The sequence below is a fragment of the Solihabitans fulvus genome (assembly GCF_008386585.1).
Classification (GTDB): Bacteria; Actinomycetota; Actinomycetes; order Mycobacteriales; family Pseudonocardiaceae; genus Solihabitans; species Solihabitans fulvus.
Map to the genome: position 1 here is coordinate 57,539 of NZ_VUOB01000038.1, position 114,025 is coordinate 171,563.

At 70.3% G+C, this 114,025-nt stretch carries 108 protein-coding genes and 1 pseudogene (1 of these 109 only partly in view); 54 read left to right on the top strand and 55 right to left on the bottom strand.

Annotation, left to right across the window (positions count from 1 at the left end):
* Complete coding sequence (locus tag F0L68_RS21095; protein ID WP_149851352.1) at positions 1-303, bottom strand: hypothetical protein; 303 nt, start codon at positions 301-303, stop codon at positions 1-3.
* A 153-nt stretch (positions 304-456) separates the two neighbouring features.
* Between F0L68_RS21095 and F0L68_RS21100 the strand changes: the two genes are divergently transcribed.
* The gene (locus F0L68_RS21100; RefSeq protein WP_149851353.1) at positions 457-2,472 is read left to right on the top strand and encodes a protein meaA; all 2,016 of its coding nucleotides are present in this window, start codon (positions 457-459) and stop codon (positions 2,470-2,472) included.
* A gap of 111 nt (positions 2,473-2,583) precedes the next feature.
* Here the strand turns inward: F0L68_RS21100 and F0L68_RS21105 are convergent, their stop codons facing one another.
* The 3 genes from F0L68_RS21105 to F0L68_RS21115 all read right to left on the bottom strand — a co-directional run bounded on the left by F0L68_RS21105 (position 2,584) and on the right by F0L68_RS21115 (position 4,697).
* Positions 2,584-3,714, bottom strand: coding sequence for an SPFH domain-containing protein (locus F0L68_RS21105; protein ID WP_149851354.1), 1,131 nt, complete (start codon positions 3,712-3,714; stop codon positions 2,584-2,586).
* An 8-nt stretch (positions 3,715-3,722) separates the two neighbouring features.
* Positions 3,723-3,953 carry an NfeD C-terminal domain-containing protein gene (locus tag F0L68_RS21110; protein ID WP_149851355.1) on the bottom strand — a complete coding sequence of 77 codons (231 nt, stop codon included), beginning with the start codon at positions 3,951-3,953 and terminating at the stop codon, positions 3,723-3,725.
* Between the two features lie 108 nt (positions 3,954-4,061).
* Positions 4,062-4,697, bottom strand: a complete 636-nt coding sequence (locus F0L68_RS21115) for a LysE family translocator (RefSeq protein ID WP_149851356.1) — start codon at positions 4,695-4,697, stop codon at positions 4,062-4,064.
* A 48-nt stretch (positions 4,698-4,745) separates the two neighbouring features.
* Between F0L68_RS21115 and F0L68_RS21120 the strand changes: the two genes are divergently transcribed.
* A complete protein-coding gene (locus F0L68_RS21120) occupies positions 4,746-5,519 on the top strand; it encodes an enoyl-CoA hydratase-related protein (RefSeq protein ID WP_149851357.1) in 774 nt (257 codons plus the stop codon).
* Positions 5,520-5,623: 104 nt separating this feature from the next.
* Here the strand turns inward: F0L68_RS21120 and F0L68_RS21125 are convergent, their stop codons facing one another.
* The 3 genes from F0L68_RS21125 to F0L68_RS21135 form a co-directional block, all read right to left on the bottom strand.
* Positions 5,624-6,589, bottom strand: coding sequence for an SGNH/GDSL hydrolase family protein (locus F0L68_RS21125; protein WP_188316712.1), 966 nt, complete (start codon positions 6,587-6,589; stop codon positions 5,624-5,626).
* 222 nt (positions 6,590-6,811) lie between these two features.
* The gene (locus F0L68_RS21130; RefSeq protein ID WP_223198995.1) at positions 6,812-7,345 is read right to left on the bottom strand and encodes an NUDIX domain-containing protein; all 534 of its coding nucleotides are present in this window, start codon (positions 7,343-7,345) and stop codon (positions 6,812-6,814) included.
* A gap of 21 nt (positions 7,346-7,366) precedes the next feature.
* Positions 7,367-8,782, bottom strand: a complete 1,416-nt coding sequence (locus F0L68_RS21135) for an amino acid permease (protein WP_223199015.1) — start codon at positions 8,780-8,782, stop codon at positions 7,367-7,369.
* Positions 8,783-8,912: 130 nt separating this feature from the next.
* Here F0L68_RS21135 and nucS point away from each other — a divergent pair, with 130 nt between their 5' ends.
* From nucS to F0L68_RS21160, 5 genes are all read left to right on the top strand, one after another.
* Positions 8,913-9,572, top strand: coding sequence for an endonuclease NucS (gene nucS / locus F0L68_RS21140; protein WP_149851360.1), 660 nt, complete (start codon positions 8,913-8,915; stop codon positions 9,570-9,572).
* A gap of 259 nt (positions 9,573-9,831) precedes the next feature.
* Entirely contained in the window at positions 9,832-11,535 is a 1,704-nt protein-coding gene (locus tag F0L68_RS21145) for a sodium:solute symporter family protein (RefSeq protein ID WP_149851361.1), read from the top strand.
* A 19-nt stretch (positions 11,536-11,554) separates the two neighbouring features.
* Entirely contained in the window at positions 11,555-11,848 is a 294-nt protein-coding gene (locus tag F0L68_RS21150; RefSeq protein ID WP_149851362.1) for a hypothetical protein, read from the top strand.
* Between the two features lie 271 nt (positions 11,849-12,119).
* Entirely contained in the window at positions 12,120-13,154 is a 1,035-nt protein-coding gene (locus F0L68_RS21155) for a DUF3558 family protein (protein ID WP_188316713.1), read from the top strand.
* Between the two features lie 157 nt (positions 13,155-13,311).
* Entirely contained in the window at positions 13,312-14,844 is a 1,533-nt protein-coding gene (locus F0L68_RS21160) for an aldehyde dehydrogenase family protein (RefSeq protein WP_149851364.1), read from the top strand.
* 61 nt (positions 14,845-14,905) lie between these two features.
* Here the strand turns inward: F0L68_RS21160 and F0L68_RS21165 are convergent, their stop codons facing one another.
* Positions 14,906-15,892, bottom strand: coding sequence for an ABC transporter substrate-binding protein (locus F0L68_RS21165; RefSeq protein ID WP_223198996.1), 987 nt, complete (start codon positions 15,890-15,892; stop codon positions 14,906-14,908).
* Between the two features lie 216 nt (positions 15,893-16,108).
* Between F0L68_RS21165 and dhaK the strand changes: the two genes are divergently transcribed.
* From dhaK to dhaM, 3 genes are read left to right on the top strand one after another with little or no spacing between them, the layout of a single operon-like run.
* Entirely contained in the window at positions 16,109-17,110 is a 1,002-nt protein-coding gene (gene dhaK, locus F0L68_RS21170; RefSeq protein WP_149851365.1) for a dihydroxyacetone kinase subunit DhaK, read from the top strand.
* 3 nt (positions 17,111-17,113) lie between these two features.
* On the top strand, positions 17,114-17,758 hold the full coding sequence (gene dhaL, locus F0L68_RS21175; protein ID WP_149851366.1) for a dihydroxyacetone kinase subunit DhaL: 645 nt from the start codon (positions 17,114-17,116) through the stop codon (positions 17,756-17,758).
* Entirely contained in the window at positions 17,755-18,474 is a 720-nt protein-coding gene (gene dhaM / locus F0L68_RS21180; RefSeq protein WP_149851367.1) for a dihydroxyacetone kinase phosphoryl donor subunit DhaM, read from the top strand. The genes dhaL and dhaM overlap by 4 nt, the downstream gene beginning before the upstream one ends.
* Positions 18,475-18,510: 36 nt before the next feature.
* Here the strand turns inward: dhaM and F0L68_RS21185 are convergent, their stop codons facing one another.
* Entirely contained in the window at positions 18,511-20,781 is a 2,271-nt protein-coding gene (locus tag F0L68_RS21185) for an ATP-binding protein (RefSeq protein WP_223198997.1), read from the bottom strand.
* A gap of 208 nt (positions 20,782-20,989) precedes the next feature.
* Here F0L68_RS21185 and F0L68_RS21190 point away from each other — a divergent pair, with 208 nt between their 5' ends.
* The 4 genes from F0L68_RS21190 (at position 20,990) to F0L68_RS21205 (ending at position 24,671) form a co-directional block, all read left to right on the top strand.
* A complete protein-coding gene (locus F0L68_RS21190; RefSeq protein WP_149851369.1) occupies positions 20,990-21,445 on the top strand; it encodes a carboxymuconolactone decarboxylase family protein in 456 nt (151 codons plus the stop codon).
* 114 nt (positions 21,446-21,559) lie between these two features.
* Positions 21,560-22,021, top strand: coding sequence for an iron chaperone (locus tag F0L68_RS21195; RefSeq protein ID WP_149851370.1), 462 nt, complete (start codon positions 21,560-21,562; stop codon positions 22,019-22,021).
* Between the two features lie 189 nt (positions 22,022-22,210).
* Positions 22,211-23,989, top strand: a complete 1,779-nt coding sequence (locus F0L68_RS21200; protein ID WP_149851371.1) for a 3-hydroxyacyl-CoA dehydrogenase family protein — start codon at positions 22,211-22,213, stop codon at positions 23,987-23,989.
* Between the two features lie 49 nt (positions 23,990-24,038).
* Complete coding sequence (locus F0L68_RS21205) at positions 24,039-24,671, top strand: DUF3558 family protein (protein WP_149851372.1); 633 nt, start codon at positions 24,039-24,041, stop codon at positions 24,669-24,671.
* A 27-nt stretch (positions 24,672-24,698) separates the two neighbouring features.
* Here F0L68_RS21205 and F0L68_RS21210 read toward each other — a convergent pair whose 3' ends face one another.
* Both F0L68_RS21210 and F0L68_RS21215 read right to left on the bottom strand, forming a co-directional pair.
* Entirely contained in the window at positions 24,699-24,914 is a 216-nt protein-coding gene (locus F0L68_RS21210; protein ID WP_149851373.1) for an FmdB family zinc ribbon protein, read from the bottom strand.
* 49 nt (positions 24,915-24,963) lie between these two features.
* Positions 24,964-25,359: a hypothetical protein gene (locus F0L68_RS21215; protein ID WP_149851374.1), complete on the bottom strand. Its 396-nt coding sequence runs from the start codon at positions 25,357-25,359 to the stop codon at positions 24,964-24,966.
* A 140-nt stretch (positions 25,360-25,499) separates the two neighbouring features.
* Here F0L68_RS21215 and F0L68_RS42515 point away from each other — a divergent pair, with 140 nt between their 5' ends.
* Positions 25,500-25,814 carry an Rv1322 family protein gene (locus tag F0L68_RS42515; protein ID WP_188316714.1) on the top strand — a complete coding sequence of 105 codons (315 nt, stop codon included), beginning with the start codon at positions 25,500-25,502 and terminating at the stop codon, positions 25,812-25,814.
* 5 nt (positions 25,815-25,819) lie between these two features.
* Complete coding sequence (locus F0L68_RS21225) at positions 25,820-26,557, top strand: alpha/beta hydrolase (protein ID WP_149851375.1); 738 nt, start codon at positions 25,820-25,822, stop codon at positions 26,555-26,557.
* Between the two features lie 24 nt (positions 26,558-26,581).
* Here the strand turns inward: F0L68_RS21225 and F0L68_RS21230 are convergent, their stop codons facing one another.
* The 3 genes and pseudogenes from F0L68_RS21230 to ccrA all read right to left on the bottom strand — a co-directional run bounded on the left by F0L68_RS21230 (position 26,582) and on the right by ccrA (position 30,465).
* Complete coding sequence (locus F0L68_RS21230) at positions 26,582-27,145, bottom strand: GNAT family N-acetyltransferase (protein WP_149851376.1); 564 nt, start codon at positions 27,143-27,145, stop codon at positions 26,582-26,584.
* Positions 27,146-28,148: 1,003 nt separating this feature from the next.
* Positions 28,149-29,066, bottom strand: a pseudogene (locus tag F0L68_RS21235) (chromosome segregation protein); the annotation flags it as partial.
* A 67-nt stretch (positions 29,067-29,133) separates the two neighbouring features.
* Positions 29,134-30,465: a crotonyl-CoA carboxylase/reductase gene (gene ccrA / locus F0L68_RS21240; protein ID WP_149851377.1), complete on the bottom strand. Its 1,332-nt coding sequence runs from the start codon at positions 30,463-30,465 to the stop codon at positions 29,134-29,136.
* Positions 30,466-30,687: 222 nt separating this feature from the next.
* Between ccrA and F0L68_RS21245 the strand changes: the two genes are divergently transcribed.
* On the top strand, positions 30,688-31,047 hold the full coding sequence (locus F0L68_RS21245) for an SPW repeat protein (RefSeq protein WP_149851378.1): 360 nt from the start codon (positions 30,688-30,690) through the stop codon (positions 31,045-31,047).
* A gap of 151 nt (positions 31,048-31,198) precedes the next feature.
* Entirely contained in the window at positions 31,199-31,771 is a 573-nt protein-coding gene (locus F0L68_RS21250; protein WP_149851379.1) for a TetR/AcrR family transcriptional regulator, read from the top strand.
* A gap of 95 nt (positions 31,772-31,866) precedes the next feature.
* On the opposite strand, the gene F0L68_RS21255 is transcribed toward F0L68_RS21250, so the two are convergent.
* From F0L68_RS21255 to mce, 5 genes are all read right to left on the bottom strand, one after another.
* Entirely contained in the window at positions 31,867-33,456 is a 1,590-nt protein-coding gene (locus F0L68_RS21255; RefSeq protein ID WP_149851380.1) for a hypothetical protein, read from the bottom strand.
* A 38-nt stretch (positions 33,457-33,494) separates the two neighbouring features.
* Positions 33,495-34,070 carry a DUF3558 family protein gene (locus F0L68_RS44910; RefSeq protein ID WP_188316715.1) on the bottom strand — a complete coding sequence of 192 codons (576 nt, stop codon included), beginning with the start codon at positions 34,068-34,070 and terminating at the stop codon, positions 33,495-33,497.
* Positions 34,071-34,089: 19 nt separating this feature from the next.
* Positions 34,090-34,497 carry a hypothetical protein gene (locus F0L68_RS21265; protein ID WP_149851381.1) on the bottom strand — a complete coding sequence of 136 codons (408 nt, stop codon included), beginning with the start codon at positions 34,495-34,497 and terminating at the stop codon, positions 34,090-34,092.
* A 101-nt stretch (positions 34,498-34,598) separates the two neighbouring features.
* Positions 34,599-35,360: an ESX secretion-associated protein EspG gene (locus F0L68_RS21270; RefSeq protein ID WP_188316716.1), complete on the bottom strand. Its 762-nt coding sequence runs from the start codon at positions 35,358-35,360 to the stop codon at positions 34,599-34,601.
* A gap of 176 nt (positions 35,361-35,536) precedes the next feature.
* Positions 35,537-35,983, bottom strand: a complete 447-nt coding sequence (gene mce / locus F0L68_RS21275; RefSeq protein WP_149851383.1) for a methylmalonyl-CoA epimerase — start codon at positions 35,981-35,983, stop codon at positions 35,537-35,539.
* 142 nt (positions 35,984-36,125) lie between these two features.
* On the opposite strand from mce, the gene F0L68_RS21280 reads away from it, so the two are divergent.
* The 6 genes from F0L68_RS21280 (at position 36,126) to F0L68_RS21305 (ending at position 44,164) form a co-directional block, all read left to right on the top strand.
* Positions 36,126-37,316, top strand: coding sequence for an acetyl-CoA C-acetyltransferase (locus tag F0L68_RS21280; protein WP_149851384.1), 1,191 nt, complete (start codon positions 36,126-36,128; stop codon positions 37,314-37,316).
* 53 nt (positions 37,317-37,369) lie between these two features.
* Positions 37,370-38,341, top strand: a complete 972-nt coding sequence (gene meaB / locus F0L68_RS21285) for a methylmalonyl Co-A mutase-associated GTPase MeaB (RefSeq protein ID WP_149851385.1) — start codon at positions 37,370-37,372, stop codon at positions 38,339-38,341.
* A gap of 169 nt (positions 38,342-38,510) precedes the next feature.
* Entirely contained in the window at positions 38,511-41,699 is a 3,189-nt protein-coding gene (locus F0L68_RS21290) for an amidohydrolase family protein (RefSeq protein WP_306463162.1), read from the top strand.
* A 136-nt stretch (positions 41,700-41,835) separates the two neighbouring features.
* On the top strand, positions 41,836-42,228 hold the full coding sequence (locus F0L68_RS21295) for a GntR family transcriptional regulator (RefSeq protein ID WP_149851386.1): 393 nt from the start codon (positions 41,836-41,838) through the stop codon (positions 42,226-42,228).
* Positions 42,225-43,160 (top strand): ATP-binding cassette domain-containing protein, encoded by a 936-nt coding sequence (locus tag F0L68_RS21300; RefSeq protein ID WP_223198998.1) that lies wholly within the window; start codon positions 42,225-42,227, stop codon positions 43,158-43,160. Before F0L68_RS21295 ends, F0L68_RS21300 begins: the two co-directional genes overlap by 4 nt.
* On the top strand, positions 43,157-44,164 hold the full coding sequence (locus F0L68_RS21305) for an ABC-2 membrane transporter-related protein (RefSeq protein WP_149851387.1): 1,008 nt from the start codon (positions 43,157-43,159) through the stop codon (positions 44,162-44,164). Before F0L68_RS21300 ends, F0L68_RS21305 begins: the two co-directional genes overlap by 4 nt.
* 110 nt (positions 44,165-44,274) lie before the next feature.
* On the opposite strand, the gene F0L68_RS21310 is transcribed toward F0L68_RS21305, so the two are convergent.
* A complete protein-coding gene (locus F0L68_RS21310) occupies positions 44,275-45,567 on the bottom strand; it encodes an amidohydrolase family protein (protein ID WP_149851388.1) in 1,293 nt (430 codons plus the stop codon).
* A gap of 70 nt (positions 45,568-45,637) precedes the next feature.
* Here F0L68_RS21310 and F0L68_RS21315 point away from each other — a divergent pair, with 70 nt between their 5' ends.
* Together F0L68_RS21315 and F0L68_RS21320 are read left to right on the top strand one after the other, a co-directional pair.
* Entirely contained in the window at positions 45,638-46,189 is a 552-nt protein-coding gene (locus tag F0L68_RS21315; protein WP_149851389.1) for a MarR family winged helix-turn-helix transcriptional regulator, read from the top strand.
* 58 nt (positions 46,190-46,247) lie between these two features.
* Positions 46,248-47,432 (top strand): S8 family serine peptidase, encoded by a 1,185-nt coding sequence (locus tag F0L68_RS21320; protein WP_188316717.1) that lies wholly within the window; start codon positions 46,248-46,250, stop codon positions 47,430-47,432.
* Positions 47,433-47,509: 77 nt separating this feature from the next.
* Here the strand turns inward: F0L68_RS21320 and F0L68_RS21325 are convergent, their stop codons facing one another.
* The 5 genes from F0L68_RS21325 to F0L68_RS21345 form a co-directional block, all read right to left on the bottom strand.
* A complete protein-coding gene (locus F0L68_RS21325; protein WP_149851391.1) occupies positions 47,510-48,499 on the bottom strand; it encodes an ABC transporter substrate-binding protein in 990 nt (329 codons plus the stop codon).
* Between the two features lie 45 nt (positions 48,500-48,544).
* Complete coding sequence (locus tag F0L68_RS21330; protein ID WP_149851392.1) at positions 48,545-49,597, bottom strand: ABC transporter permease; 1,053 nt, start codon at positions 49,595-49,597, stop codon at positions 48,545-48,547.
* Positions 49,594-50,358: an ATP-binding cassette domain-containing protein gene (locus tag F0L68_RS21335; RefSeq protein WP_149851393.1), complete on the bottom strand. Its 765-nt coding sequence runs from the start codon at positions 50,356-50,358 to the stop codon at positions 49,594-49,596. Before F0L68_RS21335 ends, F0L68_RS21330 begins: the two co-directional genes overlap by 4 nt.
* A gap of 76 nt (positions 50,359-50,434) precedes the next feature.
* Complete coding sequence (locus F0L68_RS21340; RefSeq protein WP_149851394.1) at positions 50,435-51,493, bottom strand: class I mannose-6-phosphate isomerase; 1,059 nt, start codon at positions 51,491-51,493, stop codon at positions 50,435-50,437.
* Positions 51,490-52,473 carry a LacI family DNA-binding transcriptional regulator gene (locus tag F0L68_RS21345; protein WP_149851395.1) on the bottom strand — a complete coding sequence of 328 codons (984 nt, stop codon included), beginning with the start codon at positions 52,471-52,473 and terminating at the stop codon, positions 51,490-51,492. Before F0L68_RS21345 ends, F0L68_RS21340 begins: the two co-directional genes overlap by 4 nt.
* A gap of 416 nt (positions 52,474-52,889) precedes the next feature.
* Here F0L68_RS21345 and F0L68_RS21350 point away from each other — a divergent pair, with 416 nt between their 5' ends.
* From F0L68_RS21350 to F0L68_RS21380, 7 genes are all read left to right on the top strand, one after another.
* Positions 52,890-56,150 carry a GH92 family glycosyl hydrolase gene (locus F0L68_RS21350; protein WP_223198999.1) on the top strand — a complete coding sequence of 1,087 codons (3,261 nt, stop codon included), beginning with the start codon at positions 52,890-52,892 and terminating at the stop codon, positions 56,148-56,150.
* 220 nt (positions 56,151-56,370) lie between these two features.
* Positions 56,371-57,294: an ABC transporter ATP-binding protein gene (locus F0L68_RS21355; protein ID WP_149851396.1), complete on the top strand. Its 924-nt coding sequence runs from the start codon at positions 56,371-56,373 to the stop codon at positions 57,292-57,294.
* On the top strand, positions 57,291-58,337 hold the full coding sequence (locus F0L68_RS21360) for an ABC transporter permease (protein WP_149851397.1): 1,047 nt from the start codon (positions 57,291-57,293) through the stop codon (positions 58,335-58,337). The genes F0L68_RS21355 and F0L68_RS21360 overlap by 4 nt, the downstream gene beginning before the upstream one ends.
* Before the next feature lie 114 nt (positions 58,338-58,451).
* Positions 58,452-59,273 carry an alpha/beta fold hydrolase gene (locus tag F0L68_RS21365; protein WP_149851398.1) on the top strand — a complete coding sequence of 274 codons (822 nt, stop codon included), beginning with the start codon at positions 58,452-58,454 and terminating at the stop codon, positions 59,271-59,273.
* A 78-nt stretch (positions 59,274-59,351) separates the two neighbouring features.
* Positions 59,352-59,681, top strand: a complete 330-nt coding sequence (locus tag F0L68_RS21370) for a DUF3817 domain-containing protein (protein ID WP_149851399.1) — start codon at positions 59,352-59,354, stop codon at positions 59,679-59,681.
* A gap of 144 nt (positions 59,682-59,825) precedes the next feature.
* Positions 59,826-60,602 (top strand): response regulator transcription factor, encoded by a 777-nt coding sequence (locus F0L68_RS21375; RefSeq protein ID WP_188316719.1) that lies wholly within the window; start codon positions 59,826-59,828, stop codon positions 60,600-60,602.
* A 235-nt stretch (positions 60,603-60,837) separates the two neighbouring features.
* Positions 60,838-62,400: a peroxidase family protein gene (locus tag F0L68_RS21380; protein ID WP_149851401.1), complete on the top strand. Its 1,563-nt coding sequence runs from the start codon at positions 60,838-60,840 to the stop codon at positions 62,398-62,400.
* Here the strand turns inward: F0L68_RS21380 and F0L68_RS21385 are convergent.
* The gene (locus F0L68_RS21385) at positions 62,394-63,614 is read right to left on the bottom strand and encodes a phosphotransferase family protein (protein WP_223199000.1); all 1,221 of its coding nucleotides are present in this window, start codon (positions 63,612-63,614) and stop codon (positions 62,394-62,396) included. The genes F0L68_RS21380 and F0L68_RS21385 overlap by 7 nt on opposite strands.
* Before the next feature lie 144 nt (positions 63,615-63,758).
* Between F0L68_RS21385 and F0L68_RS21390 the strand changes: the two genes are divergently transcribed.
* Together F0L68_RS21390 and F0L68_RS21395 are read left to right on the top strand one after the other, a co-directional pair.
* Positions 63,759-64,208 carry a hypothetical protein gene (locus tag F0L68_RS21390; RefSeq protein ID WP_188316720.1) on the top strand — a complete coding sequence of 150 codons (450 nt, stop codon included), beginning with the start codon at positions 63,759-63,761 and terminating at the stop codon, positions 64,206-64,208.
* A 70-nt stretch (positions 64,209-64,278) separates the two neighbouring features.
* Positions 64,279-64,986: a TetR/AcrR family transcriptional regulator gene (locus F0L68_RS21395; RefSeq protein ID WP_223199017.1), complete on the top strand. Its 708-nt coding sequence runs from the start codon at positions 64,279-64,281 to the stop codon at positions 64,984-64,986.
* Positions 64,987-65,081: 95 nt separating this feature from the next.
* On the opposite strand, the gene tnpA is transcribed toward F0L68_RS21395, so the two are convergent.
* Positions 65,082-65,498, bottom strand: coding sequence for an IS200/IS605 family transposase (gene tnpA, locus F0L68_RS21400; RefSeq protein WP_149851403.1), 417 nt, complete (start codon positions 65,496-65,498; stop codon positions 65,082-65,084).
* A 25-nt stretch (positions 65,499-65,523) separates the two neighbouring features.
* Here tnpA and F0L68_RS21405 point away from each other — a divergent pair, with 25 nt between their 5' ends.
* Complete coding sequence (locus tag F0L68_RS21405) at positions 65,524-66,720, top strand: RNA-guided endonuclease InsQ/TnpB family protein (RefSeq protein ID WP_149851404.1); 1,197 nt, start codon at positions 65,524-65,526, stop codon at positions 66,718-66,720.
* 43 nt (positions 66,721-66,763) lie between these two features.
* Here the strand turns inward: F0L68_RS21405 and F0L68_RS21410 are convergent, their stop codons facing one another.
* Complete coding sequence (locus tag F0L68_RS21410) at positions 66,764-67,264, bottom strand: MarR family winged helix-turn-helix transcriptional regulator (protein ID WP_149851405.1); 501 nt, start codon at positions 67,262-67,264, stop codon at positions 66,764-66,766.
* 69 nt (positions 67,265-67,333) lie between these two features.
* Here F0L68_RS21410 and F0L68_RS21415 point away from each other — a divergent pair, with 69 nt between their 5' ends.
* From F0L68_RS21415 to F0L68_RS21430, 4 genes are all read left to right on the top strand, one after another.
* On the top strand, positions 67,334-67,633 hold the full coding sequence (locus F0L68_RS21415) for an MTH1187 family thiamine-binding protein (RefSeq protein WP_149851406.1): 300 nt from the start codon (positions 67,334-67,336) through the stop codon (positions 67,631-67,633).
* 120 nt (positions 67,634-67,753) lie between these two features.
* Complete coding sequence (gene icmA, locus F0L68_RS21420; RefSeq protein ID WP_223199001.1) at positions 67,754-69,487, top strand: coenzyme B12-dependent isobutyryl-CoA mutase large subunit; 1,734 nt, start codon at positions 67,754-67,756, stop codon at positions 69,485-69,487.
* 92 nt (positions 69,488-69,579) lie between these two features.
* A complete protein-coding gene (locus tag F0L68_RS21425) occupies positions 69,580-70,461 on the top strand; it encodes an SCO6745 family protein (protein ID WP_149851407.1) in 882 nt (293 codons plus the stop codon).
* A 91-nt stretch (positions 70,462-70,552) separates the two neighbouring features.
* Complete coding sequence (locus tag F0L68_RS21430; RefSeq protein ID WP_438672304.1) at positions 70,553-71,536, top strand: tetratricopeptide repeat protein; 984 nt, start codon at positions 70,553-70,555, stop codon at positions 71,534-71,536.
* Positions 71,537-71,657: 121 nt separating this feature from the next.
* Here the strand turns inward: F0L68_RS21430 and F0L68_RS21435 are convergent, their stop codons facing one another.
* A complete protein-coding gene (locus F0L68_RS21435) occupies positions 71,658-72,470 on the bottom strand; it encodes an FkbM family methyltransferase (RefSeq protein WP_223199002.1) in 813 nt (270 codons plus the stop codon).
* Between the two features lie 240 nt (positions 72,471-72,710).
* Here F0L68_RS21435 and F0L68_RS21440 point away from each other — a divergent pair, with 240 nt between their 5' ends.
* The 4 genes from F0L68_RS21440 to F0L68_RS21455 all read left to right on the top strand — a co-directional run bounded on the left by F0L68_RS21440 (position 72,711) and on the right by F0L68_RS21455 (position 75,829).
* On the top strand, positions 72,711-74,000 hold the full coding sequence (locus F0L68_RS21440; RefSeq protein WP_223199003.1) for a sensor histidine kinase: 1,290 nt from the start codon (positions 72,711-72,713) through the stop codon (positions 73,998-74,000).
* Complete coding sequence (locus F0L68_RS21445) at positions 73,985-74,668, top strand: response regulator (protein WP_276313872.1); 684 nt, start codon at positions 73,985-73,987, stop codon at positions 74,666-74,668. The genes F0L68_RS21440 and F0L68_RS21445 overlap by 16 nt, the downstream gene beginning before the upstream one ends.
* Positions 74,669-74,711: 43 nt before the next feature.
* On the top strand, positions 74,712-75,113 hold the full coding sequence (locus F0L68_RS21450; protein ID WP_149851410.1) for a winged helix-turn-helix transcriptional regulator: 402 nt from the start codon (positions 74,712-74,714) through the stop codon (positions 75,111-75,113).
* Positions 75,114-75,259: 146 nt separating this feature from the next.
* The gene (locus F0L68_RS21455; RefSeq protein ID WP_149851411.1) at positions 75,260-75,829 is read left to right on the top strand and encodes a GNAT family N-acetyltransferase; all 570 of its coding nucleotides are present in this window, start codon (positions 75,260-75,262) and stop codon (positions 75,827-75,829) included.
* A gap of 49 nt (positions 75,830-75,878) precedes the next feature.
* On the opposite strand, the gene F0L68_RS21460 is transcribed toward F0L68_RS21455, so the two are convergent.
* The 4 genes from F0L68_RS21460 to F0L68_RS21475 form a co-directional block, all read right to left on the bottom strand.
* On the bottom strand, positions 75,879-76,523 hold the full coding sequence (locus tag F0L68_RS21460; RefSeq protein ID WP_149851412.1) for a response regulator transcription factor: 645 nt from the start codon (positions 76,521-76,523) through the stop codon (positions 75,879-75,881).
* On the bottom strand, positions 76,487-77,761 hold the full coding sequence (locus tag F0L68_RS21465; protein WP_149851413.1) for a sensor histidine kinase: 1,275 nt from the start codon (positions 77,759-77,761) through the stop codon (positions 76,487-76,489). The genes F0L68_RS21460 and F0L68_RS21465 overlap by 37 nt, the downstream gene beginning before the upstream one ends.
* Positions 77,762-78,088: 327 nt before the next feature.
* On the bottom strand, positions 78,089-78,949 hold the full coding sequence (locus F0L68_RS21470; protein ID WP_223199004.1) for a CPBP family intramembrane glutamic endopeptidase: 861 nt from the start codon (positions 78,947-78,949) through the stop codon (positions 78,089-78,091).
* Positions 78,950-79,082: 133 nt separating this feature from the next.
* Positions 79,083-80,480, bottom strand: a complete 1,398-nt coding sequence (locus F0L68_RS21475) for a neutral zinc metallopeptidase (RefSeq protein ID WP_223199005.1) — start codon at positions 80,478-80,480, stop codon at positions 79,083-79,085.
* A gap of 359 nt (positions 80,481-80,839) precedes the next feature.
* Here F0L68_RS21475 and F0L68_RS21480 point away from each other — a divergent pair, with 359 nt between their 5' ends.
* The gene (locus F0L68_RS21480) at positions 80,840-81,460 is read left to right on the top strand and encodes a DUF6230 family protein (protein WP_149851414.1); all 621 of its coding nucleotides are present in this window, start codon (positions 80,840-80,842) and stop codon (positions 81,458-81,460) included.
* A 241-nt stretch (positions 81,461-81,701) separates the two neighbouring features.
* Positions 81,702-83,012 (top strand): DUF6114 domain-containing protein, encoded by a 1,311-nt coding sequence (locus F0L68_RS21485; protein WP_149851415.1) that lies wholly within the window; start codon positions 81,702-81,704, stop codon positions 83,010-83,012.
* Between the two features lie 12 nt (positions 83,013-83,024).
* Here the strand turns inward: F0L68_RS21485 and F0L68_RS21490 are convergent, their stop codons facing one another.
* The 7 genes from F0L68_RS21490 to F0L68_RS21520 form a co-directional block, all read right to left on the bottom strand.
* A complete protein-coding gene (locus F0L68_RS21490; protein ID WP_149851416.1) occupies positions 83,025-83,720 on the bottom strand; it encodes a DUF1345 domain-containing protein in 696 nt (231 codons plus the stop codon).
* A 15-nt stretch (positions 83,721-83,735) separates the two neighbouring features.
* Positions 83,736-85,106 carry a neutral zinc metallopeptidase gene (locus F0L68_RS21495; RefSeq protein WP_223199006.1) on the bottom strand — a complete coding sequence of 457 codons (1,371 nt, stop codon included), beginning with the start codon at positions 85,104-85,106 and terminating at the stop codon, positions 83,736-83,738.
* Positions 85,107-85,249: 143 nt separating this feature from the next.
* On the bottom strand, positions 85,250-87,436 hold the full coding sequence (gene glgB, locus F0L68_RS21500) for a 1,4-alpha-glucan branching protein GlgB (RefSeq protein ID WP_223199007.1): 2,187 nt from the start codon (positions 87,434-87,436) through the stop codon (positions 85,250-85,252).
* Entirely contained in the window at positions 87,433-88,806 is a 1,374-nt protein-coding gene (locus tag F0L68_RS21505; protein ID WP_149851419.1) for a maltokinase N-terminal cap-like domain-containing protein, read from the bottom strand. Before F0L68_RS21505 ends, glgB begins: the two co-directional genes overlap by 4 nt.
* 5 nt (positions 88,807-88,811) lie before the next feature.
* Positions 88,812-90,620, bottom strand: a complete 1,809-nt coding sequence (gene treS, locus F0L68_RS21510; RefSeq protein ID WP_149851420.1) for a maltose alpha-D-glucosyltransferase — start codon at positions 90,618-90,620, stop codon at positions 88,812-88,814.
* Positions 90,621-90,711: 91 nt separating this feature from the next.
* Positions 90,712-91,011: a DUF397 domain-containing protein gene (locus F0L68_RS21515; protein WP_149851421.1), complete on the bottom strand. Its 300-nt coding sequence runs from the start codon at positions 91,009-91,011 to the stop codon at positions 90,712-90,714.
* Between the two features lie 2 nt (positions 91,012-91,013).
* Positions 91,014-91,883 (bottom strand): helix-turn-helix domain-containing protein, encoded by an 870-nt coding sequence (locus F0L68_RS21520; protein WP_149851422.1) that lies wholly within the window; start codon positions 91,881-91,883, stop codon positions 91,014-91,016.
* Positions 91,884-91,988: 105 nt separating this feature from the next.
* Here F0L68_RS21520 and F0L68_RS21525 point away from each other — a divergent pair, with 105 nt between their 5' ends.
* The 3 genes from F0L68_RS21525 to F0L68_RS21535 are packed head-to-tail and all read left to right on the top strand — an operon-like array spanning position 91,989 to position 93,866.
* Complete coding sequence (locus F0L68_RS21525; RefSeq protein ID WP_149851423.1) at positions 91,989-92,213, top strand: hypothetical protein; 225 nt, start codon at positions 91,989-91,991, stop codon at positions 92,211-92,213.
* 60 nt (positions 92,214-92,273) lie between these two features.
* Positions 92,274-92,888 carry a hypothetical protein gene (locus F0L68_RS21530; protein WP_149851424.1) on the top strand — a complete coding sequence of 205 codons (615 nt, stop codon included), beginning with the start codon at positions 92,274-92,276 and terminating at the stop codon, positions 92,886-92,888.
* Between the two features lie 60 nt (positions 92,889-92,948).
* Positions 92,949-93,866, top strand: coding sequence for a ribonuclease Z (locus F0L68_RS21535; RefSeq protein WP_149851425.1), 918 nt, complete (start codon positions 92,949-92,951; stop codon positions 93,864-93,866).
* A 115-nt stretch (positions 93,867-93,981) separates the two neighbouring features.
* Here F0L68_RS21535 and F0L68_RS21540 read toward each other — a convergent pair whose 3' ends face one another.
* The 4 genes from F0L68_RS21540 to F0L68_RS21555 form a co-directional block, all read right to left on the bottom strand.
* The gene (locus tag F0L68_RS21540) at positions 93,982-94,725 is read right to left on the bottom strand and encodes a DUF6082 family protein (protein WP_149851426.1); all 744 of its coding nucleotides are present in this window, start codon (positions 94,723-94,725) and stop codon (positions 93,982-93,984) included.
* A 71-nt stretch (positions 94,726-94,796) separates the two neighbouring features.
* Positions 94,797-95,432, bottom strand: coding sequence for a DUF6879 family protein (locus F0L68_RS21545; RefSeq protein WP_149851427.1), 636 nt, complete (start codon positions 95,430-95,432; stop codon positions 94,797-94,799).
* Complete coding sequence (locus F0L68_RS21550) at positions 95,425-95,709, bottom strand: hypothetical protein (protein WP_149851428.1); 285 nt, start codon at positions 95,707-95,709, stop codon at positions 95,425-95,427. Before F0L68_RS21550 ends, F0L68_RS21545 begins: the two co-directional genes overlap by 8 nt.
* 197 nt (positions 95,710-95,906) lie before the next feature.
* Complete coding sequence (locus F0L68_RS21555) at positions 95,907-97,877, bottom strand: alpha-1,4-glucan--maltose-1-phosphate maltosyltransferase (protein WP_149851429.1); 1,971 nt, start codon at positions 97,875-97,877, stop codon at positions 95,907-95,909.
* A 169-nt stretch (positions 97,878-98,046) separates the two neighbouring features.
* On the opposite strand from F0L68_RS21555, the gene glgP reads away from it, so the two are divergent.
* Together glgP and F0L68_RS42520 are read left to right on the top strand one after the other, a co-directional pair.
* On the top strand, positions 98,047-100,626 hold the full coding sequence (glgP, locus tag F0L68_RS21560) for an alpha-glucan family phosphorylase (protein ID WP_149851430.1): 2,580 nt from the start codon (positions 98,047-98,049) through the stop codon (positions 100,624-100,626).
* A 309-nt stretch (positions 100,627-100,935) separates the two neighbouring features.
* Positions 100,936-101,544, top strand: coding sequence for a hypothetical protein (locus tag F0L68_RS42520; protein WP_188316721.1), 609 nt, complete (start codon positions 100,936-100,938; stop codon positions 101,542-101,544).
* A gap of 196 nt (positions 101,545-101,740) precedes the next feature.
* On the opposite strand, the gene F0L68_RS21575 is transcribed toward F0L68_RS42520, so the two are convergent.
* The 4 genes from F0L68_RS21575 to F0L68_RS21590 all read right to left on the bottom strand — a co-directional run bounded on the left by F0L68_RS21575 (position 101,741) and on the right by F0L68_RS21590 (position 104,423).
* Complete coding sequence (locus tag F0L68_RS21575; RefSeq protein ID WP_149851433.1) at positions 101,741-102,319, bottom strand: dihydrofolate reductase family protein; 579 nt, start codon at positions 102,317-102,319, stop codon at positions 101,741-101,743.
* A gap of 20 nt (positions 102,320-102,339) precedes the next feature.
* Complete coding sequence (locus F0L68_RS21580) at positions 102,340-103,086, bottom strand: SRPBCC family protein (RefSeq protein ID WP_149851434.1); 747 nt, start codon at positions 103,084-103,086, stop codon at positions 102,340-102,342.
* A gap of 1 nt (position 103,087) precedes the next feature.
* Positions 103,088-103,699, bottom strand: coding sequence for an ArsR/SmtB family transcription factor (locus F0L68_RS21585; protein WP_188316722.1), 612 nt, complete (start codon positions 103,697-103,699; stop codon positions 103,088-103,090).
* Between the two features lie 106 nt (positions 103,700-103,805).
* On the bottom strand, positions 103,806-104,423 hold the full coding sequence (locus F0L68_RS21590; protein WP_149851435.1) for a P-loop nucleotide/nucleoside kinase family protein: 618 nt from the start codon (positions 104,421-104,423) through the stop codon (positions 103,806-103,808).
* A gap of 175 nt (positions 104,424-104,598) precedes the next feature.
* Here F0L68_RS21590 and F0L68_RS21595 point away from each other — a divergent pair, with 175 nt between their 5' ends.
* A complete protein-coding gene (locus F0L68_RS21595) occupies positions 104,599-105,306 on the top strand; it encodes a tetratricopeptide repeat protein (RefSeq protein ID WP_188316723.1) in 708 nt (235 codons plus the stop codon).
* A 131-nt stretch (positions 105,307-105,437) separates the two neighbouring features.
* On the opposite strand, the gene F0L68_RS42525 is transcribed toward F0L68_RS21595, so the two are convergent.
* From F0L68_RS42525 to F0L68_RS21610, 4 genes are all read right to left on the bottom strand, one after another.
* A complete protein-coding gene (locus F0L68_RS42525; RefSeq protein WP_188316724.1) occupies positions 105,438-105,578 on the bottom strand; it encodes a hypothetical protein in 141 nt (46 codons plus the stop codon).
* Between the two features lie 54 nt (positions 105,579-105,632).
* Complete coding sequence (locus F0L68_RS21600; protein WP_149851436.1) at positions 105,633-106,763, bottom strand: hypothetical protein; 1,131 nt, start codon at positions 106,761-106,763, stop codon at positions 105,633-105,635.
* 227 nt (positions 106,764-106,990) lie between these two features.
* Positions 106,991-107,401 (bottom strand): rhodanese-like domain-containing protein, encoded by a 411-nt coding sequence (locus tag F0L68_RS21605; protein ID WP_149851437.1) that lies wholly within the window; start codon positions 107,399-107,401, stop codon positions 106,991-106,993.
* On the bottom strand, positions 107,398-107,937 hold the full coding sequence (locus F0L68_RS21610) for a cysteine dioxygenase (RefSeq protein ID WP_149851438.1): 540 nt from the start codon (positions 107,935-107,937) through the stop codon (positions 107,398-107,400). The genes F0L68_RS21605 and F0L68_RS21610 overlap by 4 nt, the downstream gene beginning before the upstream one ends.
* A 35-nt stretch (positions 107,938-107,972) precedes the next feature.
* Between F0L68_RS21610 and F0L68_RS42530 the strand changes: the two genes are divergently transcribed.
* Positions 107,973-108,137 carry a hypothetical protein gene (locus tag F0L68_RS42530; RefSeq protein ID WP_188316725.1) on the top strand — a complete coding sequence of 55 codons (165 nt, stop codon included), beginning with the start codon at positions 107,973-107,975 and terminating at the stop codon, positions 108,135-108,137.
* An 8-nt stretch (positions 108,138-108,145) separates the two neighbouring features.
* Here F0L68_RS42530 and F0L68_RS21615 read toward each other — a convergent pair whose 3' ends face one another.
* On the bottom strand, positions 108,146-108,907 hold the full coding sequence (locus F0L68_RS21615) for a TioE family transcriptional regulator (RefSeq protein WP_149851439.1): 762 nt from the start codon (positions 108,905-108,907) through the stop codon (positions 108,146-108,148).
* Positions 108,908-108,988: 81 nt separating this feature from the next.
* On the opposite strand from F0L68_RS21615, the gene F0L68_RS21620 reads away from it, so the two are divergent.
* The gene (locus tag F0L68_RS21620) at positions 108,989-110,185 is read left to right on the top strand and encodes an erythromycin esterase family protein (RefSeq protein WP_149851440.1); all 1,197 of its coding nucleotides are present in this window, start codon (positions 108,989-108,991) and stop codon (positions 110,183-110,185) included.
* A gap of 55 nt (positions 110,186-110,240) precedes the next feature.
* On the opposite strand, the gene F0L68_RS21625 is transcribed toward F0L68_RS21620, so the two are convergent.
* Entirely contained in the window at positions 110,241-111,980 is a 1,740-nt protein-coding gene (locus F0L68_RS21625; RefSeq protein ID WP_149851441.1) for a hypothetical protein, read from the bottom strand.
* A 25-nt stretch (positions 111,981-112,005) separates the two neighbouring features.
* On the bottom strand, positions 112,006-114,025 hold the 3' portion of the coding sequence (gene glgX / locus F0L68_RS21630; RefSeq protein WP_223199008.1) for a glycogen debranching protein GlgX. The gene runs 104 nt beyond the window's last position; 2,020 of the gene's 2,124 nt are visible here — the last part of the coding sequence; the start codon falls outside the window, past its right edge; the stop codon is at positions 112,006-112,008.

Here is a 114,025-nt window from a genome sequence, read left to right on the forward strand (position 1 = left end):
TCAGACGCTGCCGCTGAGCAGGAGGCGGGCGTTGGCCTCGTCTGCCGGGAAGACCAGGACGCGGTGGGCTCCGTTGTCGCCGCGAGCCGTGGTGGCGCGGATGCCGGCCGCGCGCAGCCGGGTCCGCAGCACCTGGGCGGCGGCCTCGGTCGGCACGATGGCGACCTCGCGGAGCAGGCCGTAGCCGTCGGAGTCCCGGCCCGTCGGCACGGCGGTGCGATCGTTGCCGAAGGTCCATCGCAACACGAAGGACAGCAGCCCGACGACGGCAAGGGCGAGCACGAACGCGGACCACGGCGCCATGTGTCCATCGTGCGCCGTCGGGGCACCCGATGCCATCCTCTCCTTGCACCAGTCTTGGCGTCCCGGCTTCGATTAAGTGACCGACGGCACGCCAACGCCTTGTTACCCACCAGTACGCTGGGCGCGTCAAGTCCGTGGCCCTGGGAGGTTGCTGTGCCGTACCCGGCAGACCGTGAGCGGGACCGCCCCTGGGTGATGCGCACCTACGCGGGACACTCGTCCGCCGCGGCATCCAACGAGCTGTACCGCAGGAACCTCGCGAAGGGGCAGACCGGCCTCTCGGTCGCGTTCGACCTGCCGACCCAGACCGGCTACGACCCCGACCACGAGCTGGCCAGGGGCGAGGTCGGCAAGGTCGGCGTGCCGGTCAGCCACATCGGCGACATGCGCCAGCTGTTCGACCAGATCCCGCTCGCCGAGGCCAACACCTCGATGACGATCAACGCGACGGCCATGTGGCTGTTCGCGCTCTACGTCAGCGTGGCGCAGGAGCAGGCCGAGGCGGCCGGCCAGGACGTCGGCGAGGTGCTGGCGAAGCTGGCCGGCACCACCCAGAACGACATCATCAAGGAGTACCTGTCCAGGGGGACCTATGTGTTCCCGCCCGCGCCGAGCATGCGGCTGATCACCGACATGGTGGCGTGGACGGTCTCCACCGTGCCGAAGTGGAACCCGATCAACATCTGTAGCTACCACCTCCAGGAGGTCGGCGCGACGCCGGTCCAGGAGGTCGCCTACGCGATGTGCACCGCGATCGCGGTGCTCGACACCGTGCGCGACTCGGGCCAGGTGCCGCCGGAGCGGTTCGGCGACGTGGTCGCGCGCATCTCCTTCTTCGTCAACGCCGGCGTGCGGTTCGTCGAGGAGATGTGCAAGATGCGGGCGTTCGGCGCGCTCTGGGACGAGATCACCCGGGAGCGCTACGGCATCACCGACCCCAAGCAGCGCCGGTTCCGGTACGGCGTGCAGGTCAACTCGCTCGGCCTGACCGAGGCGCAGCCCGAGAACAACGTGCAGCGCATCGTGCTGGAGATGCTGGCGGTCTCGCTGTCCCGCGACGCGCGGGCCCGCGCCATCCAGCTGCCGGCGTGGAACGAGGCGCTCGGCCTGCCGCGCGCCTGGGACCAGCAGTGGGCGCTGCGCATGCAGCAGGTGCTCGCGTACGAGACGGACCTGTTGGAATACCAGGACATCTTCGACGGCTCGCACGTGATCGAAGCCAAGGTGGACGAGATCGTGCGCGGCGCGCGCGAGGAGATCGACCGCGTGCAGGCGATGGGCGGCGCGGTCGCGGCCGTCGAGAGCGGTTACATGAAGTCCAGCCTGGTCGGCTCGATGGTGGAGCGCCGACGCAGGGTGGAGTCGGGCGAGGACGTCGTCGTCGGCGTGAACCGCTTCGACACCACCGAGGCCAGCCCGTTGCAGGCCGAGGGCGCGAAGGCGATCGAGACCATCGACCCCGCCGTCGAGCGGCACGCGGTCGAGGCGATGCGCGAGTGGCGCGCCGGCCGCGACCAGGCTTCGGTCGACGCCGCGCTGGACGGGCTGCGCGAGGCGGCGAAGACCGAGGCGAACCTCGTCGACGCGACGATCGCGTGCGCGCGGGCCGGGGTGACCACCGGCGAGTGGTCCCAGGCGCTGCGGGAGACCTTCGGCGAGTACCGGGCACCGACCGGGGTGTCCGGCGCGGCCGGTTCCGGCGAGGCGGCGGCCGGGTTGGCGCAGGTGCGCGACCGGGTCAGGGCGACCGGCGAGGAGATCGGGGAGCGGCTGCGCATCCTGGTCGGCAAGCCGGGGCTGGACGGCCACTCCAACGGCGCGGAGCAGATCGCCGTGCGGGCCCGCGACGTCGGCTTCGAGGTCGTGTACCAGGGCATCCGGCTGACCCCGGCGCAGATCGTGTCGGCCGCCGTGCAGGAGGGCGTGCACGTCGTCGGCCTTTCGGTGCTGTCCGGCTCGCACCTCGAGGTCGTGCCGGCCGTGGTGGCCGGGCTGCGCGAGGCCGGCGCCGAGGACGTGCCGGTGATCGTCGGCGGCATCATCCCGCCGGAGGACGCCGAAGCCCTGCTGCGGCAGGGCGTAGCGCGGGTGTTCACGCCAAAGGACTACGACCTCACCGCGATCATGAACGGCATCGTCGACGTGGTCCGCGAGGCGCACGGCCGCTGAGCCGGGTGTCGTCGTGGTGTCGCGACCGTGCGATGGCGCGGCACCACGACGAACCTGCGGCGGCAGCCCCGCTCCGGGCTCCTGCCGCCGCACGTTCCGCGCGGTGACCAATCAGCCAGAGGTGATCTCGCCCCTGGACTCCTCGTCGGACTTCCCGGTCGAGGCCGAACCGAGGCCCTTCTTCACCGAGTCGAGGATCGCCAGACCCTGGCCGACCAGCCCGGCGGCGATCTCGCCGAGACCGTCCGAGCCGTTCAGGATGTTGATGTTGGCGCCGCTGAGGCCATGCGCCGCCTCCTTGACGATCTGCGGCAGCTGCTCGACGACCATCTTGTCCAGCGCGACCCGGTTGTGCGACGCGGCGGCCGCGGCCTGAATCGTCATCCGCTCCGCGTCGGCCTGCGCCAGGATGCGGATCCGCTCCGCCTCGGCCTGCGCCGGCTTGACCACCTCGGCGACCAGCTGCTGCTGCCGCAGCTCCGCCTCGCGCTGGGCCAGCTCGGTCTGCATGGCGATGACCTCGCGCTGTGCCTGCGCCTGCGCGAGCGGTCCGGCCTGGCTCGCGTGCGCCTGCGCACCGTCCACCTCGGCCTGGTACTGCGCCTGCAGGATCGAGGTCTGCCGCGCGTACTCCGCCTGCGCCCGCTGCGACTTCTGCTCGGCCTCGGCGGCGGCCTGGTTGGCCTGCGCCTGCGCGATCTTCGCCTGCCGCTGGATGGCCGCGTTGTGCGGGGCGGCCATCGCCGCGATGTAGCCGAGCTTCATATCGTCGATCGACTGGATCTGTAGCGCGTCGATGGTCAGGCCGATCGCGGCCATCTCGTCCTTGGAGCCGTCGAGCACCTCGGTGGCCAGCTTCTGCCGCTCGCGGACGATCTCCTCGACGGTCATCGAGCCCACGATCGACCGCAGGTGACCCGCGAAGATCCGGCCGGCCAGGACCTCCATCTGGTTCTGGTCGGACAGGAACCGCTGCGCCGCGTTGACGATGCTCTCCGGGTCGTTGCCGACCTTGAACGCGATCACCGCCCGCACGTACAGGGCGATGCCCTGCTGGGTGAGGCACGTCTCGGCGACCTCGGCCTCACACATCGACAGCGTGAGGAACCGGACCTTGCGGAACAGCGGGATCACGAACGCCCCGTGGCCGGTGACGACCCGGAACGGGCTGCCGCCCGCGCGCCCCTTGCCCCCCGAGATCAGCATCGCCTGGTCGGGCGCGGGAACCTTGTAACCGAACATGATGTCTCCTAGTTCGCGATGTGTCCTGGGGAGACGGGCGGCTCAGTCCAGGCGACGACGTGCACCTTGCGCGGGCCAAGGTCTTCCACGACCAACACGGTCGTGCCCTTGGGCAGCGGTTCGTCCGACCACGCCAGGTAGGTCTCGGATCCCCCACGAATCCGCAGACGCACTTCCCCCGGTCCGGCGAGCCCACGCGTGCCGAACGTGAGTGCACCGGTGTAGCCGACGACGCTCATCGCCTATCGACCCCCACTCCCTCGCCTCAGCCAGGATGTTGCTGGAGCCTGGCACGACGGCCAGGGGCCGGACAGTGTTTCTAAGGAAGGCTTGATCAATCCGATGCGTCAGGCGTCGAGCGCGACCCGGAGGCCGAGCGCGACCAGCACGACTCCTGTCGCCCGCTCGAACGCGATGCGCACCCGCCGCCTGGTCAGCACCCGGCCGAATGCGGCCACGAGCAGCGAGAACACCCTCCACCACAGTACGGCGATGCCGAGGAAGATCGCGGCAAGCACGGCCGAGGTCGCCATCCTCGGTTCGCCGGCCGACACGAACTGGGGCAGCAGGGTCAGGAACAGCAGCGCGATCTTCACGTTCAGCACGTTGCTCAGCACGCCCTGGCGGAACGCGGAGCCCCGGCTGATGGCGTCGGCTGCCTGTTCGACCTCGTTGACCTGCCCGACCGGCTGGGCGGCGCGGCGGGACTTCCACAGCGCGGTCGCGCCGAGGTACACCAGGTACGCGGCCCCGGCGAGCCGCACCACGGTGTAGGCCGACGCGGAGGCGGCCAGCAGCGCCGACAGACCGACCACGGCGGCGGTGGCGTGCACCGCGATGCCGGCGCAGCAGCCAAGACCGGTCCACCAGGCCATCCGGGAACCGCCGCGCACGCCGTTGCGCAGCACCAGGGCCATGTCCGGCCCGGGTGTCACCGTGAGGACCGCGACGACGACCAGGAACGGCAGCAGCTGCGTGGGCACCCGGTCAGGCTAACGCGGGTCCCGGCCGGGTGGGACTAGCGTCGTCGTGTGACCGACTACCAACACCTGATCGTCGCGCGCGACGGGGACGTCGTGCGCATCACCATGAACCGTCCCGCCCGCCGCAACTCGCTGTCCGAGGACCACCTCGCCGAGCTGCTCGCGGCGTTCCGGGAGGCGGGCGAGTCGGACGCCACCGGCATCGTCCTCGCGGGCAACGGGCCGGTGTTCTCGGCGGGGCACGACTTCGGTGACGTGTCCTCCCGCGACCTCGACGGCGTCCGCAGGCTGCTCGAACTGTGCACGGAGCTGATGCGCACCATCGAGTCGGTGCCGCAGGTGGTGGTCGCCAGGGTGCACGCGCTGGCCACCGCGGCCGGCTGCCAACTGGTGGCTTCCTGCGACCTCGCGGTGGCCGCCGAGTCGGCCGGGTTCGCGCTGCCCGGCGGCAAGGGCGGCTGGTTCTGCCACACCCCGGCGGTGCCGGTGGCGCGGGCCATCGGCCGCAAGCGGCTGATGGAGATGGCGTTGACCGGGGACGTCGTCGCCGCGCACACCGCGGCGGAATGGGGCCTGGTCAACCACGTGGTCGCGGACGAGGAGCTGGACGCGGCGGTCGACGCGCTGCTGGCCAGGGCGACGCGGGGGAGCAGGTCGAGCAAGGGGTACGGCAAGCAGACCATCTACGCCCAGCTGGACCGGCCGGAGGCGGATGCCTACGAGATCGCCGTCGAGGCGATGGCCGCCGCGTCGCAGACCCCGGCGGCCAAGGAGGGCATGGCGGCGTTCCTGGCCAAGCGCCAGCCCGTCTGGCCGGACTAACGGCCCGACTCACGACTTCGACTCAGGACTCCGACTAACGGCCCCGGTCCCGCGAACGCTGGCCGCGTGTCCGCCGCCGCCCCGGCCCCAGAACGACCTGGGCCTCAGGCCGATGGGCAGGCCGGCAGGCGGAGTTCCTGGTTGGGGCTGGTCGGCCTGGTCTCGTCGACGACGCGTTCGAGTTCCTGCTGCGTGACCGGCCGGTTCGCCATCGCGCACTTGGCCAGGTAGCCCATGGCCACCGCGCCCGACTGACGGGGATGCAGGCCGGCGCCGTCGCCCGGTTTGGCGTGGCTGCCGTTGGTCCAGGAGTGCGCGTCGTCGGCGCACGCGTCGTGGCCGGTCCAGTGCCCGAAGCTGTCGACGAACGTGGTGAACTTCGCGTTGTCGGGGGCCTGGGCGGCGGCGCGCATCGCCGCGTCGAGGCGCTCGGTGAGGTCGTGGAACCAGGCCACGTCGCCGTCGGCGAGCCGCAGCCGCGTCCGGCACGGGTGGTCCGGCGACTGGGTGGCCGGCGCGTACTGGCCGTAGCCGATCAGCAACACCCTGGCGTAGGGCGACTTGTGGTGAATGATGCTGAGCGCCTGCGTCAGCGATTTGCGGACCGAGCTGACCCGCTCGTCGATGCCCTTCGCGTTGGGCAGAGTGGCCGCGCTGTCCTTGCACGGCGATTTGTCCCAGGCGCGCGCGGCGAGCCGGGGACAGTCGGTGCCGAACAGCCGCAACAAATTGATGTCGTTCGAACCGACCGTCAGCGACACCATTTTGGTGTCCTGCCGCAATGCGGCGAGCTGCGGTGGCGCCGGGTCGGCGGAAAGGAATCCGCCGCGCACCTGGGACGAATAGAGATTGTCCGCAGTGGCCCCGGAACAGGACGCGTCGGTGAAGCTCGCGACGCCGATGCTGCGGGATAGCAGCGCTGGGTAACTGTTCGCTGACCTGCCGCAACCGGGTGGGGTGGTCGGCGAGATCACGTGCGGCGCGATGCCGAGGCCGGACGGTGTCGACGAGCCGAGCGCGACATACCCGCCGAACTGTCGAACCTCGTCGGGATTCGGCGGGGACGACACTGCGGCCGACGCCCCAATTGTCCCGATGATAACGGCGCTGAGCAGCACCGACCCGACCAACAAGGCTCGACGAATGTGGTGGCTCCTGGCCACGACACCCCCTACGACCAACGTTCCGACATACCGACATGACGACGACCAGGAGCAGGACTCCCCGTCACAGTATGCGGACTTTTCCGCGATCCCCGGACGGCTTTGGCCAACACCACACCCGGAACAAGATCAGCTGTTGTGTTCGTGCAGCAGCAACAGCGTGTACGCGGCGATCGTCTGGGCGTCGGTGATCTCGCCGCGCGAGATCATCGCCTCGAACTCGGCGCGCGGGAACCACGCCGCGTTCATGTCCTGCTCCTCAAGCTCGCGCTCGGGCTGGCCGCCGGTGAGCTCCGTGGCCAGGAACACCCGGCCGCGCTGGCTGGACATGCCGGGGGCGACGTCGAGCTGGCCGAGCTCGACCATGCTGCCGGCGCGCAGCCCCGTCTCCTCCCGCAGCTCCCGTTCGGCCAGCACGATCGGCTCGACGTCGGCGAGGTCGGGCGCGGTGCCCTGCGGGAACTCCCAGCGGCGCATGCCGAGCGGGTAGCGGAACTGCTCGACCAGGTGCACCCGCTCCCCGTCGAGCGGGATGACCAGGGCGTAGTCGGGCTTGTCGACCACGCCGTAGATGCCGGTCGACCCGTCCGGCCGGCGGATCGGGTCCTCCCGAACCGTCATCCAGGCGTTCGCGTACACCTCACGGGATCCGAGGGTCTCCACGCGTCGATCCTCCTGCATTCGTCAGCTGTCCGGCGTCGTCGTCGATGGCCGCTCGTTGAGCGCGGAGCGGCGCGCGCCATAGCTGAAGTAGATCACCAGGCCGACCACCGACCAGATGCCGAAGGCCAGCCAGGTGACCGGGGCGAGGCCGAGCACCAGCAGCACGCACAGCGCGAGGCCGAGCAGCGGCACGAACGGCACCAGCGGCGTGCGGAAGCTGCGGCGCAGCCCCGGCTTCGTTCGGCGCAGCACCAGCACCCCCACGTTGACCAGCCCGAACGCCACGAGCGTGCCGATGCTGGTCGCCTCGGCGAGCTGGCCGAGCGGCACCAGGGCGGCGAGCACGGCGACGATCCCGCCGACCACCAGCGTGTTCACCGTCGGCACGCGCCTGCGGCCGACCCTGGCGAACACCGGCGGCACCAGCCGGTCTCGCGACATGGCCACCAGGATCCTGGTCTGTCCGTAGAGGACGGTCAGCACGACGGAGGCGATGGCGATCACGGCTCCCGCGGCCAGCACGGTGGCGGGCCAGCCCGCGCCGGTCACCTTCGCCAGCACGGTGGCCAGCGAGGCGTTCGAGCGGCCGAGAGTGTCGACGCCGACCGCGCCGACGGCCGTGAAGGCGACCAGCACGTAGGCCAGCGTCACCACGACCAGCGAGATGATGATGGCCCTCGGCAGGTCGCGCTGCGGGTTGCGGGCCTCCTCGCCCGCCGTCGAGGCGGCGTCGAAGCCGATGAAGGAGAAGAACACCACCGAGGCGGCCCCGGTGATGCCGGCCAGGCCCGCCGGCGCGAACGGCGTCAGGTTCTGCGTCCGGAAGCCGAACACCGCGACCACCACGAAGAAGACGAGCACGGCGACCTTCAGCAGCGTCGTGACGGTCGTCACCGCCGCGCTCTCCCGGACGCCGCCGAGCAGCACAGCCGTGGCGAGCAGCACGACGACCGCCGCCGGCAGGTTGACGACGCCGCCGGCCACGCCGGGCGCGTTGGACAGGGCGGCCGGCAGGTGCCAGCCGATCGTGGAGTCGAGGAAGGCGTTGAGGTACCCGCTCCAGCCGACCGCGACGGCCGCGACCGAGACGCCGTACTCCAGCAGCAGGCACCAGCCGCAGATCCAGGCGACCAGTTCGCCGAGGGTGGCGTAGGTGTAGGAGTAGGCCGAGCCGGACACCGGGACCGCGCCGGCCAGCTCGGCGTAGGACAGGGCAGAGAACAGCGCGGCGAGGGCGGCCAGCACGAAGGACACCACGACGGCGGGGCCGGCCTTGGGCGCGGCCGCGCCGAGCACCACGAAGATCCCGGTGCCCAGTGTCGCGCCGACCGACAACGCGATCAGCGGCAGCAACCCGAGACTGCGGCGCAGCGCGCTGTGCTCCCCGTCGGAGCTGAGCTGCTCGACGGGTTTGGTGCGGAGCAGCCTGCCAAGCAGCGGTTGGCTGGCTGCGGGCAGCGCGCGGTGACGTCGTAGGGGTGCGGACACGGGCCGCGACGTTACCCCGTTCGGCTCAGTCGGCACCCCGTGAGGGCGGCGCGAGCGGCCGCACCACTACCCTGTCGCGGTGCGCCTCGTCATCGCTCGCTGCCAGGTCGACTACGTCGGACGCCTCACCGCGCACCTGCCGATGGCTCAGCGGTTGCTGATGGTGAAGGCCGACGGTTCGGTGCTCGTGCACTCCGACGGCGGTTCGTACAAGCCGCTGAACTGGATGTCGCCGCCGTGCTGGCTGATCGAGGAGCCCGGCACCTGGGTGGTGCAGAACAAGGCCGGCGAGAAGCTGGTGATCAGCATCGAAGAGGTGCTGCACGACTCCAAGCACGAGCTGGGCGTCGATCCCGGGCTGGTGAAGGACGGCGTGGAGGCGCACCTCCAGGAGCTGCTCGCCGAGCACGTCACGACGTTGGGCGAGGGCTGGTCGCTGGTGCGGCGCGAGTTCCCGACGGCGATCGGGCCGGTCGACCTGATGTGCCGGGACTCCGGCGGGGCGTCGGTCGCGGTGGAGATCAAGCGTCGCGGCGAGATCGACGGCGTCGAGCAGCTGACCAGGTACCTGGAGCTGCTCAACCGCGATCCGCTGCTCGCGCCGGTGTCCGGGGTGTTCGCGGCCCAGCTGATCAAGCCGCAGGCCCGCACGCTCGCCGAGGACCGGGGCATCCGCTGCGTCGTGCTCGACTACGACACGCTGCGCGGCACGGAGTCCGACGACCTTCGCCTGTTCTGAGCGGTATGGCCGCCGGTCACCCCTAGCTCGACACGGTCCTCATGCCGAACCCGTCTCACGGCCGGTTTGGCGTGCCCGTGCGCGGGGTAGAGCCTCCTCGCTGTCACCCGCATGGGTTGCTGATGCCTTCCACGCGGCCGGTTTCGAAGATCCATGCCAGCCTGACCTCCTTACGGCGGTAGCCATCGGCGGTCGCGCGGGTGGATGATCGACCGGATTAGTATGGGTGCGCAACAAATTGGGTCCGGGAGGTGTGCGCGTGAGCGTGCTGGCTGGTGCGGATCTTCGGCTGAACGCAGGGCCGATCGACTACGCCCTGCTCGTCGTCTACTTCGCCGTCGTCCTCGGCATCGGCGCGCTCGCCCGCAGATCGGTGTCCACGAGCCTGGACTTCCTGCTGTCCGGCCGTTCGCTGCCCGCCTGGGTCACCGGCCTCGCCTTCATCTCGGCCAACCTCGGCGCGCTCGAGATCTTCGGCATGACGGCCAACGGCGCGCAGTACGGCCTGCCGACCATGCACTACTACTGGATCGGCGCGATCCCGGCCATGGTGTTCCTCGGCCTGGTGATGATGCCGTTCTACTACGGCTCCAAGGTCCGCAGCGTGCCCGAGTTCCTGCGCCGCCGCTTCGGCAAGGGCGCGCACCTCGTCAACGCCATCAGCTTCGCCGTTGCCGCTGTGCTGATCGCCGGCGTCAACCTCTACGCGCTGGCCAGCGTCGTCAACGTGCTGCTCGGTTGGCCGATCTGGGTCTCGATCATCGTGGCCGGCCTCGTCGTGCTCAGCTACACCACGCTCGGCGGCCTGTCCGCCGCGATCTACAACGAGGTGCTCCAGTTCTTCGTGATCGTCGCGATGCTGCTGCCGCTCACCATCGTCGGCCTGCACAAGGTCGGCGGCTGGCAGGGGCTCGTCGACAAGATCACGGCGAACAACTCCAACGCCACCGAGCAGCTGTCCTCCTGGCCGGGCAGCAACCTCACCGGCATCACCAACCCGACCATGTCGGTCATCGGCATCGTGTTCGGCCTCGGGTTCGTGCTGTCCTTCGGCTACTGGACGACGAACTTCGCCGAGGTGCAGCGAGCACTGTCGGCCAAGAACATGTCCGCCGCGCGGCGCACGCCCATCATCGGCGCCTACCCCAAGACGCTCATCCCGCTGATCATCATCATTCCCGGCATGATCGCGGCGGTGCTCGTCCCGGAGATGGGCAAGGCCAAGGCCGCGCTGCTCGCCGACCCCAACGCGGCCACCGACGTGAAGTTCAACAACGCGTTGGAACTGCTGATCAGGGACCTGCTGCCGAACGGCATGCTGGGCATCGCGATCACCGGGCTGCTCGCGGCGTTCATGGCCGGCATGGCGGCCAACATCAGCTCGCTCAACACCGTGTTCACCTACGACCTGTGGCAGGACTACGTCGTCAAGGACCGGCCGGACGAGTACTACCTGCGGGTCGGCCGCTGGGTGACGGTGGTCGGCACGGTGATCGCGATGGGCACGGCCTTCATCGCGGGCGGCTACAACAACATCATGGACTACGTCCAGACGCTGTTCTCCTTCTTCAACGCCCCGCTGTTCGCCACCTTCATCCTCGGCATGTTCTGGAAGCGGATGACGGCGGCGGCCGGCTGGTCCGGCCTGGTGTTCGGCACGCTGGCCGCGGTGCTGGTCGACATCCTCAACCGCGCTGGCGCGCTGCACCTCCAGGGGCAGGGCGCGAGCTTCGTCGGGGCCAGTGCCGCGTTCGTCGTGGACATCGTCGTCAGCGTGGCCGTCTCGCTGGCGACCGTGCCGAGGCCGGAGGCGGAGCTGACGGGCCTGGTGTGGTCGCTCACGCCGAAGAGCACCCGGCAGCACAGCACCGAGGGGGACGGCGGCGGCTGGTACCGCAAGCCGCTACTGCTCGGCATCGGCGTGCTGGTGTTGACCTTCGTACTGAACCTGGTCTTCGGCTGAGCCGAGAGGGAGGGGCGTCATGGCCCATCAGACACGCTCGGCGCGCAAGGCCGGCCTGTTCGACCTGCGGTGGATCATCGCCGTGCTGTTCGGGATCTACGGCGTGGTCCTGATCGTGCTCGGGGTCGGTTTCCGCACCGACGAGGACCTGGCCAAGGCAGGCGGGATCAACATCAACCTGTGGTCCGGGGTCGGCATGGCCGCGCTGGCCGCGGTGTTCGGGCTGTGGGCCGCGTGGCGGCCCATGGTGGTGCCCGAACGGGTCGAGGAGATGCCGCCCGCCGACGACGCCGCTGGCGCCGGCGAGCGATAGGGGCCGCCGCGGTCAGCGGCGGTGGTGCGGGTAAACCGGGTTGAACGCCTCGACGGTCCAACCGTCGATCCAGCGCACCGCGCGGCTGAGGAAGCTCCTCACAGCGGCGCTCCTTCCTGTCGTGGGTGGTCGTACACCTTACTATATCGTTCAAGTCGTCTGAATCGTTCCCGAACCGCTCCGTGACCTCGGGCACGCCGGGGGTGTCCGACCAGCGCGCAATCACGGGTTCCGTCCACAAAGGCGCGTCGAGATCGCTACGGTGCACGTCGTGCCCCGTCTGCCTCGACCAGTGCTCGCGGTCGTCTCCGCCGTCTCCGCGTTGGCCGTTCTCGCCGGGTGCGGCGCCGGTGCCGACCTCGCGAAGAAGACCTACCCGAGGTCCACCGTGCCTGCGGCGGCCGCGCCGGTCGCGTCGAAGCAGCCCGACTCGACGGCGACCCGCAGCACCGCGCCGAGCGGCCAGCCCACCGGCCCCGCCTACGCGACCGACAAGCTGCGCCTGGTCGACCCGTGCAAGCTGTTCGACCCCGCCGTCCTCAGCACCCTCGGCACGCCGGCCGAGCAGACCAACCCCGACGGCTTCTCCGGCTGCTCCGACTTCATGAAGGACAAACAGGGCACCAACCTCGGCATCACGGTGAAGGTCGGCGCGAGCCTGACCAGCGAGGTGCAGGAGGCGAACAAGAAGATCGGCGACCTGCCCTCGGTCGAGTCGAAGCTGGACGGCAGCAACGCGTGCTTCGTGACGATGGTCACGCAGGACAATCCGGCGCTCGGCGTGACGATCCAGGTCGGCCACGAGGCCGGCGATCCGTGCACGCCCGCCCGCACCGTGGCCGAGTCGGTCGCCAAGCAGCTCAAGAACGGCCCGCCGCAGCGCACCGTCGACAAGGGCACGCTGCTCACCGTCGACCCGTGCGTGCTGCCGGACCAGGCCGCGGTCGACGCCGCGCTCGGCGCCGGCTCCCACTTCTTCCCCTACGGCCTGCACAACTGCTCGTGGACCAAGGCGGGCGCCACGGTGGCCGTGGACATGCGGCCCGACTACGACCCCAAGGACAACAAGCTCCAGCCGAACCAGAAGCCGGTCGACCTCGGGAACGGGATCACGGGCTACCAGCTCGCGGAGAACAACAGCTACCCGACCTGCCGGCTCGCCTGGCTGCACCGCAAGACGACCGGCGACCCGGGCGGCGAGGTCATCGAGATCCGGTTCGACAACATCGACAAGGCCCCGTTCGACCCCTGCGAGCGGTCGCAGGCATTCGCCAAGGCGCTGTTCCCCAAGCTGCCCAAGCCCTGACCGCCGGGTGGTCTCACCCAATTGGTGTCCGGCCCAGCGAGGCGTCCGCCGATCGGCCCGACCCGACCTTCGGCGGCGGCCAAGGGGCTGACGGCGGAGACCGGGAGCCCGTACTCTCCAGTAGCACCAGCATTCTGCTGAGCATCTGGGAGGGCCGATGACGCAGACCGCCTCCGACAGTGCGCCGGTGGTTCCGGCGGCTGACTCGACCGACCGGCCCGATGCCGGGCAGCGGCAGTTCGCGTCGCTGGACCCGAGGACGGGCGAGGTCCTCGACCACTACCCGGTGGACGACGCCGACACGGTCGCGGACCGGGTGCGGGGCGCGCGGGAGGCCACCGACTGGTGGGCCGGGCTGGACTTCACCGGCCGCCGCGAACACCTCGACGCCTGGCGTCGGCTGCTGGTGCGCCGGATCGACGAGTTCGCCGCGCTGATCAGCGCCGAGACCGGGAAGCCCGCCGACGACGCGCGGCTCGAGGTCGTGCTCGTCATCGACCACCTGCACTGGGCGAGCAAGCACGCCTCGAAGGTGCTCGGCAGCAGGCGGGTCGCCTCGGGCATGCTCATGCCGAATCAGACGGCCACCCTTGCCTACCAGCCGCTCGGCGTCGTCGGCGTGATCGGGCCGTGGAACTACCCGGCGTTCACGCCGATGGGCTCCATCGCCTACGCGCTCTCCGCCGGCAACGCCGTGGTGTTCAAGCCGAGCGAGCTGACCCCTGGCGTCGGGGCGTTCCTCGCCGACACCTTCGCCGAGGTGGTGCCGGACCAGCCGGTGTTCACCGTGGTCACGGGCTTCGGCGAGACCGGGGCCGCGCTGTGCCGGGCGGGTGTGGACAAGATCGCGTTCACCGGCTCGACCGCCACGGGCAAGCGGGTGATGGCCGCGTGCGCCGAGACGCTCACCCCGGTGCTGGTGGAGTGCGGCGGCAAGGACGTGCTGATCGTGGACTCCGACGCCGACCTCGAACAGGCCGCGGACGCCGCCGTCTGGGGCGGGATGTCCAACGCGGGCCAGACCTGCGTCGGCGTCGAGCGGGTGTACGTCGTCGACGCGGTGGCCGACCGGTTCGTCGACCTCGTCGCAGAGCGGGCGCGGAAGCTGCGTCCCGGCGGCGAGCCCGGCGCGGACCTCGGGCCGATCACCATGCCGGCCCAGGTGGAGATCATCCGCCGGCACATCAGGGACGCGATCGACCGCGGCGGGCGCGCCGTGGTCGGCGGGCCGGACTCGGTTCGGCCGCCCTACGTCGAGCCGGTCGTCCTGGTGGACGTGCCGGAGGACTCCGAGGCGGTGGCCGAGGAGACCTTCGGGCCGACGCTGACGATCAACCGGGTGCCCGACGTGGACCGGGCGGTCGAGCTGGCCAACGCGAGCAAGTACGGGCTCGGCGGCACGGTGTTCGCCAGGGCGCGCGGGGACGAGCTGGCCAGGCGGCTGCGGTCGGGCATGGTGTCGGTGAACTCGGTGATCGCGTTCGTGGCGATCCCGTCGCTGCCCTTCGGCGGCGTCGGCGACTCGGGCTTCGGCCGCATCCACGGCGAGGACGGCCTGCGGGAGTTCGCCCGCCCCAAGGCGATCGCGGTCACCAGGTTCCGCAGTCCGTTGCAGCCCATGACCTTCAACCGGGGCAAGCGCACCGTCCGCACCATCATGCGCCTGGTCCGCGTGCTCTACGGCCGCTGAGGCGTGATGAAGGGTCCCTTCAGGACACTCGGTGTCTTGCAGGGACCCTTCATGGCATCCCTCAGGACGTGAGCTGCTTCTCCAGGTCCGTCAGCACGGCCTCGGCGGCCAGCACGCCGAGGCCGAGGTACCAGACCTCGTCGTTGACCGTCTTGGCGTGCCCGGACTTCACCGCGCCGAGCTGCTGCCACAGCGGGCCGCCCTGCACGGACTGCTGCGCGGTCTTGGCCGGATCCCCATAGCTGCCAACGAAGATCCAGTCGGCGTCGGCCTTGCCGACCTGCTCGGTGCTGATCTCGACGGCGAGGTCGTCGACCTGCTGCGACTGTGGCCTCGGCAGCTTCGCGTCGGCAAGGATGGTGCCGATGAAGGACTTGTCGGCGTAGAGCCGGATCTTGCCCGGCATGAACCGCACCATGGAGATGGTCGGCCGCGTGCCGAGCTTGGCCGCCACCGCGTCGCCGGTCCGCGTCGCGTGCCTGGTGTAGTCGCCGAGCAGCTGGTCGGCCTGCGCCGACTTGTCCAGCGCGGCGGCGTTCAGCCGGAAGTTCGCCTGCCAGGTGTAGCCGGGGCGCAGGCTGAACACGGTCGGCGCGATGGCCTTGAGCTTGTCGTACTGCTGCTCGGCCCGCAGCTTCGAGCCGAGGATCAGGTCGGGCGCGAGCTTGCTGACGGCTTCCAGGTTGATGCTGTTGCTGGTGCCGACGCTCGCCGGGGCGCCCGCGCGGTCGCCGATGTAGCCGGGCATGGTCGGCGAGCCCTCGGTGTAGGCGACGCCGACCGGCTTGATGCCGAGCGCCACGACGTTGTCCAGCTCGCCGACGTCGAGGACGATGACCCGCTCCGGCCGCTTGGCCAGGGTGGTCTCGCCCATCGCGTGCCGGATGGTGCGGGGGAACTCGCCCGGCTTGGCGTCGGTGCCGAACTGCGCGCTCTCGTCGCCGGCCTTCTTGAAGTCAGAGCCGCCCTGAGCCACGGCCGGCCGGTCGGCCTGCCCGGCGCCCTGCCCGCAGGCCGCGACGGCGAGCACCGCGACGGAGGCGAGCACCGCCCCGACAATCCTCCTGGTGGTTCGTGACGGCCGGTGCGGCACGGTGTTCTCCTTCGTCGAACGTGGTTTTCGTCGAACATGGTCGTGAAAGTTAGGCAAGGCTAACTATAGCTACAGGATGATGGTGTCCAACCCGCCTTGAGCTTGGAGTGTCGTGGGCGGGCTCCCTCGGGTAGGAATGGATCTCCGGACCCCGCCCTTGGGAGGCTCGCGGTGAAGAAGATCATCAACGACCCGGCGACAGTCGTGGTCGACGCCCTGCACGGCATGGCCGCTGCCCATCCCGACCTGCTGAGGGTGCAGACCGATCCCGCCGTGGTGGTGCGCGCGGACGCGGCGGTGCACGGCAAGGTCGCCGTGATCTCCGGCGGCGGCTCCGGCCACGAGCCCCTGCACGGCGGCTTCGTCGGCATGGGCATGCTCGACGCGGCCTGTCCCGGCCCGGTGTTCACCTCGCCGACCCCCGACCAGGTGCAGGCGGCCGTGACCGCGACCGACGGCGGCGCGGGGGCCCTGCTGCTGGTCAAGAACTACACCGGCGACGTGCTGAACTTCGAGACCGCGGCCGAGCTGGCCGCCGCCGAGGGCACCGAGGTCCGCACCGTGCTGATCGACGACGACGTCGCGGTGAAGGACTCGCTCTACACGGCGGGCAGGCGGGGCGTCGGCGGCACGGTGCTGGTGGAGAAGATCGTCGGCGCGGCCGCCCAGCGCGGCGACGACCTCGACGCGTGCGAGGCCCTGGCGCGCAGGGTGGTCGCCGGCGTGCGGTCGATGGGCGTCGCGCTGACGGCGTGCACGGTGCCGCACGTTGGCGAGCCCAGCTTCACCCTCGCCGACGACGAGATGGAGATCGGCATCGGCATCCACGGCGAGCCGGGACGGCAGCGCGTGCCGATGGAGCCGGCCGACGGCATCGTGCGTCACCTGCTCGACCCCATCCTCGAGGACCTGCCCTTCGTCGAGGGCGATCGCGTGCTGCTGTTCACCAACTCGATGGGCGGCACCCCGCTGGTCGAGCTCTACATCGCGCACGGCATCGCGGAGCGGCTGCTCGCCGAGCGCGGCATCACCGTCGAGCGCAGGCTCGTCGGACCGTACATCACCAGCCTGGAGATGCAGGGCATGAGCCTGACGGTGCTGAGGCTCGACGACGAGCTGGTCGAACTGTGGGACGCGCCGGTGCACACCGCCGCGCTGCGCTGGGGGGTCTGAGCCGTGGGCTGTTCCGTCGAAGGAGTCGTCGCCGCGCTGCGGTCGGCGGCCGAGGTCGTCACCGCGCACCGCGACGAGCTGGTCGAGCTGGACCGGGTGATCGGCGACGCCGACCACGGGGAGAACCTCAAGCGGGGCTTCACGGCGCTGGTGTCCAAACTGGACCTGTCCGAGCCGCCGGCCACGCCGTCGGCCGCCCTGAAACTCGCCGCGACGACGCTGATCTCCACCGTTGGCGGCGCCGCCGGGCCGCTCTACGGCACCGCGCTGCTGCGCGCGGCGACCTCCGTCGGCGACGCGGCCGAGCTGGACGCCGCAGGCGTCGCCGCGGCACTCCGCGCCGCGCTGGACGGCGTCGTCGCCAGGGGCAAGGCCGAGCCGGGCGACAAGACGATGGTGGACGCGCTGACCCCGGCGGTCGCGGCCGCCGAGGCGGCCGCCGCGTCCGGCTCGACGGTCGCCGAGGTCCTGTCCGCCGCGGCCGACGCAGCCGACGAGGGCGCGGCGTCCACGGTGCCCCTGGTGGCCAGGAAGGGCCGCGCGTCCTACCTCGGCGAACGCAGCGCGAACCACCTCGACCCTGGCTCGCGTTCCACGGCGTTGCTGCTGCGGTCGTTCGCGGAGTCGGCAGGGGGAGGCGACCGATGAAGGTCGGACTGGTGATCGTGTCGCACAGCGCGAGGCTCGCCGAGGGTGTGGCCGAACTGGCCGCCCAGATGGCCCCGGACGTCATCGTGCTGCCGGCAGGCGGCATGGCGACCGGCGGGCTGGGCACCGACTACGAGGCGGTGTCGAACGCGCTGGACCGCGCCGAGTCGGGTGCGGGGGTCGTGCTCCTCTACGACCTGGGCAGCGCGCGGATGACGGCCGAGCTGGCCGTGGAGAGCCTCGGCGACCCGAGCCGCGCGTACGTCGTGGACGCCCCGCTGGTGGAGGGCGCCGTCGCGGCAGCCGTTGCGGCGCAAGGAGATGCCACGCTGGATGGGGTCGCGGAGGCGGCCGCCGGCGCGGCCAGGGAGGCGTTCGCGGACGCCGCCGAGACCGGCGCCGCCGAGACCGACAGCGCGTCCGCCGGCGCTGGTGACCAGGAGGCGGGACCCGTCCACACGCTCCAGGTCACGCTCACCAACGAGGTGGGCCTGCACGCCAGGCCGGCCGCGTTGCTGGCCAGGACCCTGACCGGCCTGACTGCCGAGGCGAGCGTCGAGGTGGGCGACCAGCGCGCTGACGCCCGCAGCGTGCTTGGCCTGATGGGCCTCAACGCGAGGTTCGGCGACCAGGTGGTCGTGACCGCAACCGGTCCGGACGCCGAGGAGGCCCTGCGCCGCGTCAAAGCATTGGTGGACAGGAACTTCGACGAATAGCCCGCGCCCGACCGCGCGCCCCTCGCGACCAACCGGCTAGGCCTTCCCCCGACCATCGACCGCGCTCAGCGCCATCGCGTCCCTCGCCTCCCGCGCGAGCTTCTCGTCGTGCGGCCGTCCCAGCGCACGCGCGATCTCGATGATCCGATCGAGCGACGCGAACGCCCTGTCACGGTCGCCCGCCGCCCGACACGTCTCGGCGTAGGTGTGCAGGAAGTCGATCTCCAACTGCACCTCCGCCAACGGTTCCAGCAACTCAAAGGCGCGCCGGTGCTGTTCGAGCGCCTCCTCGGTGCGACCCATGACGCGCAGCGCGACCCCGAGGTAGTTGTGGCACCAGGCCTGGTTGTGTTGCAGGTTGTGCTGCTCCGCCAACCGCAGCGCGTCGTGCAGCGTGCGCAGCGACTCCTCGGGCTCGTCCGCCGCCAGCGCGACCCCGAGCGTGACCAGCCCGGTGATCTGGGCGGGCCCGTCGGCCATGGCGACGGACGCCCGAGCCAGTTCGACGGCTTCCTCTCGAAGCCCGAGGCGCAGCGTCACCCACCCGTCGAAGGCCAGCGCCTGTGACTGCCCTGCGGGGCGCCCGAGCTGCTCGAACAGCTCGCCCGCCCGCCGGAAGTGCGCCTGTGCCGCGTCGAGGTCGCCGAGATCCCGGCGCACGAGGCCGATCCGCAGCGCCAGACCGGCCGCGAGGTCGTCGTCGTCCGCGCCGGACTGCTCGGCCAGCTCGTAGGCGGCGAGCGCCTCGGCGAGCCGTCCGGCCGCGGCGCGGGCGAACCCGAGGTCCGCGAGCAGCGCGGCCCGCTGCTGGTGCAGGCCGAGCCGAGCCGAGGCGGCCGCGGCGGCTTCGAGCAGGCGTGCCTGGTCGTCGGTGCCGCGGTGCCGGAAGAACCAGACCCGCATGGCCTGCGGCAGTTCGGCGACGACCTCGTCCACGCCGAGCCGCACGGCGGCGTCGAAACAGGCGACCAGATTGACGTACTCGAGGTCGAACCAGGCCATCGCCTTCGCGGGGTCGCCCGGCGACGGGTCCCTGCGGTGCGGCGAGGGCAGCGTCCGGTCGTGGGCGACCGCCTGCGCCAGGTAGTGCTCCAGGACCCGACGCAGCGCGGCCTCGGCCAGCGGTTCCTCGTCGGCGGCGAGGTCCGCCGCGTACCGCCGGATCAGGTCGTGCATCCGGTACCGCCCGGGTGCGAGCTCCTGGACCAGGTGGGCGTCGACCAGCTCCTCGAGCACCGCGTCGACCTGATCCGGCGAGAGGTCCGCGAGCGCACCGGCCACCGCAGCGTCGAAGTCGGTGCCGGGCAACACACCCAGCAGCCGGAACACGCGGCGCTGGACCGCGTCGAGCTGCTGAAGCGACATGCCGAACACGGCGTCGAAGCGGTTGGCGCTGTCGCGCAGCCGCTCGGCCAGCACCGCCACCGTCCAACCCGGACGGTGCCGAAGCCGCGCGCCCGCCATCCGCAGCGCCAGCGGGAGCCCGCCGCACTGCCGCAGCACCTGACCGACCGCGTCCTCCTCGGTGAGCGTGAGCCCGGCCGCCCGGCCGAACAGGTGCGCCGCGTCGCCGTCGGCCAGCGGCACCAGGGAGACGGGCGGCACGCCGTCCAGGCTGACCAGCCGCGACCGGCTGGTGATCAGGACCGCGGACTTGCCGGCGCCGGGAAGGAGCGGGCGCACCTGCTCCGCGTCGACCGCGTTGTCGAGCACGACGAGGGCCCGTCGGCGGGACAGCTCCGAGCGCCAGAGCGCCGCGCGGTCCTCGGCGTTGGCCGGAGGGTGCGTGACATCCAGCGCGCCAAGCAACCGGCCGAGCGCGGCCTGCGGCTCCACCGGCTCCTGGCCCGGGGTGAAGCCGTGCAGGTCGAGGTAGAGCCCGCCGTCCGGATACGTCGAGGCGAGCCGGTGAGCCACGTGCACGGCCAGGCTGGTCTTTCCGACACCGGCCATCCCGTCGATCGCGACCGCGCCAGCAGCGTGCAGCAGCCCCTCGACCAGCGCGTACTCCGCCTCCCGCCCGGTGAAGTCGATCAGGTCGGCCGGCAGGTCGTTGCGGCGCGGGGTCGGTGCCGCGCCGGCCTTCGCCGCCTCGGCCCACATCGCGCGCAGCGGCCGAGGATCGCGGCTCACGACCCGACACAGCGCCACCACGGCCTCCCACGGCGGCACGAGCCGACCGGTCAGATACCGGGACAGCGACGAGCTGCTCAGGCCCGCCTGGTTCGCGAGGGCGCGCAGGCTGAGCCCGCTCAGTTCCTTGATCCGAGCGAGCTGGGCGACCAGTCGCTCCTGGGGGCTCGACACGGGCAACACGGTATCCGTCCCAGCCCACGCAAACGGATCAGTGACGCGTTTGCGCTGGTAGGCCGCGTTCCCCGTGTCCCACGGTGTCCCACGAACAGCGCGCGGCCTGGCCCGCCGATGATCGGATAACTCCTGTCAGCAACGCCCCGCAACGCAAATACCAACACCCGCAACAACACCGCGGGACAACCCCAACACAGGAGAAACGATGTCGACCGAGCGCATGCCCAACCCCGCGGTCCTGGTCCCCGAGGCGATGGAGGCGCTGATGGCCGTCACCAAGGCCATCGTGGGCGCCGGAGTGGACGGCAAGCTGCTGGCGCTGAGCCACCTGAGGGCCAGCCAGATCAACGGCTGCGGCCCCTGCGTTGCCGGCGGCGTCCACCAGGCCGGCCGGCACGGCGCGACCGCGAACCAGGTGAACGCCGTCGCCGCGTGGCGGGAGACGCCCTGGTTCAGCGACGAGGAGCGCGCGGCCCTTGCCCTGACCGAGGCCGTGACCCGGCTCGCCGACCGCCCGGACCCGGTCCCGGATCACGTGTGGGACCTGGCCGCCAAGCACTTCGACCAGAAGGAGTTGGCCGCGCTGCTGCTCAACATCGCGATCACCAACGCCTTCAACCGACTCAACGCACCGACCCGCCAGCAGGCCGGCACGTGGTGACCCGGCCCCGGACCAGCCCGAACTTCTGATCAACCCGAACTTCTGATCACACCGAACTTCTGCTCAGGCCGAAGAGATCGATCAACGCCGAACCCCACCGATGAAGGGACTGCCATGTCGATCACGAAGAAGAACGCCACCGCGAACGGCGAGAAGTTCGACGGCTTCACCGACGCCGAGCGCGGCGCGATGAAGGAGCGCGCCAAGGAGCTGAAGGCGGACGCGAAGCGCAACGCCAAGGCCGCCGACGCGGAGCGCGAGGTGCTCGCGAAGATCGCCGAGATGTCGGAGTCCGACCGGGTGATCGCCGAGCGGCTGCACGCCGTGATCAAGGCCAACGCGCCCGGCCTCACCTCGAAGCTCTGGTACGGAATGCCCGCGTACACCCGCGACGGCAAGATCGTCTGTCACTTCCAGTGCGCGGCGAAGTTCAAGACGCGGTACGCGACATTGGGCTTCAGCGACGAGGCGAACCTGGACGAGGGCACCGCGTGGCCGACCTCGTTCGCGCTGACCGAGCTGACCGCCGACGACGAGGCGAGGATCGGCGCGCTGATCAAGCGCGCGGTGAGCTGAGGACCGAGCGGGGCCAGTTCGCTTTCATCCGGGGGTGCTGCGTCCCGATGTGGCACGCAGCACCCCCGGATGGGTGGTTCTGTCTCGATTCGGTGGCGAAGCTCACCCGGTCAGACAGTCAACGCGTGGCAGTATCGCCCGCAAGTTACCGACTGGTAGCACGCATCGCCTCGGCTCGGGAGGTAGATCTTGACGCGCGAGTTCAGCACTGTCGGCGTGGTTGGCCTTGGCACGATGGGGGCGGGCATCGCCGAGGTGCTCGCCAGAACCGGTCTCGACGTGGTCGCGGTCGAGATCGACGAGGACGGCATCACGCGAGGCCGCGGCCACCTGGTGCACTCCACCGAGCGGGCGTTGCAGGGCGGCAAGCTCGACGCGGCCGGCAAGGACGAGCTGCTCGGCCGGATCAGCTACACCACCAGCCTCGCCGACCTGGCCGACTGCGATCTCGTGATCGAGGCCGTGCCGGAACGGATCGAGCTCAAGGCCGAGGTGTTCGCCGAGCTGGACCGCGTGTGCCGCCAGGACACGATCCTCGCCTCCAACACCTCCTCCCTCTCGGTCACCGAGATCAGCGTGCAGACGGGCCGTCCCGGCAAGGTCGTCGGCCTGCACTTCTTCAATCCCACCCCGGTCCTCAAGCTCGTCGAGGTCGTTCGCTCCGTGGTCACCGAGCCCGACGTGGTCACCGACGTCGTGGCCTTCCTCGAACGCCTCGGCAAGGTGCCCGTGGTGATCGGCGACCGCGCCGGCTTCATCGCCAACGCCCTCCTCTTCGGCTACCTCAACCACGCCGTCCGCATGTACGAGTCCCGCTACGCCACCAGGGAGGACCTGGACGCGGCGATGCGCTACGGCTGCGGCTACCCGATGGGCCCGCTGCAACTGCTCGACCTCATCGGCCTCGACACGGCCTACGAAATCCTCGACACGATGTACCACCAGTCGCGCAACCGCCTGCACGCGCCGGCCCCGCTGCTCAAGCAGATGATCACGGCCGGGCTGCTCGGCAGGAAGACCGGCCGAGGCTTCTACCGCTACGACGCGCCCGACTCGCCGACCGTCGTCCCCGACGGGCACACACCGTCGACCGACGAGCTGCCGACCGCGGGCGTCCGCGAGGTGCAGCGGGTCGGCGTCATCGGCACCGGCACGATGGCCACCGGCATCGTCGAAGTGTTCGCCAAGTCCGGCCACGACGTGGTGCTGCGCGCCCGCACCGAGGACAAGGCCATCGCCGCCGTCGCGAAGGTGCGCAAGTCGCTCGACCGCGCCGTCGCCAAGGGCCGGCTCGCCGAGGCCGATCGGGACGCCGCGCTGGCCCGCGTCAGCCCAGCCGTCGAGTTCGAGGAACTGGCCGACTGCGACCTGGTGATCGAGGCCGTCGCCGAGGACCTCGCCGTCAAGAAGACCGTCTTCGAGGCCCTGGACGAGGTCTGCAAGCCCGGCGCGATCCTGGCGACCACCACCTCCTCGCTGCCCGTCATCGAGTGCGCCTCGGCGACCTCGCGCCCCGGCGACGTCGTCGGCCTGCACTTCTTCAACCCGGCCCCGGTGATGAAGCTCGTCGAGGTGGTCAGCACGATCGCCACCGCCCCCGAGGTCACCGCGACCGCGCTGGCCATCTGCGGCAGGGTCGGCAAGAAGCCGGTCCGCTGCGGGGACCGCGCCGGGTTCATCGTCAACGCGCTGCTGTTCCCCTACCTCAACGACGCCGTGAAGATGCTCGAAGCCCACTACGCCGAGGCCGACGACATCGACAACGCCATGAAGGTCGGCTGCGGCCTGCCGATGGGGCCGTTCGAGCTGCTGGACGTCGTCGGGCTCGACGTGTCGCTGGCCATCGAACGCACCCTCTACCTCGAGTTCCGCGAGGCGGGGTTCGCGCCGACCCCGCTGCTGGAGCACCTGGTGACGGCCGGGCGGCTCGGCCGCAAAACCGGCAAGGGTTTCCGCGATTACACGTGACCTTTGCGGCAGCGCAGGTACCGTGTGCGCCAAACCGGAGGGTGGTGCCATGCGGCGCGCTGTTGTCCTTGTCCTGCTTGCCATGACCGGTGTCCTGGTGGGCGCCTGCGCGAAGCCGATCCCCGGCACGCCGGTCGCGCTGCACGGCGGCATCGTGTCCTCGCTCGACCCCGGCTTCCCCACCGACGACTCCAGCACACCCTCGTCGACCAGCGGCAGCCCGTCGACACCGCCGTCGTCGGGCTCGCAGTCGGGCACGCCCTCCGCCGTGGTAAACGTCTGCTCGCTGCTCAAGTGGACCGACCTGCCCTACAAGGGCACCGACTCCCAGCCCAGCCCGACCGACACCAACGTCGACACCACCTTCGACCAGTCCTGCCGGTGGCAGACCTCGGTCGACAACCTCGACGTCGGCGTCAGCCTGCGCTACCGGATCGGCAAGTCGCTGACGATGAAGCAGACCTCGGGCACCTACGACGTCGACGGGCGCAAGGTCACCTACTACGACAACACCAGCGGCACCGGCACCGGTTCGAAGGTCCAGCCGTCCTGCGTCCTGACGATGGACTACGTGGGCGGCGGCCTCGGCATCATCATCGTCGACGGCACGTTCCGCTACGGCACCGTCTGCGAGCAGGGCAAGGCGGTCGCCCAGGTCATGCTGGCCAAGGAACCCAAGTAGAACCCGGCTCCTGGGCCGCAGCAGTCCTCAGCCGCAGCAACCGCCGCCGCAGCAGCCCCCACCGCCTCCGCCACCACTCGGCGCCGGCGCGGCCCCGCCCCGGCTGACGCCGACGGTGGTCAGCAGCTTCACGGTGTCCGCGTGGCCGTCGGGGCAGCTCGCGGGATCGGCCGACGCGCTCATCGGCCGGTTCAGCTCGAACTGCTCGGTGCACTCGCGGCACTTGTAGACATAGGTTGGCACGACGCCATTCTCGCCTGTCCGCGCGCCGGCGGGCCAGCGTGCCTCTTCGCTAGGTCAACGAGCAGCGGTAGCGGCACCAGAGCATCGAGGCGCTGACCGACAGCAGGGAGACGCCGGCCACGAGCGCGAGGATCGGCATGCCGTGCGCCCAGGCGAGGCCGAGCGTGGCCGCGTGCGCGGCGGCGTAGGTCACCAGCCAGCTCGCCGAGCGTGGCCGCAGCCACAGCACCGCCATCGCGGCGGCGGCCACCACGAGCAGCACCGTGCTGGTCGCGATCAGCACGCCCTGCCGCTGCCAGTCCAGGATGGTCGGTCGCGGGGCGAACGGCGGCGGGTCGGCGAAAACGCCGAGCAGCGCGGGAAACGTGAGCGTCAGCGTCTCCGCCAGCAGCAGGGCCGTCACCAGGCGGCGGGGCCACCGCAGGCGGGCGCGTTCGTCCGACACCCTCGTCCCCCTCGCCGGCAGTGGTCGGCTCGTCACCAACGGTTCGCACCCTACGGATTCGAGGCGCGGCGCGGCACCCCAGGGTGTGTCCGCGCGACCATGGACGATCGCCGCCGACCGCGCCGATTACCGTGGTCACCGTGCCCCGCCGCAACCAACCCCGGCGACCCCGGCCAGCGGCCGGGGCCGATGAACCGCGTCCGCTCGGCGGTGGCGTCGGCTGGGCGCGGTCCGAGTCGGGGCCGGACGGCGAGTGGCTGGTGCGGACCGTGACCGGCGCGCAGACCACCAAGTTCTACCGCTGCCCCGGCTGCGACCACGAGATCCGGCCCGGCGTCGCGCACGTGGTGACCTGGCCCGCCGCCGACTACGGCTCCGTCGAGGACCGCAGGCACTGGCACAGCGCCTGCTGGACCAATCGGGGGCACCGCGGCCCGACGTCGAAGAGATGGTGACGGCGATGGTCGACGAGACCGCGACTGTGCCTGGCGTGGAGATCCGTGCCAACACCGTGCTGCCGGCCCGCCGCGAGCCGATCGTGCTGACCACCGAGGACGGGCTGCGGCTGACCGGCGAGCTGGCGCTGCCGGCAGATCGGCCGCCGCGCGGCACGCTCGTCTGCCTGCACCCGCTGCCGACGCACGGCGGGTCGATGGACTCGCACCTCTACCGCAAGCTCGCCTGGCGGCTGCCGGCGCTCGCGGACCTCGCGGTGCTGCGGTTCAACACCAGGGGCACCGAGAGCGAGGCCGGCCGCAGCGACGGCGCCTTCGCCGGCGGGGTCGACGAGGGCATGGACGTCGCGGCGGCGCTCGACTTCGTGACCGCACGGGGTCTGCCGAACGCGTGGCTCGTCGGCTGGTCCTTCGGAACGGATCTCGCCCTCATGCACGGCTGTGCGCCGCAGGTGCGCGGCGCGGTGCTGATCTCGCCGCCGCTGCACTTCAGCGGGCCAGCGTGCCTGCCGCCGTGGGCCGAGTCCGGCAAGCCGGTGGTGTGCCTGGTGCCCGAACTGGACGACTACCTGCGACCCGAGGAGGCGCGACAGCGGTTCGCCGCGATCCCGCAGGCGGAGGTGGTCGACTTCCCCGGCGCGAGGCACCTGTTCGTCGGGCACGCCGAGGCCGTGCTGGACGCCGTGGTCGCAGCGGTCGCCCCGGACGTGCCGACTCCGTTGCCGCGCACCTGGACCGCCTGACCCCTGTCCGTCAGGCAACCCGAGTCACCGATTGGCGGAGAGCACCGCGTCCTGCCGGCGGTGCACCCAGGCGGCCGGACCCCGGCCGTCGTCGAGTTTGCCGACCACCACGAAGCCCAGCTTCTCCGCGACCCTGTTCGACGGGGTGTTCTCGACGTTCGCGATGATCGTGATTGGCCGACCCGGCACGCATCGATCGGCCCACTCGATCGCCGCCGCCGCCATCTCCGGCGCGTAGCCGTTACCCCAGGCGGCCGGCCGGAACCGGTAGTAGAGGTTCAGCTGCTCCGTGCCGTCGTCCTCGCTGACGCTCAACCGAACGCCGCCGAAGCCGATCACCTCGCCCGTCCCGGGCAGCTCGATCGCCCAGTACCCGAAGCCGTGCTCTGCCCAGTGCGCCAGCCAGCTCGTCAGCAGCCCTCGGGCCTCCGTGGCGGACGGCGCGCCGTTCGGCTCGTACCGGTAGTTCTCGGGATCGGTGTGGATCTCCAGCGCGGCGGCCAGATCGTCCGCCCGCACCCGCCGCAGCAGCAGCCGCGCGGTGCGCACCTCGTCGGGCTCGGTGTTTCCGCTGGTCGAGTCGGTCATGCCCGAACGGTAGTTGAACGGGCCGGCAGTCCGGACCGGTTTTGCACAAAGCTGGCGACAAGCCTGCTGGCGGCTGGACTCAACGCTTACCGGTCGGCTGCTGGGGCCGAGGCAGCTTCTTGGTAGGCGAGGCATCCTGACCGGCCGGAACCGGTGCCGCGCCACCCTGCTGGCCACCACCCTGCGGACCACTGCCCTGCTGGCCCTTGGGCTGACCGCCCCTCGACTGCCCGCCGCCCTGCTGAGACGACGCCCTGCCCGCCGCCTGCTGACCACCCTGCGGCCCCTTGGCCGGCTGCGCCTTCGGCTGCCGCGCGGCCTGGCCGCCCTGGTTCGCCTGGCCGCCCTGAGCCGGCCGACCAGCGGCCTGCGCGGGCCGTCCACCGGCCGCACCCTTGTTCTCCTGCGCGGGCTGGCGCTCCCACGGAGCGCCCGTCTGCGGCACCGCCCCCTGTGCCGCCTGCTGCGCGCCCGCCTGCTGCGCACCCGAGCCACCCTGCGGCGACCCCGGCTGCCCGCCTGCCTGCTGCGCACCTGCCGGCTGCGCGCCCTGCTTCGCCTGGGACTGCCCGCCTGCCGCCTTGCCGGTGTCGGACGCCGAGGGGATCGGCAGCGCCGCCGTGGTGGCGCTCGACGCCGCCTCGTCGTCGGACTGGTCGGCAGGGTCGCCGGCCGCGGTGTCGTCGGCAGTGTCAGCGGTGTCGGCGACCGCCTGCTCCTCGTCGAGCGCGTCCAGCATCGGCTGCGACTGGAGGAACTGCTCCCTGGCCGCGCTCAGCTGCTCGGCGATGCGGCCGCGCAGCTCGCGCAGCTCCGACACCTGCTTGGTGGCCTTCTCGACCCGCCTGGCCGACTCCTCGGTCGCCTCCCGCACTCGCCGGTGCGACTCGTCGGTGGCCTCGCGGACCCGCCGGTTGGCCTCGTCGGCGGCCTCCTGCAACCGGGCCGTCGCCTCGGTGATCGAGTCGTGCCGCCTGCGGTTGGCCTCCTCGGTGGCCTCCCGCACCTTGCGCTCCGCCTCGGCCTTGCTGGCGATCTGTTCCTGCGTGATCGCCGTCCTGATCCTGGTGGCCTCGTCGGTGGCCTCGCGGACCCGACGCTCGGCCTCGGCCTTGCTGGACGTCTGCTCCTGCGCGATCTGCTGCCTGACGCGTGCGGCCTCGTCGGTCGCCTCGCGGACGCGGCGCTCCGCCTCGGCCTTGCTGCCGACTTGCTCCTGGGCGATCTGCTGACGAATCCTGGCGGCCTCGTCGGTGGCTTCCTTGACCCGGCGTTCGGCCTCGCCCTTGCTGGCCGCCTCCTGCTCGGCGAGCACGCGCATGGCCTCGGTTCGCCTGCCGGCCATGGCGATCTCGAAGTCCTCCTCGACGGTGTTCCGTCGCTGTTCGGACTCCTGGTCGAGCAGCTGCGCCCGCTCGGTGGCCACCGCCATGATCTGGTCGGCGTCGGTGCGCGCCTTGTCCAGCACGCCCCGGTGTTCCGCCTCCATCTCGGTGCGGCGCTTGTCCAGCTCCGCGATCAGGTGCTCGTAGCGGGTGCGCTGCGAGGTCGCGTCGGCGTCGGCCTTGGCCCTGATGTGCCCGGCCTCCGCCTCGGCGCGCGCCTTGATCTCGTTGGCTTCGTCCTGGGCCAGCCGCAGCATCCGCTGGAGCCGCTCGCTCAGGCCTTCCAGCGTGGTCGGCGGCAGCGACAGCCGGTCGACCTGACCGCGCAGGTCGCCGATCTCCGACCTGGCCGCCTCGAGCTGCCTGGCGAGGTCGTTGGTCTGGGACACCGCCGCGTCTCGATCCGCGGCGAGCAACCGAAGATCGTGGTCAAGGCGCTCGAGGTGCTCCTCGACCTGCCCGCTGTCGTAGCCGCGCTTGACGATGTCGAAGCCGGAGCCGAGCGGAACGAGGTCACGGTTGTCGGCGAAGCCCATGCCCCCACGCTACCCGTTTGGGTAGCGTGGGTCGCACGAGCGTGCCACCGAACGTCTGTTTTTTCCTTTACTCGCCGCGAAAACGGTTGATCTGATCCAGTTGGGCCGCGCGGAACTCCGGGTCGCGCACGCCGAGCCCCTCCTCAGGCGCGAGGGTGAGCACGCCGACCTTGCCCTGGTGCGCGTTGCGGTGCACGTCGTACGCGGCCTGCCCGGTGTCGTCCATTGAGTACACCTTGGACACAGTGGGATGGATCTTGCCCTTGGCGACCAACCGATTCGCCTCCCACGCCTCGCGGTAGTTCGCGAAGTGCGAGCCGACGATTCGCTTGAGGTTCATCCACAGGTAGCGGTTGTCGTACTGGTGCAGGAACCCACTGGTGGACGCGCAGGTGACGATCGTGCCGCCGCGCTTGGCCACGTAGACGCTCGCGCCGAAGGTCTCCCTGCCGGGGTGCTCGAACACGATGTCGGGGTCCTCACCGCCGGTCAGCTCGCGGATCTTCGCGCCGAACCGCTTCCACTCCTTGGGATCCTGGTTGTGCTCGTCCTGCCAGAACCGGTAGCCCTCGGCCGACCGGTCGATGATCAGCTCGGCGCCCATCTTGCGGCACAGCTCGGCCTTCTCCTGGCTGGACACCACGCACACGGGCGTCGCGCCGCCGTTGAGCGCGAACTGCGTCGCGTAGGAGCCGAGGCCGCCGGAGGCGCCCCAGATCAGCACGACGTCGCCCTGCTTCATGGCGGCGCCGTTGCGCGACACCAGCTGCCGGTAGGCGGTGGAGTTGACCAGCCCGGGGGAGGCGGCCTCCTCCCAGGTGAGGTGGCCGGGCTTGGGCATCAGCTGGTTGGCCTTGACCAACGCGAGTTCGGCGAGGCCGCCGAAGTTCGTCTCGAAGCCCCAGATGCGCTGCTCGGGGTCGAGCATCGTGTCGTTGTGGCCGTCGGGGTGCTCCAGCTCGACGCTCAGGCAGTGCGCCACGACCTCGTCGCCGGGCTTCCACGCGTTGACGCCCGGCCCGGTGCGCAGCACCACGCCCGCCAGGTCGGAGCCGACCACGTGGTAGGGCAGGTCGTGCTTGGCGGTGAGCGGCGAGGTCTTCCCGTAGCGCTTGAGGAAGCTGAAGGTGGACACCGGCTCGAAGATCGAGGTCCACACGGTGTTGTAGTTGATCGCGCTGGCCATCACGGCCACCAGCGCCTCGCCGGGGCCGAGCTCGGGGGTGGCGACCTGCTCGACGTGCAGCGACTTGCGCGGGTCCTTCTCCTTGGTGGGAAGTCCCTGGAACATCTCGGCTTCGTCGGCGTGCACGGTCACCGCCCGGTAGCTGTCCGGGACGGGCAGCGAGGCGACCGCGTCCAGCTCGTCGGCGAGGATCGCATCGAGGATCTTCTGCACGGCGTTCCCTCCAGGTCGGGGGTGTCTGGTGCCATGGGGCGATGCGCCGGGTGACTCATCGGCGCAGGTGGCGCGAGGTTACCGACGAGTAAACGATCCAGGTCCAGTGTTGTGAGGCATGGCACGTGAGGTTTAACCCGAAAGCGCGGCGGATTCTTGACCGGCCGGCCAACCAAGGAGGAGTATAACGGTGTTCTCAGTGAAGTACGGAGGTGATGGGTGATGACCAAGCCGTGGACCCGCATGCAGGACTGGGCCGAGGTCGTGCTCGGTCTCGTCGCGGTCCTCACGCCGTTGTGGATGGACACCTCGACGAAGGCGATGTGGACGATGATCGTCATCGGCGCGCTGATCGCCATCGACGGTCTCGTGTCGCTGGCCATGCCGGCCATGGTGATCAGCGAGGGGGTCCAGCTCGTGCTGGGCGCGCTGCTGTTCATCTCGCCGTGGGTGATGGGCTACACCTCGATGACCGGCGCGTCGTGGACGTCCTGGATCGTCGGCGTCCTGACGGTGGCCGCGGGTGCGATCGCGCTCCCGGCGGCGAACTCCGCGCACCAGGGACTGGCCGGCTCGCACTGAGCCCGGCGCGGATCTCCCCGCAGTAGCGGATTCCCGATAGCCACGGTGGGCCCACGACGGCTTAGGTTGTGGGCCCAGCCGTGCGAGGAAGAGCCGTGCCACGAAAGCCATGCCCGGAACGCCTTGCCAGGAAAGGCCGTGAGAGGACACAGTGACCGACGCGCCATCCGGTGACGACAAGTCAGCCAGGGAACGGATCCTGACCTCGGCCGAGCAGCTGTTCGCCGAGTCGGGCTTCGACGCGACCCCGACCTCGCGGATCGCCGAGCGCGCCGACGTGCCCAAGGGCCTCGTGCACTACTACTTCCGCCGCAAGGCCGACCTGCTCGCCGCACTCGTCGACCGGCTGCCCGACGGCGCCGTAGACCAGCACCGGGTCGTGGTGGTCGGGGACATCGCGGAGAGCCTGCGCCGCCTGGTCGACGCCCTGGACGCGCGGCTGAACTCCTCGCCGCTGCTGTCGCACCTGCTGTGGCGGGAGGCGGACACGCACCAGGCCGTGCGCGAGGCGCTGCACAGCCGCTACCGCACCATCGTCGAGCAGATCAAGCAGGTCATCCTGTCGGCGGGCGGCGCGGCGGTGCGCGCGGCGGACGTGGACAGCGCCGCCGCGCTGCTCGGCCTCGCGGTCAGCTACCGGCACTCGGTGGCCAGGCACGCCGACGAGCCCGACCGAATGGAACGCGAGCTGAAGTTCGTCGCCCAGGCCCTGTCGCCGGCCTAAGGTGCGAGCTTCGGGTGCCGGCCTGGGGTGCCGGCCTCGGATGCTGGACCGGCACGCCTCGCGCACCTCCCGCACCTCCCGCACCTCCTTGGGCGCTACTCGCCGATGACCGGCGGCGCGACCATCTCGTCGGTGCCGAAGATCTCGTCGGTGTCCGGTTCCATGAGGTAGGAGGCGGACTTGTGTTCGCCGTCCTCCCCGCCCTTGCCGCCCCGAGCGCCGCCCATCGCGCCCACGCCGGACTGCCCGGCCACGCCCTTCGCGCCGGCCGCGCCGGTGCCACCGCGGCCGGCGCCGGCTTGCTCAGCGGCCAACGCTCTCGCGCCCGGGGTGTTTCCCGGCGCGCCGCCGCGCATCCCCGTCCCGTTGCCGCCGGGAGTGCCGCCGCGCACGCCGCCGACTCCGGGACCGCCCCGCCCGGTGTTGCCGAGGCCGCCGGCGCCCCGGCCGAGCCCGCCCCGGTTGGTGCCGCCGCCATCGCCGGTGCCGCCGGGCAGTCCGCCGAAGGGCGGGCCGACGGCCAGGTCGCCGCTCAGGGGACGCCTGCCCGGCGCGTCGATGGTCGGGTAGGTGCTGCCGGGCGGCCCGGGGATGTCCGAAGGCCCGGACCACGCCGGGGCGGTGGTCGGCGGTGTGGAGCTGCTGGAGTCGGTGTGCTGGCCCGGTGACGGAATCTGGGGCGCCGGGATCTGCGCGCCCGGCTGGCTCGGGTTGGTGTTCGTCGACCCGGAAGTGTTGGTGTTTCCCGTGTTGCCGTGGATCTGCGGCACGCCGGTGTTGCCGCGGTTGCCGGGCGGGGTGTTGCCAGGAGGGGTGGCGGGGTCGCCGTCCTTGGGCGGGGTGATCGTCGTCTGAGGTGGGGGCGCGAACGCCGGTTGCGCGGCTGCGGTCTGCGCGACGGTCTGGTCGTAGGTCTGCACGGCCCGCGCGGCGTCCTGGTGGGCCTGCTCCTGTGCGTGGTAGGCGGCCTGGTCGGCGGCGGCCTGCTTCGCGTAGGCGAGGGGGTCGGTGATCGTCTGTAGCTTCGCGTTGGCCGCTGTCGGGTCGAACGGCTGCGCGGGTGGCGGGGGAACGCTGGCCTTGGCCGTGCTCAACGCCCGCGACTGCTGCGACCACAGCGTGCCGGCCAGTTGGGCGGAGGTGCCGGTGGCTCCGGCGCGGTTACCGATACCTGCCACCGCCTGCCGCGCCGCCTCGCCCGCAGTGCCCGTCCACTGCGTCTCGCTGCTGCCGATCGCGCTCGCGATCCTGTCCTGGAATGTGGTCAGCTTGTTGCCGATGTTGGTCCAGGTGTCCCCGGCGGTGCCGACCGCGCCAGGGTCAACGCCGTTGTTGACCATGTCGTGCAGTTTGGTGTGGGGGATGCCGATGTAGACCGTCCCCGGAGCGCTGGGTGCCGTGCGGATCAGCGCGCCCTGCTTGAGGCTGGCGGCTTGGGCGTCGAGCCGGTCGACGACCTGATCGCCCCCGAGCGTCATCGCCACCAGCGGGCCGAAGGGCCCGTACTTGCTGTTGAGGTCCTGATCGACCTGGTCTTGGACCTGCTGGCCGGTCTGTGTCTGCGAGTGGCGATCGAGGTGGTACTTCGCGTAGATGTCAGGCGTCGATGGCGTCGGTTGTCCCTGCGGTGAGCCCTGGGTGTAGATCCCCGGATCGCCGTTCCATGATTGCCGCCCGTCCGTCATCTTCGCGATCCTCTCGCTATCGTCAGCCAGCTTCTCGATCAGGATGCGGGCAATCTTGGCTCGACCAATTGCGCAACCTGCAGAGCAGTCGGGCATGGATCAGTGCTTGGGCCGGTAGTCACCAAGACATCAACGCGCGACGATGGCGTGACGCCAATAGCGATAATGCAACTGCCGCCCGATCCCAGAGTCTGCCTGGTTTGGTGGCCGCCTATCTTGCTATCTGTTATCGGGTTCCCGTTTGCCTGAACACCAGCCAGGCCGACGTTCGTACGTATGCCGACCGCCACGGTCATGTCTCTCGGATTCCATCGGCAGGTATCGGCAGTGCCGATCTTCTCTCGTACCGGTCCCTTGATGAACTTCAAATTCTGGGCATCGCTTTGTGACAACAGTGAGCACGGATCTGCGCCGGCCAGTGGGCCACCGCCGGTACTCGAACTTGGGGGATTGCTCGTGTTGTCCGAGCTGTCGCTTCCCGATGGTGTACTGGTGGTGGTGGTGGTGGTGGTGACGGGCGCGGGGTTTGGTTGACCGGGGGTTGATCCACTGCAGGCTGTGACGGTCAGCAGCGTGGCTGCGGCCAGGCCAGTCAGTACGGCGAGACGTTTCACATGTATTCCCTGATAGTGGTCAGACTGAGTAAGTCGTGCCGCCCGCTTTGTTCAGGCCCTGCTTACTGCCCTGATCGGTACCCTTGTAGGACTCCATGGATTTCTGGATCGAATCCCGGGCGTCCGTCAAGTCTTTCAACAGTTTTCGCAACGCAGGAATCATTCCTTGGTGTGGATCAGTTGCGATGGTTGCCAGGAATGGTTTGTATACCTGAGCGGCCGGCGTCTGGCCTAGCGGCGGTTCCTGCCCCAGGACATCCGAGTGGCTGATGGCGTCTGTGATCTCGTCGTGTAGATCGTTCATGGCGTCGATGAGGGCTTGGCCGCCGGAGTCGGTGACGGTGAAGCCCTCTGCGGCCGCCGCCTTGAGGCCGGCCACTGCCTGGCTGACTCCCGTCAGTCCCGACGCGAAGTTGTCCGGAATCATGATCACCTTCCCCGGTGACTTGACGCTGCGTCAATGCACCGTAGCAATGCGTTGCCTTGCCGTCCGGCGTTCCGACGGCTGGCCCCTCCTGGGAGTTCCGCCTACCGCAGCGAATCCACCAGACGGGTCAGCTGTGACTGGTCTGCCGGGGTGTAGGTCACCCGCATACGCCCGTCGCGGCCGACGCTGGGGATCACCGCGTAGCGGCCGACGTCGGTGTCCACCCAGTTCATCGTGGCCGGCTCGGACTCCCGGCCGCGCCGGCTGCGGCTGGTCACCGTGAAATAGCCCCCGCCAAGGCGCGGACGCCGCAGGATCTCCTCCGCCATCTGGCGCTGGGCGCCCGACGCGCCCGCCGACGCCCGGACCGAGGAGGTGAAGGTCGCCTCGGCGAAGTCCTCGTCCGCCTGCCGGCGGGACACCGCCGGGGCCGCGTCATCGGTGACGGTGACGGTGACTCCCGGGCCAGGACGCAACGGCGGCAGCAACCCCACCACGGCTCGGACCATCGCTAGCGGGTCGATCAGCTCGAACCGGATTGCCGCACCCCGCCCGACCGCAAGCACGGCGGCGCGGTCGTCGGTGACGGCCAGGGCGTGCTGCGGAGCCCGCCCGGCGCTGCCCGCCATCGCCACCGCCACCCGTCCCCTGGCGAACAGGTCGAGCGCCTGCTTCAGCTCGGGGGCGAAGTCGGCGCCGCGCACCAGGCCGCGCGAGCGGAGATCGCGGTGCGCGGTCTCGATCAGCCGGATGCGTTCGTCGTGGGTCGCACCGCGGTGCGGGATGACGAAGGGGAACTGGCGGACATCGAGCCGCAGGGCGTCCCCCGCCACGTCCAGCTCGGTGAACGAACACTCGAACACGCCAGCCACCGCCTACCGTCCCTCCCCGTGCGCCCCTCCCCAGGTGCGCGACCGGCCCGAATACTGCCAGTTGAGTGGTAATCGGCAGAGCGTGACGATCCGGTGTCCCTCGAATGCCGTAGTCCCCACCGCACCGGGAAACGGAACGGCGGCTTGGAGCGGAGCGGGGTCGTGTGTCAGCGCCCCGGCGCGGGTTCCACCAGTTCGACGAGCACGCCGCCGGCGTCCTTGGGGTGGATGAAGTTCACCCTGCTGTCGGACGTCCCGCGCTTGGGCTGGTCGAACAGCAGCCGCAACCCCTTCGCGCGCAGCGCCTCGCACGCGGCGTCCACATCGGACACCCGGTAGGCGAGCTGCTGGAGCCCGGGGCCGGACCGGTCGATGAACTTGGCGATCGTGGAATCGGGACCGGTCGGCGCGAGCAGCTGCACGGCCGTGCCGGTGCCGTCGTCACCCGGCGCGCGCAGCATCGCCTCGCGCACCTTCTGTTCCTCGTTCACCTCGGTGTGCGCGACCTCGAGGCCCAGCGTCTCGCGGTAGAACTCGATGGCCGCGTCCAGATCCGGCACAGCAACGCCGACGTGGTCGATCGCGGTCACGAACCTGCGCAGCTCCTCGTTCATGGGTCGCAGGGTAGGGCCGTTCGGGCACGCTGGCGTCGCGGAATCGTTGCAGGTGGCCTGTGCGACGGCTCACAGCCCTACCGATTGGTAGCCCTGGGTATCGTGACTGGTTAACAACCGCTAGCACCGCTTGGAGGCTGCTGTGTCCGGTTCCGTCATTGTCGCCGGGGCCCGTACCCCGATGGGCCGTCTGCTCGGCTCGTTGAAGGACTTTTCCGGAGCGCAGCTCGGCGGCGTCGCGATCAAGGCCGCGCTCGAGCGCGCCGGCGTGTCCCCCGAGCAGGTCCAGTACGTGATCATGGGCCAGGTGCTGACGGCGGGCGCAGGCCAGATCCCGGCCCGCCAGGCGGCCGTCGCCGCCGGCATCCCGATGGACGTGCCGGCGTTGACCATCAACAAGGTCTGCCTGTCCGGCCTCGACGCGATCGCGCTCGCCGACCAGCTCATTCGGGCAGGCGAGTTCGACATCGTGGTCGCTGGCGGCCAGGAGTCCATGACCCAGGCCCCGCACCTGCTGCCCAACTCGCGGTCCGGCTTCAAGTACGGCGACGTGCAGATGGTCGACTCCATGGCGCACGACGGCCTGTTCTGCGCGTTCGACCAGGTCGCGATGGGTGTGTCCACGGAGAAGGCCAACGCCCGCTACGAGGACCTGACCCGCGAGGACCAGGACGCCTTCTCCGCCCGCTCGCACCAGCGCGCCGCCGCGGCCGCCGCGAACGGCGTGTTCGCCGAGGAGATCGCCCCGGTCAGCATCCCGCAGCGCAAGGGCGACCCGATCGTCTTCGCCGCCGACGAGGGCATCCGCGCGGACACCACGGTGGAGACGCTGGCCAAGCTGCGTCCCGCGTTCACGCCGGACGGCACCATCACTGCGGGCTCGGCCTCCCAGATCTCCGACGGCGCGGCCGCCGTCGTGGTGATGAGCAAGGCCAAGGCGGAGCAGCTCGGCCTGACCTGGCTCGCCGAGATCGGCGCGCACGGCGTGGTCGCCGGCCCCGACGCCAGCCTCCAGGAGCAGCCGTCCAACGCGATCAGGGCGGCCTGCGCCAAGGAGGGCATCGAGCCCGCCGACCTCGACCTGGTCGAGATCAACGAGGCGTTCGCGGCCGTCGGCGTGGTGTCCACCCGCAAGCTGGGCATCGACGCGGAGAAGGTCAACGTCAACGGCGGCGCCATCGCGCTCGGCCACCCGATCGGCATGTCCGGTGCGCGGCTCGCGCTGCACCTCGCCCTGGAGCTGAAGCGGCGCGGCGGCGGCGTCGGCGCGGCTGCCCTGTGCGGCGGCGGCGGCCAGGGCGACGCCCTGATCGTGCGCGTGCCCAAGAGCTGACGAGCGTCGGAGGACTGCGGACCTTCGCAGGGTCACGAACTAAGGTCACGGGTGTGCCGAGGACTGTCGATGTCGCCGACCTGGTCAACCGCGCGCGGGAAGGTCAACCGCGCGCGGTTGCCCGGCTGATCTCGCTGGTCGAGGACGCCAGCCCGCAGCTGGCCGAGGTGGCCAGGGTGCTCGCGCCGTTCACCGGTCGGGCGCAGGTCATCGGCCTCACCGGCTCGCCGGGGGTCGGCAAGTCGACCTCCACCTCGGCGCTCGTGTCCGCGTATCGGGCGCAGGGCAAGCGGGTCGGCGTGCTCGCGGTCGACCCGTCCTCGCCGTTCTCCGGCGGCGCGCTGCTCGGCGACCGCGTGCGCATGCAGGAGCACGCCACCGACCCCGGCGTGTTCATCCGCTCGATGGCCACCAGGGGACACCTCGGCGGGCTGGCCTGGGCGACCCCGCAGGCCCTGCGGGTGCTCGACGCGGCGGGCTTCGACGTCGTGCTGATCGAGACCGTCGGCGTCGGGCAGTCCGAGGTCGAGGTCGTCTCGCTGGCCGACAGCACGCTGGTGCTGCTCGCGCCCGGCATGGGCGACGGCATCCAGGCGGCCAAGGCCGGCATCCTGGAGGTCGCCGACGTGTTCGTGGTCAACAAGGCCGACCGGGACGGCGCGGACGCCACCGTGCGCGACCTGAAGTACATGATCTCCTTGGGCCGCAGGGAGATTCCCGGCCCGCTGTGGCGGCCGTCCATCGTCAGGACGGTGGCGTCCAAGCGCGAGGGTCTCGACGAGGTCGTCGGCGCGATCGCGGAGCACCACAGCTGGATGGTGGAGCACGGCGAGCTGGAGCAGCGGCGCACGCACCGGGCCAGCACCGAGGTCGAGGCCATCGCGCTGGGGCAGCTGCGATCCCGGCTCGGCGACCTGCACGGGGGCGTCGCGTTGGAGCAGCTGGCCAAGCGGGTCGCGGCGGGCGAACTCGACCCGTACGCGGCGGCCGGCGAGCTGGTCGACGGCCTCCGGTCCGACGCGTGACCGGCTTGTCCACTGTGGACTGACGCGGCTGGGCTGCGCTGTTAGGTGGTCGTTGCGCCGTCTCGGGTAGTCGTTGCGCCGGACGGTCGATTGTTCCTTTTGGGTGATGCCGTTACGCCTGGAATGAGGCCGTGCCGATGAACTCGGCACGGGGTCGAGCGTTCCGGAGGTGGCTGTGCCCGTCGCACCGATCGAGCCAGGCAAGGACATCGAGCCAGGCAAGGATGAGGACGGCGTCACCCGGCGCGACCTGCTGCTCGGCGCCGGCCGCGCCGCCGCGATCGGCGGGGCCGTGCTGCTCGGCGGCGCCCCGCTGCTGGCCGACCAACCCGCGGCCGCGGCTGCCGAGGACGCGGCCGCCGAGGACGCGCAGGCACGGCGCCGGTTCGTCGCGCGGGAGGCCACCAACGCCTCGGCTGCGGTCTCGCCGGACGGCCGGTGGATCGCCATGGACCTGTACACCTCGATCTGGCTGTTGCCGGCGGCGGGCGGTGTGGCGCGGCGGCTCACCGACGACCTCCAGGACGCGACCAGGCCCAGTTTCTCGCCGGACTCCCGCACCCTGGTGTGCCAGTCCTACCGCGACGGCAACTACCACCTGTGGCTGCTCGATCTGGACGGCAACAACCTGCGGCAGCTCACCACGGGCCGGTACGACCACCGGGAGCCCCGCTTCTCCCCGGACGGCACCAGGATCGCCTACTCGAGCGACGAGGGCGGCGGCTACCGGATCTGGGTGCTCGACCTGCGCACCGGGCAGCGCACCCAGCTCACCAACGCGGCATCGGACGACGCCGAGCCGTTCTGGTCCCCGGACGGCAATCGCTTGGTGTGCCTGGTCGATGGCGCGGCCTTGGACGTCGTCGAGCTGTACGGCGCGCGCCACCGCGTCGTCGACCCCGTCGCGGACACCGTGTTGTTCGGCCCGACGTTCGCCCCGGACGGCCAGACCCTGAGCTACACCAGGATGCGCGGCCCGGTGACGGAGGTCGTCGTCGGCGGGAAGGCGGTCACCTCGGGGGAGGACGTGTTCGGCTTCCCGGTGAACTGGCTCGGCGCGGAGACGATCCTCTACACCGCAGACGGCAGGCTGCGGCGGCGCTCGCTGGGCAGCGGCCAGGCCACCGAGATCCCGTTCGAGGCGAGCGTGGACTACCGCCGCAGGCTCGATCGGGAGCCCGCGCGCGACCTGTTCGGGACGGGCGAGCACCAGGTGCGCGGCATCGCGGGACCGGTGCTCTCGCCCGACGGCCGGCAGGTCGCGTTCCGCGCCCTCAACGCCCTGTGGCTGCTGCCGATCGGCGGCAGGCCGCGCCGGATCGTGGCCGACGGGTTCTTCAACTCCGACCCGGACTGGTCGCCGGACGGCACCGCGCTGGTGTACGCGAGCGACCGGAGTGGGACCGCCGCGCTGTGGCGCTTCGATGTGGCCAGCGGTGAGAGCACCCGGCTCACCGACCTGCCGAACGGGCAGCTCACGCCTCGCTGGTCCCCGGACGGCGGCCGGATCGCCTACCAGGACTCCGACGGCGCGACCTGGGTGCTCGACCTCGCCTCCGGCCAGAGCCGCAAGGTGCTGCCCGCGCTGTACCAGCCGGGGCGGCCGACCTGGTCGCCGGACGGGCGGACGCTCGCGCTGGCCGCCGTGAAGCCGTTCTCTCGGCGGTTCCGCGAGGGCACCAGCCAGATCCTCACGGTCGGCCTGGACAGCGGGACGGTCGCCTACCAGGAGCCGATGCCGTTCCGGTCGCTGGCCACCAGGGGCGACGACGGCCCGGTGTGGTCGCCGGACGGCCGGTTCCTTGCGTTCGTCGTGGAGAGCATGCTGTGGCTCGCGCCGGTCGACGCGACGGGCCGCATCACCGGCGCGCCGCGTCAGCTCACCGATGAGGTGACCGACGCGCCGAGCTGGCGCGGCGACTCGCGGCGGCTGCTCTACCTCAGCAACGGGCGCCTGCGTCAGGTGACGGTGGACGGCGACCGGGCCGGGGACGTCGAGGTTCCGTTGCGGTGGACCAGAACCAGGCCGCGCGGCCGGCTGGTGCTGCGGGCAGGCGCGCTCTGGGACGGCCGGGGCGCGGAGCTGCGCCGCGAGGTCGACATCGTGGTGGAGGGCGACCGGATCAGGACCGTCGAGGAGCGTCGGGACCGCGCCGGCGAGGAGGTGCTGGACGCGTCCGGGCTGACGGTGCTGCCCGGCCTGATCGACGCGCACGTGCACTGGCACCTGCGTGGGCGGCAGTGGGGCGAGCGGCAGGGCAGGCTCTGGCTGGCCTACGGCGTGACCACCACCCGCTCGCCGGGAGATCCCGCGTACCAGATGCTGGAGACCAGGGAGGCGCTGGAGTCCGGCGCGAAGCTCGGACCTCGTTACCTGGCAACGGGTGAGGCCATCGACGGCGGGCGCGTCTACTACAACTTCATGCGGCCGACCAACAGCGAGCAGCAGCTGTCGCTGGAGCTGCGCAGGGCGTTCGAGCTCCAGTACGACCTGATCAAGACGTACGTGCGGCTTCCCGTTGCGCTGCAACAGAAAGCGGTGGACGCGGCGCACCGCAGGGGAGTTCCGTTGTCCTCGCACTACCTGTATCCCGCCGTGCACCTTGGCATGGACGGCATGGAGCACTACGGGGCGACGAACCGGCTCGGCTACTCGCACACCGTCAGCCGCGTCGGCAACGCCTATCAGGACGTCGTGGGGCTGTTCGCGAACTCGGGCATGTCGATCACGCCGACGCTGTTCCGCTCGGCCGTGCTGTACGGCGAGGACCGCTCACTGGTGACGGATCCGCGCACCAGCGCGCTGTTCCCGGACTGGGAGTACCAGCGGCTGCTGCACAAGGCGGACGACGCGGCCAAGCCCGGTCCGGCCAACGACGCGCTCCGAGTCGGGCTGGCGGCGAATGTGACGATGATGCTGCGCATCCACCGTGCGGGCGGCCTGGTGATCGCCGGCACCGACTCGCCGCTCGACGACGTCGCGATCAGCCTGCACCAGAACCTGCGAGCCTTGGTGCGGCACGGTTTCACGCCGGTCGAGGCGCTGACCGTGGCCACCCGAAACCCGGCTCGCTGGCTCGGCCTCGGCGACCACCTCGGCACCGTTGAGCCCGGCCGGCTGGCCGATCTCGTTGCGGTGGAAGGGAATCCGCTGGCGGACATCCGGGCGGCGGCGGCGGTCCGGCTGGTGCTGGCCGGCGGATCCCCGCACACCGTCGATGAGCTGGTCGCCCCGTTTGCCTCTGGGGTAAAGGATGCGCGGCCGGTCACGACGGTTGGCGCGCCGCATCCCAGTGCCGAGGTTGGGCCGTACTGGTGGCATGGCGAACCTGAGTGGGCCGTGCACGTCTGCGGTTGACCGGTCTTGGTGGTTTGGTAGCTGACCGGTTTTGGGCGGCTGACTGTTTTTGGTGGTTGGTCGCGTTCGGCGGTTGACAGGTTGCGGGGTGGCTGGCCAGAGTTATTCCACTAACTGATTAGTGGAAGGGTTAAGGGTGATCGAGTTTCGGATCGACCGAAGATCCGGTGTCGCCACCTACCTCCAGATCGTTCACCAGGTGAAACAGGCGCTGCGGCTCGGACTGATCGGCCCCGGTGACCGGTTGCCGACCGCCAAGGACGTCGTGGCGGTCACCGGGATCAACCCCAACACGGTGTTGAAGGCGTACCGCGAACTTGACCGCGAGGGCCTGGTCGAACCGCGGCCGGGGCTCGGCACCTTCGTGCGCCGCTCGCTGGCCTCTCCCGGCGCGGCAGCGGGCTCCCCGCTCAGGGGCGACCTCCTGGAGTGGATGGACCGAGCGCGCCAGCTGGGCATGGGCCGTGAGGACGTGGACGCGCTGTTCCGCGCCGTGCTCGACGACAAGTTCCGAGGGGGACAGGAATGACTGTGATGAGGCCGGCCATCGCCGTGCGCGCGGCGGGGCTGGGCAGGCGGTACGGGCGCAGCTGGGCGTTGCGCGACTGCACCTTCGACCTGCCGGAGGGAAAGGTCGCCGCCCTGGTCGGGGCGAACGGCGCGGGGAAGAGCACGCTGCTGCGGCTGCTTGCCGGGGTGCTGACCCCGTCGGAGGGCTCGGCCGAGGTGTTCGGCGCCGAACCGTGGCTGCGCGGGCTGAGCGGCGTTGGCTTCGTGGCGCAGGAAAAGCCGCTGTACCGGGGGTTTACGGTCGCGGAGACGCTGCGCATGGGCCGCGCGATGAACCCCGGCTGGGATCAGGCATACGCGGCCGCGCTGGTCGACCGCGCGGGTCTGGGCATGAGGACCAGGGTCGGTGCGCTGTCCGGCGGGATGCGCGCCAGCCTGGCGCTGGCGGTGGCACTGGCGCGACGCCCTCGGCTGCTGCTGCTCGACGAGCCGCTGGCCGAGATGGACCCCATCGCCAGGCAGGACGCGATGCGGACGCTGATGGTCGAGGTCGCCGAGACCGGCCTAGGCGTGCTGATGTCCACGCACGTGCTCGCGGACGTCGACGGAGTGTGCGACTACCTGCTGCTGCTCGACCGAGGTCGCGTGCTGTTGGCCGGGGAGACTGACGACATCCTTGCCGAGCACAGGATTGTTGTCGCGTCGCACCGCGCCGAACGCACCGACTTCGGTCCCCATCGGGTGGTGCGGACCCAGGTGAGCGAGCGGCAGGTTACCGCGCTCGTCCGGCGCGACGGCGAGTTGGTAGGGGACGGCTGGGTGGTGTCCGAGCCGACTCTGGATGAGGTCGTCGTCGGGCATCTGCTTGCCTCGGCTCAGTCTGATTCGGGGGGCTCGGCCGAGTCTGGTTCGGAGGCTGCGGCACAGTCTGGTTCGGGGGCGGCGGCGTGATTTGGTTCGCTTGGCGGCAGCAGCGCGCCACCCTGCTTGCGGCGATCGGCGTGATCCTGGTTGGGCTTGGTTACCTGCTGTACTACCGGTTCGCGATGATGGGTGAGGTGACGTCGACGGACCTGTGGTCCCGGTCGCTGCCAGACACCGTGGCCAGCACGGATGGCCCGGAGTTCAGGAGTGTCGCGGACAGTGTCTGGGTGCACTTCTGGGGGCAGGCGCAGACCGCGCGCACCGGCATGGTCGTTGGTGCGATGGTGATCGGCGTCTGCGTCGGCGCGTCGATGTTCGCGCGGGAGTGGGAGCAGCAGACGTACCTGGTCGCGTTGAGCCAGTCCGTGTCCAGGGCGCGGTGGTTCGTCACCAAGTTCGCGGTGGCCGCCGCCGTGGTGCTCGGCGGCGTCGTCCTGTGGGAACTCGCCTACGCCTGGTGGGCGAGGTCCGCCGGCAACTGGATGCTCGACCAGTACTTGTTTCGGCCGTTCTACTTTGAGTCGCAGGGTTTGGCGCTGCCGGCGTACGCGCTGTTCGCGCTCGCGCTCGGGGCGAGCGGCGGGCTGCTCATCCGCCGCACGGTGCCGGCGATCGTGGTCGCGGCCGCCGTCGTCGCGGGGGTTTTTGCCGGTGTCAGCCTGTATCTGCGCTGGCATTACCTGCCGCCGGTGATGGTGACCGTGCCGTGGCACGGGCCGAGATCCATGGACGGCGAGGCGCACCTGATGGACGTTGGATATCTCAGCAACACGGGGCAGCTCATTCATATGGGTCTTGGTAAGGGGGAGCTCTGGAATCCCTGCGTGAGTGTCGAGAATGTCGCGAGTGTCGCGGCGAGCGACTCCTACTACGGCTGCATGACCCAGCGGGGCCTGGTGGGGTTCGGCGAGATGGTCCAGCCAGCCAGCCGGTTTTGGACCTTTCAGGTGATGGAGTTCGGGCTGTTCCTGGTGCTGTCCGCTGCTGTGCTCGGGGTCGGCATGTGGTGGCTGCGCAAGCGATTGCGCTGATCGGTTGTCGTTTTGGCCGTGGGCCTGCACCGTCACAAAGTGAAGACGCGGGGCGCGGGGCGCTGGATGTGGGCGTGGAGCGGAGGGTGTTGGTGGGGTGGGGCGGGTGGTCAGGTTGTTGTTGTGGCGGCGATTTGGGTGGCTAGGCGGTGTGCTGATTGGTGGACTTCTGCGATCTTGGCGTGGAGGGCGGGGTGTTGGAGCCGGCCGGCCTGTTTCACCGGTGTGCCCGCTACCAGGACGGTGCTCACGTTGCCCGGGTGGGCCGCGGTGACCACCGCGCCGATCGGGTCGTGGGTTGCGCCTGCCAGGTTGGGAGCGTCGGCGTGGAGCAGCACTAGGTCGGCCTGTTTGCCCGGTTGTAGGGAGCCGATGCGGTCGGCCAGGCCTAGCGCGGTGGCGCCGTCGATGGTGGCCAGCTGGAGGATCTCGGCGGCGGTCAGACGGGGGCCTTCGCCTAGGTGGCTGGACAGGAGGGCCGCGCGCATCAGTGAGAACATGTCGCCTGCGGTCGAGGTGACCACGTCGACGCCGAGGCCCGTGGTGATGCCGGCACGCCGGAGCCGGCCGATCATGGGGGCTCCGTGCCCCATCTGCGCCTCGATTGCCGGCGCGATCGACACCGCGCCGCCAGAGTCCGCGATCAGTTGGAGTTCGTTGTCCGGCAACGAGTTTCCGTGCACGTACAGGGTGTCGGCGCGCAGCAGACCGTGCCGCCGGAGCGTGTCGACGGGCCGTTCGGCGACCGGGCCGCTGCCGACGTGCACCGCGATGCCGAGCCCCAGTTCGCGGGCCAGCGCCCAGTCCTCTCGCACGGTGTCGACGGGCGAGTAGGACGGGCCGGCCGGGGCGAGCCTCAGAGTGAGGAGCTGGTCGCCCGAGGCGAAGTACTGCTCGCGGACCCGGCGGACCTCCGCCGGCCGCCGCGCCGCCGCGTCCAGGACGGGATAGCCGTAGCCGAACACGGCGCGGATGCCGGCGTCCGCCAGCGCGGTGATCGCGGCGTCGCTGTGCGCGGGGGAGAACTGGACGTGCGAGTGATCCTGCACGGTGGTGATGCCGGAGTCCAGGCACTCCAGCGCGCCGACGAGGTTGCCGGCGTGCACGTCCTCCGGCCGGATCAGCGGGCCGGCGACCCCGTGCGTGCGGTCAAGGTACTGGCGCAGGTCGACGTCGACGGCGCTGCTGCGCAGGGTGGTCTGCCAGAGGTGTCGGTGGGTGTCGACGAAACCGGGCAGGACGAGGTGGCCGGTCGCGTCGATGACCTCGGCGTCGTCGGCCGGGAGGTTCGGGCCTACCGCCACGATCCGGCCGTCTGAGATCGATATGTCGATATTTCTGCGCACGGTCGGCTCGGGTTCGACGTCGATTACCCAGCCGTTGCGGACGATCAGTGTGCTCATGGTGGCTCCGATGAATGCTTGGGAGGAAGCTTTTTAGAAAGCTATCATCTGTGTGATCTACCCTGTCAAGATGACAGCGCAGCCGGATCGGGTCGACGAACTGCTCGACGCGTGGCGGGCCGAGCTGCCGGACGTGCTGTACCCGACCTCGGAGCTGACCAAGCGCGTCCTGGTGCTTGCCGCCGCGCTGGACGAGGCGACCAGGCGCGAACTGCCCGCGCTCGGCATCACGGTGGCCGAGTTCGACGTCCTGGTGTCGCTGCGTCGCGCCGGCGCGCCCTACCGGATGAAGCCCAACCAGTTGGCGCGCGGGCTGCTGTTGTCCTCCGGCGGCACCAGCAACGTGACCAATCACCTGGTGGCCAACGGTTTGGTCGTGCGCGAGGCCGACCCCGACGACGGCCGCAGCACCTGGGTGCGGCTGACGCCCGACGGTGTCGCGTTGGCCGAACGCGCGGTGAGCGCCAGCTCGGCCGCGCACGCCGCGGTGTTCGCGAACGTTCCTGGCGATGTTGTTGAGGTGGCTACTGGGGCTCTGCGTGCGGTGTGCGCGGGTGCTGCGAGCACCTCGCCACCGCAACCTGCGCCGGCCCGGAACGCGCGTAACCGCCGCGCCGGTTGACGCGATCGGCCGCCCGGTTCTTGGGGAACCTGGCGGCTGGCGCCGCCATCCAATGGCCATGCTGACTCGGTGGTGGGTGCCCAGGGGCGTCGTGCGGGCGGTGGCCGTTTTCGCGGTGCTGTTGACGGCCGCGCTGGCCGGTGCGCCGGGCGCGTTGGCGGACGCGCTGAAGGACCGTGAGTGGTTCCTTGACGCTGCCCACCTCAACGCGGCGCAGGCGTGGCCTACGTCGACCGGGAAGGGGGTCACCGTCGCGGTGGTGGACACCACTGGCCTTGACCGCAATCGCGCCGAGCTGACCGGTTCGGTGGTCAGCAGCGGGACCCTCACGGCGGCGGGCGAACTGCGTGACGACGGCGGATCGCAGGGGCAGTTCCACGCCACCTGGGCCGCGCTGCTCATCGCGGGGCATCCCGACAGCCCCGACGGGCAGCAGGGGTTGGCTCCCGGCGCGAAGATCATCAGCGTGCATATTCCGGAGTCGCCGGCGTCCGTGGCCGATGCGATCCGGTACGCGGTCGACCATGGCGCACGGGTGGTCAGCCTCTCCCTCGCCTTCGACTTCGCGCCGACCGGCATCTGCGAGTCGGTTCGCTACGCGCAGGAGCACGACGTGATCGTGGTGGCCAGCGCGGGCAACGACGGGCAGGCCTTCAATCCCAAGAAGTGGCCGTCGAGCTGCGCAGGCTCGATCGCCGCCGCCGGCAGCGATCAGCACGGCCAGGCGTGGCCGCAGTCCGAGTCGGGGCCGCAGATCGTGCTCGCCGCGCCTGCGGTCGACATACCGCTTGTGTATTCCGACCCGAGCACGCTGACCCTGTCCGGCACGTCGTTCTGCGCTCCGCTGATCGCGGGCGAGGCCGCGATGCTCATCAGCGCGCATCCGGACTGGACCAGCGGCCAGATCATCAGGGCGATGATCGCCTCCGCGTCCGGCGGCGGCAAGCGGATCGACGACCACCTCGGCTACGGGGTCATCGACCCGGTGGCCGCGCTTCGTGCGGCACGGCCTGCGGAGCGGAGCAATCCGCTGCTGTTGGACGCGCCCTCGGTGAAGGAGACTCAGTCCGCGTCGAATCGGGCGTCGGCGTCGAATCGGGAGTCCGCGTCACAGGCGACAGCATCGCAGTCGGCAGCGCAGTCCGGTGGAATTCCGTTGTGGGTATGGGCTGTCGTGGCTGTCGCCGTTGTTGGGCTCGGCGTTCTCGGGTTGGTGATCTACCGGGCGGCGGCGCGTAGGTAGGTGCTGGCGGCCGTCGTCGACCGGTCAAGGGCCCGTGCCGCCGGGGGAGGCCGGCGGCACGGGCACTGAGCCGTTTGTCAGCAGGACTGCTTGTAGAAGTACTTCGAGTTGGCGTCCATGTCCGCCTTGGTGATCGCCACCAGGTCGGTCTGGAGGTTGCGCTGCACGGTGCCGCCGGTCAGGGCCGCGACGGCCTGGTCGACGCCCTGCTTGCCGATGGTGGCCGGGTCCTGCGCGATCAGCGCCTGCACGACGCCGGCCTTGAGGTCGTCGACCTGCTTGGGGCTGGCGTCGAAGCCGATCAGGTTGACCTGCCCGGTCTTGCCGGCGTTGGTCAACGCGGTGCCGGCGCCTTCACCCGTGTTCAGGTTGGTGGCGAACACGCCGATCAGGTCAGGGTTCGCGGACAGCGTCGCGGACACCTTGGACGCCGCCGTCGCCGGGTCGTTGTCGGTGTACTCCTGGCCGATGTACTTGAGGTTCGAGTACTTCTTGATCGCGGTCTCGAAGCCCTTGGCCCGCGCGTCGGTGGTCGAGGTGCCGGCCTTGGTATTGAGCACCAGCACCGAACCTGACTTGCTGCCGACCAGCTTGGCCAGCGCCTCCGCCGCCTTCTCGCCGCCCTGCTCGTTGTTCGAGGAGATCGAGGACAGCGCGATCGAGGTGTCCTGCAACGCGGTGTCCACCTCGACGACCTTGATCCCGGCGTCCTTGGCCTGCTGCATCGGGCCGGCCATCGCCTTGTCGTCGGTCGGCGCGATGAGGATGCCGGCCGGCTTGCTCGCGATGACGCCGTTGAGGATCGGGCTCTGGAGGCTCGCGTCGAACTTGTCCGGCGGCTGCGTGTCGAGCGTGTAGCCCTTCGCCTTGGCCTCGTCCTGCGCGCCGCACTGCATCGAGATGTAGAACGGCTCCGCTTTGACGCCAGGGATCAGCGTCAGCTTCTTGTTGTTGCTGTTGCTGGCTGTTCCACCACCGGAGTCGCCGACCTGGCCGCCGCCGCACGCCGCGAGCACCGTCGCTGCCATCAGCGTCACGCCCAGGGCCGTGACCGCTTTTCTCGCCATCCCCATTGTTCTTCCTCCGCACATCGTTGTGATCGTCAGAAGTGGTTACGACTGGTCCCGCGCCCGCCTTCGGACCTGGTCGAACCAGACAGCGGCAACCAGCACGGCGCTCACCGCGATCGGCTGCCAGAACGCCTGCACATGCAGGATCACGAACCCCTTGGTCAACACCGCCGGGATGAAGATGCCGATCACCGTGCCGATGATCGAACCCATGCCGCCGAACAGGCTGGTGCCCCCGAGCACCACGGCGGCGATGACGTTCAGGTTGTCCGTGCTGTGTCCACTGATCGTGGTGGTGCGGAAGTAGGCCAGGGACATGAATCCGGCGAGTCCGGCCAGCACGCCCACCATCAGATAGACCGTGACCAGGTGCCTGGTCACCGCGATGCCCGCGCGGCGGGCCGCCTCCTCGTTGGAGCCGATCGCGTAGGTGTAGCGGCCGAACCTGGTGGTGCGCAAGACCAGGTCGCCGACGACGGTGATCAGCACCGCCAGGATCACCAGGTTCGGCACCACGCCGAGCGAGGTGCCCGAGCCAAGCGTCCTGGCCAGCGCCTTCGGCACGGTGCGCACGTCCGAGCCGTCGGTGATGAGCTGCGCCGCGCCAAGCGCCGCCCCGAACGAGCCGAGCGTGACGATCAGCGGCGGGATCTTGGCCCTGGCGATCAACAGCCCGTTCACCAGGCCCCACGCGCCGCCGCTGACCAGCGCGACGAGCAGGCCGACGAGGATCACGCCCCAGCCTGCGCCGGTGGAGTCGCTGCGGGGGCTCAGGCCCTCCATCGTCTTCGCCGCCATCACCCCGGCGAAGATCAGCACCGAGCCGACGGACAGGTCGATGCCCGAGGTGATGATCACGAACGTCATGCCGACGCCGAGCACCAGCAGCACCGCGGCCTCGATGAGCAGCGTCTGCGCGGTGAACAGGGTGAGGAACGCGTCTGGCCGCGCGATGGAGAACACCACGATCAGCGCGACGAGCACCAGCGCGATCCACACCGTGTTCGAGCCGGACACCCGCTGCCACAGGCTGCGCCGCGTCGGCTCGACGTCGCCGTTGGCGATGTCCACTGTGGACTCACTTCGCGTCGTCATGCCGCGTCCTCCTGTGACAGCGCGCCCGTCATCGCCCCGACCAGCTGTTCGACGGTCACGTCCGACCCGGAGAACCTGGCCACCCGCCTGCCCAGCCGCAGCACCTCGATGCGGTCGGCGACGGCCAGCACCTCGGGCATGTTGTGGCTGATCAGCACCACGCCCATGCCGGCGTCGCGGACCTTCTTGATCACGTCGAGGACCCGCTCGCGCTGCACCACGCCGAGCGCGGCCGTCGGCTCGTCCATGAACACCAGCTTGCTGGCCCACACCACCGACCTGGCCACCGCGACGCTCTGCCGCTGACCGCCGGACAGCGAGCCGATCGGCGCGTCGATGCTCTGGAGCCGCACGCCGAGCTGGCTGAACTCCGTGATGGCCCTGCGGCGCATCGCGGCCTTGTCCAGCACGCCGAGCCGGCCGAGCAGCCCCGGCTTGCGCAACTCCCTGCCAAGGAACAGGTTCGCGGCCGGGTCGAGGTCCGGCGCGACCGCGAGGTCCTGGTACACCGTCTCGATGCCGAGCCGCCGCGCGGTGGTCGGCGAGTCCAGCACGACCTGCTTGCCGTCGAACCGCAGCTCGCCGGAGTCCGGCTGCTGCACCCCGGACAGGCACTTCACCAGCGTCGACTTGCCGGCGCCGTTGTCGCCGATCAGCGCGACCACCTCGCCGGCGAACGCCTGGAACGACGCGCCGCGCAGCGCCTCGACGCTCCCGTAGTGCTTGACGAGATCCTTGGCATCTAAGAGAAGTTCGCTCATCGACGTCCTCGCTTCGCTCCGGGCGCCGATGAGGCACAAGTCGGGCTGTGTTGAATGATTCGCTCGCTGCGCTCGCTCATGACCCAGCTCCGATCACGGGCGGCCGGCACCGCACGGCCACCAGGTCGCCGTCCACCCTCGCCTCGCCAGCCGCGTGCGGCACGACCACCGTGCTGCCCTGGTGCAGCGCCAACTCGCCGCCGTCGCTGCGCAACCTGCCGGAGCCGGACAGCACGACCAGCACCGAGAAGGACGCGTCGAGCGCCAGCTCGCCGTCGGCGTGCAGGCGGTCGGCGCGGAAGAACGGGTCGGCCTGGCTGGAGAACAGCGGCACGACCGGGTCGGCGCGGTCGTGGGTGTGCCGCACCAGCGAGTCCAGCCTGTCGCCGGTCCAGCCGGCCAGGTCGACGCACTCCAGCGCGGTCGGGTAGCCGAGGCCGAGGTGCCCGGCGTCCTGGTTGTCCAGGAAGCCCTGCCACTCCAGCGTGACCGAGAAGTCCGTCGGCTGCTGCAACTCGACGATGAACACGCCTGGCCCGATCGCGTGCGGCAGGCCGGCCGGCACGAAGACCGTGTCACCGGCCCGAACCGGCACCGCGTTGAGCGCGCCGAGCATCGCAGGGGAGTCCTGTGTGGACACCCAACGCTCGACCGTCGCCGCGTCGACGTCCTCGCGGAAGCCGACGTACACGGTCGGGTCGGGCCCGCTGGCGCCGATCACCACCCACGACTCGGTCTTGCCGTGCCGGCAGTTCAGGTGCGAGGCGGCGAAGGAGTTGGACGGGTGGCAGTGCACCGGCAGCCGCTGGCCCGCGTCGAGCAGCTTCACCAGCAGCGCGGTGTCCGCGCCGAACTCGGCGGCGTGCGCTGGCCCGAGCCACCCCGTCGGGTCGGCCGCGACCGCGTCGCGCAGCAGCCTGCCGTCCGGCAGCGTCGACAGCCCGGTCCCGTCCCGCCCGAACAGGGTCGTCGTCGACGCGACCCAGTCCTCCGGCCCGTAGTCCGCGGCGGCCTCCGGCTCGCCGCGCAGGGCGGCGATCGACGCACCGCCCCGATAGAACTGCTTCGGCTGGTTGGCCGGCAGTTCGATGGGCTCCCGAGCCGTCGACCGCTCGGCCCCGTCAGCAGGACTCACGCTGTGACCTCCCCAGATCCACGTGGCACCAGGCGCACCGGCAGCACGACGCGGCGCGGTGGCGAACTGTCGCCGTCCATGCGGGCGAACAGCAGATCGGCGGCGGCCTTGCCGAGCGCGCTCGCGTCGTGCGCGATCACCGTCACCGGCGGGCTCAGCAGGTCGGCCAGTTCGAAGTCGTCGAAGCCGACCAGGGCGGGCCGGTCGGTCCGGCCGGCCAGCGCGCGCAGCACGTACACGGTGATCCGGTTGTTGCCGGTCACCAGCGCGGTCGCGGGCTGTCGGCCGCCGAACACCCGGCGCAGCGCCTCGGCGACGGTGTGCTCGTCGTGCGGGCCCATCACGACGAGTTCCTCGTGGTAGCCGACGTCGGCGCGCACGCAGCCCTCGCGGAACCCGCGCAGCCGTTCGTTGGCGGTGAAGATGTCCGGCGCGTCGCCGAAGAACGCGATGCGGCGGTGGCCGTGCGCGGCGAGGTGGCGCACGGCCTCGATGGTGCCGCCGATGTTGTCGACCAGCACGGTGTCGGCGACCACGTCGCCAGCGGGCCGGTCAAGGAACACCACCGGTGTGCCGGCGCGCATCTCCGGCGTGAGGTAGCCGTGCTGGAGCCCGGCCGGCACGATCAGCAGGCCGTCCACCCGGCGCGCGCAGAACTCCAGCGCCAGTTCCCGTTCCCTGGCGGGCTGTTCGTCCGACGACCCGGTCAGCACCTGTCTGCCGCGCAGCCGCGCGATCTCCTCGACGGCCCTGGTCATGCCGGAGTAGAACGGGTTGGCGACGTCCTCGAGGACCAGGCCGATGGTGCCGGTCGAGGACCCCCTGCGCAGGTTGCGCGCGCTGAGGTTGCGGCGGAAGCCGAGCTGGTCGATCGCCGCGAGCACGCGCTCGGCCGTGGCCGGGTGCACGCCGGGCTCGTCGTTCACCACCCGCGAGACCGTCTTGATGCTGACACCGGCCAGCCGCGCCACGTCGCTCATCGTGGCGCGCCGAACCTTGCGTGGGCCGACCCCGGACAACGTTGTCATAGTCGCCGAATTGGACACCGTCGCCGACAGCGTTGTCAACGGTTCCGAACCGGTCAAGCAGCGATTCAGCCGGACGGCGTACCACGCGGCGCGCCGGGTCGGCCACGGACGGCGGAAGGGTCGATCTTGGCTCGGCACAAGGTTTCCGAACGGACTGGCTTGCTACCTATGGCCGAAGGTCGATGTCCCGAACCGGACAGCCTGGTCGATCCGGTCTTGACGCGAACCTCACGCACTCGGCAAGGATGCAAGCGCAGCGAGTGACCCTGGACAAGGTTGTCAGAGGAGGCGGTCGCGTGAATGCCGGTATGGACAGGTTGTCGAGACGAAACACTGGCCGATGGCGGCCGGGAGCGAGGATCGGGATCGTGCTCGGTGCGGTGGCGGCCCTCGTGCTCGCCCCCACGGTCGCGGCGGTGGCCCAGCCCGACGCGGCGGCCAAGCCCGCCAAGGAGGACCTCGCCAAGTGGGTCAACCCCTACGTCGGCACCAAGCCCGGCGGGCAGGACCAGGGCACCGGCGGCGGCGCCGGCAACAACTTCCCCGGCGCCGACGCGCCGTTCGGCATGGTGCAGTGGAGCCCGGACACCGTCACGTTCCAGCACGGCGGCTACTTCTACGACGACAACCGGATCCGCGGTTTCAGCCTCACCCACCTGTCCGGCGCGGGATGCTCCACCTACGAGGACATCCCGTTCATGCCGGTGGTCGGCGAGGTCACCGACTCGCCGGCGGCGAACCCGGCCAAGTACGTGGCGAAGTTCAGCCACGCCAACGAGAACGTCTCCGCCGGCTACTACGGCGTGAACCTCGACAACGGCGCCAAGGTCGAGCTGTCCGCCACCCAGCGCACCGGCTCCGGCCGCTTCACCTACCCGGCGGGCCAGCCGGCGACCCTGCTGGTGAACACCTCCGGCTCGATCGCCGGCACCGACGACGCCCAGGTCACCATCGGCAAGGACTCGATCAGCGGCTGGGCGGCCAGCGGCCGGTTCTGCGGCGCGGACGACCACTACCGCGTCTACTTCTACGCCCAGTTCGATCAGTCCTTCGCGTCCATCGGCACCTGGAAGAACGGCGCGGTCACCCCCGGCCTGGCGACCCAGCAGGGCGGCGCGCCCGCCAAGGCGGATCTGACGCCGCCCGCCGACTCGAAGGCCGCCGCGACGCCGAAGGGCAGCGTGCAGTCCCGCTCGGTCAAGCCGCAGGACACCACGGTGTCCGGGCCGGGCAGCGGCGCGTTCGTCACCTTCGACTCCACCGCGAAGCCCGCCGTCAACGTGCGGGTCGGGCTGTCGTTCGTGTCGACCGACGGCGCGCGGAACAACCTGAAGGTCGAGAACAACGGGAAGAAGTCCTTCGACCAGGTGGCCGCCGCGGCGCGCGCGTCGTGGAACGACCGGCTCAACCAGATCCAGGTCAAGGGCGGCAGCGACGCTGACCGCACCACCTTCTACACCGCGCTGTACCACTCCCTGTTGCAGCCCAACGTGTTCTCCGACGCCGACGGCCGCTACATCGGCTTCGACGGGCGGATACACAGCGCGGACAAGGGCCACGCGATGTACACCAACTTCTCCGGTTGGGACATCTACCGTTCCGAGACGCAGCTGTTGGCCACCCTGGCGCCCAAGGAGACCTCCGACATCGCGCGGTCGATGATCGCGTTCGCCGAACAGGGCGGCTCCTGGGACCGCTGGACGGTCGCCAACGACTACACGGGCGTGATGAACGGCGACCCGTACCACATCATCGTGTCCACCGCGTATGCCTTCGGCGCCAAGGACTTCGACGCGAACAAGGCGCTGCTGCTGATGCTGCGCGGCGCCACCCAGAAGACCAGCGGCTACGAGGAGCGGCCCGGCCTTGCCGACTACCTGAAGCTGGGCTACGTGCCCGGCCAGGCCGCCGACACCCTGGAGTACAACAGCGCCGACTTCTCCGTGGCGCAGCTGGCGCGCAGGCTCGGGGACAGCGCGAGCGCCGGCACGTTCATGAAGCGGGCGCAGACCTGGCAGAGCCTGCTCAACCCGGCCACCGGCTACCTCCAGCCGCGCAACGCGGACGGCTCCTTCGTCGAGCCGTTCAACCCAGGCGACCCCAACGGGTACACCGAGGGCAACGGCGCGCAGTACAGCTGGATGGTGCCGTTCAACGAGAGCGGGCTGGTCGCCTCGCGCGGCGGCAGCGCGGCGGTGAACACGATGCTGGACGAGTTCTTCAAGGTCCTCAACGCCGGCCCGCACGACCCGCACGCGTTCCTCGGCAACGAGCCGACGCTCCAGACCCCGTGGATCTACGACTACTCCGGCGCGCCCTACAAGGCGCAGGCGGCCGTGCGGAACGCGATGACCCAGCTGTACAACCCGACCGCGAGCGGGCTGGTCGGCAACGACGACCTCGGCGAGATGTCCTCCTGGTACGTCTGGGCCGCCATGGGCATGTACCCGATGATCCCGGGTAGGGCGGAGCTGGTGCTCAACAGCCCGTCCTTCGAGCAGGTCGTGCTGACCACGGGCAACGGCAAGAAGATCACCATCAACGCGCCGGGCGCGTCGACGAGCTCGCCGTACGTCACCGGCCTGAAGGTCAACGGCCAGTCCTCCACGAGGCCCTGGCTGCCGGAGTCGTTCGTCGCCAACGGCGGCACCCTCGACTACACGCTGTCCTCGACCCCGGACACGGCGTGGGGCAGCACCTCCGCCGACGCGCCGCCGTCGTTCAGCGAGGGCGGGGTGAACCAGCGGACCTACGTCGACCCGGCCCGTTCGGTGGTGCCCGGCGGCGCGAGCGCGCCGGTGACCATCGGCGTGCAGGACCTGTCCGGCAAGGGCAGCACGGTGCACTGGACCGCGTCGCCGCCAAGCGGCATCACGCTGACCCCGTCCTCGGGGGACATCACCGCGCCGCCCGGCGGCAAGGCGGGGCAGCAGGCGATGCTGGCGGTCGCCGCAGGCACCGCGGAGGCCAGCTACCGGATCCCGGTCAGCTACACGGCCTCGGACGGCAGCACCGTGGCCGGCGCGACGCTGGTGGTGCTCGTCGCCCAGCCGGGCAGCCTGCGCGCCGCGCTGAACAACATCGGCACCTCGCCGGACGACAACCAGGCCGTCGGCAACTTCGACGGCGGCGGCTGGAGCTACTCGCGCAACGCGCTGGCCGGCACCGGCCTGCCCCCTGGCGGCTCGGTCAGCTCCGACGGCCTGACCTACGCGTGGCCTTCGGTGCCCGTCGGCGAGCCTGACAACGTCAACGCCACCGGCCAGACGATCAACCTGACCGCGCCGGCCGGCGCGACCAAGCTGGGGCTGCTCGGCGCGGCGGGTGACGGCAAGGCGTCCGGGACGCTGACCATCACCTACACCGACGGCAGCACCCAGACCGCCGACGTCGGCATGTCCGACTGGGCGCTGGGCGGGCCGTCCAACCTGCCGCCCTCGTTCGGCAACCGCGTGGTGAACACGACCACCTATCGCAACAACATGAGTGGCACCGCGCAAAAGCTCAACGTGTACCTGTTCGCCACCGCCCCCATCACGTTGCAGACTGGCAAGCAGGTCAAGAGCGTCACGCTGCCCGGGACGGTCACGGGCGGCACCTTCCACGTGTTCTCTGTCGCGGTCGGCTGACGAGGAGACACCGGAGTTCGCTCGCGAGGGACGTGGCGGCGGCCTCGCGAGTGGGGTGGGGCGGCGTCGGGGAACCTCCCCGGCGCCGTCCCACCCGTCCCGCACCGTCCGCGCCGGACCGTGCGCGCTCAGCAGCCACGACCGGACCGCACCCCTGATTTTTGTCATGGTTGCCGCCGAACATCCGGTGCCGGCGCGTCTCCCGGCTTACCGTCCACCCATGACACGGACACGGGGGCCTGGCGGCACCACGATCGTCGTGGAGGACGTCCACAAGCACTACGGCGACCTGCACGCGGTGGACGGTGTGTCGTTCACCGTCGCCGAAGGCGAGTTCTTCGGCATTCTCGGCCCGAACGGCGCGGGCAAGACGACCACACTGGAGATCGTCGAGGGGTTGCGCTCGCCCGACTCGGGCACGGTGACGCTGCTCGGCGAGGTCCCCTGGCCGAGGAACCCGAAGCTGCTGCCGAGGATCGGCGTGCAGCTCCAGGCGTCCTCGTTCTTCGACAAGCTCACCGCGCGTGAGCAGCTGGAGACGTTCGCGTCGCTGTACGGGGTCAGCAAGGCCACCGCCGCGGAGACCCTCGAACTCGTCGGCCTGACCGACAAGGCCGACACGCGGGAGAACAAGCTGTCCGGCGGGCAGCGGCAGCGGCTGTCCATCGCCTGCGCGCTCGCGCACGACCCGGACGTGCTGTTCCTCGACGAGCCGACGGCCGCGCTCGACCCGCAGGCCCGCCGCAACCTGTGGGACGTGCTGCGCGCGATCCAGGGCCGGGGCAAGACGATCGTCTACACCACGCACTACCTGGACGAGGCCGAGATCCTCTGCGACCGGGTCGCGATCATGGACAAGGGCAAGATCCTGGCGATGGACGCGCCCGCCACGCTGGTGCGCGGTCTCGACGCGCCGACGCACATCGTGCTGGCGCACGGCCTGGTCGCCGAGGACGAGGCGCGCGGGTTCGTCGGCGTCGACGACGTGACCGACGACGGCGTGTCGCTGACCATGTCCACCCGCAAGCCCGCCCCGGTGCTGACCGTGCTGGCCGAGCGCGGCGCGCTCGACGGGCTCCAGGTGCGCACCGCGACCCTCGAAGACGTGTTCTTGAACCTGACTGGAAGGGAGTACCGGGCATGACCGCGTTCAGGAGTCTGTCGCTGGCCATGTTCAAGGGCTTCTTCCGCGACAAGGCCGCGTTGTTCTTCACCTTCGTCTTTCCGCTGATCTTCCTCGTGGTGTTCGGGCTGCTGTTCAAGGACGCCGGCACCAGCAAGATCAAGATTGCGGCCGTCGGCGACGGTCCGGTGATCACCGCGCTGGAGAAGTCCGGTGCCGTGGAGCTGGAGCACGTCGACTCACTCGACGCGGCCGTCGCCAAGGTCAAGAACGGCGACCTGCCCGCCGTGGTCGCCCAGCAGGGTGACTCCGTGGTCCTGCGCTTCGCCGCCAGCGACCAGGCCAAGTCCGGCACGGTGCTCGGGCTGGTCGCCGGCGTGGTGGACCAGGCGAACCTCGCCGCGACCGGTCAGCCGCCGAAGCTGAAGCTCGACCCGGCCAGGGTCGAGGACAGCTCGCTGAAGCCCATCCAGTTCCTCACGCCGGGCCTGCTGTCCTGGGGGCTGGCCACCTCGGCGGTCTTCGGCGCCGCGCTGACCCTGGTCAACTGGCGCAAGAAGCAGGTGCTGCGGCGCATCCGGCTCGCGCCGGTCGGCACGCCGACGGTGCTCAGCTCGCGACTGTTGGTCAGCGTGGGTGTCGCCGTGGTGCAGGCGGCGCTGTTCGTGACGATCGCCTCGACGCCGTTGTTCGGCCTGAAGCTGTCCGGGCAGTGGTGGCTCGGGCTGCCGATGCTGGTGCTCGGCACGCTGTCGTTCTTCTCCATCGGCATGCTGGTCGGGTCCTTCGCCAAGACCGAGGAGGCCGCGACCGCGTTCGCCAACCTCCTGGTGCTGCCGATGGCGTTCCTGTCCGGCACGTTCTTCCCGTTGGACAGCGCGCCGGCGTGGCTGAAGACTGTGTCGAACGTGTTGCCGCTCAAGCACTTGAACGAGGGAATGCTGAACGTTCTGGTGCGCGGCAAGGGAATCGACTCGCTGCTGGTGCCCGGCGGCATCCTGATCGGCTTCACCCTGGTGGTCGGCGTCATCGCCGCGAAGTTCTTCCGATGGGAAGACGCGTGACCCGATAGGTATCGGCATTACCTCACTGGTAATCGATCTTGCTGCCCCGCTCGGTCAGGATGATCTCCGAGCGGGGCGGCAAGGAACGGGGCCCCGGACGACTGGAGGCCCGCAATGCCTTTCCTCACCACCAACGACGGCACAAGCCTGTTCTACAAGGACTGGGGCAGCGGCTCGCCGGTAGTCTTCGCGCACAGTTGGTCGCTCAGCTCGCAGATGTGGCAGTACCAGATGCTGCACCTGGCCGAACACGGCCAGCGGTGCGTCGCCCTCGACCGGCGCGGCCACGGACGGTCGGACCAGCCCTGGGACGGCTACGACATCGACACGCTCGCCGACGACCTCGCCGCCCTCCTGGACCGCCTCGACCTGCGCGGGGTCACGCTCGTTGGGCACTCGACGGGCACCTGCGAGGTGGTCCGCTACCTGTCCAGGCACGGCGCAGACCGCGTCGCGCGGATCGTGCTGGTCTCGTGCGTCACGCCGTTCATGCTGAAGACGCCGGACAACCCGGACGGGTTCGACGTGAGCGTGTTCGAGGACAGCAGGGCGTTGTGGCACAGGGACTTCCCCCTCTGGGTCGCCGAGGTCGCCGGGCCGTTCTCCGGTGTTGGGCTGCCCGGCAACCAGATCTCGCCGGCGCTGGTTGACGCGGGGATCGCCGACGCCCGCACAGTGTCGACGAGGGCGATGATCGAGATCAGTCACACCATCACGGAGACGGACTTCCGCGCCGAGATGCGCGAGATCACCGTGCCCGCGCTGGTCATCCACGGCGGCGAGGACATGTTCAACCCGCTCGACCTGTGCGGGCGGCGCTCGGCCGAGCTGATCCCGGACAGCCGGCTCGAGGTGTACGAGGACGGCCCGCACGGCCTGCACCTGACCCACCTCGACCGACTCAACGCGGATCTGCTCGACTTCGTCACGCGGTAGGCGGGCGAGGGACCCCGGGGGCTGCGTGAGCCGGCTCACGCAGCACACTGGGGTGACCGCATACCCTGAGGAGCGCCCGTGTTCAGCAGCCCAGGAAGCCGTTTCCGCTTCGTCGCGATGGCCGAGGCCGTGTCCTGGGCCGGCCTGCTGGTCGGCATGCTGTTCAAGCATGTGATCGGGTCGGGGGATGTCGGCGTGAAGATCTTCGGCCCGATCCACGGCGTCGTGTTCGTCTGCTACGTGCTGGTCGCCCTGCTGGTGCGCGAGCCGCTCGGTTGGGACGGGCGCACCACGAGGCTGGCGCTGCTGGCGAGCATCCCGCCGTTCGGTTCGGTCTTCTTCGAGCGGTGGGCGGCCAGGACCGGCCGGCTCGAGGTCGTCGCTGAGGCGCGCGTCACCCAGGACTGACGCGGCCTCTCGGCGGTTGACTGCCCCCTGTGGGCGAATGAAAACTTTGCTGCACGGATGTCCCACCCGGGCCGCCACCCTGGGAGGCGCGCCATGGCAGAACTCTGCCGGCCGACTCGCGTAGCAGTGCACTGCCATCATCGGATGCACGGTGAGACGCTGGCCAGCTGGCTGAGCGCGCTGGCCGGCTATTCGGTGGTCGGCATCGTGTCGACGGGCCCCTGTCTGTTACAGCTGTGCGTGCTGCGCGCGCCGGACATCGCGCTGCTGCGCACGAAGGCCGCCGACGACGAGGAGCTGGCGCTGGTGCGCAAGCTCCGCGCGGATCATCCCGGGCTGCGCGTCATCGGCCTCCAGTACCCGTTCGACCCGCAGGAGTCGCTGCGCCTGCACCACGCCGGCGTGCACCGGCTGGTGAGCCTGCGGTCCGACCTCTCGGTGCTGTTCGCGGCGCTGGAGGACCTCCGGCAGCACGGCGAGTTCGCCAACCGCCGCCCGCGCCTGACCGACCGCGAGCTCGAGGTGCTCGCGCTGGTCTGCGGCGGCTACTCGGTGGAGCGGATCGCGCCGGTGCTGAACATCAGCCCGCACACGGTGGCCAACTTCAAGCGGCGGATCTTCGCCAAGCTCGAGGTGCAGAGCCGGACGCAGGCGGCGGTCGAGGCGGAGCGGCTCGGCCTGCTGCGCGTCGGGACCCCGTCGCCCGAGCGCGGCGGGCCGCCGTCGCTGACCTCGCGCGACCGGGACATCCTCGCGTCGATCGCGCGGGGCGAGTCGGTGCGGCAGACCGCGAACGCGCTGGGCATCGCGATGAAGACGGTGCAGAGCGAGCAGCGGAACCTGTTCTTCAAGCTCGGGGTCGCCAACCGGGCCGAGGCCCTGTTCCGGGCCAGGGCGCTCGGCCTGGTCGACGACTGCTAGTTCTCCCTGTGGTGGCCCGTGGTTCTCGGGCGATGCGTGCCCACGTCTGCTCTGTGGCTCTGTGGCTCTGTGGCTTTGCGGTGCCCGGTGGCAGCCCCCTGTGTCGCGTCCCGTGCGCCGCACTAGGCGATTCGTGTCCGCCTAGGTCCCTTACGTCCGTGTGGTTCTCCCGGCCGGGCAAGCAGACTGTCGATCGCGACACGCGAACCGATCCAACCCTGCGGGAGAGGTTGCTGTGAGTGCGATCGATGAGACCGGCCAGCCGCACGGCGGTCTGAGCCGGCGAGGATTCCTGTCCGGGTTCGCGGCCGGGGCGGCCGGGGCGATCGCCCTGCCGACGGCCGCAAGCTCCGCGGCCGAGCTCCAGGTGGGGCCCGACACCTCGCCCGGATTCTTCGGCCGAATGTTTCCCACCCTGCCGCCGTTTGCCGCGGACAGTCCCGCCGTGCGGGACGCGCTGCTGGCGATGGGCGCCGCCGGCGGCCCGCTGGACGCCAAGGACCCGTTGGAGTTGGGCCCGATCGGGCTCATCACCAATCCGGCCGCGAGCAAGAACAACCGGGACAACCCGTTCCACACAGCGGGAACCACGTTCTTCGGCCAGTTCGTCGACCACGACCTCACCTTCGACGTCTCCTCGCGGCTCGCGGTGCCGCAGGAGCCGTTGCAGTCGCCGAACGGGCGCGTGCCGACGCTGGACCTCGACCCGGTGTACGGCGGCGGCCCGGTGGCCAGCCCGGAGCTGTACGACCCGGCCGACCGCGCGAAGCTGCTGGTGGAGACCAACGGGCAGTTCGAGGACCTGCCGCGCCGCGCGGACAGCACGGCGATCATCGGCGATCCGCGCAACGACGAGAACCTCATGGTCGCCGGCCTGCACGCCGCGTTCCTGTTGTTCCACAACAAGGTCGTCGATCGGCTGCGCGCCGGCGGCACCCCGCAGGACCAGCTGTTCGCGGCCGCGCGGCAACTGGTCACCTGGCACTACCAGTGGATCGTGCTGCACACGTTCGTCCCGCAGATCTGCGGCTTCGGCATACAGCAGGAGGTGCTGTTCCACGGTCGCCGGTTCTACCGGCCGGGCCAGGGGCACTACTACATCCCGGTGGAGTTCCAGGGCGCGGCCTACCGCTTCGGGCACAGCATGGTGCGGCCGTCCTATCGGGCGAATCTCAAGGGGGACACGGGGAATCCGTTCTTCGGGTTCATCTTCGACCCGTCCGGCGAAGGCCAGCCGGATCCCGTCGACCTGCGCGGCGGGGCACGCGCCGCACGCCGCTTCATCGGCTGGCAGACGTTCTTCGACTTCCGCGACGGCCAGGTCAAGACGAACAAGCGGATCGACACCAGGATCTCCACCCCGCTGTTCCAGGTGCCGCTCGCGGGGATTCCCGGGCACCAGCCACCGGTCGCCCTGCCGCAGCGCAACCTGTTGCGGCACATCACCTGGTCGCTCCCGTCCGGACAGTCGGTCGCCGCCGCGATGGGGATTCCGGTGCTCGGGCCGGACGTGTTCCCCGAGCTGGCCCAGTACGGCGTCGGCTTCGAGCGCAGCACTCCGCTCTGGTACTACGTGCTCAGGGAGGCGGAGTACCTCAACGACGGGATCTCACTGGCCGGCGCGGGCGCGCGACTGGTGGCCGAGGTGATCATCGGGCTGCTGGAACTGGACTCCGCCTCGTTCCTGGCCTCCAGTGCGTCGTGGACGCCGACGCTGCCGCGCCGCAACGCCGACGACTTCGACATGGTCGACCTGCTCACCTTCGCCGGGGTCGACCCAGCCAGCCGCGGTCAGTGACGGCGGTGGTTGGCGGCGAGGGCGAGCCGGAGCTGGGCTGCCGGGTCGCCCTCGTGGTAGCGGCGCTCGCTCTCCTCGATGCCGTCCAGGAACTCCTGGTAGCGCAGCGCGGCGCGCAGGTGCGCGACGGGTTCGAGGGGCCGTAGCGCCGCCGAGGGGTCGCTGCTGGGGACGTGCTCCCGCCAGGTGCGCACCCACGCGGCCTCGGCGGCCGTCGCGGCGGCCTCGGCCAGGAAGTCCCGCAGCCGCAACAGGTCCAGCGCCGGGTGGTCGACGCGCGCGTCGGACCAGTCCACGACGACGTGCCGGTCGCCGTCGGAACGCCAGTTGCCGCAGTGGAAGTCCCCGTGCACCACGGTGGCCGGCAGCCCCGCCCCGGCTGCCTCGGCGAGCAGCCGGGGCAGCGTGTCGATCAGCTCCTCCGCGTCGGCCAGTTCCGCCGGGGTCAGGTCGTCGGCCACGGGGCCGCGCACCAGGTCGCGCACCCGGTCGGCCAGGTCCGCTGGCTCGACGCGGGGCAGCGCCGAGGCGCGGCCGGCGAGCGCGGCCTGCGCGGCGACCCACCGCCGCACGACCGCGACCGCGGTGTCCGCGTCCGCTCCCCAGCAGTCCGCGCCGTCGACGTGAGCCAGCAGCACGCGTCGGGTGTCGGGATCCCCGGCGAGCACCGGCGGCACGATGCCGGGGTCGACCTCCGCGACGAGCCCGATGACGGTCGACTCCGGGGTGGTGAACGGCGCGGTCGCCTTGGCCCACACCGGGCCCGTGTCGGTCGGCAGCCGCAGCAGGCAGGACAGGTTCCACGTCTTGGTCTGCTCGGCCGGCCCGGTGACCGACCTGCCGGCGGCGGCGAGCGCGGCGCGCGCCCACTCGGCCAGCGCGGCGGGCCCGCCGGGGTTGGCCCAGGCCGCCCGCAGCGGGTGCGCGGCGAACAGCGCGTCCGGCGGGGCCTGCGCGGTGTCCAGCGTGCCGGGGACGGGCGCGTGCGCGACCTCCACGTGGTAGCTGACCAGGCCGTCGCGCGGCGCGGTCGCGCTGGTGGTGTCCAGCAGCCGCAGCACATTGGCCGGCGTGCCCAGCCGCGCGGTGAGGTGCGCGGCGACGGGCTCGACGTCCGCCCACCACGGGCTGTCCACCCGGAACTCCGGCGCCACCCCGAGGTAACGCCCGTCGAGGGTCACCACCGCGCGCGCCACTCGACCGCTCTCCGTCACGCGCGGCACCCTGCCCGGCGCGCGCCGCCCCGGCAACCGAGTTCTCCGTGACCCGGGTCTCTCGATTCGTACTTGAACGCGTTCAAAAGTGGCTCTACGCTGCTGTCGTACCGAAAAGTGAACACGTTCAAAACTGGAGTCCAGATGGACCTGCTCGTCGTCACCTACATCGCGTACATCGTCATTAGCGTCGCCCTGACGGTCTGGGTCGCCCGAACGCTCGCGCGCAACGGCCGGGTCTTCCTCGTCGACGTCTTCAAGGGCAACGACCAACTCGCCGACTCGGTCAACCACCTGCTCGTGGTCGGCTTCTACCTCGTCAACTTCGGCTTCGTGGCCTGGTACCTGCGCACCACCGACTCGGTCGGGCAGGCACGGCAGGTCTTCGAGACGCTCTCGTTCAAGATCGGCACCGTGCTGCTCGTGCTCGGCTTCCTGCACTTCGGCAACGTGTTCGTGTTCAACAAGCTCCGCCGCAGGGGCGTCGAGCAGGCCAGGCTCGACAAGCTGGCTGCGGCCCCGATGCCGGCCCCGGCGCCGGTCCCGGTGCCGGCACCCATGGCGCCGCTGTTCCCGCCGGTCCCGCCGAAGTAGCCGGTCGGCGGCGGGCGGCTACGGTGAACCGGTGGAGGAAGCCGTGCCGAGTCCGGTCGCCGAGGGTGGCGTGGACGAGGGTCCCGACGAGGGCCCGTCCAGGACCGCCAAGAGTGAGCAGACCAGGAACCTCATCGTCGAGACGGCACTGCGACTGTTCCGCGAGAACGGCTACGACCGGACCACCATGCGAGCCATCGCGCGGGAGGCCGGGGTGTCGGTCGGCAACGCGTACTACTACTTCGGCTCCAAGGAGCACCTGGTTCAGGGGTTCTACGACCGCATCCAGGAGCTGCACCACGAGGCCTGCATCGAGATCCTCGCCACCGAGAAGGGGATCGGCGCCAGGCTACGAGGGGTGCTGTTGGCCTGGCTCGACATCGCCGAGCCATACCATCAGTTCGCGGTGCAGTTCTTCAAGAACGCGGCCGACCCGACCAGCCCGCTCAGCCCGTTCTCCGAGCAGTCGGAGCCGGCGCGCGCGGCCAGCATCGCCCTGTACCGGGAGGTGCTGGCCGGCGCGACCAGCAAGCTCGACCCCGAGCTGCGCGAGGACCTGCCCGAGCTGATGTGGCTGCACCAGATGGTGGTGGTGCTGTTCTGGGTGCACGACCGGTCCCCGAACAGCGCCAACACCAGGATGTTCATCCGTCGCAGCACACCGCTGTTCGAGAAGCTGCTCAGGCTGTCCCGGCTGCGCGTGCTGCGCTCGCTGACCCGCGAGGGCGTGCAGCTGTTCCGCGACTTCGGGTGGATCAAGGGAAAGCCGTCGGGCTGACCCAGGACCGCTACCGGGATGGGGGACAGTGCTCCGCTCTTCAGGGCGGGGGTGAAGGCACGCGCTGAGAGGGCCGCCAAGGCCCGAGCGGTGCCCTAAACCGGACGGTTTTGCTGCTCGATGTACTGCCGGAGAACGCTGATCGGCGCACCGCCGACCGAGCCGGCGAAGTACGACCCGGACCACAGTCGTGGCGCCCGCCAGTAGTGCCGGACCAGGTCGGGGAACTCCTGCCGCATTCTGCGGGAGGACACGCCCTTGAGGCTGTTGACCAGCCTGGACAGCGCGATCTTGGGAGGGAAGTTGACCAGCAGGTGCACGTGGTTGGCCTCCCCGTTGAACTCCACCAACGTGGTCTCGAAGTCCTCACATACTGCCCGCATGATCTCTTCCATCCGGGTCAGGTGCCGCCCGGTGAACACCTTGTGTCGAAACTTCGTCACGAAAACCAAGTGCGCATGCAGCGCGAAAACACAGTGCCGGCCAGTGCGAACACCCTCAAGATCAGCCATGAAACCAACCGTTTAGGTTGGGGTCGTGCAGCTCCGGTACAACTACCGCGTCTACCTGACGCCGGCTCAGCGGGACGCGCTGGGCAGGGCGTTCGGGTGTGCGCGGGTGGTGTTCAACGACGGGTTGCGCGCACGCCAGACAGTGCGGGAACAGGGCCTGCCGTACCTCTCGGACGGGGAACTGTCCAAGCAGGTCATCACCCACGCCAAGACCATGCCCGAGCGGGCGTGGCTGGGCGAGGTGTCAGCGGTGGTGCTGCAACAGGCCCTGGCCGACCTGAACACCGCCTACCGGAACTTCTTCGCTTCTGTGTCCGGAAAGCGGAAAGGCCGGCGCCTGGCTCCGCCACGGTTCCGGTCCCGCAAGGACAACCGGCAGGCCATCCGGTTCACCGCCAACGCCCGGTTCCGGGTGCTGGACAACGGCCGGCTGCGGCTGCCGAAGATCGGCGATGTGCCCGTGCGCTGGTCGCGGAGCCTGCCCTCCGCGCCGTCGAGCGTGACGGTCATCCAGGACGCGGCGGGCCGGCACTTCGCCTCGTTCGTCGTGCAGACCGAGGACGCACCGCTACCCGAGCTGGACACCGAGGTCGGCATCGACCTGGGGCTGACCACGTTCGCGGTGCTGTCGGACGGCAAGACGATCACCTCCCCGAAGTTCCTGCGTCGCGCGGAACGCGCGCTGCGCAAGGCGCAGCAGAACCTGTCCCGCAAGCGGAAAGGCAGCGCGAACCGGGCCAAGGCCCGCGTTCAGGTCGCTCGGGTGCACGCCCGGGTACGCAACGCCCGCGCCGACTGGGCGCACAAACACACCACGGCGATCATCCGCGACAACCAAGCGGTGTACGTCGAGGATCTGTGCGTCACGGGGCTGGCCCGCACCCGGCTGGCGAAGTCCGTGCACGATGCCGGGTGGGGGCTGTTCACCCGGCTCCTTCAGGAGAAAGCCACCCGGTACGGGCGCACGTTTGGAAAGGTGGATCGGTTCTTCCCGTCATCGCAGACGTGCTCGGCGTGCGGGGCGGTCGACGGGAAGAAGCCCCTGCACGTGCGCGTGTGGACATGCCGATGCGGTGTGACCCACGACCGGGACCTCAACGCCGCGAAGAACATCCTGGCCGCCGGACGGGCGGACAGGCCAACGCCTGTGGAGCTGATGTCAGACGGGACCCCGGTCCCGCAGTCGGCCGTGAAGCAGGAACCCGCCGGGACCGCCGCGTAAGCGACGGAGGCCGGAATCCCTGCCCTTCAGGGCGGAGAGGACGTCAATCGAAGTCGCCGACCGCGTGCCGGACCTTGGCGAGCAGGTCGGTCAGCTGGTCGGTCTGCTTCTCGTTCAGCCCGCGCAGACCGAAGTCGACCGCCGTGACGGAGTGGGTGGCCGCCTCCCGGCGGGCCCGGCCGGCGTCGGTGATCTCGACCAGGGTGGTGCGGCGGTCGGTCGGGTGCGGGTTGCGGCGCACCAGGCCGTCGTTTTCCAGCCGGTCCACGATGTTGGTGACGCTGGTCGGGTGCAGTTGCAGCCGCTCGCCCATCACCCGCATCGGCAGGCTGCCCTGGCGCGAGAAGGTCAACAGCACCAACGCCTCGTAGCGCGCGAACGTGAGGCCGTGCGGCTTCAGCGCCGCGTCGACGGCGGACTGGATGATCTGCTGCACCCGCATGACGCTCGTCACAGCGGCCATCGAGGTCGACGAGCCGATGTGCTTCTCCCAGAGTTCGGCCGCGCGGGCAATCGGGTCGAACGGCAGCGGCTGGGAGGTCATGGGGTCCGAAGCTACCAGCGGGTACCCGGGATGATGTTGGTGCCAGTCGAAATCACTCGGGGAGGACCTGTGCTCGTCGCGTTCAGTGTGAGCCCGCTCGGCGGGGAGTCCGACAGCGTGGCCGAGGCGGTCGCGGAGGCGGTGCGGGTGGTGCGGGAGTCGGGGCTGCCCAACGAGACCACCGCCATGTTCACCACCATCGAGGGCGAGTGGGACGAGGTGATGGCCGTGGTCAAGCGGGCGACCGAGGTCCTCCAGGCCCGCGCGCCCCGGGTCAGCCTGGTGCTCAAGGCGGACATCCGGCCCGGCCACACCGGGCAGCTCACGGCCAAGGTCGAGCGGATCGAACAGCACCTCGCCAACGGGTGAGGCCGCCGGGGACGGCGGTCCAGGCCGCCTCCCCGGTCATCCCTCGGTGACGTGCGCCACGGTGGCGACGGATAGTTGGACGTCCTACTATCTGAGTACCGACGAGACCCGGAGGTCGCGGTGCCCGCACAGGGGTATGACGACAACTACGCCGACATTGATGCCGGCCGCGAGCGCTGGCAGCAGCGGTACGCGGACGCCGAGGCCAAGGGCCGGGTCCGCGACGCCGACTTCACCACCCTGTCCGGGGTCGAGGTGGAGCCCGTCTACGGCCCCCGCCCCGGCGAGAACGTCGAGGGCTTCGAGCGCATCGGCTGGCCGGGTGAGTTCCCGTTCACCCGGGGCCTGCACGCCACCGGCTACCGGGGCAAGAACTGGACGATCCGCCAGTTCGCCGGCTTCGGCAACGCCGAGCAGACCAACGAGCGCTACAAGATGATCCTGGCGCGCGGCGGCGGCGGCCTCTCCGTCGCGTTCGACATGCCCACGCTGATGGGCCGCGACTCCGACGACTCGCGCGCCCTCGGTGAGGTCGGGCACTGCGGCGTCGCCATCGACTCGGCCGCCGACATGGACGTGCTGTTCCGCGACATCCCGCTGGAGCAGGTCACCACCTCGATGACCATCTCCGGCCCCGCCGTGCCGATCTTCGTCATGTACCTGGTCGCCGCCGAGCGGCAGGGCGCCGACCCGAGCAAGCTCAACGGCACGCTCCAGACCGACATCTTCAAGGAGTACATCGCGCAGAAGGAGTGGCTGTTCGAACCCGAGCCGCACCTGCGCCTCATCGGCGACCTGATGGAGCACTGCGCGCACAACATCCCCGCCTACAAGCCGCTCTCGGTCTCCGGCTACCACATCCGCGAGGCCGGGGCGACGGCCGCGCAGGAGCTGGCCTTCACCCTCGCCGACGGCTTCGGCTACGTCGAACTCGGCCTGTCCCGCGGCCTGGACATCGAGAAGTTCGCGCCAGGACTCAGCTTCTTCTTCGACGCGCACGTCGACTTCTTCGAGGAGATCGCGAAGTTCCGTGCCGCGCGGCGGATCTGGGCCCGCTGGCTGCGCGACGTCTACGGCGCCAAGACCGACAAGGCGCAGTCGCTGCGGTTCCACACCCAGACCGCAGGGGTGTCGCTCACCGCGCAGCAGCCAGACAACAACATCACGCGCACCGCGGTCGAGGCGCTCGCCGCCGTGCTCGGCGGCACGAACTCCTTGCACACCAACGCCCTCGACGAGGTGCTGGCGCTGCCGAGCGAGAAGGCCGCGCAGATCGCGCTGCGCACCCAGCAGGTGATCATGGAGGAGACCGGCGTCAGCAACGTCGCCGACCCGCTCGGCGGCTCCTGGTACGTCGAGGCGCTGACCGACAAGATCGAGGCCGAGGCCGAGCGGATCTTCGACCGCATCAAGGACATGGCCAAGGCCGCCGTTCCGTCCGGCAACCACCCCATCGGCGAGATGACCTCCGGCATCCTGCGCGGCATCGAGGACGGCTGGTTCACCGGCGAGACCGCCGACTCCGCGTTCGCCTACCAGCAGGCGCTGGAGAAGGGCGACAAGAAGATGGTCGGCGTGAACGTGCACACCGAGTCCATCTCCGAGGACCTGGAGATCCTGCGCGTCAGCCACGAGGTCGAGCGCGAGCAGAACCGGGTGCTCGGCAAGCGCCGCGCCGAGCGGGACCAGGCCGAGGTCGACCGCGCGCTCGCCGAGATGGTCCGGGTCGCCAGGGGCGACGGGAACCTGATCGAGCCGATGCTCGCCGCCGCCCGTGCCGAGGCCACCCTCGGCGAGATCTGCAACGTGCTGCGCGAGGAGTGGGGCGTCTACACCGAGCCCGCTAGATTCTAGCCAAACGTCATGTCGTGAAGGGACCCTTCCGGGCACTCAACGTCAGGAAGGGTCCCTTCCTGACACGGTTCCGCGAAGGGCAGCTTCGGACTATGGACGACTTGGCCTCGGCACGGCGAATCTGGGCGCAGCTCGAGCTGTACCACGGTGTCACCTACTTCGGTCGCGAAGGCAGGGCGGTCACCGACGAGCTCGGCTGCAAGGGCGGCTGGATGGGCTACTTCGGCACCAGGGCCGCGCCGCTCGGCGCGGCCTCGCCGGAGCTGGTCACCGCCGTGTTCTACAACTTCCACCCGGCCCGCGTGGCCAGGGCCGTGCCGGACACCTGGCGGATCGCCGCGCCGGAGCGGTACCTGGCTGCGCGGCTGGACGGCGTCGACCGCGCGCTGCGCCGGATTCTCGGCGACGACGTCGTCGCGGGCGACGCGGTGGCCGAGGCGGCCGAGCTGGCCGTGGCCGCCGCCGGGCTCGTCCCGTTGGCCGGTCGCCCGCTCGGCGCGGCCAACGCGGCGCTGCCCTGGTCCGACCAGCCGCACCTGGCGCTGTGGCAGGCCACGACGGTGGTGCGGGAGGCCAGGGGCGACGGGCACTTCGCTGCGCTCAGCGCCGCCCTGCTGGACGGCTGCGAGACGCTGGTCGTCTTCGCGTCCGACCACGGCGTCGACGCGGACTACATGCGGCAGGCGCGCGGCTGGTCGACCGAGGAGTGGGCCGCCGCGACCGACCGCCTGGTCGACCGAGGGCTGTTGACCGAGGCTGGCGGCCTGACTGACGCCGGCCGCGAGCTGCGGGCCTGGGTGGAGCTGCGCACCGACGAGGCGGCCGTCGCACCGTGGACGGCGCTGGGCGCCGACCGCGCGACCCGCCTCGGGGAGCTGCTCGACCCGCTGCTGCGCGACCTCGTCGGCGACAACCGGGCCGTGCTGGACAACCCGATGCTGCCGGACGTCGCCACGGTGTTCGCCGAGCGGTGAGCCGGTGGGCGAGCCGAGGGTGAGTCGGATCGCATCGCGAGGTGCGGGGGACCCAAGCACGTAGTCACCGCGTCGTGCCAGGATGGAAAACGTGACAAGGCCAGATCCACGTAAGTCGGCAGCACTGTCCGCCGCGCTGTCCGGCGCGGTCGACCTCTCCGCGCTGAAGGCGCGGGCGGACGGAGCGAGGCGGGCGCCCGCCGCACCGCCGTCGCAGGGCGGCGCGCCGAACGGCGACGCGGCCGAGGGTGTGAGCCCCTGGGTGCTCGACGTCACCGAGGAGACCTTCCAGGCCGAGGTGATCGAGCGGTCCCTCCAGGTGCCCGTCGTGGTCGACCTGTGGGCCGAGTGGTGCGCGCCGTGCAAGCAGCTGTCCCCGGTGCTGGAGCGCAACGCGCGCGCCGCCAACGGGGCCTGGGTGCTGGTGAAGGTCGACGTGGACGCCAACCCGCGCATCGCGCAGCTGTTCGGCGTGCAGTCGATCCCGACCGTGGTGGCCATCGCGGGCGGGCAGCCCATCGACGCCTTCGCCGGCGCGCTGCCCGAGCCGGAGATCAAGCAGTGGCTGGCCAGGCTGCTCGACGCCCTGCGGGACAAGCTGCCCGGCATCAGGGCCGCCGAAGAGGGTGCCGGCCAGGCGCAGGACGAGGAGTACGAGGAGCCGGAGGACCCGCGCTTCACCGAGGCGGAGGACGCCTTCGAGCGCGGCGACTACGCCGAGGCCGAGGCGGCCTACGGGCGGATCCTCGACGCCGAGCCCGCCAACGAGGAGGCCAAGGCCGCGCTGGCGCAGGTCCGCTTCACCGCCCGCGCCGAGGCCGCCGACCCGTCGTCCATCGCCCGCGCCGACGCGGCCCCCGACGACGTGGCCGCCCAGCTCACCGCCGCCGACGCCGAACTGGCCGTGCAGCGCGTCGAGGAGGCGTTCGCCCGCCTGGTGAACACCGTCCGGCGCACCTCGGGCGAGGACCGCGACCGCGTGCGGGAGCACCTGGTGAGCCTGTTCGAGCTGTTCCCCGCCGACGATCCCAGGGTGATCGCGGCCCGCAGGAACCTGGCGGGCGCGCTCTACTAGCGGCACCGGCAGCGCGACCGGCGGCGGCCCGGCCGTCGGTCGCGCTGCCGCTGGCCGTCGGTCGCTCGGCCGTTGATCGCTGGGCCGTCGGTCGCTCGGCCGTCAGCCGCTGGGTTGTCGGTCACTGGGCGCGGAACAGGTAGTTGCGGCAGTCCTCCGTCACCCGCTCGACGGGCACCCAGCCGCCGTCGCGCCAGCGGTGCATGCCGTAGTCCATGGCGGCCAGGCCGGCGACGAGCTCGCCGGCGGTCATGCCGTACTTGGTCAGGTGCCGGTCCTCGATCTCCAGCAGGAGCATCGGCCGATCCCGCAGCAGGGTCTCCTTGGCTCCGGCGAGCACGGCGGCCTCGGCCCCCTCCACGTCAGCCTTGACGAAGTCCACCCTCCGCAGCCGCAGGTGCCGGCGGAGGGTGTCCACGGTCTGCACCAGCGTGGGCACCGGCCGCGACACGGCGAACTCGGTGTTGGGGCCGGGACCGGAAGCGCCCTCGGTGAGATAGGCGCGCCCGTGCACGGGCAGCAGGCGACGCCGGGGCAGGCTCATCGTGCCGACCTGGATCCGCTCGCCGAGCGCCATCTCGTGCACGGTCACGTTGGCGCAGCCAAGCAACTCGGCCGTCGCGGCCAGGAAGCGGGCGGGGCCGGGCAGCGGCTCGACGCTGTGCACCTGGCCGCTCGGCCCGGCCAGCGCCGACAGACTCCACGTGTAGAGGCCGTACTCGGCGCCGATGTCCAGGCAGATCGCGCCGGGACGCACCAACTGACGCAGGCCGGCCACCTCGTCCTCGACGAACGGCCACCGCCCCGCCGCCCAGCGCAGCGCGCCCGCCACCGACGAGACGCGTAAGCCGGGACCGGGCCGGGTGCCGAGCCGGGACAGGTCGCCTTCGCGCGGGTAGGTCGACGCGTCGTGCCGTTCGGTCGTGTGGTTCACGGGTGTTCGTCCTTCCGGTCGGAACGGCCGTGCCGCAGAGTGTTCCGTTGACGGCCGTGTGCTGGCAGGAGCGAACGTAGGTTCGGCGCACGGTCGACCGCGTCCGCCGCCGCGCGGAGATCGAATACCTCGCCAGGAGGATCCGGCCGAGGCGTCATCCCTGCGATGTACTCCCGGCGGACAAGGACCTGATCACCGAGGACGATGTCGGTGGGGCCGCGCCGGCGTGACAATGTGCCGGTGGAACAGGACGACCGGCGGGGCTGGTGGCGGCAGGTGCGCGACGCGCTGCGCCCGGAGACGACGATGGCTCCGCCGTCGCGGCGGGTGGTCATCGTCGACGCGGTGTTGGCGATCGTGCTGGCTGTGCTCGCGGCCTGGGTGGCCATCACCCATCCCATCGCCGAGCACGTCGTCTTCCGGGCGCCGTCCGTGCCCGCCCCGCCTCGTGAGCTCATCGGCACCCCGGAGTACCCGGTCATGCCCGTCTACGCGTCGTGGCCCATGGCGCAGCTGACCGCGCTGCCGCTGGCCTTCCGCCACCGGTATCCGCTCGCCGTCTTCTGGGTGGTGATCTGCGCGGCCATGGCCCTGCGCGACGGCGGGACCTGGATCACCGTGCTGATCTGCGTCGTCGCCACCTACAGCGCCGTCGCGCTCAGCCCGTACCGGATGCAGGCGCTGAGCAGCCTGGTGATGGTGGCGCTGGTGGCCGGATTCTTCTTCCGGCACGCGAACTTCATCCTGCCGAGCTGGATCGGGCCGTTCGTGGTGCTGCTGGTCGCCGGTGTGCTGGCGAACCTGCTGCGCACCTGGCAGCTGCGGCTGCGGGCCGGCCAGGACCGGCTCGTCGAGCTGCAACGGAACCAGGAGGAGGCGACCAGGCGGGCTGTTGAGGAGGAGCGTTCGAGGATCGCGGGGGAGCTGCACGACGTGGTGACCCACAATGTGAGCGTGATGGTCATCCAGGCCGGTGCGGCGCGCAAGGTGATGGACGCGGCGCCGGAACAGTCCAAGGAGGCGCTGCTGGCCGTCGAGGCCAGCGGCCGGGCCGCCATGGCGGAACTGCGGCACGTGATGGGGCTGCTCGCCGCCTCCGACGGCGCGCGGCAGGACGGCTCCGGCGACGGGCTGGAGCCGCAGCCGGGACTCGACCAGCTCGACACGCTGGTCGAACGGGTGCGCGCCGCGGGGATCCCGGTGACGGTCGCGGTGTCCTCGCCGTCCGACCCGCTGCCGCCCGGGGTGGACCTCGCGGCCTACCGGGTCGTACAGGAAGCGCTGACCAACACGATCAAGCACGCGGTCGGTGCGAAGGCGACCGTCGCGATCGGACACGACGGCGACTGGCTGGAGATCGAGATCGCCGACACGGGCGGGACACCGGGCGTGCAGTCGCGCACCGGCAACGGCAGGGGCCTGGTCGGACTCCGCGAGCGGCTCGCGGTCTACGGCGGCACCCTGGACGCCGGTCCGAGGCTCGGCGGCGGCTACCGGCTGCGGGCCAGGATGCAGTGGCGGACCGCGTGAGCCAGCCGCTGCGCGCGGTCATCGCCGACGACCAGGCGTTGGTGCGCTCCGGGTTCCGGATGATCCTCGCCGCCGACGGGATCGACGTGGTCGCCGAGGCCGCCGACGGCGTCGACGCGGTGGCCGCCGTCCGGCGGACCAGGCCCGACCTGGTGCTGATGGACATCAGGATGCCGCAGATGGACGGGATCGAGGCGGCGCGGCGAATCCTGTCCGGTGGGCTCGACGAGACCCGCGTCATCATCCTGACCACCTACGACCTCGACCACTACGTCTACGCGGCGCTCACCGCGGGGGCCAGCGGCTTCCTGCTCAAGGACGTCTCGCCGGAACAGCTGGTCGCCGCGGTGCGGCTGGTGCGCTCCGGCGACGCGCTGCTCGCGCCGGCGATCACCCGCAGGCTGATCGAGCGGTTCGCGCAGCGCGACGAGGCAAAGCCCAGCCTGCACCGGGACCTGTCCGGCCTGACCCCGCGCGAGCTGGAGGTGCTGCGGCTGCTGGCCACCGGCCTGAGCAACGCGGAACTGGCCGAGCGCCTGACGCTGAGCGCGACGACCGTGAAGACCCACGTGGCCCGCATCCTGTCCAAACTCGGCCTGCGCGACCGCGTGCAGGCCGTGGTGCTCGCCTACGAGACGGGCCTGATCTCGCCGGGCGGCAACAGCTGACGCCCCTTGAAGAGTAGGCATCGATCCGATATACAAGGATCTTATGGATACCGCACTCGACCTGAGGGACTTCGGCGGAGTCGACGCGTATCTGGCCAAGTGCCCGTCGCGGACGGTCCTGGACGTGCTGGCCAACAAGTGGGCGGTGCTGGTGGTGCCCATGCTGGGCGGCGGCCCGCTTCGGTTCGGCGTGCTCCGCCGCAAGCTCGACGGCATCACGCAGAAGAGCCTCACCCAGACCCTGCGCAACCTGGAGCGCGACGGCCTGGTCACCAGGACCGCCTTCCCCACCATCCCGCCAAGGGTGGAGTACGAGCTGACCTCGTTGGGGCGCAGCGCGATCACGCTGCTGGAGGGCATGCGGGTCTGGGCCGAGCAGCACGTGCCCGAGATCGTCAACGCCCGCTCGGCCTACGCGCAGCGCGCCGAGGCCCAGGAGGCGTAGGTGGCGACCGCGGTGATGGCGGCGATCGGGTGATCGCGTAAACCGATTGCCCGAGCGTCGGCGCGGTGGCGAGAATCGCGTCGTGATCTCTCGACGGTTCGACCGCGACCGCCCGCACGTCACCACGCGAGTTGAGGATCACCCCGTTGAACCACGCCATACGTGAGTACACCTCCGCCGATGAACAGTCCTGGCTGCGCTGCCGGGTGCTGTCCTTCCTCGGCACCGCCTATTTCGACGACGTCCTGTGCGCCAAGCCTGCCGTCGCCCCACCGGGGCTCGAACTGGTCGCGGCGCTGGCGGACGGCACCGTCGTCGGGATCATGGACGTCGGCATCGATGACGCGCTGGCGACCATCGACACCGTCGCCGTGCATCCCGACCACCAGCGCCAGAGCATCGGCCGCGACCTGCTCGACGAGGCCCGCGCGCGGCTGAGCGCGCTCGGCACGGCGACGCTGGACGCGTGGACCAGGGATGATCCGGACACGCTGCGGTGGTACCTGGCCATGGGTTTCGCCGAGAGCGACCACTTTCTGCACGTCTATGCGAGCCACCGCACCGAGGCCGGGGAACCGGACAGGGCCATCGGGACCCGACGACCGGGGCTGCGGCCGATCGAGGTCTTCGCGCACGCGAGCCTGCGGGACGAGGCGACGTTGCGCGAGCAGTTCGCTCGGGTTCACGTGTGCCGGCGGTTCGCGATGGACCTGTGACCTCAGACCTGTGACGTAGACCTGTGACCTCATCCCGCCTCGTGCTGGCCTACCGCCTCAGGTAGGCCAGCACGGCCAGCACGCGGCGGTTGTCGTCATTGGACGGTGCGATCCGGAGTTTCGCGAAGATGCTCGCGGTGTGCTTGGCGACGGCGCTCTCGCTGATGTGCAGCGTGGTGGCGACGGCCGCGTTGGACCTGCCCTCGGCCATCAGTTCGAGCACGTCGCGTTCCCGCTGGGTCAGCTCGCCGATCATGCCCCTGGCGTCGCTGCGGGACACCAGCTTGGCGATCACCTGGGGATCGAGCACGGTGCCGCCCGCCGCGACCCGGCGAACGGCGTCGACGAACTGTTCGGTGTTGGTGACCCGGTCCTTGAGCAGGTAGCCGATCCCGCCGTCCCCGTCGGCGAGCAGCTCGTTCGCGTAGAGCTGGTCGACGTGTTGGGACAGCACGAGGATCGGCAGCCCCGGTCGGCTGCGCCTGGCGGCCACGGCCGCCTGTAGGCCCTCGTCGCTGAACGTCGGCGGCAGCCGCACGTCGACCACCGCGACGTCCGGCCGCTCGTCGAGCAACGCCCGCAGCAGCGAAGGACCGTTGTCCACCGACGCGACGACGTCGAAACCGTGCTCCCGGAGGGTGCGCAGCAGCCCGTCCCTCAGAAGGAAGAGGTCTTCGGCGAGGACAACGCGCACATCAGCTCCATGGTCACGATGGTTGGGCCGCCCATCGGACTGTGCACGCGAAGGGCGCCGTCAAACGTAGCCAACCGCCGCCTGACCCCGCGCAGGCCGGTGCCGAGAGACGAGTCCGCACCGCCGTGCCCGTCGTCGGTGACGGTGATCCGCAGGACGCCGCCGTCGTGCTCCAACACGATCCGGACCTCGCGCGCGCCGGAGTGCTTGGCGGCGTTCGTGAGCACCTCGTTGACGGCGAAGTACGCGGCGGACTCCACGGGCGGCGCGAAACGGCCGGCCAGTCGGGACTCGATGTGCACGTCCAGAACGCAGTCCAGGGCCAGCGACCGCACGGCGTCGCCGAGGCCCCGGTCGGCGAGCACCGGCGGATGAATGCCCCTGACGAGGTTGCGCAGGTCGTCGAGCGCCCGGTTGGACGTCTCGCGCGCCTCGACCAGCAGGCGGTACGCCGCGTCAGGGTCGACCGCGAACAGCCTCGTGGCGCTGTCCAGCGTCATGCCCATGGCGACGAGCCTGGCCTGCGCGCCGTCGTGCAGGTCCCGCTCGATGCGCCGCAGCTCGGCGGCCTGCGTGCCGAGCGCGTCGCTGCGGGTGTCGGTGAGCCACGCGACCCGCCTGGCGAGTTCGGTGGAGCGCGGCGCGGCCAGCAACACCCGGCTCCACCTCGAGTGCAGGCGCAGCAGCGCGGGGGCGAGGAGCACTCCGGTGACCAGGAACCCGGCACCGAGGGCCAGCGCGGCGAGCATCGTTGCCGTGTCGGTGACGGGCATGAACGTGTACCACCAGTCGCCACCGTTGGCCTCGATGATCTGCCGCCAGAGGAACGGCTGCACCAGCACCCCGAACGCGCCGTGGACGATCAGCGTGGGCGGCAGGCACACCAGGACACCGCCGACGATCGGGTCGAGCGCCGACCACAGCAGGTCGCGCCAGAACCCCTCGTCCGTGAGGATCGCCCCGACCTGCGTGCGCCGCCGCGTGACGGGGTCGACGGCCAGCGGGTCGGGCGGGTTGATCTCCGTCCCGGACCAGCTGGTGGCCAACGCCCGCGACCGGTCCGACAGCGAGCGCAGGGCGGTCGCGGCGGGCGGCAGCAGCGAGAAACCGATCCCGGTCGGCAGCAGCAACAAGGCCAACCCCACGACCGTGCCGACGGCTGCCTCGGCGATCATGAGACAGCCCAGCCGCACACACCGCCACGACGCGACCCAGCCACGGGACACGAGCGGCGTCATGACTGCTTCCCGTCTCATCAGGAGTGGTGTGTTGGACACGCGGACGACAGGGATACGCCGACGACAGCGGCCAGCTGTCGTGCCCGATGCGGTTCGAGGAGGCGGCCGGTCGGTGGCGGACCCGCAGGCAAAGGCGCGGCCGTGGTGGTGATTGTAGGTGCGCGGCGATCACGGCAACGCCCGGCGACGGTGGGCTTGGGGCCTGGGACTTGGGGCTGTGGACTTGGGACTTGGGCCGTGGACTTCGGATTTGTGGTTGGTGTGCCGTGGTGTCCTTCCGTGGTGGTTGAGAGGCGGTCAGGGTTGGCGGCGGGGGTGGAGGGTCGCTTAGGTGGTGGTGCGGGTGGTGGGGGCTCGCCAGATCCACAGCGCGGCAGCCACCAGGCAGGACGCGCCGAGCAGCACCATGGGCAGCACCGCGCCGGTCTCCTCGTCCATGCACAGCAGCAGGCCGAGGTTGATCAGCGTGTGGAACCCGCCGGCCAGGAGCAGCCGGTGCGCCCGTACCCGGTCGAGAGCCAGGCCAAGCACCACGGACATGGACGTGGTCGCCAGCAGGAAGGCGACCGCGTACACCGGGGCCTGCGCGAGCACCTGGACGTGCCACACACCCCACAGCACGCCGACTACGATCGAGGACGTGAGTGCGGAGAAACGCCTGCGCAGCAACGGCTGTAGGAAGCAACGCCAGCCGATCTCCTCGCCGCACGCGCCGATCAGCTGCGCCACCACGATCACGGCGAACGGGTTGTCCAGCGCGCTCGGCGGGGTTAACCGGGCGTCGCCGGTCAGGAGGCCGTACGCGATGGCGGCAGCCGCGATGATGAGCGGCGCGGTGGCGAGCAGCAGCGGGCCGCGAGCCCCGACGCGGCCCGCGGCGCGGAAGGCGCCGGCCAACGACTCCCGCACCCTGGACCGCCAGCCGACCGCGACCGCCAGCACGCCGATGGCCGGGCCGAACTGGGTGAGCTGGATGACCTCGGTGGGTATCGCGGTCGAGCCCTGGAGGACGCCCAGTGCTCCGGCGGCCAGGAAGGTGACCAGGAGGAACACGCCCAGGGCTGGCATGAGTGCGGTCAGGGGGAGGGGCAGGGCCGATGCTCGCGCTGTGGTCTCGGGCCCGGTCACGGTCTCGTGCTGTGTCACGGTCTCGTGGTTCGGCGCGGTCTTGTCGGTGGTGCTGTCCATATCGGGTCGCCTCCTCGGCTGTGGTGTGCGGTGTTGATCACCACACACGTTGCCGTGCGGAGGGGCCGCTGACATTGCAGCTGGTTGCCGAGTTGGGGTGTACCTGGGTACACCCCAACTCGGTTGGGGCAGGCTAGTTGAACTTGGCGCTACAGGCGTCCGAGCCTTCGAGGAAGCCGATGCGGAACGCCTCGACCCTGGCGAACCCCGAGTCGACCGGCTTCCCGTTGACGTCGGCGGCGATGAGGCTCTTGTCCTGCAACAGCTCGGCGATCGCCTTGTCGAGGTCGCCCGCCCCCAGCGTCAGCGCGCTCGTGCCGACCCTCCCGACGCCCTTCTTGGCCGCGCCGCCCCAGGACCCGGTGAGGCACGCGGTGCGCAGCCCGGCCGAGGTGCCCTCCAGCGACAGGCCCGCGGCCTTCTGCACGGCGAGCGCGTACCGGGAGGAGATCTCGGCGAACGCCGCGAAGTCGCCGAGGCCGCCGCTCTGGCCCTTCTTGCCGGGCGGTGTGCCGATCTTGTTCAGGGCGTCTGGGTCGATCGAGATGGTGTTGTTGCTGGGGCAGTAGGACGCGGGCGGCGTCGCCTTCGCGTCCGAGCAGCTGGCCGAGCCGTCCTTCAGCGTTGGCGGGTTCGCGCCGGACTTCTCGTAGGTGGCCTTGAGGCTGCTCTCCAGCAGATCCCTGGACTGCTTGTCGTTCACCGGCAGGTTGCCGCTGTTGATCGCCTGGTTGTCCAGCGGCACCTCGGTCTTGCGCTTCTCGTACTCCGGCAGGTCGATCTTGGCGCAGCGCTTGGGTCCTTCGGTGAAGCCGAACTGGAACGCCGACACGCGGTCGAAGGCGCTGCCGTGCGCGCCCTGCTTGGTGAAGTTCGAGCCGACGTTGTCCTTGATGAAGAACATCGTGGTGAGGATCTTGTTCAGGCCGTCGCCGGTGGAGATCTGGAAGTGCTTGGACTTGCCCTCGGCGAGCCACCGGAAGAAGTTGCCCGCGTAGCAGTCGGCCTGCTGTTCCCGGATGATCGACGGGGTGGCCTGGGTGATGTTGCTCAGCTCGCCGAGCCTGGTCTGCACGGCGTGACCCAGTTCGTGCGCGAGCACCATCACCACGGAGATCGCGCCGAACTTCTCGGTCAGCATCGGCAGCAGCTGGCCCCGGTCCCAGGACACGCTGTCGTCCAGCGAGCAGTACATGGCGTTGACCAGGCCCGCGGTGCTGGTCTTGCAGATCTCGATCCCGGCGGCGTCGGAGTCGTAGGACACGTACCGCTTCACCGGGGTGAACTTCGTGCCGCCGAAGTTGGCCGGCAGCTGCTCGGCCCAGTACTCCTGCACGTCGGCGATGGTGTTGACGGCGAGCTTGTCCATGTCGCCGCCGTCGCCGTTCTCCACGGTGAGCTTGGCGTCGGCGACCCCGCTCTTCGGGCCGCTCGGGCCGTTGCTCACCGGCAGGCCCGCCACGGTGCCGGGGTCGACCGCGCCGACGGCCCGCGCCTTGCCGGTGACTGTCTGTGCACAGCCGGCGATCAATCCGAGTGTCGCGACCAACGCGACCAGAACCAGGACAGAACGCCTGTCCAGGGCAGCCCGACCCACCATCACGCGTATCTCCGTCCCCAGCACGAAGTGCAGTCGTCCGCCCACTCGGCCGGCGACGTCGGATCACCCTACTGGCCCAGTGGGCGTCGCAGGTCCGGACCGGGAAGAACGGTGACGGAGTGAAACATGAATCAACCTCACCCCGTGGGGTGATTTGTAGACGAGACCGACTCGTTTTCTTGTGCCGCGAAACACAGCGAGTGACGCTCGCCACGACGCGCGAGTCGGTGGGGTTACGCCCCCGTGAACGTTCGGCGCTCACAGACGCTCATCGAGTGGGAGGAACACGAATGACGGAGAACGAGACGGCGGGCAGAACCCGCTGGACCCGCTTCGCCGCGGTGCTGGGCGCTGGCGCGGTCGGCGCCGGTGTGCTGATGTTCGGTCTGTCGCAGGGCGCGTTCGCGGCGTCGTTCGCCGTGTCCGGCCAGAGCTTCAAGGTCAGCGCCGACACCCTCGACGGCTCCGGCTACGTCCAGTACGGCTCGGTCGACCGCACGGAGACCACCGACGCCAACGGCAAGCCCGTCACCGTCGGCCACGCCGTCGCGGTCAACGGCTTCAAGTCGGCGACGCTCGGCAAGTTCTGCCAGTCGGTCTACCTCACCCACCTGCCGTTCATCGGCGACGCCACGATGCGCATCGAGGCGCCGGGCGCCGACGGCATGCACGCGGAGAACATGGTCGTCGACCTGACCGAGCTCAACGGCGACCTGACGCTGACCAACCCGCACATCGGCGTCGACGCCGGCAGCATCGGCGGCGCGCCGAACAGCTTCGGCCTCACCGCCGACAGCGCGAAGATCACCAACCTCCAGCAGACGGCCTGGGCCACCACCGCCCAGACCATCACGTTCAAGGGCATGCACCTCGGCGTTGCCACCGGCAAGAACGAGTGCTTCGGCAACTGACATCGCGTCGCCCGGCCGGCCGCGTCCGTGCGGCCGGCCGGGCTCGTGACGGGGCTCCAAGAGCTCCTAACACAATGGCGTTCGATCAGGGAGCGGCGGCCAGGTGGGCGGGATGCAAGGCGGAGGAGGGAGGCATGACGGAGTCATGGTGACCGACGACAACGCCGCAGACCGTCTGCCTGGGCGTCGCGAGCCGAACAGTCATTGTGTTAGGAGCTCTAAGACCGTGCAAGGAATCATCGTGACCGAATCCCCGAACTGGGCGCTGCGGGCCTGGCGGGCATTCCGCGACTGGCGGCGCGGCCGGCCGTTCTGGGCAGGCGTCTTCCTGATCATCTCGGGAATCCTGATCCTGTTGCCGCCCTTCATGTCCTTCCGGCTCGGCGACATGATCATCTCGATCAGGATGCTCGGCGGTGTCTCCGCGCTGCTGATCGGCGTGCTGATGTTCGTCTGCGCGCTCGGCCTGTGGCTGCGCCCGCAGTTCCGCTTCGCCGCGGGCGTGGTCGCGGTGCTGCTGTCCCTGGTCGCCCTGGTCACCACCAACCTCGGCGGCTTCCTGGTCGGCTCGCTGATGGGGATCGTCGGCGGCTCGCTCGCCACCGCGTGGACCGACCGGCCGAAGGTCCGCCGCAGGGACCGCAGGCCCACCGCGCCGACCGCAGCGCCGCAGGAGACCGCGCTGCTCGTCGAGCCGAGGTCGCCAGAGGAGGCGGTGGCGCAGGAATCGAGGGAAGTCGAGGCGCACCAACCACACCGGCCGGCCGACACCGCGACCCGGCCGGGATTTCCGGCGCTGTCCGCGATTGGCGCGCTCGCCGGCCTCCTGGTCTGCGGCCTGATCGCCGTCGCGAACCAGGGTCCGGCCGCGCAGGCGGCCCCGACGCCGGTTTCCTCGGCGTCGGTTTCCTCGGCGTCGAGCGGCAAGGCCGCCCCGAGTTCGTCGGTTCCCGCGAGCGGGACGACGCCGACCTCGTCGTTATCGGTGGCGCCGAGCGCGGCGCCCACCGGCCAGGCCCCGGTCTCCGCGACGAGCGGACCGAGCGCGCCAAGCACGCCGGAGACCGGTAGCGCCCCGACGACGCAGCCCTCGCCGCGCGACGCGGTCGCGCCGCCGCAGGGCCGCGCCTGGACGCTCAACTCCAGCAAGCTGCTGATGACCTGGCTGACCTGGCGCGGCACGACCGACGTCGAGGTGAACGGCAAGCAGGTCACGGTGCAGAAGTTCACCGCGTCCCGGCTGGACATCGACAACCTGGTGCAGACGGGTTTCCTGCCGGACGGGCACACGGTGGTCACCACGGCGGCCGCCGGCAGCACCTCGACCATCGAGCCTGCGCCCGGCGACACCATCACGCTCTACACGCAGCGCCTCCAGGGCAAGCTGCTCGGGCTGTTCGACACGGTGATCGACAAGGACCACAACCCGCCGTTGATGATCAAGAACGTGCCGATGATCATTCCGGTGTTCTTCACCGACGTCACCGTGATCAACACCGACCTGACCGCCGGCACCCTGCACATCGTCCGGCCGCGCATCACCGTCAGCTGACCGGATCCGGCGTCAGTGCATGATGTTCACGGCCCGCGCGACCACCAGCACGACCAGTAGCAGCGACACCGCGGACTGCGCCAGCATCAGCAGCTTCGCCCAGTACCGCAACGGCATCACGTCGGTAGGGCTGAACGCGGTGGCGTTGGTGAACGACAGGTAGAGGTAGTCGACGAAGCCGGGCTCCCAGTCGGTCGGCGCGAACTCCGGGGTCGACATCTGCGGGAACAGGAAGTCCGGGTACTCCTTGACGCCCTGCGCGCGGGCGCCGGGGCCACCCCGGTCGAACTCCCAGTACCACATGGCGAACACCACGATGTTGGTCAGATAGATGACCGCGCCGGTGGACAGCAGCGGGCCGGCCTGGTCGCCGACCGACCCGTTGAGGATGTGCTGCACCAGCACCACGGCCGAGAAACCGTTGCCGATGCTGACCATCGCGACCATGGTCAGCGCCGCCATCCGGTGCGCCTTGTGGTGCCGCTCCAGCCGGTCCGGGTTGATCAGCAGCAGCGCGACCACCATCAGCGCCGCGGCGCCGGGCACCAGCCATCTCGGGCCGAGCGTCAGCTTGTCCGGCAGGGCGACCTGGAGCACGACGGTCACCGCGACGGTGATCAGCGCGGGCCATCGGCTCTCCCGCTCGGTGACGCGCCGCCAGGCGGGTTCGTCACCGTCCTGCGTCGGCCGGGCGTCTTCCGAAGTCATGGGGCAAGACGCTACTCACACACCGCAACTTTTCGCGCCACCGAGTACGCCGAGCCGGAACACCGCGACCCGTTCGAAACCGGGGTTCACCGCATTGTGGCCCGCCGTGTCCCGTGCCGCGTAGTCGTAGCCGAGCAGCACCTGCACGGCCTCGTCCAGGTCCCCCGGCGACAGCCCGAACCCCTGGCTCCTGCTCAGCACCGTGCCGGTGTACGCGCCGGCGAGGCAGAGGCCGTCGTGCCCGGACGTGCCCTGGTCGGTCGGCCGGCCAAGGGCGGCCATGGCGGCGAGCCCGTACCGGCTGGCCATCAGCGTTCCGGTGGCGTAGTCGCCGATCTGGTTGTGCAGCGTCGACAGCGTTCCGTCGGTCTGCACGTCGATCTCGGTTCCTGCTGAGCAGAACGCGATCGGCCCCTGCTTGTCGCCGCAGCTCGGCGCGCCCCTGGTGACCTTGGGAGCCGTCCACGGCTTGCCGGCGGCCGTGACGAGGCCGCCGAAGTAGCCAGCGAGGTCGGGGGTGATCAGCTCAAGCATGGTGTCCAGCGTCAGGTTGCCGCCGGAGGCCTGGTCGTCCCTGCTGGTGAAGCCGTGCTGGGTGAACTGCCGGTTCTGCGCGGTCATCTGCGAGCACAGCTTGCCGCCCTGCTGGTAGCCGTCCTGGAATGCCGAGACGCGGTCGAAGGCGTTGCCGTGCGCGGCCTGGTCCGACCGCGCCGTGCCGATCGGGTCGCGGAAGGTGACCAGCGCGCCGAGCGCGGAGTCCAGCGACTCGTGGCCGATCCGCAGGTGCGGCGCGTGCCCGTCGATCGTCCAGCGCAGGAACGCGCCCGCGTAGCAGTCGGCCATCGCCTCGATGACGATCGTCGGATAGCTCTCCGGTTGTTCGCGCTGCGAGTCGTGGGTGAGCCCGGTGCGGTGCTGCACGGCGTGGCCGAGTTCGTGCGCGAGCACGATGACCACGGCGGTGTCGCCGAACTTGTTCTGCAACACGGGAAGCAGCGCGGACCGGTCCCAGGCGATGGCGTCGGAGGCTGGACAGTAGAACGCGTTGCCGGCGACGTCGGCCGCCTTGGTCACGCACGGCACGGGCTTCGCGTCCTGGTCGGTGGTGTCCACGGAGTAGGCGCCGCCGGTCAGGTCCGTCCACTGACGCCCGAACATGCTCGGGAAGGACTGCCGCCAGAACTCCTGTACGTCCACCACCGCGGTCGCGGCGAGCCGGTCGACGGCGCTGCCGTCGGTGCCCCGCACGAACGAGGGGTCCACGTCGTTCCCGGCGATCGGGCCAGTGCCGGCCGCCGTCGGACTGCCCGCGACGACGCTGGTGCACGCGCCGCACAGCACGGCAAGCGCGAGCAGCAGGGCGACCATGCCGGGTAACCGCATCATCCTATTGTGCAGTGCCGCACTAGATCCTTTCTGACGTGTCCGAAGCACCGGCACGCGCGGCCGGACAATCGGCAGAAATCACCTGGCGCGCGGCCGGGATCGTCGGGCCTATCAGGACAGGTCCGGGTCGTCGGGGCCGGTCAGGACGCGTCCGGGGTCAGCCACACCACGCCGGCCGGCGGCAGTTGCAGCACGGCCGACGCGGCCCGCCCGTGCCACGGCTCGGCCACCGCGCGCACCTCGCCGAGATTGCCGACGCCCGAGCCCCCGTAGCGCTCGGCGTCGGTGTTGAGCACCTCCCGCCACGCGCCCTCGATCGGCAGCCCGACCCGGTAGTCGCGGTGCGGCACGCCCGCGAAGTTGGCCACGCACGCCAGGACCGAGCCGTCCTCGCCGATCCGCAGGAAGCTCAGCACGTTGCCGGCCGCGTCGTTCGCGTCGATCCAGGAGAAGCCCTCCGGCACGAAATCCGCCGTGTACAGCGCGGGATGCGCCCGGTACAACGAGTTGAGGTCGCCGACCAGGGCGTGCACCCCGGCGTGCAGCGGCGAGTCGAGCAGGTGCCAGTCCAGCGACCGGCCCTCCGACCACTCCCGTTCCTGGCCGAACTCGCCGCCCATGAACAGCAGCTGCTTGCCGGGATGCGCCCACATGAACGCCAGCAGCGACCGCAGCCCCGCCGCCTTGTTCCAGTCGTCGCCGGGCATCCGCGACCACAGGGATCCCTTGCCGTGCACCACTTCGTCGTGCGACAGCGGCAGCACGTAGTTCTCGCTCCACGCGTACAGCAGCGAGAAGGTGACCTCGCCGTGGTGGAACGCGCGGTGCACCGGGTCGTGCTGGAGGTAGTGCAGCGTGTCGTGCATCCAGCCCATGTTCCACTTGAAGCCGAAGCCGAGCCCGCCGAGGTGCGTCGGCCTGGTGACTCCCGGCCACGCCGTCGACTCCTCCGCGATCAGCTGCACGCCGGGATGCCGCCGGTACACCGTCGCGTTGAGTTCCTGGAGGAACCGCACCGCGTCGAGGTTCTCCCGGCCGCCGTGCACGTTGGGCAGCCACTCGCCTTCCTTGCGCGAGTAGTCCAGGTACAGCATCGAGGCCACCGCGTCGACCCGAAGGCCGTCGAGGTGGAACTCCTCGATCCAGTAGAGGGCGTTGGCCACCAGGAAGTTGCGCACCTCGTTGCGGCCGAAGTCGAACACCAGCGTGCCCCAGTCGGGATGTTCGCCCCGGCGCGGGTCGGCGTGCTCGTACAGGGCCGTGCCGTCGAACCTGGCCAACGCCCACTCGTCGCGCGGGAAGTGCGCAGGCACCCAGTCCATCAGCACGCCGATGCCCTGCTGGTGCAGGAGGTCCACGAACGCGCGGAACTCGTCGGGGCTGCCGAACCGCGAGGTCGGCGCGTAGTAGGAGGTCACCTGGTAGCCCCAGGAACCGCCGAAGGGATGCTCCGCCACCGGCAGCAGCTCGACGTGCGTGAAGCCGGACTCCGTGACGTAGGCGCCGAGTTCGGTGGCCAGTTCCGCGTAGCCAAGGCCCCGCCGCCACGAGCCGAGGTGCACCTCGTAGACACTGACCGGCCGGCGCGACCAATCCGCCGCGTCGCGCTCGGCCTCCCAGTCCTGGTCGCCCCACGCGTACTCCGAGGCGGCCACCACCGACGCCGTCGCTGGCGGGCGTTCGGTGGCGAACGCCATCGGGTCGGCCTTCTCGTGCCACGACCCGTCCTGGCCGAGGATGCGGAACTTGTACCGGGAGCCGACCGGGACACCCGGCAGGAACACCTCCCAGATTCCCGAGGAACCCAGTGACCGCAACGGGTTCGCGCGGCCGTCCCAGCCGTCGAAGTCGCCGCAGACCCGCACGCCCCGCGCCGTCGGCGCCCACACCGCGAAGGACACGCCCTCGACCGGGCCACCCGCCGTGTCGTAGCTGCGGCGGTGCGCGCCGAGCACGTCCCACAGCCGCTCGTGCCGGCCCTCGCGGATCAGGTGCAGGTCGAGTTCGCCCAGCGTCGGCAGCCAGCGGTACGGGTCGTCGACCAGCTCGACCCGGCCCGCGTAGTCGACCTCGAACAGGTACTCGGTGAGCGCCTTCGGCAGCAGCGCGGCGAACAGCCCGTCGGTCAGCCGCTCCAGCTCGTGCCGCTCGTCGCCGGCCAATACGGCGACCGAGCTGGCGCCGGGCCGCAGGGCCCGCACCACGGCCCCCTCGGGGTGCGGGTGCACACCGAGCACGGAGTGCGGGTCGTGGTGCGACCCGGCGAGCAGGCGGCGCACGTCGTCCTCGGCGGGTGCGGCCGTCGGATCGGCGGGCTGGTGAGTCACTGGTGATCTCCTTCGGTGGTGATCCGCGCGATGGAGGACAGCGGGACAGTCAGCCATTCCGGGCGGTTCGCGTGTTCGTAGGCGACCTCGTAGACCGCCTTGTCCAGTTCGAACGCCCGCAGCAGCGTGGCGTGCCCGCGCGGGTCGCCGACCGAGCGCGTGGCCACCTCGGCGTAGCCGTCGCAGAAGGCGTCCCGGTTGCGGCGCGACCACTCCATCGCCCGCCTGGCCAGCTGGTGGTCCTCCGGCTGGCCGACGAGCAGTTGGTGCGCCGCGTAGTCAAAGGATCGCAGCATTCCGGCGACATCGCGCAGCGGCGAGTGCAGTGCGACGCGGTCCTCGGCGGGCGCGGCCGGCTCGCCCTCGAAGTCGATCAGCAGCCAGCCGGAGACGGTCCGCAGCACCTGGCCGAGATGCAGGTCGCCGTGCACGTGCTGGACGGTGATCGACTCCTCGGCGTCGACGGCCTTGTCGAACGCGGCCCGCAGCTCCGCCTCGTACGCGCCGAGTTCGGGCACCGAGGTCAGCACGGCGTCCAGCCTGCGCTGCATGGCCGCGACGACCCCGGCCAGCCGTTCCGGCCCGAGCTGCTCGTGGCCGAGCGCCCGGTCCAGGTCCGAGTGCACCGCGCCGACGGCGTGGCCGAGCCGGTGCGCCTCGGCGGCGAAGTCCCCGCCGACCTCGTCGGCGTGCAGGTCGGCCTCGGCCATCAGGTCCCGGACGCTGGTGGTGGCCATGGCCCAGCCGTCCACCGCGTCGGCGACGAAGGGCTGGAGCATGCCGAGCGTGGTCGGTTGCCCGGCCAGCTCGCCGGTGATCGAACCGAGCGGCTCGGCGATGTGCTCGCAGCCGACGGCGTGCAGGGCGCGGTGCCGCACCAGGTCCGGGTTGGGACCGGGGGTCAGTCGGCGGAACAGCTTGAGGATGTACTGGTGGCCGAACACCAGCGACGTGTTGCTCTGCTCGGAGGTGATCGGCCGCGCCCGCAGCCCGGTCTCCAGTTGGACGCCGGGCTCGGTCTCGAACACGAGCGTGTCGACGCGGCTGTTCCCGGCGATCAGGTCGAGCAGCGGCGCGGTGGCGTCCGAGTCGGCGGACGCCTCGTAGCCGGGCCCGATCCAGCTCGACCGTAGGTGGTCGGGCAGCTCGTGGCGGTCGCCGACGAGCAGTTGGTAGGGCTCGCGCCGGTCCTGCTGCTCGACCTCGACCATCACGTGCACGAGCAGCGGGTCGCCGTCGTGCAGGACCGTGCTGCGCAGCGGGCGCACGGCCAGCACCGGGCGGTCCTTGCCGGCGAACCAGCGCTGGTTCGGCAGCCATCCAGGCAGCCCAGCCACAAGGCCGCTCACCAGCTCGGATGGTTCGGGCACCTCGCTCACCTTGCCTCGCCGTCGTCGACCGTCCGCACGATCTGGAACCAGTAGAACCCGTGCCCCGGCAACGTGAGCAGGTAGGGCAGCTCGCCGACCGTGGGGAACTGCACGCCGCCGGTCAGCTCGACCGGGGCGCACCCCTGGTGCTCGGACAGGTCCAGCTCCACCGGTTGCGGGAACCGGGAGAGGTTGTTCACGCACACCACGATGTCCTCGGTTCCCTCGTCGGAGGCCAGCCGGCGCAGGAAGGCGAGCACGCTCGGGTTCGACGAGCCCAACTCCGTGAAGCTGCCGAGGCCGAAGGCAGGGTGTTGCTTGCGAACCTCGATCATGCGCCGGGTCCAGCTCAACAGCGACGAGCTGTTGTTGAGCTGCGCCTCCACGTTGATGGCCTGGTAACCGTAGACCGGGTCGGAAATCGCCGGCAGGTAGATCCGGTTCGGGTCGCACTGGGAGAAGCCGGCGTTGCGGTCCGGGGTCCACTGCATGGGCGTGCGGACCGCGTCGCGGTCGCCGAGCCAGATGTTGTCGCCCATGCCGATCTCGTCACCGTAGTAGAGGACGGGGGAGCCCGGCAGGCTGAGCAGCATCGCCGTGAACAGCTCCTGCTGGTTGCGGTCGTTCTCCAGCAGCGGGGCCAGTCGGCGTCTGATGCCGATGTTGGCCTTCATTCTCGGGTCCTTGGCGTACTCGGTGTACATGTAGTCGCGCTCGTCGTCGGTGACCATTTCCAGCGTCAGCTCGTCGTGGTTGCGCAGGAAGATGCCCCACTGGCAGCCGCTGGGGATCTCCGGGGTCTGCGACAGGATCTCCGAGATCGGGAACCGGCTCTCCCTGCGGACGGCCATGAAGATCCGTGGCATCAACGGGAAGTGGAACGCCATGTGGCACTCGTCGCCGCCGATCGCGTCGTCGCCGAAGTAGGCGACGACGTCGGCAGGCCACTGGTTGGCCTCGGCGAGCAGCACGCGACCCGGGTACTCGTCGTCGACGACCTTGCGGCAGCGCTTGAGGAACTCGTGCGTGCGGGGCAGGTTCTCGCAGTTGGTGCCCTCCTCCTCGAAGAGGTAGGGGACCGCGTCGAGCCGGAAGCCGTCGATGCCGAGGTCGAGCCAGAACCGAAGCACCTCGAGCATGGCCTCCTGGACCTCGGGGTTCTCGTAGTTCAGGTCGGGCTGGTGGGAGAAGAAGCGGTGCCAGTAGAACTGGCCGCGCACCGGGTCGTAGGTCCAGTTGGAGGTCTCGGTGTCCACGAAGATGATGCGGGCGTCGGCGTAGCGCTGGTCGTCGTCGCTCCACACGTAGAAGTCGCCGTAGGGGCCGTCGGGATCCCTGCGGGACTGCTGGAACCAGGGGTGCGCGTCCGAGGTGTGGTTGAGGACGAGGTCGGTGACGACGCGGATGCCGCGCCGGTGGGCCTCGTCGAGCAGGTAGACGAAGTCCTCCACGCTGCCGAACTCGGGCAGCACGGCGCGGAAGTCGCTGATGTCGTAGCCGCCGTCGCGCAGCGGAGACGCGTAGAACGGGGGAAGCCACAGACAGTCGATGCCGAGCCACTCGAGGTAGTCCAGCCGGCTGGCCAGGCCGCGCAGGTCGCCGGTGCCGTCGCCGTCGGCGTCGCTGAACGCGCGGACGAGGGCCTCGTAGAAGACGGCGTTCTTGAACCAGTTCGGGTCGCGGGGGACGAGGGACGCGGACCGGAAGTCCTCGGCCTGCGGTTCGATGAGGTGGCCGTCCGGCGAGATCCCCTCGCCGGTGTGCGGCACCCCGTCGAGACCGAGCGCTGCGTCCGGTCGGGGTTCTCCGGGCATGGCAAAACTCCTCACCGTCGACGGACGTCCGCCCCCCTTGCTTGCCCCCATCCTTGCTTCGGCAAACGGGCCGGGCAGCTTGAGTGCGGCGCTAGCCGGCTATCGTGCTGGTCAGGAAGCGGGTCCAGGCGTCGGAAGTGACCCACAACGCACCGGCACTGGGGTTCTTCGAATCCCGAACTCCGACGAGATCGGCGACCAAGCGGACCTCGACGCAGTTGTCGTCCGCGCCTCCGCTGTGACTGCTCTTGAACCACCCGACCTCGACGCAGTTGTCGGTCGCGCCGCCGCTGTAGCTGCTCTTCGTCCATCGCACCTCGACGCAGTTGTCGGTCGCCGCGCCGCTGTAGCTGCTCTTCAACCACCCCGTGTCACGAATGTCCTTGCGCATGGCTAACTCCTCTTCAGAGCGTCCTCGACCAGTCCTCTCGATTCTGCCTGGCTGGCAGCCATTTCTCGAAGCCTGACGAACACTCGGCCCAGGGCCTCGGTGTCTGCGGACCCGTCGAGATAGGGCGACGGACCGAGCGCGACAGACATGAACCCCACTGGTGGCGTTGGGTTTTCGAAGCACAGCAGGGTGAATCCAGCATATGGGGCGGGACTGTTCCTCGCCGTCGCGCTGATCACCCGAATACTGATCTTGGGATGTTCCTCGGTGATTCGGAGCATGTGTTCGAACTGTCGCCGCATGACCTGAGGACTACCGAACTCGGTGGCCAGTGCGTCATCGCTGAAGATGAACTCCAGATCCTTGGCCGGTTCGACCTCGAAGACCGATCGCTGCCGGTCCAGACGGAAGTTCACCCGGCTCACCCGCTCCTGATACGAGCTGTCCCACCAAAGGCCGTCGCCCGCCGCGACCAACGCCTCCGCGTAGTCGGCGCACTGGAGCAGGCCGGGGAAGATGCCCTTCTCATAGGCGGAGATGCCGCTCGCCTGGCTCTCCATGGTCCAGATCCGGCGGTAGGAACCCGGCAGTTGGTCGACATAGGCGCGCTGCTTGGGCTGGCGCTTCCGTGCCTCCACGCCGAAGTCGAGGACCTTCGTCCGGTCCGCCTCGTTCGCGCCGAGGAAGTCCAGCAGCGCGACCAACTCCTCGGGTGTGAGGTTCGATCGACCGACCTCCACCTTGTTGATCCGCGTGTGGTCCCTGCCGATGGCGCGGCCCACCTCGGCCTGCGATCGACCGGCCTGTTGGCGCAACCGCTTCAGTTCGCCGCCGAGCAGCCGCCTGGGAATGGTCTGCAATGCTTCGCCCACGTCACGACCCTCCCATGCACGCGGTCAATCACTCCATCGAGGCATCGTGAAGGCTGCTATAGCGACCGATGCTAGATGCACAGATCCGAAGGGGAGGTCAGGACTATGAGCGCATCGGTGACCGTGGGTACCTGGGTGTGGGCGGGCGAGGGCGCGCAGATCGACTACGTGGTCGCCGACTCCGGTCAGTCGGTCGGCTTCCTCTTCCGCGCGGATCCCGACTTCGAACTCCTCCTCACCGAGGAGGTCCTGGCCCGCTGCGCCGCCATCTTCCCCAAGGCGCTGGCCGAACTCCGCGCAACTCCGACCACCGGCGACTACGACGACTGACCTCGACCTGGCGGCCCCTCGACCGCTAGCGTGCGTCCTACGGTCCTACAGGGGAACGTCATGCGCGCACCCGAGATGTCCGAGGCGCTGGCGGAACTGCACGAGGTGTTCGGCCCATCGCTGCTCCCGAAAGCGTTGCGCCGCTTCGCGTTCACGAAGCGGAGCACCCGGAGTGACGTCGACCCGCTGAAGCGCGCCCTGCCGCACCTGCTGGAACTCGCCGCAAGGGACGACGACGATCGCGACCTCGGCAAGACCGTCGGCAGGCTGGTCGCCGCGCACTGGCAGCGCTGGCCCGACGTCGAGCGGCGGGCCGTCAGGCGCTACGCCGAAGCCCTGTGGCGGCACGTGTTGACGGTGTACCCGGGCGTTCGGGCGGCCGGGCCGGTGCTGGACTCGCTGCGGACGCTGCTCGGTGACGCGTCGCCGCTGCTGGACAGCTGGCGGGGCACCACGACGGAAACGGCCCTGTGTCAGCTCGCCAAGCTGATCGGCGACACGGTGCGACCCGGACCGGTGCCGGCGGACCGGCAGATCGTCGCCTGGCTGGCGCACCCGGACCTGACCGAGGCGCTGTGGGAGGGGTTCTTCGTGGCGTCCTCGCACACGGTGGCCCACTTCCTGGAGGACGCCCTTGAGGACCTGAGCGTGCTGCACCCCACCGGCGAGCCGTGACCGGGCGTCGTCGGGGCAATTGATCGTGCGCCGCGCGCCGTCGCTGCCTATCGTCCGGCTGTGTCCAACCGGGAACTGATCGTGCTGGGAACCGCCAGCCAGGTGCCGACGCGCCGCCGCAACCACAACGGCTACCTGCTGCGCTGGGACGCCGAGGGTCTGCTCTTCGACCCCGGCGAAGGCATCCAGCGGCAGATGCTCCTGGCGGGAGTCGCCGCCAGCGACGTCACCCGGCTCCTGGTCAGCCACTTCCACGGCGACCACTGCCTCGGCGTCCCCGGCATCGTGCAGCGGCTCTCCCTGGACAAGGTCGCGCATCCGGTGCACGCGCACTACCCGGCCTCCGGGCAGCACTTCTTCGAGCGGCTGCGGTACGCGAGTTCCTTCTACGAGACGACCGATCTCCGCGAAGAGCCCGTCGACACGGACGGGCCGTTCGCGACGGGACCGTTCGGCCTGCTGGAGACCCGGCGGCTGGAGCATCCCGTCGAGTCCTTCGGCTACCGGCTGGTCGAGCCGGACGGCCGCCGGATGCGGCCGGACAAGCTGGCGGAGTTCGGCGTCAGCGGCCCTCTCGTCGCCGAACTGAGCCGCGCCGGCACGCTGGACGTCGACGGCCGCACCGTCACCCTGGAGCAGGTCAGCGAGCACCGGCCCGGCCAGCGGTTCGCGTTCGTCATGGACACCCGGCTGTGCGACGGTGTGTACGCCCTCGCCGAGAATGCCGACATGCTGGTGATCGAGTCGACGTTCCTCAACCAGGACACCGAGTTCGCCACCCGGTACGGCCACCTCACGGCCGCCCAGGCGGCCAGGGTCGCCGCCGAGTCGGGCGTGCGCCGGCTGGTGCTGACGCACTTCTCCCAGCGCTATCCCGATCCCACGGCCTTCCACGCCGAGGCGGCCGAGGTCTTCGACGGCGACATCGTGGTGGCCGAGGACCTGGCCCGCATCCCCGTGCCCAAGCGCGCCACGTAGATCTCAAGGACATCACACATCTGGGCACTCGGGGCGAGCAGTAGCGGACAAAGCCGGTTGGCTTGGGGCGTTGGTTACTGACCCTCAGGAAGGCACTCGATGAACGTCCGCTCTTTCACTGTCGTGCTCGTGGCGTTGACCGTCTCGCGCGGCGACTGCGCAGCGCGCGACGCGCGGCGAGCAGCGCGATCGGGGCTGCCGCCCCGCATCCCGCGGCGGCCAAACAGGCAAGCCACCGTCGTTCGACAACTGGGTGAGGTGGTCGGACGGTCCTGTGTCCCAGGCCGGGTTCGCCCGGCACAGCGGGCCGTTGCACTGCTTCGAGATACGCCTCGTCCAGAATGTGAAAGAACCGCAACGATCGCCGGTCCGGGTATGCGGTGGCCCAGAAGTCCCGCGCTGACTGCCAGAACCGGCGTCCCGGCATGCCGGTGAAGACGCCGAGGGCGGAGGCGCGCAGCTCCGCCTCCGTCGTCTCGCCGATCTCGTACGCCGCGTACCAGTGGGCCACGAGCAGATTGACGTAGGTGTGCTGGCGCTCCGTGTCGAAGCTCGGCGTCAGGTACGGCCCAAGGCAGTCCATGTACAACGGTTCATCCAGCGCCATTCGCATGAGGTCCGTGTGCAACCCACGCAGCGCGCTTTTTCTCGCGGCCTTCGCTTCCCGGTTCTGGATTACGAGCGAAGCCGCCACGCCGCTGAGTGCGATGACCGCGATCATCGCCGACACGGCGCCGTAGGTCTGGCCGATGTTGCTCAGGCGTGCCCAGTCGACATGGCTGCCGTCATCAAGGGCACGCAACGCCAACGGCGACGCGACCACGACACCGAGAGCCAGCAGCACGAGCAGCGGAACCACTGAAATCAAGATCACCCGCGCTGTGGACGAACCGCCCTGTCGCGATCTCGATGACGAGCCTCTCGTGGATCTCACCGGTTCCGGGAGAAGACGACTTCTGGACCAACGACAGGAGGGGGCAACTCCACGATCTCCCGCTGGAAGAACGTGCGCAGATCCTCGCCTTGTGAGTGGAGTTCGGCGACGTCGACCAGACACCCGGCGATCAGTTCGCGATCGGTGAACTTGCGAGCGCCGTACAGCGTGTCGTTCGTGTCGTAGAGAACCTCGTACATGGCCAACTCGCCGAGGAAGATGAGTTCCGGCAGGCTGTCGTCTAACGCGAATCGGTCGAGTGATTCCGGAGTGACTACCCGAATGCTCTCCCCGTGTTCCGCGCGAAGCATCAACCCGTGCAGTTCCCACTGGAGATACGGCGTGACCGGTTGTCCGACTACGCGCACGCGGCGCGACACCATGCCTCGCCGCGCATCCTCGGCGAACTCCGCTTCGACGGCCGAACGGGCGCGTTCATGCAACCGCAGAGCCTCGGTCCAGTGACCGAGGGCGAATGCTTCCCAGCTTGGGTTGTCGGGTTCTCGGAAGTGCTGACGTCGCTCCAGCTTGTCAAATCTGCTGATACGTCCCCAGTACTGACTGACGTCGACGTTGTAGCCGTCGCTTCCGTTGAAGATCTCACCCGGCGCCTCGTGGACGCGTTCAAGCATGCGGTATGTCCCTCCGTGCTGCCACGATGGTGGCACGGGGAACGACCACGAGCCGCTCGTCATCGACCACGTTCACTCCGTCAGGGAGTCGGTCGGCGTAGATGTCGGTCAGGTCGCGCCCGATCACTGCCACATCACCATTGGACAGCTCCCAGATGTCCGGGCAGCCCGTTTTGGCTAAAGTTTTGTCTAGTTCTTGCGGTGATTTGCCAAGTCGCCTGGCGAAGGTTGCTGTGGGATCCGCTTCCCAAGGCCGGACGTTGTGCGTATCGGTCATCGTGACCTCCGCGTGCCAACGCTGTGACTACGCAGAGTGTCGCACTGGTCGCTGGTTTCGGCAAGAAATGTCGCGCGAATACGGCAATACGGTTGACCAATCGGCAGAATGCCATATTGCATTCAGGGCCGGGACCGTTCGCCGTGCGGCGACTGATGGCTGTGGTCTCGCCGATCGTGTTCTGAGTCGCGGGGTTCTCAGGCCCGAGTGAGGCTCACGATGTGGGCGACCGTGCGCCACGGCTCCAGCCGGACGTAGTTGGCCTGGCCCCAGTTCCACGTCTCGCCGGTGACCTCGTCGTGCGCGATGAGCCGTTCGTGCCACTCGAAGCCGAACGCGGCCAGGTCGAGCCACAGCGTGCCGTCCTGCGCCGCGTGCGGATCCAGGTTCACCACGCACACGACCGCGTCCCCGGTGGCCGGGTCCGTCTTGGAGTACGCGAGCAGGGCGTCGTTGTCGATGTGGTGGAACCGCAGCGTGCGCAGCTGGTGCAGCGCCGGGTGCGCCCGCCGCGCCGCGTTCAGCTTGGCCAGCCACGGTTGCAGCGACCGGCCCTGCGCGAGCGCAGTCGCGTAGTCCCTCGGCCGCAGCTCGTACTTCTCCGAGTTCAGGTACTCCTCGCTGCCCTCGCGGACGGCCTGGTGCTCGTACAGCTCGTAGCCCGAGTACACGCCCCACGTCGGCGCGAGCGTCGAGGCCAGCGCGGCGCGCAGCGCGAACATCGCCGGGCCGCCGTGTTGCAGCGACTCGTGCAGGATGTCCGGGGTGTTCACGAACAGGTTCGGCCGCGCCTCGTCGGCGTGCTCGACGAGGTCCACCGCGAAGTCGATGATCTCCTGCTTGCCGGTCCGCCAGGTGAAGTACGTGTAGCTCTGGGTGAAGCCGAGCTTCCCGAGCCCGTACAGCCGCGCCGGCCTGGTGAACGCCTCGGCCAGGAACAGCACGTCCGGATGGGTCCGCTTGACGGTCCAGATCAGCCAGTGCCAGAAGTCCGGCGGCTTGGTGTGCGGGTTGTCCACCCGGAAGATCCGCACCCCGTGGTCGATCCAGTGCAACACCACGCGCAGCACCTCGGCGTACAGGCCCTGCGGGTCGTTGTCGAAGTTCAGCGGGTAGATGTCCTGGTACTTCTTCGGCGGGTTCTCCGCGTACGCGATCGTGCCGTCCGGCCTGGTGGTGAACCACTCCGGGTGCTCGTGCACCCACGGATGGTCCGGCGCGCACTGCAACGCCAGGTCGAGCGCGACCTCGACGCCCAGTTCGCCCGCCCGCGCCACGAACGCGTCGAAGTCCTCGATGGTGCCGAGCTCGCAGTGGATCGCGTCGTGCCCGCCGTCGGCCGAGCCGATCGCCCAGGTGGAGCCGACGTCCTCCTGCCCGGACACCACACTGTTGTTGGGGCCCTTGCGGTTTGCCTTGCCGATCGGGTGAATCGGCGGCAGGTACGCGACGTCGAAACCCATGCCGGCGACGCGCTCCAGCTCGGCCGCGGCCGTGACGAACGTGCCGTGCACCGCCCGCCCGGTCTCGTCGAAGCCGCCGGTGGAGCGCGGGAAGAACTCGTACCAGGACCCGTACAGGGCCTTCGGCCGGTCCGTCCAGATCCGGTGCGTCCTGCCCTTGGTGATCAGCTCGCGGACGGGGTGGTCGTGCAGCACCCGCCGCACCGGTTCGCTCAGCGCGCCAGCCACCCGTTCCGGCAGCGGCCGGTCGGTGTCCCGCAGCGCGGCGGCGGCGGACGCGAGCCGCGCCTTGTCCGCGCGGCGGTCGGGTCGGCGCGACACCCGGTCGAGCAGCAGCGCGCCGGACTCCAGGTCGTTGGCCAGGTCCTCCGGTCCCTGGCCCGCCGCGATCTTCACCTCGACGGCGTGCAGCCAGGTCGCCCACGGGTCGCTCCACGCGTCCACCCGGAAGGTCCACTCGCCGACCGTCGTCGGCACGATCACCGCCGCCCAGCGGTCCAGCCCGGCGCCCTGCTCGACCATCCTGGTCTGCCGCGCGGCGCGGTCGCCCGGCCCGCGCCACGAGACGGTCGCCGCCACCGCGTCGTGACCCTCGCGCCACACGGTCGCCTGAACCGGGATATGCTCGCCGACCACGGCTTTCGACGGGTAGCGTCCGCAGCTGACCTGCGGTGAGACGTCGTCGATTCCGAGTCGTCCACTCATGGGCAATGCCCTCTCGCGCGGCGTGCGGTTCGTTGCGGGTGGTTGCCTTCCAGTCTGCCTTGGCCGCTCGGGGGTTCGCACTCTGGGCGGGGATCTTCACTGCAAACATTTGCGGTATGGCGTGGGAATCTTGTCCTGATCGGTGGGGTGCGGGATAGGGTCCGCAACCGTGAGAGCACTCAGCCGGTTCACTGTTCGCGCCAGCCTGCCGGAACCGCTGGCCGCGCTTGGCACGCTCGCCACCAACCTGCGCTGGACGTGGCACCCGCCGACCCAGGACCTGTTCGCCTCGCTGGATCCGCAGGTGTGGGAGCAGGTCGGCGGCAACCCGCTCCGGCTGCTGTCGGAGGTGCCCGTCGAGCGGTTGGAACTGCTTGCCGGCGACGAGGGCTTCCTGATGCGCACCAGGGCGATCGCCGACGACCTGCACCGCTACCTGACCGCGCCGAGGTGGTACCAGCGCCGCCAGGAGGAGCTGGCCGGTCACGGAGAGGGCGGGGACGACCACTCGCTGCCGACCTCGATCGCCTACTTCTCCATGGAGTTCGGCGTCACCGAGGCGCTGCCCAACTACTCGGGCGGCCTCGGCGTGCTGGCCGGCGACCACCTCAAGGCCGCCTCCGACCTCGGCGTGCCGCTGATCGGCGTCGGCCTGCTCTACCGGTCCGGCTACTTCCGGCAGTCGCTGTCGCTGGACGGCTGGCAGGTGGAGCACTACCCGGTGCTCGACCCGCGCGGCCTGCCGCTGGAACTGCTCGCCGAGCCGTCCGGCGCGCCCATCCTCGTGCACGTCGCGATGCCCGGCGGCCGGGTGCTGCGGGCCCGCGTGTGGAAGGCGCAGGTCGGCCGGATTCCCTTGCTGCTGCTGGATTCCGACGTCGAGGAGAACGACGAGGACCTGCGCGGCGTCACCGACCGGCTCTACGGCGGCGACCAGGACCACCGGATCCGCCAGGAGATCCTGGCCGGCGTCGGCGGGGTGCGCGCGGTGCGCACCTACTGCGAGCTGACCGGCGTGCACCAGCCCGAGGTGTTCCACACCAACGAGGGCCACGCGGGTTTCCTCGGCCTCGAACGGATCCGCGAGCTGATCACCGGCCAGAGCCTCGACTTCGACCAGGCGCTCACCGCGGTCCGCGCCGGCACGGTGTTCACCACGCATACCCCGGTGCCGGCCGGCATCGACCGCTTCCCGGTCGACCTGGTGCAGCACTACTTCGGCTCGGAGGACCTGCTTCCCGGGGTGAGCACGCAGCGGGTGCTCGCGCTCGGCGCCGAGGACAACCCAGGGCTGTTCAACATGGCGCACATGGGTTTGCGGCTCGCGCAGCGCGCCAACGGCGTGTCCAAGCTGCACGGCGAGGTCAGCAGGGCGATGTTCCGCGGCCTGTGGCCCGGCTTCGACACCAACGAGGTGCCGATCGGCTCGGTCACCAACGGCGTGCACGGGCCGACCTGGGCGGACGGCGGGATCAGCAAGCTGCTCGGCGAGTCTGAGGACCCGTCCGCGCCGAGCGGCGTCGGGTTGGTCGGCTTCGAGCCGGTGACCGATGCGCTGCTCTGGGAGCTGCGGTGCGGCCTGCGCGCCAGGCTGGTCGACGAGGTGCGCAGGCGGGTGCGGGCCGCCTGGTTGCAGCGCGGCGCGTCCGCGCTGGAGCTCGGCTGGACCGAGTCGGTGTTCGACCCCGAGGTGCTGACCGTCGGCTTCGCCCGGCGGGTGCCGACCTACAAGCGGCTCACGCTGATGCTGCGCGACCCCGAGCGGCTGCGGGCGCTGCTGCTGCACCCGGAGCGGCCGGTGCAGCTGGTGGTGGCCGGCAAGTCGCACCCGGCCGACGACGGCGGCAAGGCGCTGATCCAGCAGATCGTCCGGTACGCCGACGATGCGGGCGTGCGGCACCGCATCGTGTTCCTGCCCGACTACGACATGTCGATGGCCCGCTACCTGTACTGGGGCTGCGACGTCTGGCTGAACAATCCGATGCGGCCGCTGGAGGCGTGCGGCACCTCGGGCATGAAGTCGGCGCTCAACGGCGGCCTGAACCTGTCCATCCGGGACGGTTGGTGGGACGAGCTGTACGACGGCAGCAACGGCTGGGCGATCCCGACGGCCGACGGTGTGACCGACCCGACCAGGCGGGACGACCTGGAGGCCGCGGCCCTCTACGAGCTGCTCGGCTCGCAGGTCGCGCCGCTGTTCTACGACAGGGGCGGCGACGGCGTGCCGAACCGCTGGCTGGCGATGGTGCGGCACACGCTCGCCACGCTCGGCCCCGACGTGCAGGCGTCGCGGATGGTGCGCGAGTACGTGGAGTCCTACTACGCGCCCGCCGCGCAGTCGGCCAACTCGGTGCTCGCCGACGGGTTCCAGGGCGCGAAGGACCTGGCCGGCTACCGGGCCAGGCTGCGGGCCGCGTGGCCGCACATCTCCGTGCTGGAGACCGGCATGTCCACGGAGGCGGCAGGCGCCCCGCTGCTCGGCGCGCCGGCCATCGTGTGGGCGCGGGTCGAGCTGGCCGGCCTCGAGCCGTCCGAGGTGGACGTGCAGGCGGTGCTCGGCAGGGTCGGCGACTCCGACGAGCTGTACGACGTGGTGACCGCGTCGATGCGGCACACCGGCAACGGCGGCTACGAGATCGAGGTTCCGCTGCCGCACGCGGGCTCGCTGGGGTACACCGTTCGGGTGTTGCCGAGGCACGAGCTGCTGGCGTCGCCAGCCGAGCTGGGACGCGTCGTCCTGGCGGGTTGATATGGGACATAAGGGAGCCACCGGTCGATTCGTTCGGCCGGTGGCTGCTGTCCTCCGGGCGGGCGGCCGTCGGGACCTGTCGGTCGCGGATGGTGGATATTTCTCCTCGTTACACCGTTGTGTGCATTCTCCGATTGGGGGATGGCGTCACTTCCGGTAATCGGAAGATGATCTTTTTGGCGCGATGCGTGTTCGCGTGCGTTTAGGGGTTCACTATTGAGTGAATTCCGTATTTCACCAGCTCAGCGGTTGTGTGACCGTGCTTACCATCCCCGGGTCCGACTGGAGGAAAGCACGAGGAGGAAGAGCATGTTCAGGAAATGGGCTGTTTATCTCCCGCTGGTCGCGGTCCTCACCTCGGCCGCGGCCGCGCCTGCCATCGCGTCGGCCGCGGGACCGCAGGACCCGCCGACGCCACCGGCGGCCTGCGCGGCGGACAACCCGGCCCTGAAGGCCGTGACGGACGCACTCGACAAACTCACCAAGGCCCTCACAGCCATTCCGCCCGACCCGGCCAAGGCTCAGCCCGTGCTCGGCGACCTGTTCAACGCGCTGCTCGGCGCGCAGGCGGCCAAGTGCCTGCCGGCCCTGCCCATGAGCCCGCCGGCCGTGCCGGTGCCGCTGGCCGACCCGCCCCTTCCGGTGCCCGTGCCGACGCCGCCGCTGCCCGTGCCGACGCCGCCACTGCCTGGCGGCGACGCCACCAAGTGCCTCACGGCCGTCGTTGACCTGCTCTCCGGCACGCTGTCGACGCTGAGCGCGGCTATTACCGGCGCGGTCGCCGTTCCGCCGGACCCGACCAAGCTGCTGGCCGCCGTGAAGGTCGTGGTCGACGCGCTGAAGGCGATCAACGACAACAACTGCCTGCCGATCAAGCTGCCGATCCCGCCGATTCCCGGGCTGCCGCTGCCCGCCTGACCAATCGCCGAGGAGGGAGACGGCCGTGACGCCCGGATGCCGAGCCGGGCGTCACGGCCGTGTTTTTGGGCCTCGCTTCGCTCGGCCGGCGAGTTCGCCTCAAGTCGGCCCCTTCGGCTTCTCGGGCGACTCCGCTTCGCTCCGTCGCCCTCCTGCGCCTCCAGGGACCGACGGCGAACTCGCACACTCCGCACCGTCACAAAGTGAAGGGGCCGGCGGTTCGGTAGGTGATGATGACGATGCCGGACGGCATGGGCTGCGTGCTGGCGAGTTCGAACGACTGCGCGGGGGTTCCATCCGCGAAGAAGCGCTTTCCCGTGCCCAGCAGGACCGGATAGACGATCAGCACGACTTCGTCCGCGAGTCCATGTTCTAGCAGTGTCGAGGTCAGGGTGGAGCTACCTGAGAGGACCAGGTCCGGGCCGTCCTCCGACTTGACGCGGCGAACGCCCTCGACGATGTCCTGTCCTAGGTCCTCGAACGGGCCCCAGTCAAGACTTTCCGGACGGTGGGTCGCGACAAATTTCGTTGCCGCACAGAGGCGATCCGCCATCGGACTGCTCGGCGCCTTTGGCCAGAAGTCTGACCAGAGATCGTAGGTGTGCCGGCCGAGCAGCAGATCGAAGCTCTCGCCATACGCGGCGAGCACAGCGTCCCGCCCCTCGGGGGTCCGATAGGGCGGGGTCCAGTCCCCGTAAGGGAAATTCCCGCCGTCGTCGGTGTGCTGGATTACGCCGTCCAGCGAGATGTGTTCAATGATCTTGAGTTTTCTCATGTGAGTCTCCTTGTGGTGCATTACGCGAAGGCGGTGTCCAGCCACGACTTGTACGCGGTCTCGATCTTCGTCTCGTCCTCGTCGTCGGAAAAGCCGTGGTACTCCACGACGAGTGCGTGCAGGTAGCCCCTGAGCAGCATCAGGATGCCGTTGGGCGTGTGGACGCCGACGCAGTGCGGTGCGCTCACGAAGTCGACGGTTCCCGTCAGGTTCGCAAGTCCTGGCACGTCCAAGCGCACGCGCGCGCCCTCGGTGATCTCGCCAACGGACAGGGTGTCGGCGAACGTCGACCAGGCCTTGGCGGCGTCCGCGACGGCCGGCCCGATCAGGAACAGGTTGAACTTCGACGTGCGGCCAGGGAAGTGCGCCAGGTAGGCGGCCAGCTTGCGCAGGTGCATCGCATCGCCCACCTTGATCCCGTCGTACTGCGCCTCCCAGTCGTCGCCGAGTAGGCCGTTGTGCACGCAGCGCAGCACCGAGCTGCCGCCCTCGCGCCCCTCGATGAGGAACTCGAAGGCCGCGAACGTGCCGTCCGGGTCGTCGCCACGGAACGCGAGGTGCCGACCCGGCTCCCACGCGGTGATCGTCGATTCCTGGGTGTAGCCGGGCATCTCCAGTCGGTTCGTGCCGCCCTTCCCCGGCGCGATCTCGCTGTGCCCCATGAACCAGGAGTCGAGTCCGGGGCCGGTGGCGATGGCGTCCCACACCTGCTCGGGGGTGGCGGCCAGGGCGATCTCCTCGCGGATCTCGAACTCGTGCGTGGCCATGTCAGGCCTCTTTCGGGTCAGGTTTGGTGTCGCCGGTTTTGAGGCTCGGGTGAATGGCCAGCACGACCCTGTGGTCGCGGCCGCCGGGCGCGTGCTCGTCGTGGTAGCGGCTGACCAGCGCCGCGATCGTGGTGGTGAGTTCCTCCGCGAAGGCGGCGCGTTCGGCCGCGCTGGCGAATCGCACGTTCGCGTCCAGGCCGAAGGTCGCCAGTGGCTTGCGGGTCTTGGTGGCGCTCTCGATCAGCGTGCCGACGTCCCGCACGAGCCTCGCGCCCAGTGCGAGCAACCAGCGGGCGGACAACCGGTCCGGTGAGCGGGCCGGGTCGGGCTGGACGGCGCCAAGCACGGTCGGTGAGATCACGTAGGAGAGCGCGGTCGCGCGCAGCACGCGCTCGGTGACGTTGCCCTTCTTCCGCTCCTCGACCAGCTCGATCAGACCGTGCCGCTCCAGTTCCCGCAGGTGGTAGTTGACCTTCTGGCGAGCGAGCCCGACCCGCCCGGCCAGCATCGTGGCCGAGCCGGGTTCGGCCAGTTCGGCAAGCAGCCTGGCCCGCATCGGGTCCATGCAGACCTCGGCCGCGGCCGGGTCGTCGATCACTGCCACGTCCAACATGCGACTACTGTTACGCCGACAGTTTGAATTGTCAAGACAAAAATATTTGTCGGTGACGCGCTCACAGGCTTGTTGTTGCTGCCGCCTGTAGGTGGGTTGTCCGGGCCTACTTGGCGGACTCGACGCGTTGGTGGCGCGCGACCAGTACCTCGTCGGCCAGTTCGGCTGGGGTGAGCCGGTCGGAACGCAGTATGAGCGTCCCGTCCGGCTGACGGGCGGCAGCGGCCGGGTCCACCCGACTCAGGGCCCACTCGATGACCGACTCGCCTGCCTCTGGGTCGCCGGGTGTCTCTGCGTTGCCGGGTGTCTCTGCGTTGCCGGGTGTCTCTGCGTTGCCGGGTGTCTCTGGGTTGCCGGGGATCGGCGCACGGGCACTGAGCCGCGTCCTTAGCACGTCAGCGTCTGCCTCCAGGAAGACGTGCAGAACGTCCTCGCCCGCGTCAGCCAGGCCGCCGAGGATCTCGGCCCGGTAGGCGTCACGGGTCAGCGACATCGGAACAATGAGCGTGTGCGCGTGGTGCCTGCGCAGCGACAGTGCCGTCGCGACGACCAGCTCCCGCCAGCTCGGCAGGTCCTGGAAGTCGTCGTTGGGCGGCGTCCACTTCCACAGCATCAGGCCGACGTCCTCCGGGTCGTACACGACCGCGTCCGGGAGTCGTCGGTGCAGCTCCTGCGCCAGGGTCGTTTTCCCGGCTGCGAACCCGCCGTTGAGCCAGATGATCACCGTCGCAAGGTATCCGGCAGTTCGCAACACCGCCACCTACCTCTGAGTTACGCCACCATCTCCGCCAACTGACCCCGAACACCGCTCTATTGGCCGGACTAAATCGTGCCGGTGACCACCCGTGACCTTGACGAAAATGGTTTGCCAAGCACAACGGACCGAACAAGCTTGTACGGTGATGCACACCGGGGAACAAGCAGGCGACCTGCTGGCCGAAGGCGCGGAAGCGCTGCTGGAAGCAGCTTTCCGCACGGGCGACTACACGATCGCGCACGCAAGGCTGAACCAGGCGCGCGACGTCGTCCACGACCGCGCGACCGAGGCCGCTATCGCGGACCGGCTTGGTTGGCTGCTGCACTTCCAAGCTCTGGATGACGATCGGGACACCTCCCGCGTGGACGAGGAACTCGCGTTGTTCCAGCGGGCACTGGACATTCGGCGGGACATGGGGGATCTCGGTGGCGTGGCCGCCGCGTTGTTCGGCGTGGGGCTTGTGCACCAGGTGCTGCGCCAGGATTGGGCTACCGCCATGCCGCACTTCCGGGAGGCCCTCGCGCTGGCCGAGCACGCTGATGTGCTCTATCGCTCCGAGATCCATCGACACATCGGCTTCTTCTACATGATCGCCGATCCGCAGCCGGACCAGGCGGCCCAGCATCTGAGCACGTCCCTGGAACTGCGGCACCAGCACGACGACAAGCGCTGGCTGCCCTCGGGGACGCAGGCTTTGGGCTGGGCGATGCTGGCGGCGGGCCGCCAGGACGAGGCCGTAAGGCTCATCCGTGAGGCGCTCGACCAGGCTCACATGGTCGGACTGCGCGCGTCACGGGTCTCGGCCATCGAGGAATCCCTACGCCTGGCCGAGACCGGCAAAATCGGCTGAAGCCGACCGTATCGCAGTTCGGCGCCGTGAAGCGCAGCCACCGATGGCCACCCGCAGCCCCACCTGCCTCCACCACGGCATCCGTGATCACCTTGACAAGTTCGGGATCCCAGTCCTCAGTGACCACGTGCTTAAGCGTGACTCACCGAGGCGTTGGCCTCCAGCCAGGGGATGATCGCGGCAACGAAGCCGTCGGGGTTGGTCATGGGGCGGCCGTTCATGGTGGCGACCAGGTGACCGACGCCGAACAGGGCGAGGCACGTTGTGGACAAACCGCGTGAGGTGCGGCGGGTCCGGTGGAAGCGCGAGGTGCGCCGGGTGGCTGGTCAGCTGATGTCCAGGCGGGCTCGGGTCTCGGCGACTCGGGGCCACCACGCGGCCAGTGTCTCGGCTTCGGCCAGTGCCTCCCGCGCCGCCGCGTTGTTGCCGGCCGCCATGTGGGCGCGGGCCACCGTGGCCAGGTCGTCCGCCCTGGTCAGGGCGTAGTCGCTCAGCTCAGCGCCCTGCGTCGCCAGGCTGATCGCCTTGTGCGGCTCGCCCTCCAACAGCGCCAACAGGCCGAGCGTGCCGGTCAGCCGGTACTTCGGGCAGCCCAGCTCGGCGGCGCCGTCCGCGGCCCGGTGCGCCGCCGGCAACCCGACGTCCGGTTCGAGCTGTCCGGCTTCGACGGCCGCCGCGGCGAGGCCGGCCATCCCTGCCAGCACCATCGCCATTTCCCTCGGCTGCTGGTCCGGCAGCCGCATCAGCCCGCTGATCAGCAGCAGGCCCTCGCCGTACCGACCCCTGGCGTTGAGCAGCGCGGCCCGCGCCGCCGTCGCGCTGTTCAACTGCGGGTGCAGGTCGGCGAGCTGGCGGGCGGAGCGCTCCGCCGCGTCCAGGTTGCCGGCCTCCATCGCGTCCACGGTCTGCGCGACCAACGGCGCTGCGTCCAGTTCCGCGGCGGGACGGCCGGTCAGCCCCGGCAACCGGAACAGGTACCAGCCGACCGACGTCGAGCCCGCGGTCCGGCGCGGCAGCAGCGAATGCGCCAGCGTCGCCGTCGCGGACACGGCCGCGCCCATCCAGTACGTCGCGCCGGCACCGAGCCAGCACAACCCGACCGCGATCAGGCCGACCGTGGCCGAGCCGATGCTGGCCAGCCACATCCGCCGCCGGGCGGGCGCGCGCTGCGGGCCGATGCCGACGTGGAACAGCAGCGGGATCGCCCGCAGCACCACGCGCCGTCTCGGCGAGGACCACTCGCGCACCTTCGCGCCGACACCGACCATCACGTAGTGCACCCGAACGCCGAACGCGAGCGCGCCGAGCAGGATGCCGAGCTGCATGGCGGCCAAGGCCAGCAGGAAGCCCGACAGGTCGCCGAGAAGGGCGACGAAGACGCCGTCCTTGTCCCAGGACAGCGGCACGATGACGGCCAGCACGGCGATCGACAACAACGTGCCCGGACGCAGGAGCATTCGTCTGAAGCGCACGAACCTCGAGACGTTACCGGTAGTGCACAGGTTGCGTCGCGTATGTGGGTGAGTGGTCTGCCACGGTGCAGAGGTGTTGCCCGATGGGGCAGATCGGTGGCGCGGTTGGGTGGTGCCGGCGGGTGGTGACGGTGGGTGGTGCGGTGGGTAGTCCAGCGGCGCGGTCGGGTGGTGCGGTGGTGGTTGGTGCAGTGGCGCGGTTGGGCGGTGCGTCAGGTGATTGGCTGGGTGCCGCCTTCGCGGATCGGCAGGCCCGCGGCGCGCCAGGCTCGGTAGCCACCGACCAGGTCGGTGGCGTGCCGCAGGCCGATTCGGCGCAGGTCCCGCGCCGCGAGGCTGGACGCGTAGCCCTCGTTGCACAGCACGACCACCCGCGTGTCCTCGGTCAGCTCGGGCAGCTTGTGCTCGCCGAACGGGTCGAGCCGCCATTCGAGCACGATCCGCTCGATCGGGATCGAGTCGGGGATCTCGCCCTCGGCCAGCCGGTTGTGGTGCGGCCGGATGTCCACCAGCAGCGCCCCGGCCCTGCGCAGCTCGTCCGCCTCCGCGGGCTCGACCCGCCGCAGCTCCCCGCGCGCCTCGGCGAGCAGGTCGTCCACGCCGAACCCCGGCCGCGCGGTCATCGCCGCACCTGCGCCGGCAGCTGCGGGATCGTGGTCGGAATGTCGGCGAGGCTCGCGTACTCGCGCGTGGGCACCAGCGGCGGCGAGTACGCGTGCACGCTGGCCGCGTCGCGCCGGTCCAGGTTGCGGACCTGGTGCGCGCGACCCGCGCCGAACCCCACGGTCGCGCCGACCTCACGGCGCTCGCTGCGGATCGGCCCTGCCGGGTAGCGGTAGTCCTCGGTGAGGTCGCCGAGCAGCACCGTGAACGACCCGGCCGCGCCGCCGTGGTCGTGTGGCTGGGTGCCCTGACCTGGCAGCCAGGACAGCAGCCACAGCTCGACACCCTCGGTCAACGCCAGCCGCACCCACCAGCGTTCGGCCCGCTCGAAGCGCAGCACGTCCAGCAGCGGGGTGGTCAGTTCGCTCGCCACGATCGAGGTCAGGTCGCGGAGCTGGCGCGGCGTCCACAACGGACGCTCAGGGTGGATCAGGTCGTGCAACAGCGGCAGATCGAGGGTGGGGTGGACGTCGAGTTCGTTGACCGAGGCCGTCATCGTTCGCTCCTGGTGGCAGGCGGGTCCTGTCAGCGATGGAGACGCGGCGAACCAGGGCCCTCGCGAACGGGGGAACTCCCGCCTACGAGCCCGTTGCGCGCCGCGTCCCGCGACACGCGCACGAGGCGACCAGCAACAGGTCGACGGCGCGGTCGCACCAGGTGAACAGCGGGCGGTACACGGTCGCGATCGTGCCATGACCGGTCGCCTACCGCATCGACTCCCACTCAGTGGTACGCGCGAATCCCGTTGGCGCGGGACGGCCGGGCAGGTTCAGGTAGTGGCTGAGCTGGGCGGCCGCGTCGAGCATGGCGAGGCCCTGCGCGGTGAGCTTTCGTTGCCAGTCGTCCAGGGCGCCGGACAGCGTGTCGGTGTCGCCGGCCGTTCGGATCTGGCTGACCACGGTGGCGATGTGATCCAGCGGGTAGCCCCCGCGCCTGAGCAAGTGGGCGAGTTCGGCGTCGCGGGTGTCGCTCGCGCGGAACAGGCGGTAGCCGGTGACCGAGTCCCGTGCCGGGGTGAGGATGCCGGCGTCCTCCCAGTTGCGCAGGGTGGCCGGGGTGACGCCGAGCTGGTGGGCGAGTTCGCCGATGGTGCGGGATTCGGGGTCGTCCGCCAGGTCCGGGACGGCGTCGGACTCGGCCGTCAGGTGGTCCACCGCCTTGCGGACCGCGTCCAGGGTGTCTCGGTCGCGGAGCAACTGGTGGTGGCCGCGGTCGATGATCGTCAGGACGTCGTTGAGCCGGTCGCGGTGCAGCGCGTTCATGATCCGGCCTGCGGTCGAGTGCCCGTAGGCCGGGATGAGCGCGAGGAACGTGCGGAGCGCGGTCGCGTGCGCGTCGGTGTAGATCCGGTAGCCGCTGCCGGTGCGCTCGGCGGGTGGGAGGAACCCGTCGCGCTCGTAGTTGCGGACGGCCTGGGTCGAGATGCCGTGTTCGCGCGCCAGGTCGGCCGGTCGCAGGGTTCTCATCGGTTTGAGACTTTAGTGGATGAAATGGTGGCGAGCGCTTGGAAAGTCTCAACTGGGCTGTCAACGATACGATTGAGTCTCATGAGTCAGGACATTCGAGACTTCGTCACCGCGTCGGCCGAGCTGGTGGCGATCGGCGAGCCGACGCACCAGGAACCGGCCTTCGCGCGGGTCCGCAACGAACTGTTCGTCCAGCTGATCGACCGAGGTGTCCGGTCGATCGCGCTGGAGACCGATCGGGTGGCCGCGCTCGCCGTGAACGACTTCGTCCAGGATGGCGTTGGCACCCTCGACGTGGTGCTGAGCGAGGGCTTCTCGCACGACTTCGGAGCCCTGGTCGGCAACAGGAACCTGGTCAGCTGGATGCGCGACCACAACCGGAGCCGACCGTCGGCGGAGCGACTGGCCTTCCATGGCTTCGACGCCCCGACGGAGAACACCAGCGCGCCCAGCCCCCGGCGCTACCTCGAACACGCCCGCGACTACCTGGGACTCGACGTCGACCTGGCGGGCCTCGCCGGCGACGACGAACAGTGGGGCCGCACGGAGGCCATCCTGGACCCGGCGATGTCGATGGGCGCCACGGCTGAGGCCGAGCGGCTGCGGTCGGCCGCCGAGGACCTGCTCACCGCGCTCCACGCGCGCGCACCCGAACTGATCGCGGCCACCTCGCGGGACGAGTGGTTCAGGGCCAAAACGCAGCTCACCGCCGGTCTCGACCTGCTCCGCTACCACAAGCAGGCGGCGCAGCGCCTCGACCGGGGTCCTCGGTTGTCCCGCCTGCTGGCCACCAGGGACGCGATCATGGCCAAGAACCTCCTCGACATCCGAACCATCGAGGCCCAACGGGGAGCGACCCTGGTCTGCGCGCACAACGCCCACCTACAGAAGAGCCCAAGCACCCTGCGCATGACCGACGAGGACTTCAACTGGATCGGCGCTGGCGCCATCGTCAGTGCCCTGCTTGGCGAGAAGTACACCTTCTTCGCGGGCAGCCTTGGCCGCAGCGACGCGCTCGGGCTCGCGGAGCCGGCGGCGGACACGTACGAGGGCTTCCTTCAGGGCCGCAGCACCATCTGGGGTCTGACGCTGACCACCGAGATCCCGTCCGCCCGCACGCGCGCCGACACCATCCCGGAGCGGGGCTACTACGCGCTCGACCGCGTGACCCTCGACGGGGCCGACGCGGTCCTGCACATCAGCGACGGCGCATCGGCCGGGAACACGATGAGCGGCACGGGCGGACTCAGCGAACCGGTGCACGGCGGCCGGGTCTGATCGGCTGAGCTTCGGCACCACCGCGCACCCCTGGCGAGGCGACTGCCACAAACGGTCAGGCGCGGCGGCTGCGGTACTTCGCGGCGAGGCGGCGGGCCGTCCTGGCCAGGTCTCGGTCGGGGTGCGCGGTGCCGATGGCGTCCAGCACCTCGGCGGTGCGGGCGTGCGTCGAGTTCCACAGCTCGGTGAGGAAGTCCAGCTGCTCCTGCGGCGACCGCACGTCGACCACCCACCTCGCGACGGTGTCCGCGCCCTGGCCGTCCAGCAGCACACCGAGGAACTGGATCCGCGCGTTGGCCAGCCGCTCCGCGCCGATCTCCGCCTCCTCGAGGTGGCCCCGGTTGAGCAGCCACACCACCGCGGCGAAGTCGTTCGGACCGCCGAGCAGCAGGCGGACCTGCGCGGGCGCGGCCTCCTCGAAGGCGACGCCGACCAGGTCGAGGCCGGTCAGCGACTGGATCGGTGGCCTGCCCTGCGCGAACATCTCCGCCAGCAACTCGCGGCACGCCTGCGGTTCCGGCCGGTCCTGCGCCCACACCTTCAGATCGGCGAACCAGCCGCTCAGGTCCATCCGGCCGACCAGGCTCGCCAGGTCGGCCGCGGTGGTGTCGGCCGCATCCGGCCGCACGAGGACGCGGATGCCGAACTTCTCCGCCCGCCGCGCCGCGACCCGGTAGCCGCACTGCGTCAGCCGCGCCACGCCACCGCGCTGCCGGGGTCGGCCGTCGACCAGCGTGGTGTGGCCGCCGTCGAGGGTGAGGACGCCGCACTCGGCCAGCAGTGCGAGGAGTTCCCGCATCAGGTCGGGCACCACCGCGTCGATCCGGTCGCGGGACAGCGGCATTCCGTGGTTCGCCGAGTCGATCATCAGCTCGGCCAGGATGTCCAGGTTCGCGCCGTCCGCGCGCAGCTCGCCTGCCAGGATCTCGCCGAGCAGCCGGTCGGCCCCGTCCTCGACGTACGCCGCCAGGTCGACGTCCGCGCGTTCGCGCAGGAAACTCAAGGGGGACAACAGGATTAGCGAGTCGACCGCGCGGTCGAGCGCCTCGATCGGATCGGCCTCGACCAGCGGCCAGGTGGGGCCCTCGGCCAGCCGGCCGTCGGCCCTGCGCAGCGCGCCGACGACCGTCGCCCAGGACAGGTACCACTCCAGCGCGAGGACGTCCGCGTCGTGCTGGCGGTGCTCGACGCCGGCCAGCAGGTCAAGGACCCCGTCCGCGCGCAACACGGCCAGCAACGCCTCGGTGGTCTCGGGGTCGAGCCCGCCGGCCTCGTCGAGCGGTTTGCCCGCCACGCCGAAATACCCGCGGAGTTGCGCGAACCGGCGCAGCACCGGAGCTTTTCCCGCGGCGGCGCGGCGACTGGCCTCCGTCGGCAGCGGCACCGGGCCGATTCGCGGCCTGGTCGCCTCCATCGCGGTGAGGAACTCCTCGGTGAGTTCCAGCGCGTAGGCGGACAGCCGGTCTGCTGGATCGCTGTCCTTGGTGAGCATCGCGGCCTCGCCGAGGAAGATCATGGTGCACGCCAAGGCCTCCGGAACCTCCCTCGCCCGGTCCGGCGGCGCGGTCAGCTTGCTCGCCAGGAAGTCCACCAGACACTCGCGGATGTCCGGCAGCCGCCAGCGGCCGAGGTGGCCGTCGCCGCTGGACCACTTCCAGAAGAACAACAGGCTGCTGACTTCCGGGTCCGTGCGGTAGTCCTCGCGCTCGTCCAGCCAGTCGGCGAACCGCTCCACCAACTCGGCGCTCGTGGTGTGGAAAGCTTCCTCGTCCCGGACTCCGAAGCGCAGCCGCATGCGGAGAGGGTGTCACACAGTGGAGTCAGTGCGCAGCACGGAGTAGCAGCAGCGCTCGTCCTGCGACCGGCAGCGAGCTGCCCGGTTCCCTCGGCTCGGTGTCGGCCGGCGTGCCGTCCGGGACGCTGGTGTCCAGCACCAGCTGGTACTTCTCCCCGTACAGCGCGTCCGGCAGCACCACGTCGACCGGATCCGCCCCGGCGTGCAGCACGATCAGCCACGAGTGGTCGGGGACCAGCTCGCCCTCCCTGGTGCGGGACAGGCAACCGGACCCGTCGATCCACATCACCAGCGTCCGCCTGCCCTCGTCGAACCAGTCGGTCTCGGCCATCTCCTCGCCGCCCGGCCGGAACCACATCAGGTCGGGGTCGCCGTCGTGGGTCGTGCGGCCCTCGAAGAACTGCGGTTGGCGCAGCGCGGGACACGCGGCGCGCAGCGCGATCACCTTGCTGGTGAACGCGAACATCGACGCGGCCTCGGCGCTGTCCTGCGACCAGTCCAGCCAGGACGTCTCGTCGTCGACGCAGTAGGCGTTGTTGTTGCCGCCCTGGGTCCGCCACATTTCGTCGCCGGCCAGCAGCATCGGCGTCCCGGTGGACAACAGCTGCGTGGCCATCAGGTTGCGGGCCTGCCGGCCGCGCAGCTCGCGAATCCCCTCGTCGTCGATCTCGCCCTCGGCCCCGCAGTTCCACGACCGGTTGTCGTTGGTGCCGTCCCGGTTGTCCTCGCCGTTGGCCTCGTTGTGCTTGTCGTTGTAGGACACCAGATCCCGCAGCGTGAACCCGTCGTGCGCGGTGACGAAGTTGATCGACTGCCACGGCCTGCGCAGATCGTCCGCGTACAGGTCGGACGAGCCGGACAGCCGGTAGGCGAGGTCCCGCACGTCGACCGCGCCCCGCCAGAAATCCCTTGCGGTGTCCCGGTATCGGCCGTTCCACTCGGCCCACTGCGGCGCGAACGCGCCGACCCGGTAGCCCTCCCCGGTGGCGTCCCACGGCTCGGCGATCAGCTTGCACCTGGCCAGCGCGGGATCGCAGGTGATCGCGGTCAGCAGCGCCGAGTTCGCGTCGAACTCCCGCCCGCCCGGCCTGCCGAGCACGCTGGCCAGGTCGAACCGGAAGCCGTCGACGCCGAGCTCGGTCGCCCAGTAGCGCAGTGAGTCGGTGACCATCCGCACCACGGTCGGCGACCCGGCGTCCAGCGTGTTGCCGGTGCCGGTGATGTCCCGCATGCCGCCCTCGGGCCCCTGGAGGTAGTAGGCGCCCTCGTCGAGGCCGCGGAACGACAGCGTTGGGCCGCCCTCACCGCCCTCGCAGGTGTGGTTGTAGACGACGTCGAGCAGCACCTCGATGCCGGCGGCGTGCAGGGCCGCGACCATCGTGCGGAACTCCTCCACCTCGCGGCCCGGCTCGCTCGCGTAGCCGGCGTGCGGGGCGAAGAACCCCAGCGTGGAGTAGCCCCAGTAGTTGCGCCGGCCCGACCGCAGCAGGTTGGGCTCGTCGCAGATCGTGTGCACGGGCAGCAGCTCGACCGTGGTCACGCCGAGCCGGACCAGGTGCTCGATGACCGAGGGATGCGCAAGGCCGAGATAGGTGCCGCGCTGGTGCTCCGGCACGTCGGGATGCCGCTTGGTGAAGCCGCGCACGTGCACCTCGTAGAGCACGGCCTCCTCGAACGGGATCTCCGGCTTCAGGCCGGTGTCCGCGCCGCCGGGGGAGGCCACCACGGACAGCGGCACGCTGCCGAGCGAGTCCACCACCGAGGGCGGCCCGGTCAGCGGGTCGTCCTGGTAGGTGAACGCCGCGTCCAGGTGGGACAGGGAGCCGGTGATCAGCCGCGCGTACGGGTCGACCAGCAGCTTCGCCGGGTTGCACCGCAGGCCCCGCGCCGGGTCGTACGGGCCGTGCACGCGGAACCCGTAGCGCTGGCCGGGTGTGACGCCGGACACCAGGCCGTGCCACACGCCGAAGGTGCGCTCGGTCAGCTCGATCCGCTGCTCCGTGTCGTCCTCGCCGATCAGGCACACCTCGACCGCCTCGGCGACC

What these genes read in the sequence shown, in the direction of transcription:
- F0L68_RS21095 (WP_149851352.1), bottom strand. Translation starts at nt 303, where the DNA reads ATGGCGCCGTGGTCCGCGTTCGTGCTCGCCCTTGCCGTCGTCGGGCTG.
- F0L68_RS21105 (WP_149851354.1), bottom strand. Translation starts at nt 3,714, where the DNA reads ATGTTCGGTTACAAGGTTCCCGCGCCCGACCAGGCGATGCTGATCTCG.
- F0L68_RS21110 (WP_149851355.1), bottom strand. Translation starts at nt 3,953, where the DNA reads ATGAGCGTCGTCGGCTACACCGGTGCACTCACGTTCGGCACGCGTGGG.
- F0L68_RS21150 (WP_149851362.1), top strand. Translation starts at nt 11,555, where the DNA reads ATGGCCCATCAGACACGCTCGGCGCGCAAGGCCGGCCTGTTCGACCTG.
- F0L68_RS21160 (WP_149851364.1), top strand. Translation starts at nt 13,312, where the DNA reads ATGACGCAGACCGCCTCCGACAGTGCGCCGGTGGTTCCGGCGGCTGAC.
- dhaM (WP_149851367.1), top strand. Translation starts at nt 17,755, where the DNA reads ATGAAGGTCGGACTGGTGATCGTGTCGCACAGCGCGAGGCTCGCCGAG.
- F0L68_RS21190 (WP_149851369.1), top strand. Translation starts at nt 20,990, where the DNA reads ATGTCGACCGAGCGCATGCCCAACCCCGCGGTCCTGGTCCCCGAGGCG.
- F0L68_RS21195 (WP_149851370.1), top strand. Translation starts at nt 21,560, where the DNA reads ATGTCGATCACGAAGAAGAACGCCACCGCGAACGGCGAGAAGTTCGAC.
- F0L68_RS21205 (WP_149851372.1), top strand. Translation starts at nt 24,039, where the DNA reads ATGCGGCGCGCTGTTGTCCTTGTCCTGCTTGCCATGACCGGTGTCCTG.
- F0L68_RS21225 (WP_149851375.1), top strand. Translation starts at nt 25,820, where the DNA reads ATGGTCGACGAGACCGCGACTGTGCCTGGCGTGGAGATCCGTGCCAAC.
- F0L68_RS21230 (WP_149851376.1), bottom strand. Translation starts at nt 27,145, where the DNA reads ATGACCGACTCGACCAGCGGAAACACCGAGCCCGACGAGGTGCGCACC.
- F0L68_RS21245 (WP_149851378.1), top strand. Translation starts at nt 30,688, where the DNA reads ATGACCAAGCCGTGGACCCGCATGCAGGACTGGGCCGAGGTCGTGCTC.
- F0L68_RS21255 (WP_149851380.1), bottom strand. Translation starts at nt 33,456, where the DNA reads ATGACGGACGGGCGGCAATCATGGAACGGCGATCCGGGGATCTACACC.
- F0L68_RS21265 (WP_149851381.1), bottom strand. Translation starts at nt 34,497, where the DNA reads ATGATTCCGGACAACTTCGCGTCGGGACTGACGGGAGTCAGCCAGGCA.
- mce (WP_149851383.1), bottom strand. Translation starts at nt 35,983, where the DNA reads ATGAACGAGGAGCTGCGCAGGTTCGTGACCGCGATCGACCACGTCGGC.
- F0L68_RS21300 (WP_223198998.1), top strand. Translation starts at nt 42,225, where the DNA reads ATGACTGTGATGAGGCCGGCCATCGCCGTGCGCGCGGCGGGGCTGGGC.
- F0L68_RS21310 (WP_149851388.1), bottom strand. Translation starts at nt 45,567, where the DNA reads ATGAGCACACTGATCGTCCGCAACGGCTGGGTAATCGACGTCGAACCC.
- F0L68_RS21315 (WP_149851389.1), top strand. Translation starts at nt 45,638, where the DNA reads ATGACAGCGCAGCCGGATCGGGTCGACGAACTGCTCGACGCGTGGCGG.
- F0L68_RS21320 (WP_188316717.1), top strand. Translation starts at nt 46,248, where the DNA reads ATGCTGACTCGGTGGTGGGTGCCCAGGGGCGTCGTGCGGGCGGTGGCC.
- F0L68_RS21325 (WP_149851391.1), bottom strand. Translation starts at nt 48,499, where the DNA reads ATGGCGAGAAAAGCGGTCACGGCCCTGGGCGTGACGCTGATGGCAGCG.
- F0L68_RS21330 (WP_149851392.1), bottom strand. Translation starts at nt 49,597, where the DNA reads ATGACGACGCGAAGTGAGTCCACAGTGGACATCGCCAACGGCGACGTC.
- F0L68_RS21335 (WP_149851393.1), bottom strand. Translation starts at nt 50,358, where the DNA reads ATGAGCGAACTTCTCTTAGATGCCAAGGATCTCGTCAAGCACTACGGG.
- F0L68_RS21345 (WP_149851395.1), bottom strand. Translation starts at nt 52,473, where the DNA reads ATGAGCGACGTGGCGCGGCTGGCCGGTGTCAGCATCAAGACGGTCTCG.
- F0L68_RS21355 (WP_149851396.1), top strand. Translation starts at nt 56,371, where the DNA reads ATGACACGGACACGGGGGCCTGGCGGCACCACGATCGTCGTGGAGGAC.
- F0L68_RS21360 (WP_149851397.1), top strand. Translation starts at nt 57,291, where the DNA reads ATGACCGCGTTCAGGAGTCTGTCGCTGGCCATGTTCAAGGGCTTCTTC.
- F0L68_RS21365 (WP_149851398.1), top strand. Translation starts at nt 58,452, where the DNA reads ATGCCTTTCCTCACCACCAACGACGGCACAAGCCTGTTCTACAAGGAC.
- F0L68_RS21375 (WP_188316719.1), top strand. Translation starts at nt 59,826, where the DNA reads ATGCACGGTGAGACGCTGGCCAGCTGGCTGAGCGCGCTGGCCGGCTAT.
- F0L68_RS21390 (WP_188316720.1), top strand. Translation starts at nt 63,759, where the DNA reads ATGGACCTGCTCGTCGTCACCTACATCGCGTACATCGTCATTAGCGTC.
- tnpA (WP_149851403.1), bottom strand. Translation starts at nt 65,498, where the DNA reads ATGGCTGATCTTGAGGGTGTTCGCACTGGCCGGCACTGTGTTTTCGCG.
- F0L68_RS21410 (WP_149851405.1), bottom strand. Translation starts at nt 67,264, where the DNA reads ATGACCTCCCAGCCGCTGCCGTTCGACCCGATTGCCCGCGCGGCCGAA.
- F0L68_RS21425 (WP_149851407.1), top strand. Translation starts at nt 69,580, where the DNA reads ATGGACGACTTGGCCTCGGCACGGCGAATCTGGGCGCAGCTCGAGCTG.
- F0L68_RS21450 (WP_149851410.1), top strand. Translation starts at nt 74,712, where the DNA reads ATGGATACCGCACTCGACCTGAGGGACTTCGGCGGAGTCGACGCGTAT.
- F0L68_RS21465 (WP_149851413.1), bottom strand. Translation starts at nt 77,761, where the DNA reads ATGACGCCGCTCGTGTCCCGTGGCTGGGTCGCGTCGTGGCGGTGTGTG.
- F0L68_RS21470 (WP_223199004.1), bottom strand. Translation starts at nt 78,949, where the DNA reads ATGGACAGCACCACCGACAAGACCGCGCCGAACCACGAGACCGTGACA.
- F0L68_RS21480 (WP_149851414.1), top strand. Translation starts at nt 80,840, where the DNA reads ATGACGGAGAACGAGACGGCGGGCAGAACCCGCTGGACCCGCTTCGCC.
- F0L68_RS21490 (WP_149851416.1), bottom strand. Translation starts at nt 83,720, where the DNA reads ATGACTTCGGAAGACGCCCGGCCGACGCAGGACGGTGACGAACCCGCC.
- F0L68_RS21495 (WP_223199006.1), bottom strand. Translation starts at nt 85,106, where the DNA reads ATGCGGTTACCCGGCATGGTCGCCCTGCTGCTCGCGCTTGCCGTGCTG.
- treS (WP_149851420.1), bottom strand. Translation starts at nt 90,620, where the DNA reads ATGCCCGGAGAACCCCGACCGGACGCAGCGCTCGGTCTCGACGGGGTG.
- F0L68_RS21515 (WP_149851421.1), bottom strand. Translation starts at nt 91,011, where the DNA reads ATGCGCAAGGACATTCGTGACACGGGGTGGTTGAAGAGCAGCTACAGC.
- F0L68_RS21525 (WP_149851423.1), top strand. Translation starts at nt 91,989, where the DNA reads ATGAGCGCATCGGTGACCGTGGGTACCTGGGTGTGGGCGGGCGAGGGC.
- F0L68_RS21530 (WP_149851424.1), top strand. Translation starts at nt 92,274, where the DNA reads ATGCGCGCACCCGAGATGTCCGAGGCGCTGGCGGAACTGCACGAGGTG.
- F0L68_RS21545 (WP_149851427.1), bottom strand. Translation starts at nt 95,432, where the DNA reads ATGCTTGAACGCGTCCACGAGGCGCCGGGTGAGATCTTCAACGGAAGC.
- F0L68_RS21550 (WP_149851428.1), bottom strand. Translation starts at nt 95,709, where the DNA reads ATGACCGATACGCACAACGTCCGGCCTTGGGAAGCGGATCCCACAGCA.
- F0L68_RS21555 (WP_149851429.1), bottom strand. Translation starts at nt 97,877, where the DNA reads ATGAGTGGACGACTCGGAATCGACGACGTCTCACCGCAGGTCAGCTGC.
- F0L68_RS42520 (WP_188316721.1), top strand. Translation starts at nt 100,936, where the DNA reads ATGTTCAGGAAATGGGCTGTTTATCTCCCGCTGGTCGCGGTCCTCACC.
- F0L68_RS21575 (WP_149851433.1), bottom strand. Translation starts at nt 102,319, where the DNA reads ATGAGAAAACTCAAGATCATTGAACACATCTCGCTGGACGGCGTAATC.
- F0L68_RS21580 (WP_149851434.1), bottom strand. Translation starts at nt 103,086, where the DNA reads ATGGCCACGCACGAGTTCGAGATCCGCGAGGAGATCGCCCTGGCCGCC.
- F0L68_RS21585 (WP_188316722.1), bottom strand. Translation starts at nt 103,699, where the DNA reads ATGTTGGACGTGGCAGTGATCGACGACCCGGCCGCGGCCGAGGTCTGC.
- F0L68_RS21600 (WP_149851436.1), bottom strand. Translation starts at nt 106,763, where the DNA reads ATGCTCCTGCGTCCGGGCACGTTGTTGTCGATCGCCGTGCTGGCCGTC.
- F0L68_RS21605 (WP_149851437.1), bottom strand. Translation starts at nt 107,401, where the DNA reads ATGACCGCGCGGCCGGGGTTCGGCGTGGACGACCTGCTCGCCGAGGCG.
- F0L68_RS21610 (WP_149851438.1), bottom strand. Translation starts at nt 107,937, where the DNA reads ATGACGGCCTCGGTCAACGAACTCGACGTCCACCCCACCCTCGATCTG.
- F0L68_RS42530 (WP_188316725.1), top strand. Translation starts at nt 107,973, where the DNA reads ATGGAGACGCGGCGAACCAGGGCCCTCGCGAACGGGGGAACTCCCGCC.
- F0L68_RS21615 (WP_149851439.1), bottom strand. Translation starts at nt 108,907, where the DNA reads ATGAGAACCCTGCGACCGGCCGACCTGGCGCGCGAACACGGCATCTCG.
- F0L68_RS21620 (WP_149851440.1), top strand. Translation starts at nt 108,989, where the DNA reads ATGAGTCAGGACATTCGAGACTTCGTCACCGCGTCGGCCGAGCTGGTG.
- F0L68_RS21625 (WP_149851441.1), bottom strand. Translation starts at nt 111,980, where the DNA reads ATGCGGCTGCGCTTCGGAGTCCGGGACGAGGAAGCTTTCCACACCACG.